The following is a 115,343-nucleotide window of genomic DNA, read 5'->3' as shown; positions in this document are numbered from 1 at the left end:
TTAAGTTAGTTGCTGCGCCTACCACAGCAACTCGCTCTATAGACTTGGCTTCTTCATTTTGGTTTTCTACGGATTGCGCGAATACTATTGGGCTGGATAGGGTGCACACTGCACCAGCTAAGACTAACTTTTTCAAGGGTAACTCCATTTGACAATCAACAATTACAAATAAGAAACATTCTCATTAAGTTTTGCCTAAATGGATAGTACTTTTACAATTGTTACACTTCTTTGGGTGGTTGTAGCTTGCAACTGCTAAACGTCCTTTTGTGCTTAATATTGAAAAGTAACGATATGGTCTTTTAAAGGTAAATTTTAGCCAAAAAAAAGCCGCTCTAGGAGCGGCTTTCTTCAAATACGTCAGCGATTACGCTTCAGCAATGATAATCACTTTGATTGAAGTGATAACGTCAGAGTGAAGTTGTAAGTCGATGTCATACTCACCAGTCTCACGAAGAGTACCAGTAGGTAGTTTAACTTCTGCTTTTTGTACTTCAACGCCAGCTGCAGTGATTGCATCAGCGATGTCACGAGTACCAACAGAGCCAAATAGTTTACCTTCGTCACCAGCAGGAGCTGCGATTGTAACTTCAGCAAGCTCAGCAACTTTTTCAGCGCGTGCGTTAGCAGCAGCTAGTTGCTCAGCAATTTTCGCTTCAAGCTCAGCACGACGTGCTTCGAACTTTTCAACGTTGTCTTTAGTTGCAGGAACCGCTTTACCCTGTGGGAAAAGGAAGTTACGAGCGTAACCAGACTTAACAGTCACTTGGTCGCCCAGGCCGCCAAGGTTGGCGATTTTATCTAGTAGGATGATATTCATCTTAGCTAACCCTTATATTCGCCAAATTACTTGTGTGAATCAGTGTACGGAAGCAACGCAAGGAAACGTGCGCGCTTGATCGCAGAAGACAGCTGACGCTGATATTTTGCGCTTGTACCAGTAATACGGCTAGGGACAATTTTACCGCTCTCAGTGATGTAGTTCTTAAGAGTAGCGATATCTTTGTAATCAATCTCAGTCACACCTTCTGCAGTGAAACGGCAGAACTTACGACGTCTGAAAAAACGAGCCATGGGTGATCTCCTTAAGCGTTGTCTTCAGTGGTTTCAGTTTTCTTTTCCGCGCGATCTTGGCGAGGAGCAGAATCGTCACGACGCTCACGACGAGGCTCTTCTTTCATCATCGGAGAAGGCTCAGTCACAGCAGTCTTAGTGCGCATAACCATGTTACGTAGGATCACGTCGTTGAAACGGAAAGCATTTTCCAGTTCATCAACAGCTTCTGCAGACGCTTCAGCATTGATTAGTACGTAGTGGGCTTTGTGCAGCTTTTCAATTGGGTAAGCCAGTTGACGACGGCCCCAATCTTCTAAACGATGAATCTGACCACCGTCTTGCTTTAGGATAGTAGTATAACGCTCGATCATACCAGGTACTTGTTCACTCTGATCAGGGTGAACCATAAATACGATTTCGTAATGACGCATTATAGCTCCTTACGGTTGTAGCCTCGACAGTACAGCCGACTGTATGGAGACAAGGAACGAATTGGGATGGCTGTAAGGGCGCGCATTATACGCACACAAACATCGTTGCACAAGCATTAATCAACTTTGGCAAGTAAATTGCGTTTTTCTTTATTGAAAGAGCGCGTCTTAAAAGAGCTAATATTGATAGCGTTTCGCGGTTAATGCGAAACGCTTTCATATGGGATAGAGGAAACGCGGGTTAAAGGAAAACGTAGGGTAAACTCTGTGCCGTTAAAGTCAGAAGACACACTCAGGGAACCTTGATGTGCCTTTGCAATTTCTGATGCAATAAATAACCCTAAGCCTAACCCTTCGTTTTTTGCACTGCTTTCTTTACGCCAGAAAGGTTGAAAAAGACGTTTCTTAGACTCATCAGATATTGGTGTACCGCTATTGCGCACGCTGAGAATGAAATCGTTTCGGTTGGTGATAACTTTTACATATACGGGATACGCTTGATCGCCGTGAACCAGCGCGTTTTTCAATAAGTTAGATAGAAGCTGACATACCCGCTTTTCGTCACAGATTAACTGTTCGGTAATATCGATATGCGTTCTGATAGTGCAATTAGGGTAAGCAGTAGCTAGCTCTTCAGCCGTATAATTTAACTGTTGCGTTAAACTCGTGGCCTCTGCCATTTTCACAGGTAACCCTTCGCCCATTCGGCTATGAGTAAAGTCCATAGCATCTTCAATTAAACGCGTCATCCTCTGCACACTATTTTTCATCCTCGATACAGCTTTAAATACAGGTACCTGAACAGTACTGGCTATTTGACTGTCTTTTATTATGTCGTCAAGAAAGCTAATACCGATTTGAATGGAAGATAAAGGGGTTCGAATATCGTGGCCTAAAATAGCGATATATTGTTCTTGTAGGCGGGCAATATTTCTTGCATCGGTTAGTTGCGTCTTTGAGCGCTCCATCTGGTCTTTTAATAGAATTTGACTAGAAATAAGTTTAGCGAAAGCACTAATTTGCCCGTGAACGAGTTCACATCGCAATTCTCTAGGCTCTGGGTCCAAACCGCAAAGCGTTCCAAAAAATTCACCGTTTGCATCGTAGATAGGATAAGAGAAGTAACTCTCAAAGCCATACATAATAGGAATTGGGTTATCACAGTACTCACTGTCAGCAGATGCGTGATTGATGACTACCTGCTTTTTGCTTGCCCTTACGGTTCTACAAAAAGTGGTTTCAATCTCTAAATGATCGCCAGGCGTTAAACCAAATTCTGCATTGTCCAATACCGCACACATCGTCCATGCTTCTTCGGTAACTCTAGCAACACAAATGAAACGCAAGTCTAAGCTACTGGCCAATATCTGCATTATATGAGGGATTGCTTCGATTGCATCTATAGCCTGAATGTCTTGTTGAACAGTTTCACTCGCTACCATCATCTTAGAGTTCCTTTTTCGAGAGCGCGCTTGCGAACGCCTCATTCCTACTGTTCCAAGTATTTCGGACGCTGAAATAAACAACTACTTTACGGATTGCGAAGAGTTTGGATTTCAGCGCAATTGACGCTTTAAAACTATACTAAAGTATAACGCACAACAATGTTACCGAAAATAACAATAATATTTTCCAAATACTGTTTATTTGTACAGCCTTTTCCTGTACAGTTTTTGTGTCTTTAATAAACAGGGGACCTACCATGGCCATTACCACACAGTATGTTGTTACGCACAAAGGGGTAGAAAAATTGGTAACTACCGACAAAAAAGAAGCCGACCAATATGACAAAATGCTCGATGCAGCAGACAACCTTGCCGACTACATTCATGCTAAGGGCATCAAGTTAGACGATAGCGTGGTAGAAGAACTCACTATCATGCTGGCGAAAAATAAAGATAAAGTCAGCAAAATCTTTAAAGGCGCTACAGCAGAGAGCGTTTTGGAAGATGAAAGTGCAGAAGTTGTAAAGCTACAAGCCAACGGCTGATAATATAAGCTAAACTCGCCCTTTATGTCGTTATGATGAACAATAAGTAAGAGCAACTGCCGCTTTAAACGTCTAAGTTCTGATAACATGACTTTGCAAAGTGATGTTATTTGATAACATCACTTTAAAGCGGTGCTATGTTCTTTTACTTGCTTCTAGCTGGTTGAATATGTAAGCAACCAGATAAGACATTAGTTTACCGCCTTTGCTAATGTAAACATAAGACGTAAACACAGGTCGGGCTTAGCGTGAATAACATTAATAAAAACAATAGCACTCATTCCCAGCGCAACGCAGTGTCTGAAAAGCACAACGCATTAATTGAAGAGTGCAACCCAGCAATTGAACTGAGTAATTTACAGTTTTCGTATACTAAAGAAAGCCCGCCCATCATTGATATAAAAGCGTGGCAGGTGTCACAAGGTGAACATGTCTTTCTTTCTGGCCCTTCGGGTAGCGGAAAGAGTACATTGCTTAATCTGCTATGCGGCACTTTGACACCCACCCGAGGCGACATAGCGTTGTTATCGCAGCCTTTCTCTTCCTTATCAAACCGCCAGCGAGACAAGTTTAGGGCACGCAATATTGGCGTCGTCTTTCAGCAGTTCAATCTTATTCCGTATCTTTCTGTGGCTCAAAATATTAACGCTGCAGTGTACTTCGCAAGTAGTAAAATAAGTAAAACGGCAGGAGATGCTAAGCTTCTTCATTTGATCGACAAGCTACAGCTTCCTTCACAAGTACTACACGCTAAGGCCGATGCCTTGAGTATCGGTCAGCAGCAGCGTGTCGCTATAGCTCGAGCGCTTATTAATGACCCACAGTTGTTAATTGTCGATGAGCCTACTTCGGCGTTAGATAGCGACGCGAGAGATAGCTTTATGTCGCTGTTAAAAGAGGTTGCTGGTAAGAGCACTATGATTTTCGTTAGCCATGATAAAGCGATGGAAAGTTACTTTGACCGTCATTGCAGTATTAGTGAACTGAGCCCAAGTACAAATCATGTAATGTCTTCAAGCAGCGACATCGAGCAAGCACAGGAGCGTGCGTAATGCTAAGTACCATTGCTATTGAAAGTCTAAAGCGCAGGAAGACAACAGCGATACTTACGCTGTTAAGCATCTCAATCAGCATTAGTTTACTGTTATGTGTTGATATTATTCGCAGCCAAGTGAAAACTAGCTTTACGCGCACGGTCTCAGGCGTCGACCTTATCGTTGGCGCACCAAGTGGGCAGCTTAATTTGCTTCTGTCGTCAGTGTTTAATATAGGCACTCCCACCAAAGGTATCGAATACAAGAGTGTTGCGTCGCTCAAATCTAACAAACAGGTGTCATGGCTCATTCCACTCTCTTTAGGTGATACTCACAGAGGCTTTAGGGTGGTAGGTACTACCAATAGCTTTTTCGAGCACTTTAAATACGGCGATATGCAGTCGCTTGAAATGGCGGCAGGTTCGGTATTTGAGCAGCCATTATCTACGGTTGTTGGCGCAGACATTGCCGAATCATTGGGGTATAAAGTAGGGGATGAAATTATTATTTCTCACGGCTTAGGCAGTGTCTCATTCAATAATCACGACGATCATCCTTTTACTATTTCCGGAATTTTAGATAAAACCGGCACCCCAGTGGATAAGGCTGTGTATGTCACCTTACAGGGGCTTGAAGAGGCCCACACAGGGCCTAAGCATTCGCCCACCTCAATGTTAGGCCTTAAATCGAGTGATAAAACCATCGAAGACGAGCATGAACATGAAGAGCATGACAATGAACATGGGACGTACAATAGCGATGCATTTGCTCCTGAGTCAGTCTCGGTTGTGATGCTTGGGCTGAAGCATCGCGTTACAGCGCTCCAACTGCAGTATCAAATAAACCAAAGTAAAAAAGAGCCGCTTATGGCTATACTACCAGGCATGGCGCTCGCTGAGCTTTGGCAAATTATGGGAAATGTAGAGTCGCTATTGCTTGGTCTATCTGGCCTTATCGTTATATGCGCCCTAATTGGACTTGCTACCATGCTGCTTGCGACTATGCGTGAGCGTTATCAAGAAATAGCTGTTTTACGCACCATCGGCGCAGGGCCTTTTACCCTACTACTACTAATTCAGATTGAAGCTATGCTGCTTACGATGTTGAGCGCCTTACTAAGCTTAGGCTTGGTAGCCGGATTAATGAGCGTACTAAAACCCTGGTTAAGCAGTACCTATGGATTGTTTTTGAGTAGTCCGCTGTTTGGGCAAAGCAGCGTCATTATCATTTCACTTATATTAGGGTGCACCTACTTAGTTTCTCTGTTCCCAGCCGTTGCCGCCTATAAACGCGGTCTGCATGCTGGACTCAATACGAACTAGGTGAAGCCCACACGGGGGAGAGGACTACTCTCCCACCTGCTTGTCAGTACTGAAACGCAAAATAAGCTCGTGAACCTGATTTACCGTAGCACGTAAATCGTGGCTCGCTGCTAGCGATGCCTCAGAGGAACGCTGTGTTTCAGAAGCGCCATCAGCCACTTCTACTAACTGTTGGTTAATATGTTCCGCTACTGTGCTTTGCTCTTCCACAGCAGAAGACATCTCTACAGTAGCATCAGCAATACCTTTTACGGCGTTATTAATTTCAAATAATGCCCCTCGGGTTTCTTCTACTATTGCACTACCGTGCTCTGCCGAAGTTAGCCCTTCCGTCGATACCCTTACAGCGCGGTCAGAACGCTCTGCCAACTCGTTAATAATATTGTGAATTTTGTCGGTAGATTCGCGAGTTTTCGAAGCTAAGGTCCGCACCTCATCGGCAACAACCGCAAACCCTCTACCCTGCTCGCCTGCTCTTGCCGCTTCTATAGCAGCGTTAAGCGCTAGCAGGTTAGTTTGCTCAGCAATAGTGGATATAATATTAGCGGCTTCACCTATGTCACTGGTTGACTGAGCAAGCTCGGTTACCGTGGTAGAAATTGACTCTACCGCCTCACGCAAAGCAACAATTGCCTGCATAGCTTGTTCTGCTTTTTGGTTACCTGTTTCTACGTTAGACGCCGCAGTTCTTGCGCTCTTTGCGTTACTTTCTACTCGCTCAGCAACTTCTTGAATTGCCTGACTCATTTGCGTTACTGCGGACGCTATTTGCTGTGTAGCTTGGTTTTGCTGTACAACTGCGGCACTGGTACTTTCTGCTTGTTGATGCGTTGTGTTGGCTATTGACTCAAGTCCCGCTGATGCATCTTTAATTCGGGTTAACGCCGTGCGATTTCTGGCAAGTTCACAGCCAAGCGCGAGTTTAGCCTGGCTTATATGAGTGGGATCAGGAAAGTAGGTTTGCGCCACCGTTTCATTTGCATAGCTATCTGGGCTAAGCGCAAGTAATCCGTGCCAGTCTTTTTTGGCTTTAGTTTGTTGAGTCACCACCAAAATAACGGCGCCGAGTAGCGCTATCCCTGCGGCCGTAGCGCCGTGTGTAAACGCCAAAGTCAAAACCATTAGCGCACTTAATAATAAAGATGGCGCTAAATGCGAAAGCATTTGTAAAAAACGAAACGCTGGCGATACCGGCGATTTGCCTTCTCTTATTCTTTCATAAACCTTTGTAGCTCTTGCAATTTCAACATTCAACGCAGGGACACGAACAGATTCGTACCCTACTATTGCCTTACCCTCATAAACGGGAGTCACGAATGCTGAAACCCAGTAATGATCGCCATTTTTTCTTCTGTTTTTAACAAGTCCCAGCCAGCTTTGTCCGGACTCTAGAGTACGCCACATCTCCTTAAACACGGGCGCTGGCATATCGGGGTGACGAATCAAGTTATGGTTTTTGCCTATTAATTCTTCGCGGGTAAAACCACTCGCTTCCACAAACTCACTATTACAATGCTGAATAACACCACGTTTGTCAGTTGATGAAATAAGACGGTGGTGAGGGGGGAATTTATACTCTGTTTGGGTAACAGGCTGGTTATTTCTCATTGAATACTTTCTCCATTTTGCAAAGCGTTCGTCCTTAAAGCAGAGAATCTTTGCTTTCTCATAAGACTAGAACATAAACAGCCGCTGTCTAGCTTAAGCAAAAAATTAGAGAAATTTTATATTTTATCAGTGAGTTAGAAAAGCACTTTATACTTTAGGCCAATGGCAATACGACAGACACTTTTGTTCCTCTGCCTTCGGCACTGACAATATCAATCCTGCCATTATGCTCCTCGACAATGGTCATAGAAATTGACATACCCAGCCCAGTGCCCTCCCCTGGCGGTTTGGTAGTAAAAAACGGAGTGAACACTTTACTAAGCGTTTCTTTTGACATGCCCATACCTTCATCTTCAACGACAAGACATACACTGTCCCCCTCCTTCTGTACTTTTAGCGTTATGCCTTTCCCTTCAGGCGTAGCATATATTGCATTGGTTAAGAAGTTTACAAGCACCTGCTGAATTTGCCCTGAGTTACCGTTAAAGAAAGCGTCTTCCTCTGGTACTTCAAAGCGCACTGTATTGCGATAACGATGCAAATTATTGGTGAGCTTAATCGCTGTATTCATGGCTTCTATAGCACTAATTTCACAATGCTTGCCCGAGCCGGGATAAGAAAAGCTTCTTAACGCTTTCACGATTTCGATAATACGCTCAATACCTTCATGAGACTCATCAAACATTTCCGCAATTTCAGTTGCACTGTCTTTAAGCGAGAAACGCTTTTCTAGCGCCATGAAATGCGCTTCAACTTCACCACCGGCTTCCTTACACAGGCTACCTATTTCCTCAAGCGCGCGCTGATAATCATTAAAGATATCTTTTGCAACGACAGTATTACTTCGCACATAACCAATAGGGTTGTTAATTTCATGGGCAATACCTGCGGCTAGCTGACCTAGCATGGCCATTTTATCAGCGCTGACTAATCTTTCTTCAAGGAAATCCCGATCCTTTTTCACGTTACTGAGCTCTAACTGCCTGGTATCCAGTTCACTTTTCTTGTTTTGGTACCGAGACGTAATGTTAAGGTAGTGCTTTGTGGTATCTAGAACGTAAAGCGTTTCTTCTTCTAGGTTATCGTCTTTGGTCAACAATACTAGCCACGTATATTCTCCCTTCGACATTTCATGCATAAAGTGAAGTAGCCGAGACTCTTTTTCTGTTTCAGGCTGTAATACCGCGCTAACACACCAATGGGAATAGCTTTCTCGTAGATCTAATGGCGTTTCTTGTTGGATAAATTGCGCTAACGGTGGAGATGTTATCCAGCCCTGACCTTGAACCAGCACCCTGTCGTCGTTACCGATGACTAGTTCGCCGTCTTTTAAAGTAAAGGCTTTGCCGCAAAAGGCACCGCTAAATTCTACGGCAGATTCAAGCGCTGAAAATATATAACTTTCACCAGATGTTGCGTGGGTAAGTTGGGAGGCTGTACGGTTAAGGTAAAGAAGCTCTCGCTCCCTTTGCTTAGAATCTTTAAGTGCTTTACGTAATGCCTGGTTCGCAAGATAAGCATCCTGGGAATAAGTCTCTAGGAAAGATTCAGCGTTTTTGCGTGCAATTTTTTGCCGCTTAAGCTGGCGTTCAAGTGAATTTACACGGGCTTCAAGCGCACGAATACGTTCATTTTCGGTGGTATACGATGTTTCACTCACCTAAAAAAGCCCTCCATTGTGCGTGCTCTTCAGTTATAAGAGCACGCTTATTCATGTGTGCTTCAGCGTTTGATAGTGTTATCCGGCTAAGCGATCAAGAAGCATCATTACACGCTCGCTCGCCTGTTCCATTTCTATCAGTTTTGCATCTGCTTCTGCAATATTGCCTGCTTGTTTTGCTCTTACTGCTGCAACACCACTACTATGCACTTTTGCATGCGGTGCTTCAATCTCTCTAAAGGCTGTAGTTTGCCCAATTGGGCTATTCGCGTTTTCATTAAACCATTGCCCTAAACGACAGCTAACATGATCGCTAAAGTCAGCAGCTGTCTTATTACTAAAGCCACAAAGCACTTCGTAAACGCCAGACTTCCACACAACGTGATCTAACTTTACAGTTTGGATGAACGTAGACATTGCGCCTTCACTAATGGTGGTCTTCATGCTGTCACAATGTTGCACCATAGTTTCGTAACTGCTGTTGAGCTGATTAATGCCCGTTTCTAACTCTTCATTGTTACCACGCAGTTCATTAACGCCGGACACCGCTTTCGATGTGGATTGGATAATGCCATTTACAAGCTCTGATACTTCTGTTGCAGATTTATTGGTTTCTGTAGCCAGTGCTCTTACCTCGTCAGCTACAACACTAAAGCCACGCCCAGCATCACCTGCACGAGCCGCTTCAATCGCAGCATTTAGGGCTAGCAAGTTAGTTTGGTCCGAAATACTGGTGATGGTTGTTACGAATTTATTGATATTGTCAGCCGTTGTCGACAAGCCTGAGATGCGCTCGCTCATACTGCCCATCTGAAGGTTTAGGCCACTCATGTCCGCTACAATTTTGCTTAATGTGGATGCCGATTGGCTAAACAAATCATTTATATCAACAATTGACTGACTTTCCGCATTGATACGTTCGTAAGAACGTAAAACCGTCTCACGAACACCTTCAACCTGTGACAGTGAATCTACTAAGCATTTAACTACTGTGGCATTGGCGGATGAAACTTCTTCGTGCTTGGCAGTCTCTAAAGCCGTGGTCAACTCTGCATTTTCAGCTTCGAGCGATGATACTCTATCTAATGTCTCTTGAAGCCGTTTTTCTAATAGTTGAACTTGCGCTTCTTTTTCTTCGAGTTTACCGCGTGATACAAACATGTTTAGTTACCAATGATTTTTATAGAATTATTTTGTTCAGACTAACAGAGATTACGTGGTCTTAACCATTAGCCTGAAGTAGCGTTATTATTTGATTATCGGCAGAAATTTCTAAAACTGTCGGGATTTATGAAACTATTATCCCTGTCTTTAGTGGGCAGGTAGAAGGTGGGGCGCTAGGGGCGCGCGACGGGCACTTTTCTTCGGGCCATACCACGCAGACAGATAATCTAAAATCAAAGGCTCTGCATCGCCTAGTGGCCAAAGCTTCTGGGTTTCTTGCATCCAACGGATAGTCTCAAGCCACCTTTCACGGCTCATGGCATTTTGAGTAATAAGGGATGGCGAGTGACAGGCGCTGCAATGGGCTAGCACTAAATTAAAACCGTCTGCTTTAACGAGCCCAGATTGGGCGTCGAGCGTGGGTTGCCTATGCTTTGCTGATTCGCTTCCATGATTTACTAAGGCTTCGTTTTCGCCACCAACAGCTAGGTGAGATAAATGAAGGCAACCTATCAATACAATAAGACGAACTGTTAAACGCCCCATATTAACTGTCTCTTTTTCCGAAGCAATGAATGAAATATGGCATGGTTTAGCTTACACAACACGCACGGCAATACGGTGACAGGCATTGTTTAAATAGCCTTTTGGGTTCCATCCAGGCAACACCATAGGCTGTGACTTTCCATGTTCGTCTTGTGCTTTCGCCCATACCTCGTAATAGCCTTTTTGAGGGAAATTTACCTGTGCACTAAACTGTTGCCATGCATGCCTGTTTGCTGGCGCATTTAACTTAGTAAGCTGCCAGGTCTGCCCAAAATCAATAGAGGTAAACACCTTGGCTATTCCGCCCTCACCACTCCATGCATGACCGCGCACGTCCAATTTTTTTGTCAGAGGATGATCACTGCCTGATTTAGGGAATGTAATTAGCGACTTAACCGGCATGGCTTCTATAATGCACATGTCCTCGTCGGCGACTTTAGCGCCAGGCGCAACGGGTTTACATGGTACTCGATAAGCTTTCCCTAGCATTTTCGCACCGTCGTGCACGCGGTCTCGAATTACTAATGTCTTTAGCCACTTACCTGACGTTGATGCAGGCCAGCCACCAAATACTAGTCGCAGCGGGTAGCCGTTCAACAACGGCAACGGCTCGTCATTCATGGCCCATGCAATTAACGACTCATCTTCCATCGCTTTTTCAATCGGCACGCCTCGTGAAATAGCCGCCTTACCCGGCGTGCGGCTTAAATGCTGATCGTCACCATAATAGCCGATGTAAACCGCATCTTTTTTAACACCCACTGCTTCTAGCACGTCTTTTAGCCTTACCCCAGTCCAGCGTGGACAGCCTACCGCGCCCGTGGTCCACTGATTGCCCGTGGCCGCCGGAGAGAACTCAGCGCGCCCATTTCCACCGCACTCTAACGTTAGCTGATAGGTATAATGCTTAAATTGAGATTTTAGCTCTTCAAGAGTAAAGGTCTTCGACTGTTCTGCTGACTCCCCTTCAATAGTAAGAGTCCAGACATTCGCGTCTGGCTTTTGCGGGGGAATACCGTTATTCCTCACAAAAAAACGCGAGGCGGGTGTCACTGTGTCATCTAACAAGTGTGCAGGGGTTTCTGCATTTATTGGTCTGTCATTGAGTATGGTTAAGCCATCTTTGCCTTCTATAGAAAAAGGTGTGTCAGCTTGTGCAAATGCTGCGGGAATGAGCCCCGCTGGCATAAATTGCCCATACACCACTTCGGCGCCCAGCAACAAAGAAAGCGACTTTAAACCTTTGATAAAGCCTCGACGAGTCAGTGAATCACTGGTTCTTTGAAAAACTTGCTCGTCGGCTTTTACAGGGTCTTTAGCATAGAGTTCGTGAAGACCGTGTTTTTTCACTTAAACCACCTTATCAGTACAAGAGAATTATGTGTAAAACGTGCTGCTTTAGAATAATGAACAGCCTTTACATAGTGTAAAGAAAACCGAGAATAAGCAGCGCAATCCACAGGGTCTCAAGGACTATCATGGCAATCGGTAGCATACCGACTTCGGCAAGCTTGCCTAAGTTTGATTTCATGCCGATTGCAGTAATGGAAACAACTAAGAAGAAACGAGATACCTGCGTGCCTGCTTCAATCACAAATTCAGGTAACGCCACAAAACTATTGAGCAGCATCAATGCAATAAAACCGATGAGGAAAAGAGGCATTTTAGGTACTTCTGCGCTCTCTGCTTGGGTACTAGTTTTATAGAATCTTTTGATGACAAGCATCATAATCAGTACCACCGGCATGAGCATAGCAACGCGGACCAATTTGGTAAGAGTCGCCATATCACCCGCGCTTTCTGACACTGAGTAACCTGCACCCACCACCTGGGCTACATCGTGAATTGTGCCACCTAGAAAGATTCCAGCTTCGGTGTCTGTCATACCTAACTGCCCGGCTATTATGGGGTAGAGCACCATGGCGATAGTAGACATAGCCGTTACGCCTATAACGGTAAGTAACGTATCACGTTCGTGATTTTCACCTTTTGGCAGTATGGTAGATATGGCTAGCGCGGCAGAGGCACCGCAAATAGCGACGGAACCGCCGGTAAGCGCACCAAAGCGTTTTTGAAGTCCCAGCATTTTTGCCAGCCCCACGCCCAATACAATCGTAGTAAATATGGCGCCAGCAAGCATAAGTGCCGTTTGCCAACCTAGCACTGCCAGGTCACCTAACGCTATTCTTAAGCCCAGTAAAACCACACCTGCGCGAAGTAAAGTACTTGCAGTAAAGTCGATTCCACAAGCACACGGCGTATCGTTTTGATAAAGAAACGATACCGCCATGCCTAGCAATAGTGCGAACAACATAGCAGGGGCATTGTAGTGCTCACTTAAAAATAATGCCGCCATACCTGTGATGGTGGCGATACCTAGCCCTGGCCAAATGTTTTTGCACTTTACTGCTATGTCATTCATGGTATTAACGCTCAGATGCAACCAATGCCACAAGCACTACACGCTTGCGATCGCCAGAGTAAGGGCGACGGCCGTGCATCGCACGATAGTTATCAACAATAGCCACGTCACCGTCTTGCCACTCTAAATCAAATGTAAAGCCTTCCGAGAGCTCAGCAATACGCTCTAGCCCCTCTTTCGGTATAGCACTATCGTCACCAAACGTAATAGCTGAAGATGGGTTTTCGCGAACGCCTTTCCAGCCCATGTAGGCCGCGATAAGCTGGTTGTAAAACACTTCAGAACCATCATTCAGTTCGATGACCGCAGGAAGTACGGGCGTAATCGCTTTTAAGCTGCCATCTTCTAACCATTCCCAGCTGTAACCTAGTTCTTTGAGCTTAGCTTCACCTTCTTCTACGGTTTCCACACTTAACGTGCTTTTCCAGCTGCGGCCCTGACCTGAGTTAATGTCATTAGCGGCAGGCATGGTGGTGGTGTACTTCAAGCCCTTTTCTTTAAAGTCGCTGGCGAGTTCAGGGTTTTCTGCTTTCAATGCTTCAAACAACTTGTCTGAACGACATAGCGGCGTAGCACCACCCTCATCTGCTGCGGTTTTGCAAAAGAAGAAAAGTTTACTTGGAGAAATAGGCGTTTGAGCCATTTCGTGATGAAGGAAAATTTCTACATCTTTAGGCGCTTCGTTAGCGGTAAATACACGTTCGGTATAGTTAATACGCACCGCGTTAGAAAGCGACTCTTGATAGGTAAAGTTAGGATAACCAAAGCCTGCTGAAAAAACGTCAAAGGTCTCTGCTGAATCTAGAGGGAACCCTCTAAAAAGCAGCGCACCAGATTTAGCCAGTTTTGCTTCAAGTTCTGACTGGTTCGCTTTAACAAAGGCAACCGTTTCTTCTACAGTGGAACAGCTTTCATTGTTCACGACTATTTCAGGGAAGACACCGCCGTTGTAGTTGTGCTGAGTAGGTACGCTTGCGTACGCTACCGCAGAGCTGTCATTGACGTTTTTCATAGTTAACTCCTAGTCGTAAATGGGGTGGAAACGATTAAAGGCAGCTTCGCAGAAGTGACCTGGGTCGTTAAATCGACGATTCATGTTTAATGCTGAAATAGCCTGCATTTCACTGTCGCTTAGTGAGAAGTCGAAAAGCGCCAAGTTTTCTTTCATACGTTCAACTTTTGACGTTTTCGGGATAATAGCGTTGCCGCGCTGAACACCCCAACGCAATACGATTTGCGCAGGTGTTTTACCGTGAGCTTTTGCCGCAGCTTTCACCACATCTTGCTGAAGCACAGATTCAGTTTTATCTGCCATTTCAAGCTCTAGGTAAGAAAGCGCACCTAAAGGCGAAAACGCAGTAACATTTAAACCATAGTCTTTTGCTAAACGAATTAAGCGTTCTTGTGTTAGGTAAGGATGGGATTCAATTTGAAGCATTGCTGGCTTGATACGCGCATAGCTCATTAAGTCGTTAAGCAGGCCTGTGTTGTAATTACACACACCGATTTGTTTTGCTTTACCGCTATCTGCTAGCGCTTCCATGGCCTCCCACGTTTTGTAAAGTGGTACAGGTGCAAGCTCCATTTTTGGTTCAGCAGCATCGGGGTCGTAAAACCATTCAGGCGGATATCGTGTTTCGATCGGCACGAACTTCTGCGCGATAGGGAAGTGGATAAGATACAAGTCTAGGTAGTCTAGCTGTAAATCAGATAGCGTTTTCTCAAGCGCCAGCTCTACATGTTCTGGGGCATGAAATGTATTCCAAAGCTTCGAGGTTACCCACAACTCATCTCTGGTACATAAACCTTCATCAATAGCGCGCTTTATGCCTTCTCCCACTTCCTTTTCATTACCGTAGTCTGCGGCGCAATCTAAGTGGCGATAGCCAGCTTTAATCGCTTGGTATGTTGTTTCGGCACAAATGGCAGTATCTACTTTCCAAAAGCCAAAACCCACCTCAGGTATCTTATTCATCGTTTCATTCACCTTAGAATTTGTTGCATTAAGCTAATTAGTTTTACATTAGCAGTATGCTCTTGTATAACGTCAGCTTCAAACTTTAGTCTTGTATAAGACATAAGTTATTACACAGATATTATGATGTCAACAAAGTGTTAACGAACTAAGCAAAAAGATAGTACGTGGTTTTTGGTGGCTGGATTAGTTGAGCACTATACCTGTCAGTTTAGGGCGGAATAGAAAAGGGCATTCTAGACCAAGACGTTTATCACACGCAGATTTTTTGAGCCGGGGCGGCGTTTACGTTAGACACGAGCTAAAGCCCACTAAAAATAGGTAGACGGAAAAAGTTAGGTGAGCAATAGCAGCACCGTGGACATTAAACTTTAGCCTCCTTGGTACCGCCTAATTGTATTAAACCTTGTCGCTAGTAAGGGGGAAAGTAAATTAATCGAGCTCAACCTGGTAATGGTAATGGTCGGTTCTGCATTTACTTTCGCGATACTCAATTAACTTGCCATCAATAGATTCTGTAACACGCGTGACCAAAAGCAGCGGTGCCCCTTTTTCAATACCTAAGCTTTTCGCGTCGCTTTTTGATGCAAGAATAGCTTTAATGCTGTCACGGGTTTTAAACACTGTTTGGTTATAATCCGTTTGATAAAAGTGATACAAAGTATGCGGAATATCCTCGCGCAGGTGGATTTCAGGAAACATTTTGAAAGGCAAAAATATGGTTTCCAGCATACAAAATTCATTTTCAAGTATGCGTCTGCGTTTAAGCTTTACAGTTTTATCTTTTGCCGTTATGGAAAGAGCCGCTTGAACTGTTTCGCTCGGGTCTACCAGTTCTTTACTGATGAGCTCTGCTTTAGGTAAATCGGCTCCTTTTCCGTCAGCTTGTAACGGAAAAAAGCGAAATAGTGCATCTTGAGCGGTATGTTCAGAAACGAATGTACCCACGCCTTGCCTGCGGGTTACAATTTTAGTGTCGGTAAGCAGTGTTAATGCTTTGCGAACGGTTCCTTGGCTCACTTTGAACTCATCTGCAAGTTTAAACTCACTAGGCAGCATCTCACCGGGTTGCCATCGACGCTCCACAATGAGTTGCTTAATGTACTCAGCTACCTGTTGGTATAGAGGCTGAAAAGCAAGACTTGGACCGCTGAGTTTGTGATCGAACTGAGATGAAGACATGAACCCTAACCTAAACGCTTAATTATTGTTTTTATATCATACACAAGAGTTATAGCGCATTTTTGACTTAAATCACATACATCGTAGGAATAACATACATGCCCTTGGAAACACTGCTCCCCATGTTCGCTCTTTTAGGTATTGCAACGCTTCTGCAAACATTAAGTGGATTCGGCTTTGGGCTTATGGTGGTGTCTAGCTTTACCTTGTTCGGAATTTTACCGCTCACCGCGACCACATTTATGGTGAGTTTTTTAAGCCTTTTTAACTCTGTTAGTCTGGTAGCAAGAAACACCGAACAAATAAACAAGCGTGCTTTTACCATTCTTCTTCTTAGCGGTATTCCGTTTATGGGCATAGGGTATGCGCTGTTGGAGTACTTATCCGTTGGTATGGCAACATGGCTTAACCTATTGCTTGGCATCGCTATTTTAAGTTGCTGTGGGCTTTTGTTGGTTAAAAGAAAACGTGGACAGCCAACCGGTAGTGCCTTTGGTTTCTCCGTGGCAGGTGGTCTAGGCGGTATGTTAGGTGGGCTTTTCTCTACGTTCGGACCGCCCGTCGTATTTCAGTGTTACAGGCAAACATGGCCAATTAACGAAATTAGAATCACGCTTCTTGCCGTGTTCAGCATAACGTCGCTATTACGCTTGGCAATAATACCGTTTGGCACTCTGCCTTCGAGCGACGTTTTCCTTTCTGCGCTGCTTGCTATTCCTGTGATCCTCGTTTTCACAAGAATAGGGCGAATGCTTGCGGCGCGCGTGCCCGCGGCTTCTGTAAGGCTTTTAGCGTTAACCATGCTTGGGTTAAGCGGCGTGACACTTATCATTAAAAATATCAGTGTCTAATATCTAAACGCATATAAAACGCAAACCTATAGTGGCACAGTTACGCTTCGTCAATAGATCGAATGCTATCTAGAATTGAACAAATGGCTATTGATCTAAATTTTTATAATTTGCTAATTGCAGATTGACACCCAAGTTACATTTCATTAACTTATGTCTTATATAAGACATCAAGGGTAATGTAGAAATGAGTAACGCTTTTTGTGTAACTGAACCAGATTGGAACGATATTGAAGCTGCTGACATCACCAAGCAGCCCTTTTTGTCTGACGATAAAACACTTATCGTCCCTACGCAATACGGTGAGTTAAGCTTTAGTATCAGCGAGTTTGGTCTACGCATTCAAAGTGACGTTAATGCCACTGACGACTTTGGTATGCTCACACAAGCGCCCGATAAGCAACCGTTAGTATTATCAGGTGATAAGTCGCACAGCACCCTTATCGCTGGCGCTTATCGTTTAGAAATTTTTGCTTCTCCTCTTCATTTTAAGCTGTATAAAGATGATAGTCTTGTTCAACAAAGCGCTACCGATGGCCACTTTGTGCGCCAGCATCGTTTACCGCCCTTTGCTAAAACAGACAGCGGATGGTTAGTGAGCCTGGAGCTTGGCTATGATGAAGCGGTTTACGGTCTTGGCGAGAAATGGGGCAAGCTTGATAAACGCGGTCAACTTATCCGTTCTTACAATCACGATGCCCTTGGCGTAAACGCAGAGAAGTCATACAAAAATACCCCGTATGCGTGGAGCCCAGAAGGTTGGAATCTTTTTGTACATACACCTGCTCCCGTCACCCATAGTGTGGGATATGCGCTCTGGTCACAGCGTGCGTATGTATGTTTAGTAGAAGATAATCTTCTCGACGTATTTTTGTTCCACCAAGACTCACCGGCGCAAAGCATTAAAACCTACAGCGAATTAACCGGGTTTGCCCCTACGCCGCCTACGTGGAGTTTAGGCGTCATTCTCTCTAAAGCGTATTATAAAGATGCCGATGAGCTACTTGCCGTTGCCCACGAAGTACGCGAAAAAAATATGCCTTGTGATGTCATCACCCTTGATGGTCGTGCTTGGCAAGATACGGATACTCGCTTTGCTTTTGAGTGGGACCCGAAACGCTACGAAGATCCACAACCGGTTATTGATGAGCTTAAAGCGTTAGGTTTTAAGATCTGTGTATGGGAATACCCCATGATTTCAGTGAAAAACCCTCTTTATAAAAAAGCTGCAGAAAAAGGCTGGTTGATAAAAGATAAACGCACTGGCGAAGCGTATCGCTATGAATGGGATTTGAGCCCATTTGGGGAAGTGCTAACACCACTGCCAGACTCAGGTATCTTAGACTTTACCAACCCAGAAGCTTATGAGTTTTGGAAAACCTCGCACAAACCTCTATTTGACCTTGGTGTAGACATGATCAAGGCCGACTTTGGCGAGCAGCTAGAAGACGACAATATGCTGTCGTACAGCGGTGATTCAGGCAATCGCCTGCACAATGTTTACAGTATGCTCTATAACCGCTGTGTTTATGAGGCGGCTGCGGCTTACTGCAAAACTGGCCCATTCTTGTTTAGCCGTTCAGCTTGGACGGGAAGCCAGCGCTATCCTTCACAGTGGGGAGGCGACCCGCAAGCCGACTGGCACGGCCTCGCGGCAAGTATTCGTGGCAGCTTGTCTTGGGGTATGTCAGGTGGGCCCTTCTTCGCTACAGATATCGGCGGTTTTTACAAAGATACCCGGGATGCGGAGCTCTATGTACGATGGGCGCAAGCATCAGTATTTAGCGCCCACATGCGATTACATGGTATTGGCCCTCGCGAACCCTGGTCATATGGTGATGAAGCATCAGATGCAGTGTTTAACGCATTAAAGCTACGCTACAAGCTTATTCCTTATCTAAAAGAAACCGCAGAAAAAGCATCGCAAACAGGGCTTCCGGTTCAGCGGGCCATGGCGTTAGCCTTTCCTGATCAGCCGCTTGCTCATGCTTTTGAACAACAGTTTATGTGCGGCGATGACTTGCTGGTTGTGCCTTGTGTTGTGCCTGGCGGCAAAATTAAATACTACTTACCTAAGGGCGAGTGGGTGCGCTTTGGTACCGACGAAGTGATACAAGGTGAACAGTACAGAGAAGAGATATTGGCACTTAATGATGTTGCTGTATTCATTCAAAAAGGCAGTCGCATTGTCATGGGTCCCGATGTTCAGCATACCGATATGGATATGTCGAATATCTCGCACTGGCCAGCATAGCGCTTAGGAGTTGTTCATGGATATTACCCTTACCCTACTGTCATGTATGGCATTTATGGCTATCGTTGCCGCTATCTCTTACATGAAAACCAAAGGGGAAGTTAACACCCAAGACGGTTACTTCCTTGCAGGAAGAGGGCTAACCGGCACCTTTATAGCCGGGTCCATGATCCTTACCAACCTCTCAGCTGAACAGCTTATTGGCTTAAACGGCTCTGCCTTCGGCTACAACCTTAGCGCTATGGCGTGGGAAGTGACCGCAGGTATCTCTACCATAATTATGGCGCTTATTTTCTTACCCCGTTATTTAGCGGGGGCTTTTTCCACCTTGCCTGAGTTTTTACGGGACCGCTTCGACGACAGCGTGCGTAGAATGACAGTAGTGCTGTTTATGGTGGGCTACTCGTTAGTGACTATTCCATCGGTACTTTATTCAGGGTCCATTGCAGTTTTACGACTGTTCGATGTCCCAGGCCTTTTTAACGTCAGCTACGAAGTAGGCTTAGTCTTAACCATTGTGATTGTAGGCACCATAGGTGCGCTTTACGCCATTTTTGGTGGCTTAAAGGCAGTGGCAGTGTCAGATACCATAAACGGTGTAGGACTTCTAATTGTGGGACTGCTAGTCCCTATACTTGGTTTAATTGCTTTAGGCGACGGTAGCTTTAGTGATGGCCTTTCGACTATTGCAACAACGGAAACCGAAAAGCTCAATGCCATAGGCGGGGCAAACGATCCGGTTCCCTTCGGTACTATTTTTACAGGTATGATATTAGCCAACCTGTTCTATTGGGGTACAAACCAATACGTTATTCAAAGAACCCTTGGGGCTAAAAACCTGGTTGAAGGTCAAAAAGGCGTGCTGTTCTCAGGCTACTTTAAAGTACTTGTGCCCTTTATGATGATGCTCCCTGGCGTTATTGCTTATCATCTATATCAAGATGAGAACCTTCAAACTATCGACCTTGCCTACCCACATTTAGTAAAAGATGTGTTGCCACAGTATTTGTCGGGCTTCTTCCTAGCCGTATTGCTTGGGGCGGTGTTTAGCTCTTTTAATTCACTGCTTAACAGTGCTGCCACGCTATTTTGCTTAGACGTTTATAAGCCCTTCAAAAAAGACAAAGTAAGTGACGAAAAGCTAATACGCGTCGCTAAAATCACCAGTATCGTTATCGCTGTGCTGTCTTTTATCACAGCGCCACTATTGATGTTTGCACCTGAGGGCTTGTGGCAAATTATTCGCATATTCACTGGGTTCTATAATATTCCGGTAATCACCATTGTATTAGTTGGTTTGTTTACCAAGAACGTACCTGCCCTAGCCGCAAAAGTAGCCATCATTTTTCACGTAATCGCCTATGGACTGCTCAAGTTCGTATGGGAAGTAGATATCAACTTCATTCATATTTATGCCATCTTGTTCGCTATCGAACTGGCCATTATGTTAATGATAGGTAAGCTTTATCCAATGGCGACGCCATGGCATTTTACGCCCAAGGCCGAAGTCAATATGACTCCTTGGCGCTATGCTATACCTTGCGCCATTGTGCTGGTTGGCCTTATCGCTACGCTCTACCTGATGTTCTCTCCAGTGGGCTTTGTAGGTGGTATCAGTAACGCCTTTATACCAGCTCTAATTGGCTTGTGGGCCAGCTGCTTCGCTGCCATAGGTATTAGCCTTAAATGGTGGCGGGTAAAATATGAGCAAGGCCTTAAGCGCCTTGCCTCCCAACCGGCTTAAACCGAACGCTTAGCTTCTGTATAGAAAAAACACAAAAAATTTAACATAACGTTTGCAAACAGCTTAACAATTGTTTAACTTAATCACTCTTATATAAGACACCAGACGAAAGATATCTTTTATAAAGACTGGTGACGATAAATCGCATAGTGCGGCATTTTAAATGATGCACCTTGCGTAGCTAAAAAATAAAAAAACCAAACACCGTCTACCTACAACGGTTGATATATCCGAAAAATGTTGGCCATTGTTAGTTAGAGCGAGATAAGCGAAATACCCTGGAGAACAACATGAATACAAAAAGATCGATCATTAGTAGGGCGGTAACCCTTGCTATGACATCTGGATTGCTGCTTAACGCAAATGCCTATGCGCAAGATGCAGAGACTGAACAAACCGAAGCCGCTAAAGACGATAAGTCATTCGAGCAGATTGTCGTAACCTCACAAAAGCGTGTACAAAGCATTAGCGATGTCCCTGTAGCAGTATCAGTATTACGCGGCGACCAGATAGAATCGGCTTTCGCCAACAATGTTGAAAACCTTCAGGCTCTCGTCCCATCGGTAAGTTTTCGTAAAGGTACAACAACCCGTAACTCTGCATTAACCGTTCGAGGCATTGGAACAATTTCATTTAGTATCGCTGCCGAGCCAAGCGTAGCGACTGTAGTAGATGGCGTTGTACTAGGTCGCTCGGGACAGGCTTTTGCTGACCTATATGACGTTGACCGTATTGAAGTACTGCGCGGCCCACAGGGCACACTTTTTGGTAAAAACGCGTCAGCTGGCGTGGTAAACATCACCACAAAAGACCCTTCACAGGACTTAACCGGTAGCCTTTCTACCGAATTCTACCAAGACAACGAATATCGTTTAAAAGGCACGATGAGTGGTGGTTTAACAGACGACCTTTCAGCTAGCTTGACCGTCTTCCAAGGTAAATTCGACGGTTATATAGACAACGTGTATAACAATGAAACGGTAAATGGTTACGACCGTGAAGGTGCGCGAGCTGTTGTGCTTTACGAACCAACCAACGATCTAAAAGTTAAATTTATTAGCGAATTTTACAGTGCTGATGACGACTGCTGTGCAGATTTAGAGGGCGTATCAAGCGGTCGTAATCCAGATTCAGAAGCAGCACCGAACAGCGCTACCATTGCTGATGGAATTGATTTAGAACAGCGTCAAATTGACCATGACTTTGAGTCTCGTACTATTGACGACCACTCAGCTTTCTCTGTGCAAGTTGATAAAACTGTTGGCGATTATACGTTCACTTCAATCACCGCCCAGCGCTCATGGGAAAACACAGAGTTCCGCGAAGGTGACTTCACCTCAATTGCTGGCGACAGCGACCAGCCAGTATTCGGCGTACCGTTCCAACTACACGATGTGGGTGAGCAGGAATGGAGTCAGTTTTCTCAAGAATTCCGTGTAGCTTCAAACTTAACAGGTCCATTTAATTTCCTTGCGGGTATATTCTACTGGAACATGGATTCTGAACGTAACTTCACACGTGATGCTAGTTGCCAAAACAATAATGGTCAGCTTGATCAGGCGCTATCTTTTTACGCAGAAAACAATTTATCAGGAGACGACCTAACCAACGCGCTTTCCGACCTAGACGCCTATGCGGACTCACTAGGTGTGTCGTGTAATGCAAACGATATCGTTTCTGCCACCGCATTTATGAGCACCGAATTTAATAACTGGGCAGTGTATGGTGATGGTACTTATGATTTAAGTGATGATATGCGCCTTATTTTTGGCCTTCGCTATACCGATGATGAAGTGTCTTATAAGCACCGCCGCATTAGTAACGATGAATATGGACGCCGTGGTGTGGGTGTACGCCCTGCTACCGAAAACACCGATGCAGAAGGTGTGGTAGATGAAACGAATCTGTCTGGCCGTGTTGGTCTTCAATACGATCTTGACCAAAATCAGATGGTGTATGCGACCTACTCACAAGGTTATAAAGGTCCTGGTTTCAACGTTTACTATAACTTCAACCCAGACAACGACGGTCGACCTATCGGTGCTGAAGAATCTGACGCTTTCGAGATAGGCTACAAGTACGCTAGTCGCGATCTATTGTTAAACGTTGCTTTGTTTAGCACCGACATTGAAGGATTCCAAGCGAATAACTTCGACTGTTCTGACGGTGCATGTATTACCCGTCTTACTAATGCCGGTGATGTTACAACGCAAGGTATTGAGCTTGATATGATGTGGAACGCAACCGACAACCTAACGTTAATTGGTGGCGCCGCATATACGAAAGCAGAAATCGATGAGTTTAACTGTCCTGAAGAAGCGACATGTACTGATCGCTCAGGCCTTGATGTTCCTTTTTCACCTGACATGAAATACTCGCTAACTGCCGAATACTTTATGGAAACAGAGCATGGCTTCGATGTTTACTATAACGCATCGTATATCTACACCGACGAGCAGTACTCTGACTTACCAGGCAACACAGGTGAATTTAACCCTCACTCATTGTTACCTGACTACAGCATGCTTAACGCAAGCGTAAGTTTCTCATTCAAAGACGATGCATTCCGCGTATCTTTGATTGCTAAAAACTTACTTGATGAAAGCTATGCAACAACTTACAGCGGCGATAACTTCCGTTATCAAATCCCTCGCGACGCAGACCGTTATTACGGCGTAGCCTTCAAGGCACAATTCTAAACCTTCAAAGCGTGTGTGTTGAAAGGGGCGTTTATACGCCCCTCTTTTTTATTGCGGTAGCGCTTAGGCGAAAAAAGCATAATAAACTAACGGCTTACTGTACCTGCACTTTTTGCTTACTAATTTATTTCGTCGTGCTTATGATGATGGGAGTGAGCATGCAAATGATCGCTTTCATCACGGCATGGCTCTCCCGGCAATTCAAACTCTACGGTTGTATGTGCAAGTTCAAAAGGCGCAAGTCGTTTATGTACCTCAGCTTTCAACTGGCGTAACTTTTCGTTGTCTATAGCACAGTTGATGACGACATGAGCGGTAAGCACATGTTGCTCACCGTCAAGCGACCAAAGATGTACATGGTGAATTTCTTCAACATGCTGTATTGCCAATAACGTACTGCTAATTGCATTCTTTGTGGCCAAGTCAGGCACGCCCTGCAAAAATAAAGACATAGTCTGCACTACATATCTAACCACATTTACTAAAATAAAGAGCGTAAAAACTATGGACAGAATGGGATCGAGAATGGGCCATTCTACAAAGTGAAGCACTATCGCCACCGCCAGTACAGCTACCCACCCCAGTGCATCTTCAATTAAATGCCAGTTAAGCACTTTCTCATTCATTGAACGGCCGCCATGAAGCTTGTAGGCCGCGAAACCATTTACGACAATACCAAGTATAGCTAGCCCTATCATGCCCTCCGTTACAGGCATCTCTGGATTATAAAGGCGGGGAATTGCCTCAGACATTACCCAAATTGAACCAAGCACTAAAATGAGCCCGTTAATCATTGCTCCCATAAGGCTTAGTCGTTTGAAGCCATAGGTGTACTTTTCAGTAGAGGCTTTGTGCCCTAGCTTGCTTAAGTACCAAGCTAACCCAATTGAAAGGGAGTCGCCTAAGTCGTGAACAGCATCTGCCATTATGGCCACACTGTTAGTCAGCCAGCCACCGATAAATTCAATAATAGTAAACGTAAAATTCAGCCAGAACGCCCATCCAATACGTGTTGAGTCTTCTTCAGAAGAAGTAGTAGTGTCGACGTGATGATGGTGGTTATGCATGGGCTATGCTCTTTTTAAGCTATAGAGAAAGCTTATCGTGAAGTACGATTTGGTGCGAGCGAAATACTAAGAACACCTCATTAACAATCATACCTTTTAATTTGTAAATGCTGAGTGAATCATTAAACCCAACTTTTGCAAAAAAAACACAACCAATACATAACACACTGATAATTAATTATTTTATAAACTAAATGCCCATATATACCTATTCTACTAAATGTTAATATTTTGAGAACAGTATTGATCTTTATGTGTCAGTAGCTTAATGTAATGTAAGCGCTTTCAAACAGCCATTTTTATTTGACCTATTTTGTAAGCGCTTACACAAGCTTTTTACGTGGCATTTGCCACAACATAAAAACCCAATTTCTTTTGATCAGGGCTGAAAACAATGACGAAAAAAGCATCTCAACTCTCGCGGATAGCTGCCGCGATATCAGTCACAACCCTATTTGGCTGTGGAGGTGGAGCAACAACCTCTACAGATATCGATGTTGTTGACGCAACGGTTCCCGTTACTGACTGGGAGCTTGTTTGGAGCGACGAGTTCGATGGAACCAGTATCGACGATGATAACTGGACCCATGAAGTAAACTGCGACGGTGGCGGTAACAATGAGGCTCAATGCTATACAGACAGTGAAGACAACTCATTTGTGTCTGATGGAAGCCTAAAAATTGTTGCGCTGCCTGCCGAAGAAGGTGCACCTAAACCCTATACGTCAGCCCGATTAATTACTCAGTACAAAGCCGATTTTAAATACGGCCGTTTTGAAATGCGCGCTAAGCTACCAGAAGGTCAAGGTAGCTGGCCTGCATTTTGGATGATGCCTACTGATTCTGTATATGGTGGCTGGCCTCGCTCTGGTGAAATTGACATTATGGAAGCGGTAAACCTGAAAGCGGCAGACGCAGACGGTAACCCTGAAAACCACATCTACGGCACCCTCCATTATGGTCAAGAATGGCCAAACAATGATAGCTCTGGTCAAGCGTATTCTCTTCCTGATGGTGCCAATCCAGCTGATGACTTCCATACCTATGCAATAGAATGGCAGGAAGGTGAGATTCGCTGGTACATGGATGGTTATTTGTACGCGACTCAACGTCGTTCTGAAGTGCGCTATAACGCAAATGGCGATGCCTCGGGCCTTTCTCATCGCGGTTGGTACACTGAGTACTTTGACCAAATTACCGGTGAACTTGAAACTCAATGGAATAACGCCCCTTACGACCAAGAATTTTTCATGATCCTTAACTTCGCTGTGGGCGGAAGTTGGCCTGAAGCAGTTAACGAAACGGGCATAGATGCAGATGCTTTTGTAGACGGTCAAACGTTCGAAATTGATTACGTGCGCGTTTATGAGTGTGCGTCAGACCCAGACACAGGTAAAGGTTGTGAAACGGTTCGCCCTGGTTACGACGATGTAGATGATGCACTGGTTGAAGGCGCAGCGCCCATTCCGTCACCGCCTTCTACTGGCATTCCACAAGACTTAACTATTTTTGGTGGTACGCCTAATCCAAACTGGGCAGCGTGGGATTGCTGTGGTGGCTCTACCCCTCAACTTGTTGAAGATACTGAGCTAGGTCAAGTTTACGAATTTACCTTTGGCGCAGATCCGACGGTAGTCGGTTTTATCAGCCGCGATGCGTTTCTTACTGACCCAGAAGGTGAAGCCTCTCCATTTGATGCATCTCCCCTTGAAGGCATTGGTAGCTTAAAATTTGATTTAAAACTTGTTTCTGCCCCTAATAACGCTGAAGCAAACTGGAATCTAAAAGTAGAAAGTACAGAAGCAACCACAGATGCATCTTTTTCACTGATGAGTGGCTACGTTGGCCCATCAGAGACTGCACCTGCTACACCGCAAGTGGGCGTATGGGAAAGCTATCAATTTCCTATCAGTATGCTCGCTGAAGCAGAGCTAGATACTAGTGCCATTGATACCATCATGATTTTCCCTGACTGGGGTGCTGGTGAAGGTGCCGTTTACCAAATTACTAATGTAGAGATTTCACAGGATGGTGCGGTCGCATACCCTGAGCTAACTATTTTTGAAGATGGCCAAAACCCTGACTGGCCTATGTGGGACTGCTGTGGTGGTTCAACGCCTGCTGAAGAAATGGATGACGAAGAGCATGGCTTAACTGCAGAATTCCGCATTGGCGCAGAGCCTACCGTAATGGGCTTTAATACTCGTTCTGCTGTTGGTGGTGGTGATACCCCATTTGATGCAACTGCACTTACAGATGGTGGTCTTCTACAATTCGATATGAGAGTAGTGAGCGCACCTAATAATGCAGAAGCACCATGGCTGTTCAAAGTAGAGTCTAACGATGCATCAACTGCTGTAGAACTTTCGCTGGCAGACAGTGTTGAAGGGCAAGTGCCTGCTGAAGGTGAGTGGCAAACATACACTTTCCCTATTTCAGATTTGCAGGCTCGAGGCTTAGACGTAAGCGCCATTGACGTAATTATGGTGTTCCCTGCCTGGAGTACTGGTGAAGGGGCAGTGTATCGCTTAGATAACGTTAAAATATATCACCCTGACAGTGGTCAAGAGGTGCCTGCAGGGTCTGGCATTACCTTGTTTGCAGACACTGCGGCAGATCAGTGGCGTATTTGGGATTGCTGCGGTGGCTCAACGCCTACCGAGGAAGTTGATGATGCGGATCACGGCACAGTTGCTGAGTTCCGAATTGGCGCAACGCCAACGGTGATGGGCATCATTGCTGATGATGGTCATTCTTACGATGCGTCAGCACTACTAACTGATGGTGCAGTGCGATTCGAAATGAAAGTAAGCGCTATGCCTAACAATGCATCAGCGCCTTGGTTATTCAAAATTGAATCTATCGACGTGTCATCAGCAGTGGAGCTCCCTATTTCAGCTAGCCTTGAGGGTGTAGACCCTGTTGAAGGCGAATGGCAGACCTACACTTTCCCTCTTCAAACGTTGTACGACTTAGGTCTGGATATCAGTGCAATCAACGTCATCATGATGTTCCCTGCGTGGGGCTCTGGTGAAGGCGCAGTGTACCGCGTTGATAATGTTGAAATTGCAGCGCAATAGCAAAGCTGTGTATTGCCTAAGCTGCGCTTGGGCAACAAACGAAATTGACAAAAATTAGTAAGGCAATTATGAAAAACACATCTTTTAAAAAGACCCAGCTTGCCACATCAATGGCTTTGTTGATGGGCTCTTTCCTTGTGCTACCCACATACGCGCAAGAAGCAGAAACAGCAACGCCAGCAGAAGGCGAAGTAGAAGTTATTCAAGTTAGCGGTATTCGCGGCAGTATGATCCGCTCGATGGACTTAAAGCGCAGTTCGAGCGGTGTAGTAGACGCCATATCAGCTGAAGAGCTAGGTAAATTTCCTGATACAAACTTAGCCGAAGCACTGCAACGCATTACCGGTGTAACCATTAGCCGTAATAACGGTGAAGGTAGCCAAATTACCGTTCGTGGTTTTGGCCCTGAATTCAACCTAGTAACCCTAAATGGCCGCCAAATGCCGGGTACCGGTTTTACCCGTTCTTTTGACCTTGCCAACCTTTCGTCTGAAGGCGTAAGTACGCTAGAACTGCAAAAAACCGCCCGTGCAGAAAACCCAAGTGGTGGTTTAGGTGCTACGGTAAATATCATTACCATGAAGCCGCTATCCCAGTCAGGGCAAAACGCGACTATTTCTGTAAAAGGTATTTACGATACGTCTAATGAAGCTGGTGACGATGTAACCCCTGAAATTGCAGGTGTTTACACCAATACTTTCGCCGATGAGATGTTCGGATTCGGGGTGTCTTTTTCACACCAAGAGCGTGATTTCCAACAACAATCAGCTAGTATTCAAGGCTGGGTGCTTCAAGAAAACGATGCGCTTCCAGAGTTAGACCCAAGTAATGTCGTCGATAACCGCACCAACATTACCGATGCGGCGTTCTTTCCAAAAGACATGAACTACAGCATTAACGACATTCAGCGCGAACGTTCAAATGGACAGGTTACTTTCCAGTTCCGTCCTGTCGACGAGTTCACTGCGACCATTGACTACACCGCGTCTCGCGCAACAACGGGCACTAATACTGTGGGCTGGGGTATTTGGAATAACTTTGGCGCCAATATCAATGCTTACGAACTGGATGAGAACGGCACAGCGGTTTACGCTGACATCAGCGGCGACGATGCTTCTTTTACAGCAAGCCGTAACACTACCCGCGTTGACGCCCGCTCACTGGGTGTAAACTTAGACTGGATGGTAAATGACGATTGGCATTTCCGTTTGGATTACCATGATTCTTACAACAAAACCGACAACGGTTATGACGAAGGATTGGGTAGCGCTGGACAGATCATTCTTGGTTCAAACCAACTAGACTCTAAAGTTTACGACTATCGTGAAGGAGAAATTCCTCAAGTCTATGTAAACTGGAACAACGGCACTAATGAAATTATGCCGGGTGAAATAGACGCTAACTTTAGCCAGTTTATCTATTCGCCAGGACGTTCTGACATTGAACAGCTGCAGTTAGACGGTACTTGGTATAACTCAGCGTGGGACATCCCGCTAGTCAAAATTGATTTCGGTGTGGCTCGCACAGAACAGTCTCTATCTGGCTTCACTGCTTGGAGCGGACTACGTGGGGGTGCGGGCTTTAGCCCGTCGTTCACCGAAATCTTCCCAGACAGTATGTTTGTTCGCAACGACACATCTGGCTTCTTGGACGCCTTTGATGGTGGCGGTGCTAGCATGAACCCAGGCTATTACTACACCTTTGACTTTGATGAAGCCATTGCCCGTCAGCTTCAGTACATTACTGCCGACGTTGTGGGTGAAGGCAATGCGTATTCTATTGACCCATATTTCAGCGGCGATCCTTCGGTAAGCAATGTAGAAGAGACAACCGACTCAATTTACGTACAGACAGAGTGGGATTTTGACGTTAGCGATTACTACGTTCAAATTAACGCTGGCCTTCGCTATGAAGAGACAGAAGTGCCTAGCACAGCAGAAGTGCGCGTACCTGTTCAGGTGAACTGGGTTGCAGCGGGTGAATGGATTACTGTTTTCCAAGATGGTGTTGAAGAGCAGGACTTTACAGGTAAGTACGATGTACTGCTTCCTATGTTCGACGTGAAAGTCGATGTAACGGATGATATTGTAGCCCGCTTCTCATGGGGTAAATCGATTACTCGCGCACCTATCGGCTTTTTACAAGGCGGACGTTCGTTTAGCGGAAGCCCTAAAATTGGTTCAAGAACCGTGTCAGAAGGCAGTACCGACCTTAAGCCTTACGAGTCGACTAACTTAGACCTATCTTTCGAGTGGTACTATGACGAAGCAAGCTATGCGTCTGTGGGCCTATTCAGAAAGTCAGTTAAAAACTACATTGATACGCAAGGTGCACTTGAAACCTTTGACGGACTGAATGACATCTATCTTGGGCCAAGATGGCAAGAAGCGGTATCTGCACTTGAAGCAGACGGAATTCAAGCCACCGACAGCAACATTTACGACTACTTCTTATCGGCAGGTTATGCTAACGAAGAAGGCGTAGTAGAGCCTAACTCAGACGACCCGCTTATTGAATGGAGTGTGGTGAAGCCTCGTAACCTTAGTGAATCCAGAACAGTTGAAGGTATTGAGCTTGCTGTTCAACATACGTTTGGTGAAACAGGCTTTGGTTTTGGCGCTAATGCAACCCTTGTAGACGGTGATGTAAAATACGACCCATATAACCTAGAGCAGCAAAATCCGCTAGTAGGTATCAGTGATTCAGCTAACTTCCAGGTATTCTACGAAAAAGAAGGCTTGTCGGTAAAAGTGACGTATGCATGGCGTTCAGATTACCTTGTCGGAATCGGTCAAGCACAAGGTTCATCAGATAACCCAGCTACCCAGTTCGATACTTTTGGTCAGGTTGATGCCAGCATCAACTACGATGTGAATGAGCACCTAACCGTGTTCTTTGAAGGTGTGAACATCAACGACGAAACCGAGCGTGGTTATGGCCGCTTTGAAGAGCAATTCTTATTTGCCCGTCAGTATGGCCCTCGCTACACGCTAGGCGCTAGATACAGCTTCTAAGTTTAGTAAGCACTTACGATAAGGGCCTTTTTAAGGCCCTTTTTTTTGTGACATACGTTAAAATTGTCAATCATGTGCCGACACTTTTTAAACTAACTGAAAGGTTCGGCAGGAAGAGTGTGTGTCTATTTACGAAAGAGGATTAAAGCAAACCGAAGTGTTTAAAGATATAAGCTAAACGGGCCAATATTTTAGAGCTTTCGATCTTTGACTCTAAATACATGGCGCTTGCTATCCACATATTTATTATCTTCCTTACGTTTGTCAGTAAACTTTGTCTACCGTACAAGTAATTAATTACTCTGCGAAAAAAGACACACTCAAACCGAAACAATAATGGTTTTAAATAAACTGAATAAGACTAGCGCTTTTGAGCTTTTCCTCTACAAATTATGACGATAGAATTTTCCAAATTTTAGTTCTCCACTGATACATGTTTGTGCTATAGAATTCCTGTGGGGAACACACTCCTCATTATTTCACAAAGAATAAAGGAATTAATGTGAATATGATTAATAATAAAAAACTAATATCAGCGGTATCACTTCTAGCCATTATCGGCGTAACTTCTGGATGCGCAACGACATCATCTCGAGTCGTCGAGACACCAAAAGTAAATAGTTACAACACTCAGTTTACGGGTGAAAAGAAGAAGCTTGTTGTCGGTCAATTTGTAAACCGTTCTAGCTTCCAAAACGGCATCTTTTCTAATGGGCAAGATCGTTTAGGCAGTCAGGCCAAAACAACGTTAATGAGCCATTTACAGCAAACCAATCGCTTCAGTGTTTTAGATAGAGATAACATGAACCTTTTAGCTGAAGAAGCCCAACGAACTGGTACAGAACAGAAAATTTCTGGAGCTAAGTTTGTTATTACTGGTGATGTCACTGAATTTGGACGCAAAGCAATTGGAGACAAACAGCTTTTTGGTATTTTGGGTAAAGGTAAGTCGCAGATTGCTTACGCGAAAGTCACATTGAACGTAGTAGACGTTACCACATCTGAGGTAGTTTACTCTGTAGCTGGTGCTGGTGAGTACAGCCTTTCAGAAAGAGAAGTTATCGGTTTTGGTAGCACAGCTAGCTATGATGCGACATTAAACGGTAAAGTTCTTGATTTAGCTATCCGCGAATCGATTAACAATCTAGTTAATGGTATCGAGTCAGGCGCATGGAAGATTTAAAAATGAAAAAAATAATAATAACAACAGCTTTAGTGCTAGGCATAGTAGGATGTAAAACTACTGAGCCGCTTTACTATTACGGTGAATACAATACAGCAGTATATAGCTACCTCAAAGGTGAAGAAACAACACTTGAAGAACAAATATTAGTACTAGAGGAAACCGTTCAGCTCGCAGCGGCGAACGGGAAAAGCATTGCTCCCGGTGTACATGCACACCTTGGAATGTTGTATTTCGAAAGTGGGAATGCCCAACAAGGTGAGGCTCATTTTGAAACAGAAAAACAATTATTTCCAGAGTCAACGCAATACATCGATTTCCTTCTTACTTCGGCAAAGGGAGCATAATTGATGTTTACCAGAATTTTTAGTGCCTTGGTTTTAATTATGTCACTTTCTGCATGCGTTAGTATGCCACCTGCTCACGACTACACTGCTTTTAAGGCGGTCAACCCTGAATCGGTAATCATTCTACCTCCAGTAAATAATACACCCGAAGTTATCGCACCATATAGTGTAATGACGCAGCTTGCGACACCAATTGCCGAGTCAGGTTTCTATGTGTTTCCTGTAGCAATGGTTAACCAGACTTTTAACAATAACGGTTTAACACAGGCAGCTGATATACAGGCGGTTCCAACACCAAAATTAAAAGAAATATTTGGTGCTGATACTGCGCTTTACGTGACGATTGATGACTATGGTACAAGCTATGTCGTTATTTCTAGTGAAACAAGAGTAAGTGTGACAGCATCGCTAGTCGATCTTGCTACTGGTCAAACGCTTTGGACTGGTGCGGCTACAGCATCGAGTGCTGAACAACAAAACGCCAATAGTGGCGGACTAGTGGGCATGCTAGTGCAAGCTGCTGTTAGTCAAATTTTTGAAACCGTCACCGATAAGGGGTTCGAAATTGCCGCGATGACGTCAACTCGACTACTTTCTGCAGAAAGCTATAACGGTCTTTTGTACGGCCCTCGTTCCCCTAAATACGGGCAACCTGTACCTAGCGAGAAACAGAAATAATAGTAAAAAAACATCGCCTTGATTAACTAATCTTGGCGATGTTTTCAAACAACTCATTCACTAATTCTGACAGCTTATACTCGCTGATTCTGCTGCACTTGGCGTAAACTGAATATCTGCCACACTCACACTCGCCTTACCTGAGCTGCCTAGTTCAAACGGTACGACAAGACCAGTGAAGTCAATGCCCTCGTCAACAAAGCACTGCAGGTCAATGCTCACGTTTGTCCATGTATCAGCAGGCATTGCTTTAAGCTGCTCGCTAATATCAATCTGCGTTGAACAGCTGCCCGCTGCATCCCCTTCGCCTTCACAGTTCATGCCCACGGTAACTGGCGCATTAATATCTGAGTGACGGCTAACGTTAAAGCTTAACGCACCGTCATTAAGTAGCTGTGCGCTTAAATCTTCGCGGAAGAAGCTCTTGCTCGCAAAACGCATTGCCGCAAATTCAGAACCATCAAAGGTAACTTTTCGTGCATCTTCTTGCACTACTTTATCCACTGTGCGGTAGGACAGCGCACCAACGGTGTGAATGCTTGCGTTCACAGGTAGGGTTTCATCACCTGAATACAGCCATAGTACCCACGGTGACTGCACGGCACCATTTAGAATTTCCATCGGCTTGTTGCTGTCAGTGCTCACCTTGATCTCAGTGTTTAACGTATCGCTTAATACATTCTCATCGCTAAAAGTTAAACCAAAACCATAAGGTAAGAGCGGCTCGTAACTCTCATCGCCTTTGTTAACAATCTGCTGAGGCTCTGACGGCCAAGAGAAAGATAGCTTTCCTTTAAAGTCTTGCTCACCAAACAGCACATCCGCTACCGCAGCACCTTCGGAGCCCGGCAACCAAGCAGCAACAAAAGCGTCAGACGCATTGAGCTCAGCATTTACCCACATTGGGCGGCCGCTGATAAATACAGATACTACTGGAATACCTTGCGACTTCAGCTTTTCAAGTAGCGCTAAGTCTTTCTTATTGCCGTACTGATAGATAAGCGTTTCTCTATCGCCGTGGCCTTCTGCGTAAGGTTCTTCACCGAACACGACAATGGCAACATCTGGCTTAGTTTCAAAATCGCCCTCAACAGAAAGCTGAACCTTACCACCTGCGTTTTCGACATGCTCTTTGATACCGTCGTATATAGAGCTACCTCCAGGGAAGTCGTCATTAGTATTATTGGTGCCTTGCCACGTAATACTCCAGCCACCGGACTGCTTGCCAATATTGTGGGCCCCATCACCGGCCACTAATATGCTGTTATTTGCAGAAAGAGGCAGAGTTCTATCTTTGTTTTTCAGCAGTACAAGTGACTCACGTACCGCTTGCGCTGCTACTTCACGATGTTCAGCTTTGCCAATTAATGAACGGTTACCTGAAAGTGGTCGATTTGCTGGGCTAGGCTTATCGAAAAGGCCCGCTCGTACTTTCACACGAAGAATGCGGCGCACTGCATCATCGATACGCGTCATCGCGATAGTGCCATCTTTTACTTGAGCGAGAGTATTGTCGTACAGTACCTTCCAATCATTAGGTACCATAAAGATATCCAGACCCGCGTTGATAGCTTGCGCGCAGTCCTCATTATTACAACCTTGAACCTGCCCGTGACCGTTCCAATCGCCTACTATGAAGCCGTCAAAGCCCATTTGGACTTTAAGTACATCATTTAATAGATACTTATGACCGTGAAGTTTGTCGCCGTTCCAGCTGTTAAACGACGCCATCACAGACTGCGCACCCGCGGTTAGTCCGCCTACATAACCTTGGGCGTGTATATCGAACAACTCTTGTTCGCTAGCAACATTGTCACCTTGGTCGTCTCCACCTACGGTACCACCGTCACCTACAAAGTGTTTTACTGTGCTGATGACACGCTGGTCGCTTAAGAAGTCTTTATTAGCCGCGCCTTGAAGACCTTTAACCACCGAAGCGGCATATTCTCTTACAATAGCCGGATCTTCAGAGTAGCTTTCATAGGTTCTACCCCAACGGTCGTCACGTACAACCGCAACTGTTGGCGCAAATACCCAATCAATGCCCGTTGCCATCACTTCTTTCGCTGTGATATGAGCAATTTCCTCGACTAAATCAGGGTTATTTGCCGCACCTAAACCTATGTTATGGGGGAATAAAGTGGCGCCAATAACATTGTTATGACCGTGAACAGCATCGGTACCCCACATCGTTGGGATTGTCGAACCATCTAGGCTGTCGTCAATGGAAGCTTGGTATAGCTTTTCGGCAAGTTCCACCCAATCTTCAGGAGTTGCATGCTTGTCATTATTCGGGAACGCGCCACCACCATTGAGGTAAGAGCCAAATCCATACTTACGCATGTCTTCAACAGTGATATTGCGAATTTCAGGTTGAATCATTTGCGCAATTTTCTGCTCAAGCGTCATGGTAGATAAAATATCATCTACCTTTTTCTCTACCGCAGGGTCTGACTTTACTTCGATATCTAACTTAGGCCATATCTCACTGGCTTTATTCGTTTTTTCTACGGCACTGTTAACTGAAGAAGCGTCTTCATCGGATGCACAAGCGCTCACTAAGACACTGACCAATGCACCTGCAACAACCTTCGCGATTAGACTTTTTCGCATTATTAATCCTCGTTACTTTTCAGTGGTTTGAAATTTAGATACGCGGCTTCCTACAAGGCCATAATAAGCGATGTAAAGATAGCACGAAGCGGGTAATAGGAATGAAAGCGTAACCCCTATGGAGTCAGCCAGCATGCCTTGAAAAAGTGGAACAATAGCGCCGCCCACAATAGCTAGGCATAAAATGCCTGAACCTTGCGGTGTGTCCTTACCTAGTTGCTGTAGTGCAAGACTAAAAATGGTAGGGAACATAATTGAGTTAAATAAGCCAACGCCCAGAATAGTCCACAGGGCTAAATCACCTGTGCTTGAAAGCGACAGTAAAATAAGTCCAATTGCCATACAGGCATTAAAGGCCAATACATAACCACCAGAGATTTTTTGCATGACTACAGCGCCGATGAAGCGCCCTACCATAGCTCCCCCCCAGTAATACGCCAGCAGTTTTGCGGCGCCCGCTTCGGTTAAACCGCCTACCGCGGGGCTTGCCAAGTAATTAACTAGCATACTGCCTATAGCAACCTCTGCACCTACGTACATAAATATACCTACCGCACCTAATACAAGGTGCTTGTGGTGCCATGCGCCGCCCTTGAATACACCTGAACTTGCGCCTGTGTGGTTGAGTTTAGGTAGCTTTAGATACATAAAAATTAGCGCAAGTAGCAGTAACGATGCCGCTAGTATTAAGTATGGTACCTGCACGTCTGAGGCGCTCGGCGTGCCGCCACCGTGCTCACCTGTGGCGCCATAAATAAGGTAAGAGCCAAAGAATGGCGCTACAGTGGTACCAAAAGCGTTAAACGCTTGAGTCATAGTAAGCCGTGACGACGCCGTTTTAGGGTCGCCAAGCGCCGTTACAAAGGGATTGGCAGATACTTGAAGTATGGTAATGCCTGAAGCCAGCACAAAGAGCGCTAACAAAAAGACACCATAAATTTGACTGGACGCAGCAGGGAAAAACAGCAAACACCCTACACAAGCGATAGCTAAGCCAAGCACTATACCTTTTTGATAACCAATGCGTGACACAACCATCCCGGCAGGAAGCGATACAATGAAGTACGCGCTAAAGAAACAGAATTGAATCAACATTGCCTGTGTGAAGGTAAGGTTAAATGCCCCCTTTAAGTAGGGGATTAGTATGTCGTTGAGACAAGTAATAAACCCCCACATGAAAAACAATGTGGTAAGTGAGATTAGCGCAAAACGGTAGCCACCGTTTGCCGCTTGCTCTTGGGCGGATGAAATATTCGGCTGCACTGGTGTGTCCACAAGTAACCTCTGTTGCTATTTTTCTAATTAATGATAAATTTACATTTGAAAGCGCTTACATACCACTCTGCGATATTTTGTAAGCGCTTACATTAAATAGATAATTACATGAAGCGTTATCGAATTCAATGTAAATATGATGTTATTTGCTTCGCAATAAGCAAAGTAAATATAACGAAATTGTTATTGCTAGGATATTTCTACGATGAAAGACATTAACCTTCCATCCAATTCTATGATGCTTTCTAAAAACTTTCTGTTTGGTGTAGCAACATCTAGCTTCCAAATAGAAGGCGACAGAAAAGGAAGGTTAGACTGCATTTGGGATACCTTCTGTGAAAAAAGCGGCGCTATTTCCGATGCAACCAATGGTGATGTAGCTTGCGATCACGTAGCACTTTGGAAGGAAGATGTAGCGCTTATTGATGCCTTAGGTGTAGATGCCTATCGACTATCTATTTCTTGGCCTCGGGTCATGTTGCAAGATGGTACCGTTAATGAAGTAGGTATGCAGTTTTACGTTAACTTAGTTAATGAAGTCCTAAAACGCGGTATGAAAGTGTTCGTTACGCTTTATCACTGGGATTTACCGCAGTATCTTGAAGACAATGGCGGCTGGCTAAACCGCGATACCGCGTATGCGTTCGAAGAATACGCAGAGGCGGTAGCGAAAGCGTTAGGCGAGAAAGTTTATTCTTACGCCACGTTAAACGAGCCATTTTGCTCTGCTTATTTAGGCTATGAAGCCGGTATACATGCGCCCGGCAAAACAGGCATGGGCAACGGGCGTAAAGCAGCGCATCACCTGCTGCTTGCACATGGGTTAGCATTAAAAGTACTCAACCGCCATTGCCCTAATAGCCAAAACGGCATTGTGCTTAACTTTAGTAACTGCCATACAACAACTGATTCTAAAGAAGATAAACACGCTGCTAAGTTGGCTGACGATTATCATAACCAGTGGTATTTAAGGCCGATAATAGAGGGTAAATACCCTAACGTTATCGACATACTCGATGATAGTAGTAAACCAGAAATACTCGAAGGTGATATGGATATCATTTCTCAGCCTATCGATTATTTGGGTATTAATTTCTACACCCGCACCCTGTATCGAAGCGATGGAAATGGTTGGTTTGAGATAGTTCCACCAGCAACAAACGCGCTAACCGCTATGGGCTGGGAAATTACCCCTGACGCATTTACCGAACTGCTCGTTGATCTTAATGAGCGCTACAACTTACCGCCCATTTATATTACAGAAAACGGCGCGGCAATGGATGATGTCCTTAATAACGACGAAGTCATAGATGATACGCGTACCGCTTACTTTCACACCCACTTAAATGCTGTAAACCGAGCCATGGAAAATGGTGTGGACATTCGCGGGTATTTTGCATGGAGCCTGATGGACAATTTTGAGTGGGCGCTGGGTTATTCAAAACGTTTCGGTATTGTTTATGTTGACTACGATACCCAAAAACGCACCTTAAAACAAAGTGCTTTAGCATATTCAAAACTGGTGAAGAGTCGTATAAATGGGTACATTAGCGGTATTAAATAAGGACAATTACTAGAAACCGTATGGCAACAATTTACCAAGTATCAGAAGCAGCTGGGGTATCGCTGGCTACCGTCTCTCGCGTTATGAATGGAAACGCGAAGGTAAGCGAACGCACGCGTAAAAAAGTAGAGGACGCCATGGCATCGCTGGGCTATCAGCCCAACGCCATTGCGCAATCTCTGGCATCAAACCGCACCAACAGTGTAGGTTTACTTGTTTCAGAACTGCATGGCTCATACTTTGGTGACTTAATGAGCACGGTTGAACACGTGCTAAAGAAAAACGGTAAGCATGTAATTATCACCGCAGGTCACGTAGATGAGAATCGTGAACACGAAGCCATAGAGTTCTTAAAAAGCCGCCGTTGTGATGCGCTTATCTTGCACGCTGAGGCCGTTTCTGACGAATACTTGAAAAAGCTGGTCGACAGCAAAGTCCCAGTTGTCGTGATAAACAGAAAAGTAGACGATCTTGAGCAAAACTGCTTTGTTGTAGACAATGTAAAAGGTGGCTACTTGGCAACAAAAGCGGCCATTGATGCGGGCCATAAAAACATCGCGTACATTAGCGGCCCGCTATTTAAAAAAGATGCGAGCGATCGTCTTGCTGGTCACAAAAAAGCCCTTGAAGAAGCGGGGCTTACATTTGATAAGAAAAGCTTGTTCGAAGGCGACTTTCATGAGTCTACAGGACAGGAAGGGATGCATCACCTTCAATCGACCTTCCCAGACTTCACGGCACTCGTGTGTGCAAACGATGAAATGGCCTCTGGCGCAATGACGGCGGCACGAGAAGCTGGTTTCGATATCCCCACACAACTTTCCATTGTTGGTTTCGATAACGTATTGTTTTCGCGCTATCTTTATCCAAAGCTAACAACAATCAATAACCCTATTCACGCTATGGGAGAAATGGCCGCTTATTGGGTACTTGAACATGTTTATGACATTAAAAGTCCTATCCCAATTAAGCACTTATTTGTTCCAGAAGTTGTCGATAGGGACACATTAGGCAAATTGTAAAATGAATAAAGCCCTGTCTCCCTCGCTATACTACACGCTTATTGTTTCCCTTGGTGGGTTCATATTTGGCTTTGATGCCAGCGTAATAGCCGGAGCCAATGGCTTTATTGACGCCGAGTTGAACCTAAGTGATTGGCAGCAAGGTTTTGTAGTCAGCTCCCCCACGTTGGGCGCACTTGTTGCCATGCTTTTTGCGGGCGGCATAAGCGACGCTATCGGCAGACGAAAAGCCCTCATTCTTGTCGCTTTCTTGTATTTACTTTCATCCATAGGCTCTGCCCTCGCCCCTAATTTCGAACTGCTAGTGCTTGCTCGGTTTATTGGCGGCATAGCATTTTGCTCGCTAATCATTGCCCCACTGTATATTTCGGAGATTAGCTCACCACAAAACCGTGGAAAAATGGTATCGGTGAATCAACTCAACATTGTGTTTGGTTTCGCCCTGTCCTATTTCACTAACTACTACTTGCTGCAGCTTAGCGGCAGTGGAGCAGCCTGGGTTGCCGATTGGGGTTTAGACACTTATCTATGGCGCTACATGTTAGGTCTTGAAGTCATTCCAGCCGCGCTGTGGTTTGGCCTGCTATTTACTATTCCCCGTAGTCCTCGATGGTTGGTACTAAAAGGTAGGCAAGAAGAAGCAGAGCAGGTGATAAACCGCCTTTTCGATAAAACACAAGCCCAAGCACTTGTTAAAGATATTGCATCTTCGCTTAACGAGAAGTCTTGGACGTTACGCGAGCGTCTTGGTTTTTTAAAAGCAAAAGCCATGCGCTTTCCTTTAATGGTAGGAATTATTATTGCCATTGCGCAGCAAATTACCGGTATCAACGTTATCTTTTTCTATGCTCCTACTATTTTTGAACAAAGTGGCGTGGGTACCAACGCCGCCTTTATGCAGGCGGTATGGATTGGTGTAGTGAATGTCGCCTTTACTGTTGTGGCAATGATGACTATTGATAAGTGGGGTAGAAAGCCACTACTCATTGTGGGTTTAACCGGTGTTACAATTAGCATGGCTATCTGCACTTATGGTTTTAAACAAGCCACTTACCAAGTGCAACAAACTGCCGTTAGCACTATCCAACAAGAAACGCCCAGTGTAGCAAGTAAACTAGAGCCTCTAACCAACGAAGTCTATTATTCAGACGTAGAGTTTAAACGGGCGCTTAAAACAGTTTTATCAAATGAAGAGTTTGATACTTACCAACAGCCATTGCTTACCAGCAGTATCACTATGAACGCGCCCTTAGTGCTATTTGGCATTATCGCGTTTGTAGCCTCTTTCGCTATGTCTTTAGGCCCGGTGATGTGGGCGATGCTAGCCGAAATTTTTCCTAATCAAACTCGTGGTTTGGCTATCTCTTTGGTGGGCGTGATTAACTCCTTAACCAGCTTTCTAGTTCAAATTATCTTTCCATGGGAGCTAGCTAACTTAGGCGCAGCCACAACATTTGCCATTTACGGCTGTTTTGCATTAATCAGCCTCATTTTAGTTGCTAAGCTCTTTCCGGAAACTAAGGGTAGAAGCTTAGAAGACATTACAAGAAACTTCGAACAAAAGGCTATGAAATAGCGCACTGTGTTTGCAGTGAAGTATTAATGTCTGCTTCACCTAGTTGAAGATGCGTTTTTACGTTTAGCGCGTCGGGTGTTGTATGAGAAGCTACCAAAATCAACGTCGTAGTGGAAAGACCATTAAGCACCTTGCTAACCTTTTGTTGTGTGTGAGAATCTAACCCTTCAAAAGGCTCATCTACAGCAAGAACTGGTGGCTTCGCTAATATTGCGCGAGCCAAGGCCAAACGTTTTTTCTCGCCTCCAGATAAAGGCCTTCCAGCCTTTCCTACCCAAGTCGTTAAGGGCAGAATCTCTTCTAGGCCAAGCGCGGATAACAGATCACACATTTCATTTTGAGAAATATCATTGCCCGCTGGGTCTAGGTTTAAGGATATACTCCCGGATAACACAATAGGTTCCTGCTCTACATAGCGCCAGTTTGTCACCATGCCCTCGGGCATGGCTACCCCGTCAATTGCGCGCTGCCCTGTCGCTGGCAGCAAACCAATAATTGATTGCAGCAATGAAGACTTACCGCATCCCGACGACCCCGAAATACAAACAACACCATTCGCAGCTAGCGAAGTATTAACCATACTTGCATGTCGACCTTTAGCAGAAAACTGAATTAAATTAAGTGAGTGTTTTATTTCTCTATCGCGATACTGCTTAATTGGCGTGGCTTTAAGTTGCTTAAGAGCACTGACGCTTTGTTTATACTGCGCAAACTTACTTACACTTAAAAAGCCTGCACTTGCCCAGTCTGGCGCTGCCAATAGAACCATAGGTATGATTATGGCGATAGGTGCGAATACAAAGGCCGACACCACGGGTGATATACCCGACATGACTAAAATAACAAATAAAAACGCTAAACCCTGAAACCACCATGCAGTGCCTTGTGCCTTAGCTTTTTGCGCAAGTTGTAAATGCCATACTTGATTAGCGCTCGGTATTTTAGTGCTGTCAGTGTTTGATGAGGCAGGGTTACTTTCAACCATCGATCTGTCCAGATGCCAAATGGCACTGCGGTTGAAAAAATCGGAAGATTGCTGACGAAACTGCTTATTTACTTTATTGGCCTCTTTCGCAAGAGTTAGTGCGCCTAGGCCCTGCACGACCACAGCAATTAGCCAAGCAACAAGTAGCGCCAAAATATAAAGAGCGCCTGGGAGGTCAAGGTACACCGCGGCAACGCACAAACCTGAGAAGATGAATACAACGCTTGATAGAGGGGCGACCCATGCAATCCATTTGCTCGCCAGCTCTTCGGTATGTTGAGCTAATGCTTCCGTGGTGTAGGCCTTGTCAGCTATTTGGTTGTTTTCTAGCTGACGAAAAACGAGCAAGCGCTCTTTTGCAATACGTGCTAGCAAATCGTTGTGTCCAAACCACATACTGGCATAACCTGACGCAATACGAAGGAGCGCCAACGCGCGAATAACTACAGCAGGTATTACATAGTTAAACCCCACTGGCGCTATCGCACTAATCGCGATAAACCAAGCAGAAATAGCAAGAATACTAATACCGGCTATGCCGTGCAAAAGAGCCAATAGTAGCGTCAGATAAGCGGGTTTTCCGTTATTCAAAGCTGAAACTCCCTTTCTGGTCATTTAGATTTTTATTGACAGCATTGCTTACTACTTTCACTACACTTGCTACATCGCAATCGTGGTTACCGTGTTCTATACCAGTGTCGCTGTGAGCATTATTCACTTCATTATTCGCTTGGTTGAGTGGAGTTTTTTTCTCAACCGACCAAAACTGATTAAACCAGTTACATGGCAATGCTTTGTGAGAGGCCCATATCAAGGTTTTGCTCTCGCCCAAACGTTTAATCAACTGAGCTAGCCTATGATGCTGTTCATCGGGTAAATGTGCGGTTGGTTCATCGAGAAGCCAGATACTTTCATCACGTAATAACGCTCTTGCCAGTGACAAACGTTGTGCTTCACCGCCTGAAAGTTGAGGGTAGTCTGTCATAACCGTATCAAGCCCGTAGGGCAACAGTGTTAGCCAAGCTTCAAGTTCAACATCTCGCAGTGCTGTCATTAAGATGTCATCGGAGTAAGTATCGTTAAGACATAAATTCTCCCGCACTGTACCGGGCGTAATGACAGGGTGCTGAGTGATCCACAATACTAGCTGTTCAAATTTATGTGTTGCTGGTCTTTGACCGCTAAGCGCCTCTAGCAATAGGGTTTTTCCCGCTCCAGATTTCCCATTAAGAAGCACCTTATCGCCTTTTGAGATTATCAATGAGTCAGCTTTTAGTAAGGCAGGTTGTACGCGCCCTTCATTAAGTAAAGCAGGCTCACGCAAGTCGAACACATTGAAGTTAGAAGCATCTAGTAACCGTGACATTTCTTCGGGGTTATCGGCACATTGAGCACGACATTGTAATGAAACCGTACTGGGCATGTTTTTGTACAAGGGAGCCAGTTCTTCTTGTGCTGCTTCAGCCTGAGCTTTTTGATGATACACCTGGCCCAGTTTTTTCATTTCACTTAGCAACAAGGGTACGGTAAGTAAAATCCATAAGCCTTGCTGCAAGGTTATAGCTGGACCTATTTCAAGCTCACGTAATAGCGAAAAACCAATAAATACCGCCACTAACGCAACAGCAAGAGTGGCAAAAAAATCGAGCACACTATTGGATAAAAACGCGACACTGACAACTTTCATTGTACGATTATTTAAATGTTTGCTTGCTTCTTTTAGCAGGACGGTTTGTCTTTGATGCGCTTGAAAATTTGCTAGCATCGGCAATGCCGTTAAACGGTCTGTAAACAAACTTCCCAGCCGTTCAAGAGCGCCAAAGTGTTTGCGATGCAGTGCAGCCGCGCCCTTACCAACAATAATCATGAAAAGCGGCACCACGGGCAGAGTAATAAGCAAACCAAAACCAATAACGGGATTTACATAAAAGAGAACGCTTAATGCTAATAGTGGAACTACCACCGCAATTGCTTGCTGTACACGATATTCCAACGCCCAATCTGTAAAAGCTTGTAGATGCTGTAACCATAGCGATTGCCAATAATACACTGAGTTCTGGCGAACTAACGCGTGTTGTCGAATGACAAATATCTTCTTTAACTGTATTTCTAATTTGTGGAGCACAGTGCTTTTCGCTTGTTGCGATAACCGATTCACTGCTCCCTGCAATAACCAAGTTATTCCTAAGCAAACAGATAGACCCACAAGATCATTTTGAGCCGCAGGCGACTCATTCACTACCCAATCTTGAGCTATGCAAGAAAAGTAATAAAAGCCAATAATCAAAGAAAAAAGCGACAAACACTTAACCGCTACCTGTGACATAAGCGAACGGCGCAGGCCAAGCGTGTGCGCGCTATCCATGTCCTTACACCACTGAGTAAGTGTTTGTCTGTTGGGAACCTTTTCTTTAATCACTGTTAATTTCTATCTTTTATGTTGTTTTGTTTCTTCGAAATGGTGGAGAGCTGGCTGCAAAAAAGCCCTCCTCCATCTTTCAATCACTCTGATTGCGCGGAGTCCTCCCCGTCCCAAACCTTCAGCAGCAGTGACGCTGCTGAAGAGCCCCCACGGATGGGATAACGGCGTGTTCTTGCGGTCAGCCTACCTCCACTCCTATTCTTGGTCTTCGGGTCTATCCATATTTTCTGTAGCTTCCAACCACATGGCGTTGATAATGCCGAAAGAGCAAGCCAGTAAAACTCCTAATATCCAAGCGAAATACCACATAGCACCCTCCTTAATAAATGGTATGAGATTGGTCGAGATCATCACTTTTAATGCGACCACGCATTACGTAAAAGCTGTAGGCTGTGTAACTTAAGATAATAGGAACAAAGATACAGGCCACAATAAACATAACGTTTAGCGTTAGGTGACTAGACGTTGCGTCCCAAACAGTCAGACTCGCTTCTGGCATAACGATACTTGGCATCAAGAAAGGGAACATCGAAAAGCCCGCAGTTAAAATTACACCCGTAATAAACAGTGCACTTGATACAAACGCCATACCTGCGTTGCCTTTTTTAGAGAAAAACGCACAGGCAAGGCCCGCAGCAATACCTAAGACAGGGGCAATCATCATGAAGGGATATTTGCTGTAGTTACTCATCCAGCCGCCTGCTTCAATCGCCACTTCCTTCTTAAGCGGGTTAGATGTAGCGATAGTATCTACTGCGGATGTGATGACAAAGCCATCAAGCCCAAATGCCACCCAAAAACCTGCAATTGCAAACAGTGCTACACCTACCAAGCTAAGCACTACCGATACCGCCCGAGCGCGAACCTCGATGAAACCGTCGGTTTTCATCTGAAGCCAAGTAGCCCCGTGATTTAACAAAATCGCTACTGACAATAAGCCACTGACTAAAGCAAAAGGTGTTAGCAAACCAAAGAACGAGCCTGTGTAGGTTGATTTCAGGGTGCTGTCTAACTCGAAAGGCACACCTAGTAGCAGATTACCGAACGCTACCCCAAAGATAAGCGCAGGAATAATACCACCCGCAAACAAAGCCCAGTCCCACGCTTTCCGCCACTGTGGGTTGGGCAATTTACTGCGGTAGTCGAAGCCAATTGGGCGCATCCATAAGGCGATTAGCGTTAACGCTAAAGCAAGGTAAAAGCCGGAAAACGCCGTAGCGTATATCATCGGCCAGGCAGCAAAGATTGCTCCACCAGCGGTAATAAACCACACCTGATTACCATCCCAGTGCGGTCCAATAGTGTTGATCATTACGCGACGCTCCTTATCGTTTTTACCAATAAGTGTTAGCAATGCACCCACACCTAAATCAAAGCCATCTGTCACAGCAAAACCAATAAGCAGAACGCCAACCAAACACCACCAGATGATTCTCAATAGTTCATAATCAATCATGCCTTTGCTCCTTGCTCGTCAAGGTCAATAAGATCAAGTTCAGTCTCATGCTGTTTGTCCTCAGGCGGGACTGGACCTTTTTTCGCGAATTTCTTCATCAAGTAGAAAGCGACAATGAACATCACAGTGTAAAAAACGGTATACGCCACAATGGTGGTGACCACATCGCTTATAGCTAGATTAGACACCGAAGTATGCACAGGCAGCACTTCTGCGATAGACCATGGCTGACGACCATACTCTGCTACGAACCACCCTGCTTCACAGGCAACCCAAGGAAGCGGCAAGCCATAAAGTGCGCCTTTTAGCAACCAGCGAGGCTGAGTGATTTTGTGTTTAGTGCTGTAATAAAAAGCACATAAGAAAAGCGCTAGCATAATAAAGCCTGCAGCAACCATGATTCGGAAGCTCCAAAATAGCGGGGCTACCGGAGGAATGCTGTAATCGACGGCTTGCTGAATGGCGATTTCTGACGGGTTTGACACATCGTCTGTGTAGGGCTCAAGCAGCATGGCGTAGCCAAGACTGTCTTTGTTTGCTTCAAAGGCCGCGCGCTGCTCAGCTGTCGCAGTGCCGTTTCTTACATCATCTAGCACTTCGTATGCTTTGATACCGCTTAAGATACGCTCGCGATTTTCTTCTTTTAAATCTTTTATACCTTTTACTTCTTCGGTTAACGAACGGGTAGCAATGATGCCCATTGCCCATGGAACCTGAAGTGCATACTCGGTTTCTTCTTTTTCATCGTTCGGTATGCCGAAAACGGTAAATGGTGCAGGTGCTGGGTGGGTTTCGTACTCAGCCTCGACAGCAGCCAGCTTCACTTTTTGTACGTCACCAAGCTCGTAGCCACTTTCATCACCCAACACAATAACTGATAAGGTCGCCGCTAAACCAAAGCTCGCGGCTATAGCGAATGAACGACGTGCAAAAGCGATGTGTTTATGATTAAGCAGGTAATAGCTTGAAATGGCTAATACGAACATAGCGCCGGTCACGTAACCTGCAGATACCGTGTGAACAAACTTAACCTGTGCAACCGGGTTGAAAACAACTTCAGCGAAGCTGGTCATTTCCATGCGCATAGCTTCAAAGTTAAATTCAGCGCCTACTGGGTACTGCATCCAACCGTTAGCAATTAAGATCCATAATGCTGAGAAATTTGAGCCAATCGCCACCAGCCATGTAGCCATAAGGTGTTTAACCTTAGACATTTTGTCCCAGCCAAAGAAGAACAAACCTACGAAAGTAGATTCTAAGAAGAACGCCATCAATCCTTCAATAGCCAGCGGTGCTCCGAAGATATCGCCCACATAGTGAGAATAATATGACCAGTTCATGCCGAACTGGAACTCCATGGTTAAGCCAGTAGCTACCCCAATGGCAAAGTTAATTCCAAACAGCTTTCCCCAAAACTGGGTCATTTGCTTGTATATCTCCTTACCTGTCATCACGTAAACAGATTCCATAATGGCAAGTAAAAAGCTAAGCCCTAACGTTAAGGGTACAAAAATAAAGTGGAACATTGCAGTTAATGCAAATTGCCACCGCGATAGTTCTATTAACGTATCGCTCATGGGTTATCTCCCTTGTCAAACAGGTGCGCTAAGCACATGAAATAAAAATAGTTTGTATAGTATTCAGTGGGATAATTGCTGAACTTTCAGCTTTAGCAGCATTGTTAGAGCACGGTCTGTGCCACTCGCCAAATTTGTTTCACTTTAAAAGCAAAGCTTGGTCGCAGAACGGCATTTGCGTACGCTGCAGAGGGATTATTCCATGGTGGAAAGTTGAGCACTTTGATCTATCGCAATAATCTAATATGAAAATTGCGTCATTTTTGTCAATGGAGAGACAAAAATGACACTAATGTAAATGGGAGGAAAGTGCTAAGTACCTTGTCAGTGGGACACTGAGGAGCTAAGTTAGAAAAATTACCGCTATTTAGGTCGATATGTAAGCGTAAAAGCACCGCGCAAATCACCAACTTCAAATCCCGTAGCTTGGTCATCAGGGTAATGTTTAGCAATAACATCTTTCACAGCAGGGGCTATATTAGTGCCATGGCACGCCATACAAATTTGACCTTGTTCAATGGCCATCATATAGCGAAATTCACCGCTTTCATCATCATACTGATATGTGTCTAAAGGCCTTTTAAGCGGTTCACTAGTTAGCTTGTTTTTCTCTAAAAGACTAGAAAAATGCGCTAGCTGTTCTCGCTCCCAATCATCGGGCGCATTACCCGGGTTACGTACTTTGAGTGAAGTACGCCCTATCACCCAACCATTCTTGCTTAGGCTCTCAGCAATTGGTCCTGCGGCTAATTGGCACTCTTCTACGCCCGCTGTTAAACCACCAGATTTTATAGCCTGTTGCAGTCGCGTTTTTAATCCAGCGCCAAGCGCTTTTACGTGCTCTTTAGCTTGTTTAATTTTTATTTGAACCTCGCCTTCTTGCGCATCAACATTAGTCATTTGAGGCTTTTCAGCGAGATTACAGCCGCTTACTGTTGCGCTTAATATCGTGCTTAACGCCATTAAAGCCACACATTTATTCATAGAGTAACGCTCCTGATAACTGAGTTTATGGCCACTCGGGCCAAGTCATTTATCTCAAACAGTGAACAAGCTTTGTGCCAGTATGTTAAATTGATGGGATAAAATTAGAATTAACTAATACGCTGACAGTGAACATATCAATTGTACAAGCAATGATAGATGCAATAGACAGACCCGCTATTTTCATCAATCAAAACTATATTATTGAGGCGGTTAACGCGCCTTACAGAGACACGTACCCCGTTAATATTAAGTTAGGCTATAGCACCTGCTATCAGGTATCTCATCGCAACAGCAAACCCTGTGATCAATGCGGCGAGCAGTGTCCCATGCAGCAAAGTAAGACGACTGGACGAGCGGCGAGCGTGGTACATATTCACTCCACCAGCGAAGGTCAAAGTTATTGCGATATTTTGATGCGTCCAATATTCGATGGGAATGGCGATTTATTAGGTTATTTAGAGATTTTAGATAAGCTTGCATTTGCATCTAATCGCCCTGCAGCAGGCAAGATAATTGGCGAGTCAGAAGCATTTAAAACTATGCTTAATAAAATAAATCGCGCCGCAAATTCGGATATAGCGGTATTGCTACATGGAGAAACTGGGACAGGCAAAGAGTTGGTCTCGCAGGCATTACACTCTAACAGTTGTCGTGCAGATAAGCCTTTTGTTGTAATTGAATGCACTGGACTGTCTGACTCTTTGCTTGAAAGTGAGCTATTCGGTTATGAAAAAGGTGCCTTTACTGGCGCTACTTCAAACAAAAAAGGGTTAGTAGAAGCGGCAGAAGGCGGCACCCTATTTTTCGATGAAGTAGGTGATATACCCCTTGCCATGCAGGTTAAACTACTAAGATTGTTTGAGACCCAAACCTATCGCCCAGTGGGTAGTGTAGTATCCAAGAAAGCTAACTTCCGTTTGGTTTGCGCATCGCATAAGAATTTGAAACAAATGGTAGAAAAAGGCGAGTTTAGGCGCGATCTTTATTACCGAATTGCAGGCTTTCCTATTAGCCTTCCGTCTCTGCGAGAAAGGCAATCAGATATTGCGCTCATCGCAACGCACTTTTTAGCCCAGTCGCGAGAGAAAAAGCGTTTCAGCAAAAAAGCACTAGAGAAACTGAGTAGCTATTCGTTTCCGGGCAATATTCGCGAGCTACGTAACATCGTGGAGCAAGCCATATTATTTGCCGATGAGCCCGTAATATACGAGTCAGACTTACCTGACCTTGACGATGATTTTACAGGCGAAGACCTCAGCCTAATGACCAGTACTATCAGTTCAAAGGCAAGTAGTAATGGCAAATACGTTCGTAAAGTGAATGTTAAAGGGTCAGAATATCCTGCGAATGAAATTATGACGCTAGAAGATGCCGAACAGACTTATCTTGCTGAGGTTTGTACTGCTTTCAAAGGCGATATAAACCAACTTGCGGACCAGTTAGGCGTAAGTACACGCACCCTATACCGGAAGTTACAGAAAGCAGGTATTAAAGCTGGTATTAATGAAAACAATTAATCAGTGGAAATAAACTGTCGTCACAGGCTATGATAAAAGTGCGCAATTTAAAAAGATAAAAAATGTCGATTAAACGCCTTATAGCCTTAACACTTTGCCTTTGTATGCTTTTGCAAAATGCATTAGCACTCGGCCTGGCTTCGCATACTATGCAGCATGCACGTAAAATGGTGGGCGACGATATTGAACTTATTTGTACTGGCAACACCATGCGATACATATCGCTTAGTGCCACAGAGCTTAAAGGTGAATTTGTATTTATAAGCCCCGAGCTGCTAAAAGCGCCTGTCGAGCATGTAGATTGTACCAATGGCACACTCGCAGACCTTCCTCATATTGATAATGTACCGGTAGATTCAATGGCGGTGCTATCCCTTGTGCGCTATCGCGCCTTAGTATCTCGCCTTGCAGCAGCGCCTTACACATCATTTGCGTTTGCCGCCCCGCTTGGCCGCGCTCCACCCATTGCATAGCAAAACCTAAAAAACACACTTAACGCGCATGGTTTAACCGTGCATATAGTTCGTTTATTTAATGGAATTGTTATGAAGTATTCTTTACTGGCATTCGCTGTTTCAGCTGCCTGCACATCTGCACACGTTTATGCAAACACATCTGAACTTATTGACAGCGCTTCAACAGAAGTGATTACAGTTATCGGCTCTTCGCTTAATGATAATACACTAGAAATTGAGCGCGAAACGGTGACTGCCGCAACCAATATAGACGCTGATTTTGGCGATCAGTTAGCGCAACTACCTGGCGTATCCGTTTCCCGAAACGGGCCGGTTACAGGCCTTATCCAATACCGAGGGCTGTTTGGCGATAGGGTCGGCGTATCCATCGACGGTGTCGATATAGCCGGTGCGGGACCTAACGCCATGGACTCGCCCTTATCCCACGTACTGCCAGAGCCAGGGCTTACCGCCACCTTGTATCGCGGTATTGTACCGGTGAGTGCTGGAGTACAAACCCTAGGCGGCAAGCTGCGTATTAACGCAGATGCAGCATCCCTTTTTGCTCTAGAAAGCGGTATTACTGGCAGTGTAAATGCCAGCTTAATTAATCCGGGTAGCGGGCAACAATACCAGGGCAATATGCTTTACAAAGCGGAGCAAGCTTTCATTAGCGGCGCTTTCATGCACCAGCAGCGTAATGAGCGAGAATCGGGTGATAACACTGTTATACCCAATAGCCACTACCAAAGAAACGGCGGAAAATTTAGACTTGGCTATGAATGGGGAAAACACCAAGTCGATGCAAGCTATCAACAGCTAAACACCAATGAAAGCGGCACACCAGCGCTCGCCATGGATATAGGTTTTATCGATGCAGCATGGTACCGACTAGGTTATCGCTACAACGCCAGCGACGCAGAGTACTTTGCTATAAATTGGTTTGGCAACAGTAACCAACACGCTATGGATAATTTTTCACAGCGCATGGTAATGTCAGATGATATGGCAAGAGAAAATAATGCTGACGCTATCGCTCAGGGATTGGATGCCAAGTACGTTATGCCGTTGGATAGTGGCGAGCTTGAACTGGGCGCTTATCTACACCACAGCCGAAACAACTCTGTAATTACTAACCCAAATAACGGTATGTTCTTTGTAGATAACTTTACTAATGTACAAAGAGATACCGCGAGTATTTATGCCCAATGGACACTAAACAAAGAAGATTATTCGTCTACGCTTGGTGCGCGATACACCCGCGTTAATATGGAGGCCGGAGAAGCGGGTTCTAACATGGTGATGATGAACCCAGCAGTTGCTACGTTAGTCAGTAATTTTAACGCCGCTGACCGTGACGAAAACTACAGCATGTTAGATATAGCTGCTACCACCCGATACCATGCAAGCGACTCACTCGATATCGTACTTGGTATGTCTCAGAAAAATCGTGCTCCTACCTATTTCGAACGTTATACCTGGCTACCTCTTGGCATCTCGGGCGGCATGGCTGACGGTTTTAACTACATAGGTAACCTTGAATTAGACAATGAAACCGCGCGCAAACTAGATGTGGGTATTGATTACAGCTATAAAAATTGGACTATCTCGCCCCGCCTTTTCTATCAAGATATAGAAGATTACATCACGGGATCACCTAGTACGAATATGGCGGCGAACATGGTGTCCACCATGATGGCTGGTACAGAGCCGTTTCAGTGGACGAATACCGACGCGGTTATAAAAGGTGCGGATATGACGGTGCAAGGCCAGCTTACCGATAGCCTGAGTTTGCGTGCAGTAGCAACCATTCAGCATGGTAACCGTGATGACATTGACGATGCTTTGTTCCGCATTGCGCCAGAGCAGTTAACAACAACAGTTCAATGGAATACGCAAGTATTTGATGCGCCGCTTCAAATGCAGCTTACATCTGAATTAACAGGCGCACAAAACCATATCTCGGCACTGCAAAATGAGGCACCCACAGCAGGCTATGGTTTATTTCATATCTCGGGGCTTTTAACGCTTTTTGATAATACGCAGTCAAATCTTGAGGTTACGGCAACTATTCATAACCTGTTCGACAAACAATACGCCACACACACAGCCGGCATTAATCGTGTAATGAATGCCGATGTTGAAGTAGGTGAGCGCGTGCCTGGTGCCGGAAGGGAGTGGCATCTTTCGCTGAACTATCGCTTTTAAGTAAAGGTCAAAAACCGTTGACTTTCTCTTGGGTGCACAGGATACTCAGGTCATTAAATACTCACTAGCAGCACATTGTTTTTAAACACTATGCCTAAAAACACGAATACACATACTGCTTACTCAGCGTCTGCGCTGATTATTATTCTCGCTATTCTTAGGAATGGGCGGGTTAGCTAGTGCGTAAATAGAATTCACTAAACCCGCCGCAAAGGCGGGTTTTTTATTGGCTCGTCTTGCGTTAAAAAATGGAACGACAGCCATGAACAACCCAATATCTCACGTATTACAACAGCTGCATGACGCAGTAAACCGCGGCGATCAAGACGCCTTATCCCAATGTTATGCTAGCGATGCAACAGTGGTCGCTACCCCCATGTCCAGCTTAATGCAAAACCAGACTACTGAAGAGCATGCCACGCAACGCGACTGCGTTAACGCTCTACTTAAATTTCAAAAGAAATTCATGCCCGACCACTTTGTTACAACCGGAGATGAACGGGTTATACAAGCCGGTGATGTAGCGCTAGTCGTGGCTAAGCTATATCTTGTCCCCAAAGCCACGCCCAACGCCCTACCCTGCGAGGGTAAGCGCGCTGTTTATGTTTTGCAAAAAGATGCGACTGGTGAATGGCGCTGCATCATCGATAATTTCTTTGGCACTGACTTGTTAGATTTTGCGTAATTTGTACTGAACCACATATCCAAATATCAGAGATGCCATAGAAGAAAGTTTTGAATAGACGCTCAGTGATATAAGGTGAAGAACACAGCAAGGGCTGTTGTATGCCTAGCCAGTGAAAGCAAAGCGAGTGCGAGTAAAAGTAAGGGCGTGAGCAAAGTAAGGGCTTGATTTTATTAGGGGCATAGTGCTATGCCCCTAATCTTCACCTAACAGGATTTGAATGCTTGTTAGCCTTTTGCAAAACACTACGCCTGATTAGTGATCGTGGTCGTCGTGTTCTTCAGCTATACCTAACCAAACTGCACCTACAGGCTCGAAGTCTAGCTCAAGCAAAGTTTCTGTGGTCTCGGTTTCCAAATCAACAGCAAGGATAGCTTGCGCAACAGGGTCAACAACAAACAAGACTTCTTCGTGTTGCGATGCCGCCATGCTAAAAGACTGCTCTTCGGTTAGATTTGCGGCGCTGGCACTGGCTACATCAATTTTGTGCCCAAATTCCCAGTGCGTCTCACCGTCTTCTTCATGCGCTTCTAGCAGTGTTACAAAACCTTTGTCATCTAAAATAACAAAGAATTCACCGCCCATTGAGAAACCGTATGACACTGCATGAGCGTCAGTCTCTGGCTGCCAATCAATTACACTCATTGTACTGGTTACAGGCGACACATTAGCCAAAACAGCGCTACCACCGCCGTGTTGTGAGGCAATACCGATAAAGGCTTCTGCATGTTCATGACCATACATTGTGCCAATGCGCAGGTCGCCAAGTTCATCGATGTTGTCGATAAGCGCGCTGGTAAATACTTCATCATCTTCATTGAGTACCAGCACGCCGTCGCTGCATCCAAATGCCACAGCGATTTCGTTTTGAGCAGCACCATGTAAATCAGCACATTCGCCATCAAAACGTTGCTCTTCTTCGTACTCACCATCATGCCAATGATATACTGCAACGCTGTCTGGCAAGATTGGGTTGGCTGAACGAGACTCTGCATCATCTCGACGTACGGTACTAATCAGCATGTCACCGCGAGGTTCGGCGACGCCGTGCATATTTACGGTAAACTCTAAAGTAGGAATTTCTGTAATTTCACTGGCAATTTGCGTATCAGTTACCACTTTTACCGCAGCTGGCATGCTGGTATCGGCGTCTCCATCGTAAAACACAGCAAGCTGACCGTCATGTGTGACTACGTGAGTAGGTTGGCTACCTTCTAGTGTGAAACCAGACAAACTTGGGGCTTCTTCATAGTCATGCAGGTGCTCTACGTGGTCTTCACGCCACAATCCACCATCAAGAAATTCAGTTAACCCGTTTGCTCGACTGTTAATTACCGCAAAGCGGTAGTCTGCTGAGGCGCTTACACTGCTTCCATCAAAGGTGGTAGAGAAGGTATCAAGCACTGAATTATCATCTAAATCAAATACAGTGAGTGAATTTGATGCAGCGTCGGCAACCACTAATCGGCCTTCACTTTCGATTTCATATTCTGAGTCGTGGTCGTTATCGTGATCATGGTCGTGATCATCTTCTGGCACCTCAATAGGGTCCAGCTCTACAATGTTTGTTTCTGCATCACCACAGCCTGCAAGCAAAAGCGCACTGGCTATAGCGCTTAGCGTAAGTCTAGTTTTCATGTGTGTATCCCTATCAAAAATTCTTTTTTTAAGCTGATTTTAAAAATAACCACGTACACCGAAGGCAAAGTTTCTGCCTGGACGGGGTGCAATGTCTTTCAAAAATGAAGTGTGAACGCGCGCTTTTTCGTCTGTGAGGTTTTCACCGCTCAGGTAAACAGATAAGTCGACATCACCCATTGGAATGTCATAGGTGATTGATGCATCAACAAGGGTGTAACCATCTGTTTCAGTCTCGAAGGTTGAGATGTCGTCTTGTTTGGCAAAATGGGTAATGTCTAAGTCGGCTCGAATGTTGTCGAGCGAGTAGGCAACATGTGTTCCCACGCGCATAGGCGAGGTTCGCGGCAGTGCGCCACCATTTTTAAGTCGTGCTTTAACGTAGTCGGCAAAGAAATCGAGTTTTAAATTATCAGTGGTTTGCCACGCAACTTGTAGCTCAAAACCATGAAGAATGGCATCAGCAGAACCAAACAGGTAAACAGGCAATTCATCGCTGTGTTCGTCTTCGCTGTGCTCTTCATCACTGTGCTCCTCTTCTCCATGATCATGGTCATGGCCACTTTCAGCGAATAAGCCAGTTTCTTCCTGGAAATAATAGTTATCTACTTGGTTATAAAAAGCATTAAATACAAAGCCAACATCGCCCTGTGTTTTTCTGAACGTTAGGTCTATATTGTTGGCCGTTTCAAGATCGATAGGCGTTTGAGAAAGCACAAACTCCCCTTCCTCTGATAAGTCAAACAAGGCGCCAATTTCATAGGTACGGGTGCCAATATGCGGGCCGAAAGAAAGGAGTTCAGAAGCCGACGGTGCGCGTTCTGAACGAGAAAGTGAAACACCCACGTTATAGTTTTCGTTAATGGTGTAAACCACACCCGCTGACAGTGATATTGGCGTAAACTCTTGGTCTACCTCGAACTGTCGAACAAACTCACTGCCTTCGTGTTCATCGTGATCATGATCGTGTTCGTCATGATCGAGGGCATGCTCGTCTTCTTCGTGTTCATCGTCATGGTCGTGAGCATCTAACTCAGGCAGCAGCACACTCGAAGCGTCTAGTGTTACTCTTTCCGCTCGAGCCCCTAACTGAACCAAGAAGTCACCAAAATGGCGCTCTTCCATCAACGATATAGCGAACATCTCCATTTCTGAAGGCGGTGTAAAAGCTTCTTCACCTTGTGCCGAAACGTCCGCGCCTTTGTAGTGAAGACTTACACCGCCACGCCAGCCGGCAATGGGTTTGTGCAATAGCTCAACGCGAAGTTCTTCGGTTTCATTGCTAAACGTAGTACCGACAAAACCACTTTCTATTTCAGCGTGTTCGTAATCGGTATAGCCCGCTCTAAAGTGAACACTTTGCAAAAAATCATGAGAAAAGTTGTACTCGCCTAGAAGTTGATACTTAGTCTGCTCAAGGTCTGCAAAAACTGAAGAGTCATCACCATGGCTATGACCAGGCACGCCGTACTCTCTCTCGAACCTTTCTACCGCTACACCAACATAACCTTGATCAAATAGGTAGCTGGTACCTAACGTAAATCCGTGGGACTCTTCGTTACTGTTCTCAACTACATGCGCGCCGCCTGGGTCATCAATATCAGGCGCCATGGGGGTGTCATAGTCATTTGCGTCGCGATAAAAACCGTCAGCATAGAAGGCCATGTTGCCAATGCCAGTGGTCACATTAAACGTTCCGAGCTTCTGGTCGTTGACGGTTTGGGTTTCTAGTAAAAATTCCCCGCGTGTTTCAGTGGAGGTTGGCACGCGTTGGTCAACTACGTTAACCACACCGCCTATTGCGCCGCTTCCAAAGAAAAGGGTGGCAGGCCCGCGCAATACTTCAATTTGGTTAGCGGTTGAGGCTTCACTGGCTACCGCATGGTCTGGACCAACGCGAGAAACGTCGCTCACATCCAAACCGTTTTGGGTGATCAATACGCGCGGACCACTGAGGCCTCGAATTATTGGCGTGCTAGCAACGTTGCCATGGAAGTTAGATTGCACGCCCGGCAGTTTCTCTAACGTATCGCCAAGTGTAGCCGCTTGTTGACGTCGTAAGGTTTCACCAGATAACACGCTCACCGGCGTAGCCGACTCCATGACAGATAAATGCATAGGGGTGGCATGCACATCAATCACTTCAATAGCACTTCGCGCTAAGACAAAGTTAGCGCCACCCGTAGAGTTCGATTGCACTGTTGCCTCTTCATGTAAATGGGCAAAACCAGAAGCGAATATGTGCAGCGTATACTCACCGCCCTTTACGTCAGAGAAAATGAACTCACCCTGCTCATTGGTGCTGGTAACCCGTTTTAGCGCCTCAATTTCAACAGTTGCGTTGGCGAGAGGCTTTCCGGCTGCATTGGTTACCGTACCAGAAAGTGTTTGTGCTAGCGCAGACGGAGACACAAAAAGTGACGCGGGCGCTAAAAGCGATAAGCCTAACGCCAATCGAGACAGTTTCATTATTATAACCTCTGAATTTGTGTAATGTGATAATGTATCAACTCTATTTTTATGGTATGTTATATTGTAACAATTACGCAAGAGGTAAAAATGAAAACTATTTCGGTTAAGTGGAAAGGATCGCAAAAAGGGCTACGCGCCTCTTCAGCTTTGCTTAAAGTAGGTGCTCTTGTTGGATTGAACTTGGTTGGAATAAGTATAAGCGCTATTCATGCTGCACCTCATACTCACGGCGAAGGCAAGCTACAAATCTTACAAGCGGGAAGTGAATGGCAGTTTGTGCTACAGCTACCTGTTGCCGACGTGTTGGGGTTTGAGTACATGCCGAACACAGCTAACGAAAAGAAACGTTATCAGAACATGCAGGAATTGTTTCTGCGCTTCGACGACATTTTTACCCTTAGCAACACGTGTGAACTGCTCGACACCACCCTAGAAAGTCCATGGGAAATAGCTGATAAGCATGATGAGCATGATGAGCATGATGAGCATGATGAGCATGACGAGCATGACGAGCATGACGAGCATGACGAGCATGACGAGCATGAAAGTGGACACGAAAGCGACATCCATCACAACACGCATTCTGACTTTCGCATAGCGTATTTGCTTAGCTGCCAAGAACCTTTAAAGCGTATCGAAATGACAGGGTTTACTTATTGGCCGAGCTTGCAGCATGTCAACGCTATTTGGGTAACGAATGAGGGGCAAGGTGCTATGGAAATAACACCAAGTCAGCCAAGGTTATCTATTAACAACTAATTGTTTTTATACTTTAAGGCGCAAGTTTCATTAATAAAGCGTGCGCAGTAGCAATATCCGGAAATACTATGAATTCAATAACTCAAGGAAGCAGCGCAGTGCCAAAAGTGCAGCTCATTTCAGACAAAATCGCAATGATCCTTTCATCGCTTTGCGTCATCCATTGTTTATTAACGCCTATTCTATTGATTTCAATACCGGCATTAGCAAGCGTATCTATTCTCAACGATGAAACCTTCCACCAAATACTGCTGTTTTTCGTACTGCCTATTGGCGCCTTTGCGCTGTCAGTAGGCTATTTACATCACAGAAATAAATGGGTGGTACTAGCTGGTGCTACTGGCCTTACATTGCTAAGCAGCCCACTGCTGGTCGAATGGGTAGGTTTAGGGCACGAAGTGCTTGGCGAATATGGTGAAGTTATTATCACTGTAATCGCTTCATTTATTATTGTCAGTGCGCATATTGCCAATTACCGCCTCAGAGAAACTACTCCGGACTCGACCTGCGACGAGCGCAAGACCGCGCAGTCGCACACCTATTAGTTTCATCACTTCTTCAAAAGCGAGTGTTCTTTTAAGCGACGCTTTCAAGCATAGCGATGTAACACTTCTTAACGTTTTATTCAGAGGTTATTTTGTCTAGTTTCAATCGTCGCGACACGGCACTACCCGATGTCACTACTGAACAATCTATTGCTCAAGTTCCTGCTATTGATAGTGTTGGGATGCAGGGCATTGCAATACCGCTGCATGTGTTAGGTAAACGAGGAGAACGCTTAAGTAGTCAGGCAAAGGTAGATGTAACAGTAAGTTTAGATCATCCCAACGCCAAAGGCATTCACATGTCGCGTTTGTACAACTTATTACAGCAGTACTTAAGCAATAAGGACCTTCACAAATCTGCACTAACCACATTAATGAACGCGCTTATCGAGTCGCAAGATGGGCTCAGTAATAGCGCTCAGTTAAATTTGCGTTTTGATCTCACCGTGTCGCGCCCAGCGCTTATTAGCAAAACATCAGGGTATCAGTCGTACCCCACTTCACTATGTGTAAGGCGTTCACCTGAACGTTATGAGGCACAGCTTAAGCTGCGAGTACCTTATTCTAGTACCTGCCCATGCTCTGCATCACTTTCACGCAAAGCCTTGGCAGAGGCCTTTGCGACACAATTTGAAGCGAGACAATCTGAAGGACAGCAGCTAAGTGTAGAAGAAATAAGCGCTTGGCTTGCTTCTAAAGATGCCAGCATCGCCACGGCTCATGCGCAGCGCTCGTTTGCCGACATAACTTTGGACTTAGCTAACAAAGATATTCCCGATTTTATTGGTATTATTGATTTAGTAGAGAACGCGCTCGGCACGCCGCTTCAAACCGCGGTTAAGCGTGAAGATGAACAGGCGTTTGCAAAACGTAATGCAGAAAACCTCATGTTTGTTGAAGATTCGGTAAGACGTCTACATGCCGCGTTAAGTAAGTATTACCAAGCTACCTATTTTCGTGTAAAAGTAGAACATCAAGAAAGTCTGCATGCACACGACGCCATAGCTGAAATATCAGGCCCAGTTTATCGATAAGTTCATACGTGGTTAGTATGTTGAAATGCGCAGGCAGAAGAAACGATAAAAGGAAAATAACATTGTTATCTGTTAACAAATTCACTGATATCAGCAAACTAGCGTGCATTAGCGCTGCGGTATCAGTTATTGCGGCGTGCTCATCAACACCATCAACGTCGCTGACGGGTGAAAAAGCACATTCGCTTTCTAACGCCGTGATATATCAAACCAGCAGCAAAGAGTACCCTGTTCTTTCTACCTTTGTGTATAACCAGGCTATTACAGCGCTGCCTACGCGATTTGCTAATGGCGAGGTTGTGGTAATGGACGTTGATGAAACCGTGCTAGACAATAGCACCTACCAAAAAGAGCGTGAAAGTGTCGGCTTGGGTTATTCATCGAAAAGCTGGGCTGACTGGGTAAAGCGTGAAGAAGCCACTTTGGTTCCTGGCGTCGCTGATTTTATCGACGAGGTTGTTAAGCGAAATGGTAAGGTGGCACTTATAACGAATCGCGATAAAACACTCGATAACCACACGTGGAACAACCTTTTAGCGCAAGGTTTACCGCTGACCACCAGCAATACCTGCGTAGTTGGCCGCACAGCTGAAGATAAAAAAGCAGTCGGACTAGAAGGTATGGTTAATGACAAAGACTTGCGAAGAATGCAGCTTGCCCAAGGTAAGATCGCATGTTCAAATACGTCTAAAGACACAACATCAACCTGGGCGGCGCCTCACACTATTATCATGCAAATTGGCGACAATATTGAAGATGTGGGCGGCGTAATCCAAGAGTCTGCCAGTGTTGATACGCTAATGCCTCGAGTTGGTACAGAGATTTTCATTCTGCCAAACCCAATGTACGGTTCTTGGTAATAAATTGAAAAAATAAAATTAACGAATGTCGCTTTCTATATGGAAAGCGCCACTCTTGGATTCCGCTTTTCCATCATTAATGCCATTTCCCAATCCTGAATAGGGCTTTATTTCTGCCACATCCAGTAGGTAAGCCGATGTTCCCTGAGGGTCTTCATAAAGCCCTGTAGAAAGCTCACCCGAGAAAGTATAAGCCTGCTGAATGTCTATTCCGCTAATACCGCCTTGTTCATGGGTATTATTTAGCGAAACATACACAATTTGATTGGGCGGAGGGGGCGGATAGTGGATACACGCGCCAAAATATGGAACAATAAAAAATGCTGTTATTTCACGCTCTGCATTAGCTTCAACAGGTACAATGAACCCGCTAAGCTCGACATACTTTCCGTTAAATGTATCGACCGTATTTACCGAGATTAACGCTTGTTGATACTCATCGTCGAACGTACGCTGAATAGACTGAAATACTTGTTCATGAAGAGGTAAATCTTGTTGAGGACTCTGATTGGACTGGGCTTTACCCAGCAACGCTTTTTCCGCTTCAGGTAACAGAGCATCCCAAGACAAGACTTGATACTTTTGGGCTTCCTGTAGCCGTGTGGTGTCTTGATAGATAGCAACGTCATTACTGAAAAATCCGATAAGAACGTTAAGTTTGCCGTTAAGTCCTAACCCGACTAACGCACCTAATGCAGCGAATACAATAAAGAAAGCCAGTAAAGCAAAAGTGACGCGCTTCATTTGTTCATTCAGTACCTAACTTGCCAAAATTTTTACTTTGCGCGTATAAGTGACTGGCACATTCTTTTTAAGCGCATACACTTTTAGTACAAGTTCGTGGGTGCCTTCTTCTTTTGCCTGAAAGCTAATAGCTTGTTCACCTTTAGCTGAGACCAGGGCGAATCGCTGTGGCGAAAGTAGCGTTACGCCGTCACTTGCCATTACATCTACACTCACTTCTTTATAGTTCGAAGGAATGGTAAATCGCAGCGGAACAGCAGACGCTTCAAGCTTTGTCACTTCATGCTTCCTATCTATATTAAGGGAGATAAGTGGCTCTTTCGCTGCCGCTAGGTGCTGCTGCATCATAGGATGCTGAAAGCCAAACTGCATATTGCCCATACCCGCGTGCAGTTCGCATGCACTGCTATGAAATACTATTGAGCTTGATAAAAGAGTGGCTGCAACGGCTGTCTTTTTCATGTTAGTTACTCCTCGTACAGCGTAAAGCTGTCTAGCACTAATGAATAGGCTGATGTACCCAGTGCACTTTCGTGGTTGTCGATTTTTACCGTACCTTCGAACCAATAAGGATCATATAAGTTTTCAACTGCAACACCTTCTTTGTATTCAACGTACAAGATTTGATTAGGCGGCGGTGGCGGCATATGTAGGCAAGCACCAAAATACGGTACGACGAAAAAGGCGGTGGCCTTTTGTTCTTCGTTTTGCTCTAAAGGTACAATAAACCCTGGGATGCGGATGGGTTTACCATCAAATTCATCTATCACTCGTGTCGACACTAAGGCTTGCTGGTATCGCTGTGCTTGTTCATCTTCTAACTGCTGCGAGGCAAAGTCATCGATAGAGTCGGCAGCAGACCCATCAGCAATATCGTTTAAAAATTCTGGCCTGTTTAAAAGCGCACTCAAGTCGTCCTCGGGCATAAGGGCAACCCAGTCTATTTCCTCATAATCGTTGGCCGAAGCTAGACTAAGCGTACTTGTTGCAATCAGTAGCACTGCAATTAAACCGAATTTAACGCTAGAAAGCGTGACAGAAGACTTCACTTACACAACCTAAAGATTATTAACTTATGAACACGTTATAACATATCACACACCTACAATATGCGAAAAATGTTTATCTTTATAAAATGAGTTTTAGCGACTGTAGATGTGTTTGTAAAACGCTACACACTACTGAGAAAAATCTACATAGTCGGAGTTTTTTAATGGCAAGCTTTATAACCATAAAAATACTAAAATCAAATAAAACCTCTAATTTTCAAACAGATAAAGAAACACTAAACATTATTTAATATTTGGCACAAATCACGCATACATTAGACTAACGGATAAATACAGAACGCAATTTGTAGCCAGGAAGGCTTTAGCGACGGAGAGGCCAGATTGCGTAAATATCAAAGACTGAAGGTGACGACATAGGAAGTATATGGAATGGTCACCAAGGATAAAGGGATGAGTCAGTGTTTGAAATTGAAGGATACCTGTAGAAGACTCGTTAAATTGCTGGTCGATGATGAGGTTAGGTAATAGATAACCTAGATAAACTCGCAGGATGCAAGGATCTTGTTTCATAAGGATTGCGAACAAGCACTGAGTACCTACATCGCAAGCATTGACAATGATGTCTCGTGCAGCAAAGGATTGTTGACCCTATTTGGACTCGTTGAACGTACATGTGTGTTGCTTCAGCGAGACCATAGTGAGGACACTGGTAATGTCGTCGATATTATTAGTGAGTTGTCACCCGACGACATTCCTCTCCCCTCAAAGGCCCCTCCCGGCCTTTACATACCTCTGATTTTGGCCCGCCTTTGGCGGGCATTTTTTTGTCATCAACTGTGATAAAATGAACAAGATTTCTAGCCCATTTTAAAAGAGCTGCCTGCGTGTTATCGCCTTCTGCATCTACTGTTGTTTTTAAAGTTCTCTTTTGTGCTTTGCTCGCTACGTCTGTTGGTCAAAGTGTCATGCTCACCACGCTTCCCTCTATGGGTCGTCAAGCCAATCTTTCAGAGTTTCATATAGCCACGATCATGTCGAGCTCTGCGCTTATTTTCGCCTTCGGTACTAATGTATGGAGCAAAGTAGCAAAGCGATCAGGGTTTAAACGCATATTAATGGTAGGGCTAACTGGCTATAGCTTGGGTACCTTAGCCTTTGCGAGCGCTTGGATGGCAGGATTTTCTGGTTTTATTAGTGGTACCAATTTATTCCTAGCACTTCTGATAAGTCGCAGCTTGCAATCGACGATTATGTCCGCAACGCCGCCATCTGCCGTAGGTTACGCTGTCGCTATAAGTTCGCCCCAGGCTAGGGTAAGCGCTATCAGCAAAGTGACCTCTGCAAGTAATGTAGGACAAATTGTCGGTCCAGCTTACGCTGGGCTATTAGTAGGGTTCGGCTTATTAGCCCCGCTGTACAGTATTGTTTTGTTGACCTTGTTAGCGCTGGCGTTGGTGTATTTCAAGCTGCCAGTTCTGCCCCCACTATCTAAGCAACAGAAAGCTGGGCATACAAGTGAAGACAGTCGAGCTCGCACCAGAGTGCCATATGTCTTTGTTGCTGCATGTATTTGCGTGTTCTGTGCTATGGCGATGATGCAGCAGTCGCTAGGCTTCTTTTTTATCGATTTTTATCATTACACGCCCGTTGAAGCCGCTCGACAGGTGGGTTTTGCTATGATGGTCAGCGCCGCAGCCTCTCTCACTGCGCAATTTGGCTGGGTACAAAAAGGGCGCATAAGTAAAGAAACAATGATCACGCTTGCACTACCACTACTGGCATTGGCGTACCTGTTACTTTTTCTTCAACACTCATTGTTCGTCCTTTATATTGCTATGACATTAATGGGGTTAGGTATGGGTATGGCATACCCATCATTAGCAGCAGCGGCGACGACCTATTGCGCACCCTCTCAACAAGCTACTATTACCGGATTAATTACAGCCACTACCGCTATGGGATATGTCATAGGCCCTCCTCTTGCCGCCATTATTTATCAATATAACATCGCACTACCGTTCGCAGTGGCGTCGGCGTTAATTGCTATTACTACGTGTGTCATTTACATAACGCTGCGAAGAGCTCGCCGCACAATGATTAGGTATTAAAGGCCAGAACTAAAGGCGTACACCTTTTTGTTTTATCAATGCTCTTCAAAGGTATTTATTTTTTTACTATTTATTTTTAAAAATGCGGAACCTTTTCAGAATTGGGCTATCTTACTTTATACATGAAGTCGTTGAGTGTGCGTCTTTGTGGTGTGTAAATGTGTTTTCCAAGTTATGTTGTGGTTTTTTAAGGGGCTTTTGAGCCCCTTTTCTTTTGCCTGTTTTTTCCCACATTAGTACCTCTTAAAAACGTCACTTCGCTGTATTTACTTAACAATTGTAATCAGTTTCCTCAAAACTCTGCGTTTAATCTAAAAAATAGAATTTAACAAACGTTATCATTCCATCTAAAGAAATGGTAATGAGAACCATTATCAAATAAAATTTCCTTAAATTTTTAAGGAGAAGCTAATGCCTAAACCCCAACCCCGCCAAGCTGTTGTGACACATTCTGTTCGTATAACCCCTACTATGCAGCGCGTCTTTTTAGGTGGTGAAGATCTCCGCACTTTCCCTGCCGTGGCTGCCGGAGCTTATGTAAAGCTTATGTTCGATAAAAACGGAAGCCCGCTTAACAAACCGACAGATATGGGCCAAGTGGCAATGCGTACTTATACGGTGGCTCACTTTGATGCAGATAAACCTGAAATGGTTTTGGATATGGTTATTCACGCCGATAACGGAAAGACAGGGCCTGCTTCAGCGTGGGCTACCAGCACTAAACCTGGTGACGTTATTACATTAGCAGGCCCAGGCTCAAGCAAAGGCTTAAACGAGCATTATGACTGGGTACTCTTAGCAGGCGATATGACTGCGCTTCCCAGTATTAGAAATCATCTTGCGGCACTTCCCTCTCATGCCAAAGGTTATGCAGTAATTAGCATTCAAGATGAAAAAGACGCGGTTGCGCTCGCAAAGCCAGAAGGGGTTACGGTGATATGGGAGCATGAACAGTCTTTGCCCTACCGCCTTACACAGCTAGATTGGTTAGAAGGAAACCCTACAGTTTGGGTTGCGTGTGAATTTTCAGATATGCGGGCGATTCGTACATGGCTTGGGGATGAGAAAGCAGTGGCTCACGATAGTTTGTATATAAGTAGCTATTGGAAAAAAGGTCGTAGCGAAGATCAGCACAAAATAGAAAAGAAGCAGGATAGTGAAGCCTTTGCTAAAACCTTAGCTTAATGCCTCGCTCGTTGTTCTGTAGTGTTTGCAACTGTCTGTAAATTCTGCATGAGAAAAACTGCGTCATCGTTTATGTGTATAGATAATATCGATGATTATCAGCAACCTATAATATGGAACACCACTTGCTGCTACTTGTATAACTGGCAAGTTTTTTCGTCAGTTTTCTCAACCAATTGTTTGGATAAGGAGAGCACGTTATGAACAATGATCGTATTGAAGGTAATTGGAAAGAAATGAAGGGTAAGGTACAACAGAAATGGGGTAAGCTTACCGATGATGACCTAGACGTAATTGACGGTCGCCGAGAAGAATTAGTAGGTAAGATTCAGCAGGAATACGGCAAAAGCCGTGAAGAGGCTGAAAAAGAAGTAGACGCATACTTCAATTAATAATTCGAATTTACCCAAAGGCGATTTTTTAACAAAGATTAGCGTTTGTTAGAGTGAATTATAAAAGGGCCACGACATAAAGTTGTGGCCCTTTTGTTTGTTTTTTACTTCAGTAATCAAGAGTAAGCTGTGGAGTGCTATTCTAGTAAGCTGACACAACCCCAAGCCATTTCTTATCAGTTACCAGTAATTAAAATAACTTATTCTTCTATCTTCGGCTGTAGGTTTTCACGTACTTCTCTAGCATCAAAACTAGTTGCTGAAGTAGGGCGAGTGCCTTTACCTAACTCTATGTTTAAAATACTCTCGATTTCACTTTTTTGAGAGCCGCCAACATATACACCGGTTTCGAATTGAGTTGTAGGATGATAAGAAGTACGGCAAGTCAGTACTCCGCAGTCAGTGACTCGTGCGTAACGTTGGCTAAACCCTGTAGTAGGCGTGCTCTGCACAGTTTCCTTGTCTACTAAGGTTTCGCGGTCGGTAACAACAAACCAGTCATAACCTTCCAGTAAGGTTAGCTCAGCTGCGCGCAACATAGCATAGTCCATCGCTTTACCCTTATCGGTTCCTTTTGCCTTAAAGTGTACGCGGTATTGGGTATCACTTAATTTACTTTCGTTGTAACCAAAACCGCCTTTATCTGCCTGTCTATAATCAGGCTGACTTGCACAGCCCGCCATAATCAATACCGCAAGTACTAACATAATTTTAGTTTTCATCATCTACTCCTTCGGCTTTCTCAGATAGCCAAGTTGCTTCAATTGCGTTTTTCTCTTGCTCTCGGTTTAATGGCGCAGACGCCATCATCGAATCTAACTGTTCTTCCAACAGTCTGGCGCTAGTAGCAGTCTGATATTGACCTACATTAACATCTAGCTCATCCAGTTTGCTGGCCGCAAGTTGCCAGTCGCCTTGCTTGTCTTTACAAGCAATCATTACATTTAGTTCATCTTGAGACGTTACTTCAGCCTGTCGGCAAAAGTTGAAGTCAGTATTTAAAAAAGAAAGTTTAGGCGTTACCGTCACGCCAGATTCAAACGAGGAAGTCTCTCCACTCAAATTACTGTCGAGCGCAGACGATACATTAGCCCAGTGTGAAGGTTGTGAAGTATCGGCACCTTGTAGATTAAAGAATACCAAGCCTGCTATAACCGCCACGCTTGCCGCGATGGCGGCAATTGAAGATGCTCCTTTCCACCTTGCCTGTTCACGGCGCGCCCCGTCAGCGATATTCACTTTGTGAGGAAACGGGCTAACATTATTTGCCAAATTTTGGTTCGCCGTTTTTTCGTCGTCTAAAGGCTCGCCAGATACGTGCGCTACGTTATTCTCGCTCAAGCATCTTTCATCACCCAAAAGAGCGACGATTTCTTTAGGTAACGCAACTGCAGTCGCCTTTTCTGCAGCCACTTTTACTACTCTATCTACTTCTGCAAGTGCGGCAAGACGGTCAGAAACAGTGACGTCATTTGCTATCGCCTCTCTAACCGTATCCATTTCTACAACATCTAACTCTCCATCTAAGAAAGCAGAGAGTTTTTCGTCAGATAAGATCACGATAGCACCTCATTTTGCCCGTTTAGTAAGTTTGATATTTTCGTTCTGGCCCTGGCAAGACGGCTCATAATAGTCCCTGCTGGCACCTGTAAAACTTCAGAAGCGTCTGCATAACTCATTCCCTGCACTGCCACTAAAGAGAGGGTTTCTCTTTGCTCACAAGGCAGTTCATCCATGGCGCTTGAAATCTGCTTCAATGTCATAGAGTGGGTTACCGTTTCATCCATATCTACATGGTCATGTTCTGATTGCGCTTCATATGAAAGGGTATCGCTAGCGTTAGTTCTCACCTTCTTCGCCCTATATTCGTCTATCCAGCAATTGCGGCACACTCTAAATGCCCATGCCATTAGTGTAGCTTGCTCAGGAATGGGTTTACTTAGTAGCCGTTCTAGCGTGTTCTGAAGTAAATCATCAGCATCATGTATGTTACCCGTCAACGAATATGCAAACTTTCGCAATGACGGGACGAGTTCGGTCAACTCATCTTTCATTTTCATGTACCTTCGTGAAGATTTCCGTTATCAATACTCTATTAACGAGCCACGAGTATTTTTATTCCGCTAAATAGCATTTTATTTTGAGCTTTTGTGTTTTTAAGTTGGCAGCGCTTCTTCGACACCCAACGGAATTTTTTTTCTTTCTATTCGTCACTACATTAAATAGCAGTAGTGACTTAGACTCTATTTATGACCATGGCACAATTTATGCCATTCCTTCTCTAAGCCCTAAGCTGCTCCTATGTAATCAATAAGGTAGCAAAATGAAGTACACACTTTTTGTGGGGATAGTAGGCTTGTTTGCCGCATCTATCTCCCAAGCCCAACTTACAGGAACATTGAATCAAGTAGTGCCATCGGTGCGCCCGATAATTGATAGAGCCCCCTCTGAACTGAAGAGCATTCGAGAGGAAGCAAGCCGAAAGATGCAAGCATCTGTCGACGGCGCCAGAGACCTATCTATATTGGCTTCAGGCGTTGTTGGCAATCTCCCCGCCCCCCAATTTGTTACTCCTACGGCCACAACAATATTAAATGCATCGGGTCAGAAAATTATCAAAGAAGTTAGGGTTGAAAACGGTTTTCTTGCCGTTGAGAAAGAGTGGCTTTTTATAGGTGAAGAAGCCGATAAAGCATATTTCAATGGCACGAATATAAAAATACAAGAGGCACAGTTTTTACCTGCATTTTCTCAGTGGCTTTATAAAGTAAAGGTAACAGGGGATGAGGATGAAGTGTCGTATATTCGCAACAGCTTACCCAAAAACCTCCAGTCTCAAATAGGACGAAATCATATTTACTTATCGCAAAGCGAAGTGGCTACAAATGGCAGCAAACCAGAGTCTACACATGAGTCAGAAGCATCGTCGCAAAAGTTTGAATTTTGTTCGATACCCTTGCGCATCGGGATGGTTGATACCCATGTTGTGCCTACCCACCCAATGCTGTCGCACATTAGCCTAACACAAGCTTCTTTTATTGTTGGTCAAGGTCAGAAGAAAGAGCACGGACAAGATAGCAATTTAAGCAGTGAAGGTGACGGAAAAATTACAAGACAGCCAGCGACCCAAGAAAATACCGTGGCCTTTTCCTCAGAACATGGCACAGCAGTAGCGAGTTTATTAGCGGCGTCGCTGCCTGAATCGAGCCAGGTATTTAACGCTAGTGTATTTTATGCGCGAAACAGCGTTAGCCAAGGCGCTACGCTAATGTCGTTAATAGAAGGTCTTAACTATTTAGCATCACAACAGGTAGACGCTATAAACATGAGCCTTGCAGGGCCTGACAACCCTATCTTAGCGCGCGTTATAAAGCAGTTGGACACAAACGGTATTCAAATTATTGCAGCTGTAGGTAACGAAGGGCCAGCATCTCTACCCTTATACCCTGCAGCCTACCCAGAAACACTTGGTATAACCGCAGTGGATAAATCACACGCAATATACAGGTGGGCCAACCAAGGTGATTATGTAGATTTCGCTGCATTTGGCGTGTCGGTTGATGCCGCACACCCTAACGGTAAAACGATTAGGCAAACAGGAACCTCAATGGCCTCCCCTCGTGCCGCCGCGCTGTACGCCTGTTTTTTCCGTACAGAACAGCAAAGACAGGCCGCCTTGTTAAGAATGCAGGAATTAGCTTTGGATGCTGGTAATCCCGGACGGGATAGAGTATTCGGCTTTGGTGTACTGCCTTAAAAATATAGCCGTATTCATATTCGCATTAACGTTCACTAGAAATGAACGTTAATGCCTAATTCAGCAATGGTTTCTTGATAGTTTGCCCCATCTACACTAGAAGCGTAATCTCCGTATTGGGTAGACAACCTTATATCTATATGGTCGTACACGGCGTAGTCTGCGCTCATTTCGATAAGTTGTCTGTCGTCTTCCCTGCCTATACCTGAATCTTGGACTGAAGCGTAATCACGCATATCTAGCTGGTAAGCAACCTTGAGCTTGAGCGGCTTACTAAACACCGCAAATGGATAAGTGTAGGCAAGGTCAATTCCCTTACCTGTGTAATCGAACGCATTATCCTGCGCATCTTCATTTTGGTATTTAAGTGCAATTTGAAAAAAATCATCCCCTTCAAAAAAGTAGAACAGGTCACTGCGTAAGGCAACAGCTTCACTATCTCGAATTGGCGCATCTTCAGGTCTATTCTTAAACTTCTTGTCGATAAGGTCGCTACTAATGCGTAAATAAGTTCTCTGTCCTAACAGTTTCCCCGCAGACAAACCATATTGTTGATAGGTAAGAAAATCACGCCCATCAAGCGTAGCGCTGGCGTGATAGTAATGCGCACCTAGTTTTGCAAAGTCTAACGTATACTTAGTGCTTGCAGATAAAGTGGTAAGCCCAAGGTCGAACTCGCTGAGGGTCTGGTAACGGGTATCTGCCCGACTTATCGAGAGCTCATTTTCCCATTCGTTCGTGGGCTTCACTGAAACTTTTAACAGTGCTTTTGACTGTACGGCGCTGTCGTCTACATTAGAATTTGTGTCGAGTTCACTGACACTTACGTTACTGTCGTGGCGATAGCCTACATAACCAGAGCCTGAAAACGTAATCTTTTGCTTCTCTTCGTCTGTAGTTCCTGCATCATTAATTACTTTTGAGCTTGCATAGGCTGTACTGTTTGCTATTAATGCGGTAGCCGCAGCAAGAGCAAGGCATTTGCGACCATCCAGGGTAAAAAAATTGTTTTTGAGTGAACGTTTAAATGGTGGGGTTTTCATTATTGCTACCTACTACAGAGAAAGTGAAATTCAGTGTTTTCAGCTATGAATGGGTTGTGCGAGGAAGTCAGGAGGGAGAGATCTCCCTCCTTCTAACAGTTGAGCCCAATCCGTTAAAGACCCAACGCACCCGAGATATTTGAAGCGACGTTGTCGTTTACTGTGTTCTCTACAGTGTTTGCTACCGTTGCCTCTACTGTGCTCTCTACGGTGTTTGCTACCGTGCTCTCCACAGTATTACCTACGGTACTCTCTACCGTATTTCCTACACTGCTCGCTACCGTAGCAGCAATAGCCCCTTCAACGGCGGTAGCTGCATTGCCAGTTACAGAATTGGTCACCGAACCTCCTACCGTGTTGGCCGTAGTACCCTCTACCGCACTTTCAATGGTTCCCGAAGCCGTGCTTACTGCAGTATCTTCTACTTCGCCTTCTGTCTCTGCATTCGGATCAACTGTGCCTAATGCCGACGACAGAACTGATGTAGAACCAGACACATTGCCCGTAAGCGTTCCTGCCACTGATGCTGTCATTGAATTCGCCGTTTCTGATGTTGCTAAAGCAACACCTTCAAGAGAAGCCTGCGAATTAAACAGCAGTGAAGATGCTGTGCTTGTGGACAACTGTTGAGCGCTATTTGCTAGAAGGCTAGCGCTTGAAGTAGTCGTTTGTGCTACTTCGCCTACCGCGGCTTGATCTGAGCTACCTTCGGTGCTTTCTTCAGTATTGGCTTCGTTACCGGCTTCAGAGACTTGATTCAATTCTTGCCCATTTGATAAGTCATTGCCTGTTTGGCTTGCCGATAGCTGCCCACTAGCGCTAGCTGAACTTTCGGTAGACATTTGGCTTTGAGGAACTGTTTCGACTTGTGCCGAAGTCTGCATGCTTAATTGAGCAGCAGATTGTGCGTTTGCACCATTTGTTAGAGAAACTGATGTAGATGTTGAAGCAGTAGCTGAAGTATTTGCCGAGAAGGCTGCTTCTTGAGCCAACCCTGAGGTTGACGCCATACCTAAAGCCAGTGCAATTGCAGTATTTAACTTTTTCATCCGATTATCTCCGTTTTTCATAAAGGACACTGAGATAACGATTAGACGAAAGGTTTTATTCCGTTGGGGAGCAACTTCTTTGCGAAGAACGAAAAAAGCCCTGTAAAAACAGGGCTTTCTTAAAACTATTTTTCTGAAGCAGTCATGCCCTTTTCCCACCAGGGAAGAGAGTAATCTATATTTTCAGGGTCGTAGGTTTTAGCATATTTCATCTTTACCGAACTCCAAAACGCGGCTTTGAAGACAGGGTCATAAATGACAAACTCACCTTGTTCTCGATACTGCTCAAATAGTTTTTGGTAGGCACCTACAGGTGTTAAAGGGTTATCCTGTTGAAAAACCACATCACCACCATAGGCTTCATACAGCGCTTTAGATACTTTCCAGCTTTTTGCCATACCTTCAGCCATCGCAAGGCGGTAGCGATCTAGCTCTTCATTTTGATAAGCGCCATCACTATCTAGGTCAACAGTCCATAGCTTAATAACGGAATACGCAGACTGAATTTCGCTTTCATTGGGCTCTATGGCATTTTTATTAGCGAAATCAGAAAGTACAGACTCGGTAATTTTATTGCCAAGCGCTCGTTGCGCCAAAATATCGCGCACTTCTTTTTCTGACTTGTCGGTGAGAATAGACTGAAAACGATCAACATCCGCCTGTGAAGGCTGTAGTTCGGTATTAGAAATAGATTTGTTAAACAAACGAGCAATAATCTCGTTTGCGGCTTGCGGTGTATTAATCCCAAGCGAAACTACTATGGCTGCAAATAGCACCATAGGAATTACGTTCGAACGCGTCACTTTGTATGCTTCCCTAAGTTCCAATAATTAGCACAAGCACAAGACACATTCATTTGTTATTGTAAGAATTTTCCGTTGTCTTGCGAAATGACATCTAACAGGCTTTATACTTTAGATTAGTTTTGTTTAAAATTCCACTTTCTTACGCATAGATTTTTTCGCGCCCTGTTGCTTTTTTCCCTCTAAACGTCGAGCTTTCGCCGCTCTGCTCACTTTAGTTTTTATACGTGGCTTTTGCTCAACAGTTGCCGCCTTAATCCATACCACAAGGCGCGCTAACGCATCTTCTCTATTTTGCTCTTGGGTACGGAAATTTTGTGCTTTAAGTACGAATACCCCTTCGTTAGTTACGCGACTATCCTTCAAGTTCAGCAATTTCACTTTTAACTTATCGGGTAACGACGATTTGTTGATATCAAATCGCAGATGTATTGCGCTACTTACCTTATTGACGTTTTGCCCGCCGCTACCTTGAGCACGTATAGCCTGAAGTTCGGCTTCGCTTTCATCTATCGAGATAGAGTGGGTTATCGGTAATTCCATATCAGTTCCTATATTCTCTATGGCATGGCGTATTATTTTTGTGCAACAGTATCACGCTAATGACTTGCGACTATAAATCATCGCTTACTTGACCGTTAAAAGGTAACCCGATAGGTTAATTTCTCCCCTATCTTGGAAATACAACATGCTGACTATTTTACTTATCATTATTTGTATCTTTGTAGGTCTTGTTTGGTTTACTGCCAAAATGGATAGCAGCATCGAGTCATCGTTTAGGCCCTCGGGAAAACTTACTCCTGTCGAGGGAGGAATTATTCATTGGCAAAAACAAGGAAATGGACCATCACTTGTACTTATCCACGGCTTGCTCGGCAATAGTAACAATTTTAATGAATTAACCAATACCCTCGCACAGCGCTACACGGTTTATTCTGTAGACCGCCCCGGTAGCGGTTTTTCTAGCCGATATAAAAACACATCAGCTAGCTTTGAGCAGCAAAGCAAGATGCTACTAGAATGGATGGAAAAAGAGGGCATCGAAGAAGCTAGCGTTGCTGGCCACTCAATGGGCGGCGGTATTGCATTAAGGTTGGCAATTGATGCACCTCGCGTCATTAAATCTGTATCATTGCTATGCCCATTGACCACGCCGCTTAGAGGCGGTGCCGGACCACTTTCAATACTTTACATACCCAATGAATTTGTGCGTAACAGCGTAGCTAAAACTATTGTCAGCCCACTAAGAGCAAGGCTGGGTAGGAAACAAGTTGCGCAAATTTTTCATCCAGAACCTGTGCCCGCCTCATTTTCTGTTGAAGGAGGCGGGATGCTTGCGCTTCATTCTCGCAGTTTTTATGAAGGAAGCCGGGATACTGTCTCAGCACAAGGCAGTTTGCATAGACAGCAATCTTCTTACGGTGAAATTCAATGCCCTGTAGGCGTGCTATATGGTGAAAAGGACACTATTTTAAAGCCAAGTGAGCATATCGCAGCCGTCACTTCGGCAATAGACTCGGCTGTACAGAAAGTGATTCCTGACGCAGGGCATATGATACCCATTACTCAGGTGCAAACCTGTGCAGACTTTATCGTCGAGATTGACAGTAAAGCACAATAAGCTGACTAATGAAGCATAGCTCCCATTTTTGAAGCATGCTCACTGTGAGAGAATTCAACAACGGCCAATGCACTCTGTCTGCCAGTTTCAGACTGTTTTAATTTACGCAGCTGGTCAGCCACACGCTCGATACCATCGTATTCCCTACACATTTCAAAAGGACTCGCTTCAAGCGTAACGTTGTAGCTACTAAACCAGGTCTTCATCTGCTCACTGTCCCCATCTGACAATGAAATGAGTAAATGATACATACGTATAAAGGCCAGCTGCTTGCGGTACTCTACAGTGCCGCTTTCAAACCCAAGTAATGTAGTTTGTGCAAGTGATGAAGGAGAAATGCCCATTATTTCAGAAGCTTGCTTGATATTTAAACCAAGTTCTTGATAAGCCCAAGTAAATGCTTTGGTTACTACGCTAGTAGGAAATGGTGATCTATTCATAATTTCGCCTCGTTTCATCAAACAATCTCAATAAGATGTTTTGCTATCTATGTGTTGATTTGCGAAATACGTACCAATTCGCGAAATACAAAAAGGTAGAGGTCGTGAATTTGAGGCAAGGTTTTACTACGTGCTGTTTACAATCAACACGTAGTAAAAGTATGGACTACAAATGAAAGGTAAAATTTACGCGGCAAGAATAGTGATCAGTTCTGCAAATGTAGGGCGCCCTTGAATATCTAGCGGCAATCGTAGTTCTCTAGCAATATCACTTACGCTGATCACTCCACGAACTTCATGGCTGTCCCTGTCCATAACTAGGCAGTGATGTTGCCCGTAGTCTTTAAGTGTCTCTATCACATCTCCCACCGAAGAATGTGTTAGCTCTGTATAATCAAAAGACATAAGCGAGATTTTAGGCCGCATGAAATCGTGTACGGTTAATTCATCACGTTTGACTTTAAGTTCGCTTAAACGCTGAATTATTTGCTGCTCACCCACATCGTGACTGGTGATAATTCCAATGAAACGATTTTCACTGTTCACCACCAGCATCATACGAACATGAGATTGACGCATAATCGACTCTACTTTTGTCGCGGGTGTTCGGGCATCAAGCACATGAGGTAGGTGTTGCTTGAAGTCTGTGAAAACAGCCATGGCAGATGAATTAACGGTAATAGTGTTTTCAACAACTGGCCATGCCAATGTATCAATAGATTCGGTTTTATATAGATTTAAGGCGTGCATACCTTTCTCCTAATCAAAAGTTAAAAAAAGTTTTTAAGTGATTAAGTGAAAGAAGGCGGCCCTCGTATGATGTTAGCGCGCAGCTTGTTAAAGGCTTTTGTATCAACTGTTTTCTTGGCGGAAAAGCGGTATATCTCAACGCTGTTGGTAATATCAAATACTGGAAAACCATCATCAATATCATCATCAGATATTTCACAAGTGCCGCTTTCGCAGTTACTAATAAGCGTTGAGAGCACACTGGTGTTACTTCCCTGGCTCGCCATATTTCGCACACTTCTTTCCTCTCCTGAAACGGAGACGGAGATCAGTGATGAAAATAGTGCTGGCAACATAAAGGCCAGCAGAACGTATGGCACGCGCAAAGAGAACTTCCTCGACCAATAAAACAAGGTAAAGCTAGAAGTTATTTCTAAACTTCCTATTTAAACTATAAGAGTATTTAACGTGTTTAGTAGAGGGGTTTAGCGCATTTTATCGACCATTAAACGATGCTTTCTTACAGACGGGGCGCTCCAACGGCTTTTTGGAAAAGCGGTTGGATTAAAATGAGCATTAAAAAAGCCCCAATTTCGGGGCTTTCTCGTTCGTCGGTGGTTAGTGAAGCTTTAACTTTGGGCTGATGGCCTGACTTAACTTCTTAACAAGGAGCTTTAGGGCGCCTTTAATTTTTCCGTGTACCGCAAATTGGTGCATATTATACAAAGAAACGTATACCAGCTTAGCTAAGCGCCCTTCAATAAACATACTGCTGTTAGATAACGAGCCCATTAAGCTTCCGACCGTGCTGTACTTACTTAAATGAACCAGCGATCCATAATCTTTATAGGTAAAGTCTTTTGTGCCTTTTTGGGTAAATAGCGACGTTATATTATGTGCAACAATATCTGCCATTTGGTGAGCCGACTGCGCTCGAGGCGGCACCCACTTACCATTTTCTTGCTGAAAGCCACAGCAATCACCCAACACCCAGATGTTTTGCTGCGCTGTACTGCGAAGCTGCTTATCAACAAGGATCTGATTGGCTCTATTTGTTTCAAAAAGCTCAAGCTTTGTTATGAAGTCTGGCGCTTTAACGCCTGCGGCCCACACCATTAAATCAGCGTCTATCCGTCCACCGTCTTTGGTGATTAATCCTTTAGCATCGGCTTCAGCCACCATAGTTTGCTCTTTAATATCTACACCCAACTTATGCAGCGCTTTTCTTGCCGAGTTCGCTATCCGCTCAGGCAGTGCCGGTAAAATTCGATCGCCCGCTTCTACTATAGAAATTTTTAAGCGAGAAGCCGACATATCTGGCATTCCATAGGCCTTCGACAAATTTGCTACGTGGTGAAGCTGAGCTGCGAGCTCAGTGCCCGTTGCCCCCGCACCTACGATAGCAACTTTAATTTTGGCGTCTTTGTCTTCTTGTTGATTAATTCGAATTAGCTGATTAAGAAGCGCTCGATGAAAGCGTTCAGCCTGTCTAAGCGAATCTAAGAAGTAGCAATGCTCTGCAACCCCTGGAGTTCCGAAGTCGTTACTCACACTGCCCATGGCTAATACGAGCTGGTCGTATTGAATTTCCCGCTCAGGTAATACCTCTGTTCCTTCTTCGTCGATTAAAGGGGACAAGGTTATAGTTTGCGCTTGCGCGTCAAGCGAGCACATTTCACCTAATTGGAAGCGATAGTGGTGAGCCGCAGCGTGGATTGCGTAGTCCACACCGTCTGAATGTTTATCGATTACACCGGCGGCCACTTCATGTAAGAGCGGCTTCCAGATATGGGTTCGACTGCGGTCGACAAGGGTAATTTCGGCTTGTTTCTTTCTCCCGAGGGTTCGGCTTAAGCGACTGGCTAATTCAAGACCACCAGCACCGCCACCAACAATTACTATTTTTTGCATGGGTATACCTATTAACAATCATTCCACCTATACCGCCTTACTGTTAAAAGCGCTATACATGGCATGACTGAGACCCATGCTGACGACTACAGACTACGCCTGAAGCTTATGGGGTACAAGCGGATCACGGCAATAGTCTGTATTTTTGGGACTAATAGTTATCTATTACATATATCTATTTAAACTTATAAGGCAAACGACGCCGTTATCATGTAGTTCCGAGGGCGCCCAGGAAAATAACGTGGCCCAGTGAAACTGGTAAAATCAGCGCGCTCAGCGTAGTCGGTATCAAATAGGTTATTCACCCGCGCGTACAGCGTAATATCGTCACTCACACTGTAACTCACGCGAGCATGTACTAAATCATGCCCCTCGTATTCGTTGAGGTTTTCAGCGTCGGTAAAATAGCGTCCAACATGCTGCCACTCTAATTGCGTTTGTATCGATTTCGACACATCAAAGCTTAAGCGAGTGTTAAACTGAAGCTTGGGCGCGGTATCGATATCATTACCTTTAATGTCTTGTTCACCTGAAAGCTGGCTGTGCTCATAAGTGTGCCTTGCGTACGTACCCGCAAAATCTAAGCGCAGCGTCTCGCTTAGCTTCTGGTCAAAAGCTAGCTCTACTCCTCTATGCCAGGTTTCACCGTTACTTACGTTGAAAAAGTCGCTGTCGCGATAGATAACATTGTCTTTTTGCAGGCTGTAAAGGCTTAGCGTATAGCTACCGTTAAGCAGAGCGCCCGTTATACCCACTTCAATGTTGTCAGCTGTTACGGAATCGAGATCCGTTACAAGTTGCCCACGCTGTAAACGATACAACTCGGTAGCCTGAGGGGCGCGATACCCTCTTGCAACACCCCCGAAGAACTGTGTTTGCTCACTTAATTGATAGCGAATTGAGAGTTTTGGGCTGAAGTTATCAAATTTGTTTTCGCTGTCTGCAGGTCGGGAATATCGACAGCCGCCAAACCCACACTCGGTGCCATCTTCACGTACACGACCTACGTTCATATTATTGGTGTAGTCGTATTTCATGGATTCAAAGCGCCCGCCGGCAGTAATAGCCCAACGTTCAGCTTGCCAGTTAAAAGTAAAGAACGGCGCGAGTAAGGTAGCGTTTACGTCATAATCGTAGTGCTTACCTACGGGTATAGTCTCCACCAAGAACGCTGAGCCTTCGGTAACGCTGTCTTGGGATTGGGTGAGCTCACCTTCAGTAAATTCAACATCTACCCCCACATCTGCGCTTAGTCTGTCATTAATAACGTAGTTGAATTGGGAAAGTACACCAAACCCTTGTTGAGCATTTGTTTCAAGAGGCTTTCCAGGCAAAAAGTGCATGCGAAAACGCATATCTTGGTCGCGTACATAAGGCGTAATTGAAAGGGCGTGACCGCCATTAAACGTGGTATCTAGTTTACTCCACAACCTGAAACTTTCTGCTTTTCGAAACGCCTCTGGATTAGGGTTGCTTTTCACTAATTGCGTGTCTTTGTAACTTTCAAACCCGACTATATAACCGGCGGTTTCCTGATCTAGATGGGTATAGGTAAGGCCGCTTGTAATTACCGTGTTGTCCCACTCGATTCGGTGGCGAAGCGAAACTTTCTCCTGGTCAACACCCTCTTCATCCCTGTACCCGGTGTCACGGGTTACGCTAGCCGCAATACCCACTCCACTACTACCAAAGTCTTTACCTTCTTTAAGCTTAATACGATGAAAGCCATAGGAGCCATAATCTGCGCTTAGCAAGCCTTCGCCTTGCGTAGTATCAGGCGTAATCACGTTAATAACACCGTGAATGGCGTTAGACCCGTAAAGCGCTGACGCAGGACCTTTTATTACGTCAATACGCTCAGCAAGTTCGCCATGGGCTTCAAACAGTTCGTTGATGTTACAAAAGCCTGCCGCTCGGAGCGGAATACCGTCTTCTGCTGCTAAAATGCCACCGCATGCTCCTGCACCAGTTAATACGGGTGAACGAAGGGCTGGTAGATACTCTTGTCCGTTACCACGCTGTACGCCTGCCCCCGCTATATAGTTAAGTGACTCTTGAATATGTTGAAATGAAAGCAGCGAAAGGGCTTCTTCTGAGATAGACGATACCGCGTAGTCAGAAGCATTCATACTACCTTGTATACGAGAAGACGTAGTTTCTATTCTTTCTATTTCATTGGATTGTTGGGCAATAGCGGCAGACGACAACAGTGCCGTACTTAGCAATGAAAGTGGAAAGCTTGAAGCGAAGCGCATTATCTATCCTTATGATGACAAATGTTTTTTAGCAATTAGTGCTAGTGTATCGTTAATTAAAGCAAGAATGGGTTAAAAACCGATAAACTATTGCGGTGTTCAGATAACTAAGCCATTTATGTGGTTACGTCCTTGGCGTAAACTTTGTTGTAACTTTGCTAAAAACGCTGTCACAACAATGAGTAGTCGCATTACTCACTAGCTGCACATAACGATTTACCTCGTCTATTAATAGGCAGTGCATTGACGAGAATTTAAGCAACGAGCTAAACAACACTGTCCTAAACAAAACCATGTTCGCTGGAGGAATCATTGGACACACTTATTCCGAGCCTTTCACAGCTTATCGAATTCGCTGTAGCCCCCGTATTTTTACTTACCGGTATTGCGGGGTTCCTAAACGTTATGTCGTCCCGGTTGGGGCGAATATCAGATAGGGTTAGAGTAGCAGAAAGACAAATTCATACCTTGTCAGACCCCCATATTGTCGACCGGTCTAAAAAAGAAATAAAAGTACTGTGGCGCAGGGTGAAAGTCATCAACTGGGCGATTGGACTTTGTGTCGCTTCGGGGCTCATGGTTTGTACGGTTATTATGGCGCTGTTTTCCGGGTCTCTCTGGGTGGTGGATTTGAAAACGCCGATTATAGTGCTATTCATACTGGCAATGATGTTTCTTATCAGTGCGCTTATTGTCTTTCTAGTTGAAGTGAAGCTTGCAACTAACACCATAAACTTAGTTAGAACTATCCGGTAGTTTTATTATTTAGCCTTAAAACCAGTTAGTTCTGTGTTTACACCAATTAGCCCCATCAAAAAGGCGACTAGAGAACTTTTACCTCTCTAGCCGCCTTATTCTATTCTCACGTATAGCTTTAACTAATTTTAAAAGCACTTTTATGTAAGTTGTGAGTAAAGAGCAAAGTTAAAAGCGCTCATTAACTTTTAAGTGAGGTAAAATTCCCCCATCAATGTCGTTAATTTGCTACAAATGTAGGCCTGAAATATTTCGGCCCATAGAAAGGATTTAACTGCGCCATGAATACTAAATTACTTCGCTCTCTTCAGGTTTTTATTGCGGTTACAGATAGCGGTAGCATGAGTGTTGCAGCCCGCGAGCTACACATGACTGTTTCTGCGATTAGCCAACAGTTACGTAAACTCGAACATGATATTGGGCTTAGCCTTTTTAACCGAAATACCCGAAGCTTAAGCCTTACTGAAGCCGGACGCATATACTACGACACCAGCAAGCAAATGCTGCAAACCGCAGAACTGGCTCAACAGAAAATTGAAAGCCTTCAAGACGACCCTACTGGTAAAATCAATATTATTGCTCCTGAAGGTTTTGGTGGCGGCTTACTCAGTGAGCCACTAAAAAAGCTGTGCGAAGAATTTCCTAAAATTACAATATCACTGACCGTTACCGACGAACCTAAAGATATTATTGCATCAAGCGCAGACCTTGTACTTTGCTTTGCTCCCGTTTCTGACACTAATTTCAGTAGTTTGAAGCTTGCTACCTGGGAACGAATTCTATGTGTTTCTGCTGAGCACCCGCTAGCTAACGAAGACTTGTCTTCACCGGAACAGTTAAACGGTCATGCTTACATTGTGCACAGACATATTGAAGACTATGTGATGAAACACGAAAGCGAGGGAGAGTTTGAGCTAGATTCTCAGCGTATTGATGTAAATTCAATGCAGACATTGATTAAGCTTACCCAAGATAATCTGGGCTACGCCGTATTGCCCGAACCAGAGGTAAGACACTTACTCAAATCAGGTGAGATGAAGCAGCTTTTCACAGAATGGGAATTGCCTGACTATACCGTTTATGCGGTGACTCCGAAACGGGATCTTATGCCTGCCAAAATCAGCGCCGCGATCACTTGCTTACAAGATTTATTTGCGCAGATTTAATAATCAACTAGTGGCAAAATATTACGTCTAAACCGAAAAAGGCAGCGTAAAAACGCTGCCTTTTTATTGCACTTAACTTCTTTGTTTTTAGAAGCGAGTGTTCATTTGAACACTTAGAATGTGCGCTGTAGCTGACTGAGTACCAACAAATGTCGTAGTAAAATCTGTACCAGGTACTGCATTTTCTACAATCGTTCTCTCTTTATTGATGTCCGCTTCACGACCATCAATAAATACATAGGCAAGGTCAATTGAGGTGTCTTCACTCATGGTGTAAGTCATACCACCAGAAACCCAATGACGGTCAGTGTCTGGGATACTTAGTGAGCGGTTTTCTACCGATACCACTCCATCATCATAGGCATAGCCCGCACGAAGAGTAATCTCATCGTTTAAGATATAGGTAACGCCGATAGATGCGCGCCATGAATCGTCAAAGTTTTCTTCTTTGATAAGGAAATCATCTCCGCTTGCAAGATTAGCTTCAAGCTTTTGGAAAGTACTCCAATCAGTGAAAGTTACACTACTTTGTACAGACCACTGATCGTTTAATTTCTGATCGATGGCTAGCTCCGTAATTGCAGCTAAATTTAAATCAAGGCTTCCATCTTGGTTAAGTGCTGCTCTCAAATCTGAAGATACTTCACCACTTAGCTCCAGTTTTGTCTCAGCGCGATATGAAAGAGCAATATTAGTCATTTCAGTAGGCTGCCAGAAAATTCCTGCGTTCCAACCGTAGCCCCAATCGTCTCCTTCTAGATTAAAAAGAGAAGCGCCTGCCGGAACAGTAGTCCCCAATGCATTGAAGGCAAATGATAAAGACTCAGAAACCCCTGAACCAATTTCAGCTTCGGCGTAGGTTGCGTTCAGACCGAAACCAACCATTAGCTGTTCGTTTACCTTGTATGATATCGCAGGGTTGAAAGTTATGCTTTTAACCTCTGCTTCATCGGCAAATGGCAAAGCTTCAAAATCATCTGAGTAATCAGAGCGAAGACCATAAGTAGTAAACACACCGACACCTGCCGAGAATTTTTCATTTATTGGTGTGGTATAAAAAAATCCAGGTACGAACGCAGTATCTGCAATATCATCTTCCGTTGCCGAAGTAGAAAGAGAGCTTGCATCAGTAGGAAGAGAGGTCTCTCCCAATGCATAAGTTGCAGTGCCATCAATATCTACATTTGGGTCGATAAAGCTTACTGACGCACTGAACTCAGCTTCTTTAAATACACCAATCGCGGCAGGGTTAGTTGCTAAAATAGAGGCATTTTCTGGCTTGGCTGCTTGGCCTGCCATAGCACGGCCTAGGCCGTTTGCACTGTGTTCATTAACTTGGAAACCAGCCGCTAGCGCAGAAGAAGAGGCTAAGGTAGCAAGCGCTAAGCAAACTGAGGCACGTAAAGAAAACTGTTGCTTCATAAGATACTCATTGTAATAGGGGAAAATTGCAGCAGGCATTCTACGGATATGAGTAGTTTTGTTCAATGCAAGTAAACGTTATTTACGCACTTTTATCGCATTATTTACAATTTTAGCTACAACTTCGACGCATTTATAAACAAACTTGATAAAGCGAAGTTAACCAAAGATCACTATATTGTTAATAGGATTATTTGGCTTCTAACAACTTCAACTTTCTATACTGACCTCATTTTTCACTCAATTTTATAGCTACAGTTGCATACTGGTTGTGTTTATAACAATAAGCCCCACCCTATCTTTACAACTGGTAGATGATCTCAGCTATGAATATCGCGTTTCAATACTAAGCGAATCATTAGGCACATCACCAAAAACCTTTTACATGTTTCAGGAGGATACAATGTCAACATATAAGGCTATCACGCTGGTAAAGCGTCCCGAGGATGGAAAAATTGGCCCCCATCTATTCGAAACAAAAGAGCTTGAAATACCGACCCCAAAGGACGGACAAATTCTAATTAAGCAAACCCATATGTCTCTAGACCCTGCCATGTTAGGTTGGATGAGTGAAGACAGAGAAAGCTATATTCCTCCTGTAGAACTTGGCGATGTTATGCGCTCCAGCGGTGTAGGCGAAGTAGTTGAGTCTAATAATCCAGACTTTTCAGTTGGCGACAAAGTTATGGGCATGACTGGCTGGCGTGAATATGTGCTAAGTGATGGCTCAGGCTTTAATAAGCTTCAGCAGGGTGTTACTGAAGAAATGGCACTTTGTGTATTTGCGCTACCTGGTTTAACCGCCACTACAGGCCTTTATAATTTTGGCGAACCTAAGGAAGGCGAAACCCTCATCGTAACAGGCGCTGCGGGCTCTGTAGGCTCAATTGTCGGTCAGTTAGCAAAAGCAGACGGGCTTCGCGTAATTGGTGTCGTTGGTAGTGACGACAAAGCCGACTGGATTGTCAACGAGCTAGGTTTTGACGGCGCAATTAATTACAAAACCGACGACTTAGAAGAAAAACTGGCCGAACTTACACCAGATAAAATTGATGTATTTTATGAAAATACGGGCGGTCCTATCCAGCACCATATATTCAACAGAATGAATGCCCACGGTCGTATTGTTGTATGTGGAATGATTGCCGATTACCAGTCAGAAGAGCCATCACCAGGACCTAACTGGATTCCATTAATTAAGAAGCGTATTAATATTCGTGGGTTTGCGATGCCAGACCATTGGGATGAAATTCCAAAGCTTTTAGAAAAACTCACCCCTTATGTACAGCAAGGAAAGATAAAGTACCGCGCGCATACCGTTGAAGGTTTAGATAACGCCGAAAAAGGCCTCAATATGCTGTTTGAAGGTAAAAACACCGGAAAAATGATACTTAAGCTGTAGTTTTTTAAACGAAGAGCACGGTTTATATTAAGAGCACAGTGTTAGCGCTAGCACTGTGCTTCTGTTAGCACATACTGCGCTTTACCTTTTTCTTTAGCTTCATAAAGTACTTTATCGGCTTCATCAATAAGCCAATCAATGGATATGTCACCAACCGTATTGGCGTAAGCCACGCCAATTGAACAACTCATAAAAGGGTGCTTCGCTTCCTCAGCATGTTTTAATTGAACATGGTTCCATTTATTCAATAGTGCTTGGGCATGCTTTTCAACCTGCTCTTTACTGATATCGCTTAAAACAACAATGAATTCTTCGCCACCGTAACGGCCCAAGATATCAGTTTCCCGTTTAAATACTTGCTTCATAATACGCGCTTGTTCTTTTATTGCTTCATCACCCTGCTGATGACCAAAACTGTCGTTATATTTTTTGAAGTCATCTAAATCAAGCATCAATACCGCCATCGAGACATCATGCCGCTTACTTAAGGCCAACAACTTTTCACTTTGATCTCGTAGCGCACGTCGATTAAGTAGATCAGATAACGAGTCAAACTTGCTCAGCTTTAATAAGCGATCGTTAGTTTCTTTGAGCATGCGTACACTGCGATCTAGCCGATAACGAGCATATACGCATATAAATAATGACCCTGATACAAAAGCTGCTGAAATTGGAACCCTGTCACCGTAAACCGGCGCTAGCCACATTAACCCTAAAAACCCCAAGATATTGATAACATTAGCAGCGGCTGCTAACTTAAATGGAATACCCAACGCGAATACACAAAAGAATGCATAGAGGATGGTGCCTTCGTAAGGAAAAATAAAATTGTGCTCTTCCCAGCAAACCCATATTAACCAATAGTTGCTGTAGGAAAGCGCAATAAGCAGGCCAGAAAATATATATGCTCGATACCGTATGAATTCGCGCCAAAAAGACAGTACAACAACAACGAGTATAATAGGCAATTGAAGAAGTAGACGGTCGAAGGTGTACAGTTCATACATACTGTTAGGCAATAGCACTAAATCAGCCGCCATGAACACAAGTACCAGAATAGCACCGATAATTAGCGCTATTCTAAGCCTGCGTTGTTCACTGGGTCTGTTGATTGGCACGCATCACCTTGATAAGTAAAGTCTCGTTAAAGTATATCAATACAGCCAATGATGACGGTCACCACTGGCTATACAAACGCAACACATTGACGCAGAGTTGCGTTAACTATTATCAGTGACTTCTTGGCTAAGCGCCAGTTTTAACAAACTTTCTTGCAAGGCTTCAACGGTGACAGGCTTTGTGACTATGTCGTCCATCCCCGCCTGCTTAAATGAGATATGTCGTTCTTTAAATGCTTCTGCGGTAAGCCCGATAACAGGTGTTTTGCTAAGCTCACCTTCCAGTTTTCTGATGCGTTTCGTCGCTTCAATGCCATCCATAACAGGCATGTGCACATCCATGAAGACCACATCAATACCGCCTTCCTCAACACGCGCAGCGGCTTTTAATCCGTTATCAACGTGTTCTACATCACATTTCAGCTGCTCTAATAGTGCCTGAGCTACCACAGCATTAATGGCATTGTCTTCAGCCAATAGTACCTTGAGCCCTGATGGTAGGCTTGCGCCATGTGCTTGACGAGCAGAGGAAGAATCAATTGATGAATCCGACATAAGTCTAGATTGAACATCTGCAGTAACGGTAAAGCACGAGCCTTCGCCAACTTTGCTGACGACTTTTATGTCACCACCGAGTATCTGAGCAAGCTGCTTAGCAATAGCAAGACCAAGTCCAGTACCGCCATATTTACGCGTTATAGAAGAATCGGACTGCGTAAACTTATCAAATATATGTTCTAGCCTATCAGGCTCAATACCAATACCTGTATCTTTAACCGCAATAATTAACCGGTTATCACCCATGGTTTCAGTTGACGGCTGTTTAAGTTTAGCCGAGATACTCACTGTTCCTTTGTGAGTAAACTTAATAGCATTGCTTACCAAATTAATAATGATTTGGCGAAGTTTGGTAATATCGCTAGTTACCGCCACAGACTCTAAATTCTTGCTCTTATAAACTAACCGGGTACTGTTAGCACTAGCGTTTGTGCCTAATAGCGTTATAAGGTCATTCAGCATTGAATCGAGATCGAACTCTGTCACGTCAATTTCCGACATACCCGACTCAATTTTAGAGAGATCTAATACGTCATTTATAACGGTAGCAAGAATAGATGCTGATGACTTCAAATCACTGGCATACTGATGCTGCTTATCTGAAAGTTGAGTATCTAAAAGCAGTGTTGCTAAACCTTGAATACCGTTTAGCGGCGTGCGAATCTCATGACTCATTACCGCGAGAAAATCTGTCTTCGCGCGATTTGCCTGCTGGGCTTGCGCGACATATTCCTCGATTTCACCAGACATAGCTTCAACATCGCGAGCCAAGCTTCCTAATTCATCATTTTGTTCTAAGTCAATGCTCACCCTCTTATGGTCAACAGCAATGCGACTTGCCGCTGATTTGATTTTCTCAATGGGAGAGACAACGAACACCTGGGTTACCTTGCCCATGAGTAAGCTAACGATAACTACAGCAAACAACGTTACCAGAAAGGTTAGCCAAGCTATCGTGAATAACGAGGATTGTAAGGGTTCAGCGGGTTGTAAAACCGTTACTTTCCAATTCCATGGAGTAAATTCAGAACAAGCAAACAACACGTCCATGTCATTTACGCTCGACTCGCCATACGCCACGCGCCGATTAGCTATTGTCGCCCTATTAGCGTTTTCTGCATTCAGTACAACTTCACTTTCAGTAGTACTAAATATGACGGTACCTGTACTTTTGTCACCAATGGCAAAATGCCGATCTGTTGTTTGCTGTAGCGACTTTAGCTCTTCAAACACTTCTTTTTGATAAGCCTCGCGAAAAACGGGGACATTTTCTAGACCTGATTCAATGAGCAGCTCCCGCCTCTCATCAATGATCTCCAGCACGTTTAATGTAAGGGTTTGAGTAAGAAGCTGATATTCCCTTTCGCGCACCGAGTCGTAAGCGGTTAGATAAGCCCAATACCCGGTAAGTGCCATGCCAATTAACAAAATTGGGATGTAGATAACTAGTAGTTTTGATTTGATCCGCATACTAACTTCTAATTAGGCCTTATTGGTACACATGCTCTTTCGAGAGTTTTAAGTAACTTGATGGAATGGGCAATTGTAATTTAATTGCCGTAGTTACGTTTACTGCAACAGTGTACGTGTCCATTTTGCCAACAGGAATGTCTCTCGCCGATTTTCTTTGAAGTATCAGCTTTGCTTTTCTTGCCGCTGATTTTCCAATACTAGCTGGTTCAGAAACCACACCGATAAGCGCGCCTTTTTTAACTGATGAAATACTTTCAGCAAATAAGGGAAGTAACCCCGTCTTTTCTTTAACTTTTTCTACTAACCCTTTGGCTTCTGCTAAGGGGCCAGATGACAACCAATAGCCATCCAGCTCTACGCTCTTTTGCTCTAAGCTAGCCACAATGCTATCCGTCATTTCAACAAGCCCTTCATCGCCTTCTAAATAAGGCGTACTGACTGCGACTAAGTTTATATTCTCATACTCACTGTCTAATGCGAGTAATTGGTTGACTAGGTTACTCGATGAGGGATAGGTAGAATGTACTAAACCTATAGTAAATGGCGTCTCAGGATCTGATGCTCTAAGCACGCCGTCCAACATATCGAGCTTTACCTTAGCATCAAGTACGTGTGACTCGCCCGTCATATTGCGTTTACTCACAGCGCCGATAGCAGGAACAATGCCTTCCTCAACGGGAGCGGAAACCACCATAAAAAGTTTTGGCGTTTCAATAAATTCTTCAGCAGCATTTAATGCACGAGTAGCTAAGGTAGCGACAGACACGATGAGATCAGGTTTAGCCTCTTGCGCTAGTTCGTCGAGTATTTCTTTAGCGCGAATCTCAGACCCTTCAGCGTTGTATGTAGTTATGTTGATATCGTGCTCGGGCATAATTCGAATGAGCTCTTTTTCAAATTCGCCTCGCGATTCAGCAACAATAGGTACGGGGAGCGTTTCAATAATGACAAGGTCCAGTGCTTCTTTCGCATGTGCAGAGCTTAGGCTCGCTGCGAGAAACGCAAGAGCAAAGAAAAAGGAAAACCAGACCTTAAGCATGACTGTAAACCTGCAACACCAAAATGAAAATACACATACCATTGTATATCATAAAGTTATTCTTGCGCATTGCATAGAAGAAGTTATGACCAAATATGTAAAACTGGTCATAACTTTTTAGGTGCTAGGATGCGATCTCTGCGAACGCTTTAACGCTAAATAAACGCGCTTCTATATCGTAAATTGGCATAGACACAATAATCTCATCAATATCCGTTGCCTCGATAAATTCAGCGAGCTTGCATCGCACCGTTTCTTTCGAGCCAACCAAGGCATATCTCAACACACTAGATAACATGGCCTCATCTGTCGCCGTGCAATATTCGTCAAAGTTAGGCATAGGCTTGGCAAACGGCTTATTGAGGCCACGTCGCATATTCATAAATTGCTGCTTCACAGACGTGAATAACAACTCTGCTTCTTCATCGGTTTCAGCAATAACCACCATTACACCTGCCATGGCCTTTGGTGCTGATAATTGGGGCGAAGGTTTAAACATGTTGCGATACACATGGAGGGCATCAAATAGCGCATCGGGTGCGAAGTGGGAAGCGAATGAATAAGGCAGCCCCATTTTTGCCGCCACCTGGGCACTGTACAAGCTAGAACCAAGTAACCACAAAGGCACCTGCGTATTGGCACCAGGTACTGCAACAATTGGCTGCCCCTCTTTCGGTGGGCCTAAGTAATGCTGAAGTTCCTGAATGTCTTCTGGGTAGCTATCTACATCGCTTTGCAAATTACGACGAAGTGCTCTTGCTGTTGCCATATCAGTACCTGGCGCTCGCCCCAGCCCAAGCTCTATGCGATGGGGAAATAACTCAGCTAGCGTGCCAAATTGTTCAGCAATAACCAAGGGCGCATGATTAGGCAGCATAATGCCACCTGCCCCAATTTTGATGGTAGAGGTAGCATTAGCAATGTGTGTTAACACTACAGAGGTAGCAGAGCTGGCTACACCATGCATACCGTGGTGCTCCGCTAACCACACTCTTTCATAGCCACTGCGCTCCGCTTCCATAGCCATTAGCTTGGAGTTGTTTAACGCATCTTTAACGCTATACCCTTCTGAAATAGGCGCTAAATCTAGCAATGAATATGGAATAGCCATGGAGCCTCATAAAGTATTGATCGTGTATAGCTTATAAGTATGAACCTGTTTCTAATATCACAACCGTTGAAGTGAGTTTTATTTCATACCTTTAAATAAGTGTATTTCACTAATGTATTTCAATACTCCTTCAAACCTTCTACTCACCCTACATATTACATCGGTCGATAAAACATAACCTTATCATTAGCTCGCTAACAATAATTCCCTTTAAAAGGAATTACGTTATTACTGCGCTGATTACAGCAATTGCATTATTGAAGTCATTTTTACTCGAATCGGTTTAATCTGTGAGTAATATATACCCTCTACGCCTATCACTCATACTGTACATAATCACCCCATACCCTTTCTAGCCGCCTGTAGAGGCGGTTTGAGACACTTCATGATTACTGGCGCAAAGGTTGCTGCATTAGGTAACGAATAGAAGAACAATTAGGTTCTTTTAACTTACACTCAAGATAGAAGGAGATAACGATGAGTGATGTAATTACAGGTCTATTTAAACACCCTAGTGAAGCAAGCGTGGCAATTCAAGCCCTAGAACAAAAGGGCTTCAGCGATAAGAATATTTCTTTGGTGGCGAACGAATCTCTTACAGAAGAAAGCTTTGCTTTAACTGAAAACTCAAAATTACCGGAAGGCGTTGCTATTGGCGCTTCTTCAGGCGGTTTATTGGCCGCTGTAGTAGGCGGTTTAGCAGCGGTAGGCGTAGTAGCAACTGGAGGAGCAGGAATTCTTGCCAGTGGACCGGTAGTTGCTGCATTAGCCTCTGGCGGCGCAGGAGCGGCTACAGGAGGGCTAATAGGCGGGGCCATAGGCCTTGCGATACCAGAACATGAAGTTAAATTCTATGAAGATGCTATTAAAGAAGGCGCTGTTTTAATTGGCGTGCATTATGAGAACAGTGACGAAAAAGACGCTATTAAAGAAACATTCAAGCTGTTCGACGATGTAAAAGTAGGGTCAGCATAAGCTAAATTAGAAAGAAAAAGAGGGAGATGATGTTATCTCCCTCTTTATTTGATAAACAACCGTTTACGCTAGTAACTCTAATTGCAGCTAGCGCTGGACAGGAAGTGTAGGCGTATATTAATTTAAGTAGTTCATAGTATATTATATTTGGTAACAAGCCTGTAGCACGAATAAAAAACTCTTTTTTGGCGACTACTGTTATCACACAGATTTTTTCCAATTGGTAGAAAAACCAAGTGAGCGAACCAAGCTAAAGGTGTTACAGCATTGCACTCCGAAATGTTTACAAACATCCGGTACATGACGGTTAGCTCCTTTTTTTGTTGGCTTGCTTGCTTCGGTTGTCACAACAGTAATGTTTTGAGGGTCTGTTAGTGCGTATGCAATTAAGAATGGATCTCTACCCATTTTCAGCAAATCTGCCTCCGTAGGTGAAGCGACATACCCTTGTGTAATTACAGTATTAACCAAACCGTAATCTAATTCTTCATCGAGCACCAGATTACTCTTTACGTCTACTGTCCGAGCCCATTTCGCTAGCTCATCATGATATTTTTTATCTTGATTTGCCCCATTTATTTCAGTGTATATTTCGACGGGTACTTTTAAGTTTTGAAGACTACCTTGATAAACCAACCAATCCCAATACTCAGGAACAATATCGAAAGGGTAATAAAGCTCTTTTGCCTCAATGAAAGTATTGGCGTCCATTAAATATAGCAAATGACTTCCTTATCAATGGGGGGTAGCGTTATTGAAAAAATTGCCCAAACGAGTTGGGTGCGTATCCAACACAATGCCTGCTTGAGTGGAGCTAATAGCACCGGACTCAAACATTCTATGAACAAAATCGACTATCCCACCTAAGTAGCTTTTCTTAATTACATTTTGGTTTGGACCGCCGCCATCTTTGTTGCGTTCGGCCTTTTTACTACTAAGCCATTGCTCGTAATAGAATTTACATAGCTTCCTGTATGCACTACTTGTAATTTTGTGAAGTTGAAAAAGGCGATATGCAACTTGAGTACTGCTAACTTTCTTAGCTAAGGCAAAGTCACTTATGTCTTTGGATAGTTGAGAAAACAGTTCGGTTGCCGGAGAAAAATATTTTAACTCATGATCACTCAATAAAACGAGGCTCGCGACCCTATCACAAAACCTTTCAACTTTATCTTCGCCTACATCAGCACTGATGCCTGTCTTGCCCAATAAGACGTGAGTTAGCTCATGAAGTAGAGTGTATGCTCTGGAACTTTTTGCTTCCTGATGATTAATAACAATAAATGGAGCTATTTCATCACTGATAGCGAAACCGCGAAACGTACCGACCTCAACATCACTGTGATAGTTGCCTAAGTTTCCCTTTATCAGTACAAAAATTCCCTTTGCTTCAATTTTCTTTCTTAAATAATTAAAGGAGCGTCCATAATCAGTGCCTTTTCTGTACTCGGTGAGAGTAATGTCAAATAACTTTCTTATTTTTGTAGCGGCAGTTTCTGGTTCCATGCTCATGTTCAAAGAGCCAATAAACTTCAAATGCTGAACTTCATCTTCAGTCACCAAAAGCTCTTTGATCATGCTTTGCCTAGCTACAACATTAGAGAGTATTGCTTTCACTATGTTGTTTTGCCTAGGATCACTAGCACTTTCAGGCGTTCTAAAGTCTTCTCCAACACTAGTAGGAATCGGAGGCTCATTGAGGTAATAAGTTAATACAGGCTTACGGTAAGTTGTTTGTGCTTTAGTAAATGAGGATTTAGATATTTCTCCAGTTTTCTCGACGTGAAGTAATTTTTCAGCAGCTGAACTTTGCTTACTATCTTTATATCCGAGCTTAAGCGCTGCATCTTCCAAAGAAAGACCACAATCTTCTCTCGCCCAAGTAAGCATTTTTCCGTTAACTTTTAACACTTTCCTTTCCTGCTAATTACTTTTTAAGACCCTACGACACCGTAAGACATACTTCGATTACTTTGTATTTAGACCATAAAAAGCGATAAAATTCGTCAGAATTTTAACAAACTTCTTCAAACACTTAAGTGCAAATATACCCGTCACTACCGTATAAGTCTCAAAATTATTCATCGATCATTTTTACCGACTAAAAACTTTTAATCCTATACACGCGTCAATACCCAATGCCTCACAATACTGCACATACTCATGTACTGACAAATTTCTCTGTCCCTTCTCCACTTTACTCACAAACTGAAAAGGTTCGTTCAACAACTCACCAAGCTGCCTAACGGTTAGTCCTCGATCGAGACGGGACTTTTTAAGCCAAGCAATCAGCTTCTGGTAACTCTGATGGTTTGTTGATTTTATCATTTGTCCCCAAAAAAGTGACAAAGTGTTTTGTCCCTATTATGATGACAAACATGATTGTCCCGAAATTGGGGACTTATGGTAACTTTACCGCTATTTCCAGAGCCTTACCCAAACGAGCTGTTCTACAGCGTACTAGCTCGTTATAAAGTTCGGTGTGGCTTACTGCCAGACAAGTTACTGCTGGAGGACGTTTTCAGAAAGAAGACTGTTATCGCATCACCAGAAATGCCTAACGGCATAGCTCGTGCCGTTGAGAATGTTAGACCTTCTACGATGTTTTCAGCAACAGACATCATAAGTAAGCACACATTATTTCCTCTTTATACCGCTTTCAGCGAGGCCAGAATTAAAGAAAAGATGTTTACTCAAATGCTTGCTTGTAAAAACAACACATACACAACGAGTTTAGGTATAGCTACATGCGCACTGAAACAGAATCATTTCTTTCGATACTGTCCAGTTTGCGTTAAGGAACAATTGGAGTTTTTCGGTGAACCTTTTTGGGACAGGCGCTGGTTTGGACTATTTACGAATTGCTGTCACGTTCATGGCGTGCACTTCGTTTTAACAAACGATGTTATTCATGGTTTGAGTCGACATACGTTCCGACCTTTATTGGACGAGCTAGCTTTCTGTTCCGAAACCCAAATCAATATCAAATATGCTTTCTGGCAGGAAGAACTAATCGCCAAGGCGACCATGCATTTGGTGCACAATCATCATCAGTTCAGTTTTCCTCAACTAACTAATTTTTATCATCAGCTTGCCCTAGAAAGAAATTTCAACCGAGGCCATTACTTAAGGCTAAACGACATCTCACATTTTATTAAAGGCTACTGGACATGGAGATGGCTAAAGAAGCTGGGTTTTACAAAGTCATATTTTGACGGCAATGTCGCATCACTTTTCAGAAAACACAGAAAACAACATATGTATGTGATGCATATGATTGCAGCACTACCCTTTTTCAACGGAAATATCGGTAATTGGTGGGACGCTCTTACGAATTCACCGATCCCTTCAATACAACACCCAAAAAACTATAGCAAAAGCTCATTTCAGCATTCAGAAGAAACGTTGGAAAATTGGAAACATGCATGGTTAATTCTTTTACGGCAGCACGGACCGAAAGCCGCCCGGTATTCAAACTGTGATAGTGAGAAGCTTTATACTGCACTCTACAGGGCTGACAAACGCTGGTTGTTGCAGGTTAATCATCAGCACAGAGTTCAGCGAAAGGGTGATCTGATCAGAGTTTCTTGGCAGAAACGTGACTTCGCGATGTGTAAGCTATTATTTCGTGCACTATACGAAGAAAATGACATTTACTCACCACGGCGGTCGAGGAGATGGTTTCTTTCGTGCTTGCCCAATTCGGCGACTATAGAAAAAAACCTCCGCCAACTTCCCTTAACCAACAAATTTTTAAAGGTTTACAGTGAGTCTTATGAAGACTATCAATGCAGAAGATTGCTCCAAAGCGCTCGCTTTTTTACCGCCAAAAATATACGCGTAAATCCATGGAAGCTATACCGAGCCGCTAGAATAAATACACAAAGATCAATATCATCGGTCGTAACAACAACATGTGGCTGGTGTATCGATTGGATAATAAAAAATACAAAATAAAAGGTATAGAGGATAACGATGAGTTACTTTACCTCGGTAAGCTTTTCAGGCCTGCAAATAAAGCTGACTGGTATATACAGGTCAGATTCAAGAATTCAGAAATAAAATCTGTTTTAGCTTCTCTTATCTCAGATCTTGCTGTCGGACGGCAATATAACAGAACAGAAAATGCTCAAAGTCCGACACAAATAACAACGTTCGCGTGGCGAAAAATTGTTGGTAACAAGAGTGGCGTGGATCTTCAACTTCCACCAGTAGACGGAATCAAAAGATTCGAGCGCTATTTAATAGTTGAAACAAATAAGGGTTATGTCGCCATACCTCAGCTAGAACTCGCAAGAATACTATTTCTCCAGAATAGTAAGATATTTCACTATGCTCTCGAACCAACATCGTTAGCTATCGACTTCTATACTTTCACACCAGACTCGGAAAACCTTATCGTTCAGGTCAATCCGACAGCCCAACTAACAAAAGGTCAGTTTGAGCGAATTTTCAATGCCAATAAATTCGCTTATACGCTGGCAGATAAAGCAGGGCGCAAGGCTTTCTTATCGATAAACGAAAATTTTCTGAAATATCGAAAATCGATTAAGGGCACAACACATTCAAACCGTGATACCTACTCTACGTGGTGGACGTTTGGTTTCGACGCTCCATCACTCCATGGTTGTGTTTTAAGCGTAAAAGTACTTAAGTACGGTGGTATTTTCGGGCAAAATCCGATTCAAATCGTCAGCGAAATAACAAGCTTGAGCAAAGTTCCTCACTCACTTCCAGAGACCATTCGGTTTGTTAGTCGTGACTGGTTGACTACCACAGTCAAAAAGTCAGATGATACTAAGCGTGAAGAAGGCTCCACACCTGAACTATATGAAATTGATGACGAACAAAGTGCGAGCACTTTTCTGCCCGCGAGAATCGTTGAGTCTAAGAGCAGTTCAGAATTTTCTCTGGAACCATCGCGATCTGCCAACACGCTTACTAAAAGCGGAAAGATACGGCTAGTTGTGAATGATACTGAGCGAGAAGTTTCTGGGAGCGACATTGCTAGTACGGATCTGCCAGACATTTTAGGATTAGCTGTGCCAGTGAGTACGTCAAGCAACACCAGCGACATGGCTGACGTATCAGTTTTTGACAAATTTAGGGAAATGGTCAATATAATTGCACAAAAGCCACATTTTGCACTAGCAGGATTCGAAACAAAGCAACTAAGCAAGGTAGGACACTCAAGGGTACACCTTAAGAAACCAAACAAAGCACCACGACTATCTGCAATAGCTCATTTACGAGACACTTCAACTCTGGAATCTTTTACATTGATAGAAATTGATTTGAGTGATTACATTGCCGCTGACAATTGCAGCAAAGACACTAAGCATCTATCAACTCTGGTATTCAAATATGGTTGCTTAGATGAAGCTAGAAGTAGGGTCGATCCAATTCTTTTATCTTTGGTAGATAACTCGCTTAATTGGCCGAGAGAATTCCTAAAGAAGAATAAAATAAAATCTGCTTTTGCACGTCACCCACCTAGCCTAAGCTCTTCGCCTTTTAATATGAATAAACAGCTAGTTACGAAATGGGCAAACGATACAATTAAAACCATCAATAGAATATAAATGATGCTAGTTTACAGAAAGCATGTAGCGAGAGACCGACATCGAAGCTAGGTAGTTGTGTACTACATGATGTGTTACAGACGCATGGTGGAGGTCGGTATTCGCCCCGCATATCAGCGTTTTTACGCTAACGGCAATGCGAAGAGCGATCTGGCGCGGTTGCGGTTTTTTATGGTGAATCAGCCCTTAAGGGGTCACTTACTGAATTTTTTGCTTAAATCATGAGCAATAGCTATAGTAAAGCTGAGGATATTGTACTGTCGCAATACCAGTGAGAGGCGTTTCCAGCGCCTTCCACTGGCTCCTTTCTGATTATTAGACACTTTCGTGATGGGCAATCCCTCTGAACGGACTGACCGATTAAATCGGATCCATACCTTTAAATTGGTAGGTCAGATATGACCTGAGTATAACCTTTATAGTTGACACCAAACGACGTAATAGAGGAATCTTAATACTGTGTATTGTTGCGTCACCGCGCAGCGTCAAGCCGCCTGTGGTGTTCGTACCAATTACGGCCACTAAAAAAGGTAGCGAGACGCTCTAAATATTTCGACTGTTGGCGGCTATGCAACTGTCTAGTGACCTCTAACGAGTCTTAAAACACATTATCAAAACAACATAATCAGTGCGCCCGCTATCATAAATAAATTTTCAGATAGCGATACAAAACCAAGGGGAACGCTGCTGTCACCACCGACACAAGCACATTTTAATTCCCGTTTATCAATATACACCGCTTTGAAGACAGATATTGCACCCACTGTTCCAATGAATAATGAGAAAGGAGCTACTGCCAGCGCCGGCAGTTGGGCAACCATCCCGATCCCTGCATATGCTTCTATAAATGGGTAAATATAGCCATATCTTATCCATTTCATCGCTAACAAATCATAAGTGATAAAAGAATTTGTAAAGCTGTATAAATCTTTTAATTTTTGCACCGCTAAAAAGGTCATCGAAAATGCAATAAATAGCATCAAGGTTCTGATAGAAATATAAGAACCAGCAACGAAGTATTGTACGGCTATAGCCAGAAGTGCTGCTACTGAAAATATGACGATAACAGGCGTGTACGTCGTACCCGTTTGCCCTGCTTCACCTTTATTGAAATACTCTCTCAAATCATCGTACCCGCCAACTCGTTGGCCGTCGATAAAAGCTTGTGGGGTCGTTTGTACATCATGCTTGGCTTTAAATTCGTCAGCTTCTTGTCTAGAGGTGAGTTCATGATCTTCTACTTCATATCCTTGCCTCTCTAACAAGTCTTTGGATCTCAAACCATAGGGACAAATATGCTCATCAGTCACCATTCTATATAGTTTAACTGTTTTACTCATCTTCCCCTCCTTTTCCGACTTTACCCTCAAACGATGGAACTGGTCTTTGGGATGCTTCAGCCTGTGTGATCGCCTTACCATTGGCTTCAATGTCTTTAATTAACCATTCCATTTCTTTAATTTCCTTGCGCTGGGCCTTGATAATGTTATCGGCTAACTCCCTGACGCGAACGTCTTCAATGCCTGAACGTTCACTAGTCAATATTGCAATTGAGTGATGCGGTATCATCGCTTTCATGTAAGAAGAATCTGCTACCGTTGTCTGAGAGCGAACCAAATAGACGCACACCAAGAATACAGATGCCGCCCCAATAAAAATCGCTGTATTTATTTTCTTATTGGTGTACATTCCCAGCATAAACGCCAACATAATTATGGCCATCCCCGCCCCCATATAGAGCGCCATATACGAGCGTGTTTCGCTGAACCAAATATGCGAAACAGTATAGGTGTTAAGATACATCATAATGAACATTGCAATAGTAGAGGTGATAATCATCGCTGCAAACTTGGAATATTTCATTAGCAATCCTTATTAAGATTTGTAAACTTTACATAAATCTGGCCGTACTAAAGCCATTTAAAACCAAATTCTTGAATTATAGCAAATAGCGAACCAACATTATGAACCTATGAGGGTTTGACAGTTTGAGTTAAGCAGAGGGGATCAATGGTTTTAGCAGTTTTAATCGCACTAGTTGGCGTCTTAGCGGCCTGTTTGACACATTACTATGTACTGTACGGACTTCAACGGTATTATGTAAAATGTGACTGCTGTCTTTCGGTATGGCAGGCGATGCTTGCATTACTTATAATATTTGCAGTACATATTGTTGAGTCATTTTACTTTACAGGCATATATTGGGCTGCTCACCAACTCCTTGAGCTTGGTGAATTTACTAAAGCGTTTAAACCAATTTTCAGAGATTACTTTTACCATTCATTAGTGACTATGACGACCCTAGGGTTGAGTGAGTTCAACCCCGAAGGCCATATTAAATTCATCACAGCGATGCAATCACTTCTAGGCTTTATGATGCTGACATGGTCTGCTACGTTTTATTACAAACTTTTTTCGCAAGAAATTCCAAACAAAAAAAGCAATTAAACTCTTACGAACAACAGCACGATTTCACGGTTTTCCGACATATATCAATTAAGTTGCGACAAGCTTTAGCGCACTCCTGATAATACTGGGTTCCATTTTTTCTCAAAGCTTCGCACAGATAACACTGTGGTGAAGTCAATTTTATTCTCAGTCTTTTTTACCAATAATTTAATGAGACCAATGAATGTGCTTGATTTTCCATTCACCATTTTGTTTTTCCAGCACCATTGTTTCCATACCTTCGTAATCGCGCTCTTTACCCTTGTAAGAGCCTGTAGTATGACTACGCGAGGCCGATATCGCAGTATTACCAAGAACTGTCACTTGGTGCTCTAATGTTTCGCTCTTCATAGCCGCCAAGTACTTCATGTCAGACAACATATGATGATGAGCGTATTCGTCTGCGCTTCTTTCAACACGACCGCCCTCATAAATGGTGACATCATCAGCTAATTGAGCACGCGCAAGCTCTTTGTTACTTGTTTCTAACGCTTCATGAAAAGCTAATACAACTTTTGCAGCTGGGGTATCCAGCCCTTTAAGCATTCCTTTATCTTTTTGTTTGTCACCATGAGCGTGAACTACAAAGCTAACCGTCATTAATAAAACGAGTAGTATATTTCTTTTTTTCATTTTCATTCTCTTTTCAGGTTTAATTTACAGGGCCGACAATACTAGTAAGCACTGCTGTTACAGATAAAATGGCAATAGCTACAAACATTTCAATTGAGATTGATTTGGATAATGTTTTTCTGTCATCATTATTTTTGAGCTGCGGGACTAATTTCAATTTATGTGTAGCGGCTATCTTCATTACGCAAATCACTAACAACAATTTAACTAATATGGTTTGTCCATAATTAGTAAATAGCAGAGCATCTAATCCACCCACCAACTGAATTGCCAATAATAAGCCAGCGATTAAGAGCAGACTTACCATGACACTAGCTTGTTTTCCAAACCTTTCCATCAATTGATAAAGCTTTTCGAATTCCAACTTATTGCAGGCTTTTTTAAGAGGGTAAAGGGCACCAAACCACCACGCCATTACAATGACATGCACCATTAATAGACCTTTTTCAAAGACCCCCATGACGGAAACGTGTCCAGCCAAAGTAAATGAATAAGAAAGAAAAAATAGACATATGACAAGCACGGCGTTTAAGACAAATTTAGTAAGCTTCCAAACACAAAATTGAGAAGAAATTACTACTATCGCAACCCCAATCAGGCCAATCAAGCGCCATAGTGTGGTATCGCCTATTGACGAATCCCACATGATACTAATCATATCTAGGTCTAGCGCTCCTACTATTCCTTCTTCAACCATTGCGCCAGTGTTAGCAAAGAACCAAATTGCATTTGCTAGAAAAGCTATTAAGGCGGCAATAAGGGTTATCTGACTAAATGATCTTCTTTCTCCATTTTCCAAAGTATTACCGCCGTACACATTGCCAAAAAATGTATATCCAGCAATACAGGCAAAGCCAACGTAGAACGCAGTTTTCGTCAGCACTATGACCGTATTCCAGATATAAATTTCCATAGTAATTACTCTACTTAATTAATGAACCATGAAGCCAAAGTTGTCCTTCATCTTGTGACCATCTTTACCTAAGAAAGTGACATCTACGATGTAATTGGCTGGAGCCAACTGAGGTAGCTTCCATGAGAATTCACTGCTCGCTTCTTTTGAAGGTTGAAAGCCAAACTTTACTTTTTTTCCCTGCTTATTTTTTAACGATACTTTGACTAAACGCACTTCTTTACTGAACTTAAGTGTAAGTTCCTCTGGGGATGTCATTAACATTGCATTATCCGAAGGCGAACTTTTTTCAAGATTTACGTGTGCGAACACAGCGCTACTAATAACAACGCTGATTACCGCTAAGATTTTGATTAATGCTTTCATATTTACCTCTTTTAAAATTTATGGTTTAACGACTAAATTTAGCTTTTTGATAACTCTTGATTAAAGAAATTTATTTCTCTCTTTTTAACAATTGAATAAATAGCAGGCAGTACAATGAGAGTTAGTAACACTGCACTCGTCATCCCACCGACCATAGGTGCTGCGATGCGACTCATGACCTCCGAACCAGTGCCTGTTCCATATAAAATAGGTAATAGACCGATGATGATTGTTGCCACGGTCATCATGACAGGGCGTACACGCAAACCAGCGCCATGTAACAAGGCATCTTGATAATCTGCGTCAGAAATCTGTTCTGCTCGCTCGGTCGCTTTTTCCTTGAGATCTGTAAGAGCTTGATTCAAGTAAACCAGCATGATGACTCCAATCTCTACGGCAACACCTGCTAGCGCAATAAAACCAACACCTACAGCGACGGAAAAGTTAAATCCTTCCAAATACATTAGCCATAAGCCACCAATCATTGCCATAGGTAATGTCACGACAATAATGGCTACTTCGCTAAACGAGCGGAAATTCAAATAGAGCAAGATCAAAATAATGGCTAGCGTTAAGGGCAAAACAAATGTCAATTTTTCTTTTGCTCTTTCCATATATTCATACTGCCCAGCCCAAGAGATTGAGTAACCTGTTGGAATTTCTAGATTTTGCTCAAGGTACTCTTTAGCATTCTCTACATATGTCCCGACATCCACGCCTTCGATATCAATAAATGACCAGCCATTAATGCGAGCGTCTTCACTTTTTATTCCCGGAGCGCCATTCTCAACACGGATATCTGCTACATCTCCCAATGCGATACGCTGATCATTCGGAGTAATAACAGGCAATCTAGCGAGTTGCTCAGGCGAATCTCTATAGTCTTGTGGATATCTTAAATTGACAGGGTAACGCTCTTGTCCCTCCACAGTTTGAGTGACATTCATGCCTCCAATAGCCGTCGATACCACCTGCTGAACATCAGCAATATTTAACCCGAATCGACTCGCCTTTTCACGAGAAATATCTATCTTGATATAACGGCCGCCAGCTACACGCTCGGAATAAACCGATGCTGTTCCCTCTACCGCTGGTAACAATTGTTCAATTTGCTGACCTATTTCTTGAATCTTATCAAGGTCAGGTCCTGCTACCTTTATTCCAACAGGAGTTTTGATACCCGTCGCTAGCATATCTATCCGGGTTTTTATTGGCATCACCCAAGCATTTGTTAAGCCGGGTAATTTAACCAATTCATCAAATTCAGCTTTTAAACTTTCAGTGGTTACTCCGTCTCGCCACTGCTCTTGTGGTTTCAATTGAATGAAAGTTTCAATCATCGTTAAAGGGGCAGGGTCAGTAGCAGTTTCAGCCCGACCGACTTTGCCAAAAACGGTCTCGACTTCAGGCACTGTGCGAAGTAACTTGTCCGTTTGTTGTAATAATTCACGAGCTTTACCAATGGATATACCGGGGTAAGTTGTTGGCATATACATCAGGTCACCTTCATCTAAAGGCGGGATGAATTCACTGCCAATCTTATTAACAGGCCAAAAACCCACGGCGGTAACCAATAACGCAATTACAATGGTTGATTTTGGAAATTTCATAACCTGTCTTAACACAGGCATATACAGAGCGGTCAGTACGCGGTTCAATGGGTTTTTCTTTTCCGATATAATCTTTCCACGAATAAAATATCCCATAAGAACGGGAACCAGAGTTATTGCCAATCCAGCGGATGCAGCCATCGCATAGGTTTTAGTGTATGCAAGAGGGGCAAACATTCTTCCTTCTTGAGCTTCTAGAATAAAGACTGGTAAGAATGACACTGTGATAATAAGTAGACTGAAAAACAATGCTGGACCAACTTCACTTGCAGCTTTAGCAACAATTTGCCAACGGTTTTCATCCGTCAATGGCACGCCCTTTTTATTAAGAGCTTCCATGTGCTTGTGCATATTTTCAATCATTACAATTGCACCGTCCGTCATGGCTCCTATCGCTATTGCAATCCCACCTAATGACATAATATTGGCATTGATACCTTGCATGTACATGATGATAAAAGACACCAAAATTCCTAAAGGCAAGGTAATAACTGCGACAATGGAAGAACGTAGATGAAACAAAAATGCCGCACAAATTAGTGCAACCACAATTAGCTCTTCAATCAATTTGTCTGATAGATTGCTAACCGCTCGTTCAATTAACTTAGATCTGTCATAAACAGGAACAACTTCAACACCTTCAGGCAAAGAGGCTTTTAATGATTCAAGTTTTTCTTTTACACCATCAATTGTTTGCTGTGCGTTTTCTCCAAAGCGCATTACCACAACGCCACCAACAACTTCGCCTTCACCATTTAACTCCGCTATCCCTCGGCGCATCTGTGGACCCAATCCAACATCAGCTATATCGCCAATACGTAATGGCGTGCCCTGCTCATTAACGCCTAACGGTATTTTTTCGATGTCACCAACGGATTGAATATAGCCTGTGGCAGTTACCATGTACTCAGCTTCGGCCATTTCAACAACAGACGCACCTGTTTCTTGGTTACCTCTTTTCAGCGCCATTTGAACGTGAGTCAATGGTATGCCGTAGGCGCGCAACTTATCTGGATCAACTTGAACTTGGTATTGTTTAACCATGCCACCAATTGCAGCGACCTCAGAGACTCCCGGAACCGTTTGAAGCTCGTATTTTAAAAACCAGTCTTGGATACTTCGCAACTGACTAAGATCATGATTACCAGATTTATCAGTGAGCGCATATATATAAACCCAGCCCACACCTGTTGCATCAGGCCCTAGCTGTGGTTTTGCTGAATCTGGTAAACTTGAAGCAACTTGACTCAAATACTCCAACACACGACTCCTTGCCCAATAAAGGTCTGTGTCGTCGTCAAATATGATGTAGACATATGAGTCGCCAAAGAACGAATAACCTCGAACCGTTTGTGCTCCCGGTACTGAAAGCATCGCAGTAGTTAAAGGAAAAGTTACTTGATCTTGTACTACCTGAGGTGCTTGTCCCGGATAACTCGTTTTGATAATTACTTGTACATCTGACAAGTCAGGAAGCGCATCGACAGGTGTATTTTTTAACGCAAATATTCCACCAAATGCGATGATAAGCGTGGTTAATAACACAAAGAAACGGTTGCCCACTGACCATCTAATTATTGATTCAATCATTTCTAATCTCCCTATTTAATGGTTCGAATGATCGACAACAGCTTTCTGTTCATGATTTGTCTCATGTTCGTCGCTGTTTTTTTCATTTACTTCAAGGGAAATTTCAGTGATAACCAATTCATCTCTCACTTCAAACGTGAAAGTGACGTTATCACCAACATTAAAGTCAGCTATTTCTATATTTTCCGCGACGATAAAATCCATCGTCGCAGCAGGTCTATCCCACTTCTCTATTGGGCCTCGACTAATATTGAAAGTGCGATTGCCTAAGTTTATTTCATTAATTAAACCTGAGACTGTTGCAAAGGATACTTCTGGCTGACTCATGATATGAATACCAGTTACTTCATATCCACTATCTTCGGTTTTAGACACCTCGAAGTGTAAAGATTGACCTGACTTTAAAGAGTCAACATCAACATTCTCAGCCACATTAAAGTCCATTGTCATTTCCGGCCAATCCCAAGCTTCAGCCGGGCCATGTGTAATATTGACCATACGATGTCCTGTCATGACGCTGTTTACTTCACCTTGCATCCAGATAGAGTTCGGCACCTCATCATGTGTCATACGCTTAAAGTCTGATGACTTACTTGATTCCGAATCAATTAGGAATTGAGCAGACGTAACAACAACATCATCTTCATTTAAACCGCTCAGAATCTCGATACTATCTTTATCAACTCGACCAATAGTTACCTCAATTGATTTAAACTGTCCGTCACCTAAGGCGAGAACGACTCTGTCTTGCTTGCCTGTGCGTATGACCGCCTCTCTAGGAACAATAATCGCACTGTCGGCTTGATTCGCATGGATCGAAACTTGTGCGAACATATTGGGCTTTAATTGAAAATCAGGATTATCAAATTTCAAGCGAACTCTAAGTGTGCGAGTTTTACTGTTTAATGCTGGGTAAACATAGTCAACCACACCTGTCCAATCTTCTCCGGGCAAGTAGTCTAGAGTCATCGATACTGGCAACCCTTCTTTGATAAGCGCTGCATCTCGTTCAAACACTTCAGCCTCTACCCATACTTGGTCAAGTTTGCCGATACTAAGCAAAGTATCTCCCGGTTTCACATAAAAACCTTCTCGTATCTTTAACCCATCTACAACACCTGCTTGAGGCGAATAAAAGGTAATTGTTTGTTGAACTTTTTTTGTTTGCTCTAGTTCTTTAATCAAGCCTGCTGAAAGTTGTAAGGCTTTAAGACGATCTTTAGCTGCCGTAACTAACGAGCCGTTATCGCGCTTTAAGGCGATTAACAATTCTTCTTGAGCATTAACTAACTGGGGAGAATATAAGCTGTAAAGGGGTTGACCTTTTTCTACAGGGTCACCCTCAGCCTTAACGTATAGTTTTTCGATCCAGCCATCAACACGTGGGTGGATATGAATTAGTTTATCTTCGTCATATTGTACATAACCCACCGTAGAGATTTCAGTGTGCATATTTTCTAGCTCAACAGGTGCGGTACGAACACCAAGATTATTCACCACATGAGGAGCGACCCTAACAGCACCGGGGCCGAAGTCATCAGTTGATGATTCATCTTCATACACAGGAATTAAGTCCATCCCCATTGGAGATTTACCGGGCTTGTCCCGGCGGTAATTAGAATCCATCGGGGCAACCCAATAAAGCGGCTTTTTCTCTTCAGAATTTGTTTTCGGTCCTTCAGAGTTAGGATTTAGGAATAAACCCAATGTCCCAGCACCTATTGCTGCACCAATGATGATCGCGATAATTATTTTTGTATTAGATGACATTATTTCTCTCCGAATTTACCAGTGTGTGCGGGTGCTGATTTTGAATGTGACTGTGCGAAGAAATAATTGATACGAGTTACTGTTTTCAATGCATCAACATCTATTTTTAGTGCGGAAATTCTGGCATTAAGCATTGCGATTCTAGCTCGAACAACTTCAGAAAAATCACCATCATCGTTGGTATAAGCAGTCAACGAAGCTTCTGCTTGGTCGTGGGTTTGCGTAAGCAATTGTTCTTTATATATTGACTGCCTTTCTGATAGTCTTTTCAGTTGCCTTAGCTCTTTTTCAATTTCGCTAATCATTTGTTTTGTTAACAGCAATTTCTCTGTTCTGACAGCTTCTGTTTCCGCGATTGATGCGGCAACTTGTTTATCTTGTCTATTTTCAGTGAATAACGGTAAATCAAACGTCACACCAACAGAAAACAAGTCTGCTCTATTATCTCCTGATGGCATATCATCACGATAGGCATAGCTGGCGTTTACTCCCCACTGGGGCTTATATTGTTGTTTGGCTATATCAACAGCTGTTTCAGTCACTTTTTTCTGAACATCAATTGAGCGAATCGCAGGGTGATTTTCTAATTCTAATGCCAGAGCATTTCGCGAATAATGAGCCTTCTTTAAAAATGCGGGGGTTTGCAATCGAATTTCAGGTAGAGTTTCTGAGACATTGAATGCCATTGGTTGCGCGTCAAAATCAAACGCTTTTTCATAGTTACTGTCATCATAAAGATGAAGCCATTCGTTTAGACGAGCAATTGAGGTTTCTAATTTTTGCCTCTGGACTGTCAACCTATCTTTCAATTGAACGATTTCTAGTTGTGCTCGAATGACATCTTGTTGTCTTGTTTTTCCAATCACATTTGAGTAACTGGCTTTTGCTATCTCCGCCATCTGCTCAAATAGTTCCCAATCGTTCTCGATTAACTTAATGGTTTGTTGCGCTAGAAAAGCGTCTAACCAAAGTTGGGAAACTTCACTTTTCAATTTCGCCTTACGATTTTCGCGTAACAGCGGGTATTTAGTTGATTCGATTTTTAGCTGTTGTCGTTTGAGTTCCAAACTATCTCCTCTAGGAAACAGTTGAGAAACTCCAACTTTAAATTGAGTCATACCTTCCTGATCTAAGTTCCATGTATCTGTTGGTAAATTCATCATGCCCACAGACATAATAGGGTCAGGCAATGTTCCAGAAGCTATACTGTTATACTCAACAGCTTGCTGTTTCAACTTGCTGCCGTGCAGCCAAGGGTCATTTTGCTGTGCTAATGCTATCGCCTGATCAAGTGAAATGATCTTTTCTGCTTGGGCATAAAATGCAGAAAACCCGATCATTAAACTAATAGTAATCTTTAACAGACTTGGAATTCCAAATTTCATTAGAATTGCTCCTCATAGGTTTTCACCTCTGCATACACTTCGCTAGTACCATCTTTAAATAGAATCAACACGTTGTAAGGCATAAAACGTTCACCTACTTCCATCCCCGGAGAGCCAACAGGCATCGATGGAACTGACAAACCAATGGCGTTGTTGTGTTTTTCAGCTAAAAATTGTTTTATGAATTTGGCAGGCACATGCCCTTCAAACGCAAAGCCATTTCTAGTAACGGCTGTATGACAAGAGCGATAATTAGGTTTGATACCGTACTTAGTTTTTATATTGGAGATGTTGCGGTAATCTTTGGAGTGCGCAATCACCCCTTCATCTTCAATATGGGTTATCCACTTTTTGCAACATCCACAAGTCGGAGTTTTGTAAACTAATAACTCGATTAGCTTTGCTTCGACATGACTTTCATGATTATGCTCGGTAGCGTGAGTAAACGCTGGTATTAGCAGTATAGCTACCGCTAACTTAAAAAATAATTTGATCATTTTGCCCCCAGACAATGCTGGATAAAATATAGGCGCACTAGCGCTTAATTAATTAACAAGAAAAGTTATTCTGTGCGTAAATTTTGGACGCACTAACCCTGTGTTAGGCAAATATTGGTGGACGGAAAAGGGAAGTAGACATTGACTTTGGGTGTTCAGCGCCTTGGTTCACTATAGCTTCAGTAAAGCCCAAAATATCAGGTGAACCATTGTGTGAATTCAAAAATGTGACTGATGTACATGCATTTGCAGGACAAATACAGTCTACGTCGCAGCAGTCTTTTGAACTTGAAGCACTAGCCTTCATATCACCATGTTCCATACCTTCATGAGACTTCATTGAAGAGTGTTCCATAGTCATATGAGATTGATGAGAATCTGCCGACATTTCACAAGACATAGATGTATAAGCCAATGCTTGCCCAACAAAGGCAGTAAGCATGGCAACAACAACTAAGACTTTTGAAAGTGGTTTAAACATACAGTTCTCTTAAAAATACCTTATCATGATAATCTAAACTTGTGTTTGTGTAAATGATACAGAGCATTCCCTCTCAAAAAAAACTAACTGAGCACAACGGTTATCAGCAATTCAGATATGACTGTATAGACGAGGCTAGAAGTAGGCTCGATGCAAGTCGCCCAATTTAAGAAAACTGCGCTTGTAAACTATAAAAATGGAAGCACAGCAACACCAATTGCAAGCCATCCATACGCGACAATCGAAAGCGACAGCAGTATCCAGTCGCCAAGGCTTCGATTAGCTGACATCGATTTTTCTTTTTTGTAGTAATGCCAAACTATGAATGCAGCGGTTAGCGCGAGAAAGAGCAAATTCAAGAAAAACGTGTAGTCTATGTTAAAAAACTCACGATCTGTCATTGACTGAAATCCTGAAGCATCAGGCAAGTGTCCCAAGAGATCGAGTCCATAGTGCATGACAAGCGAGACGCCCACAAGCGCACATAGAAATACAATCAGTATATAAATGGCCATTTTCCAGCCATAGTACTGCGCCTGAATCCGCAACACTGGAAATACCACCAGATCACTAAAGATAAACGCCATTACTCCAGCGAAACTTACCCCCTGCCCGAATAACACGGCCGCTAGCGGAATGTTGCCCATGGAGCCGATAAAAGTAAAAAAGGCCGCAACGGGGCCAACGATGGTTTGTGCAAGAATTTGCAAAAAGGAGTTCGATTCTTGCCCGGCTCCGATGAAAAGTGATTGAAAAAATTCAGTGGGAACAAATACCGCGATGATACCGGCGACCGTAAACCCAATGGTCACATCTTTCCATACCATCTTCCATTCCATCGTGTAGCGGCTAGCAACTTGGTGCCATCCCGCTTTACTCGCTATTTTATCTTTCCAGCTTTTTTCCTTGCTATTCGCTTGGTTATCGCCACCTTCTGCTTTTTTTGCATGCTCTCGGGATTTTTCCTCAAATTCATTTTTACACGTCAGTTTGACCAAAAGCCAAACGGCTAGGATAAGTAGAATACCACCGACATATTCTCCTACAACAAACTGCCACCCAAGAAAAATAGAAATGATTATGCCTAATTCCACCACCAAATTGGTGGACGCCAGCATGAAAGCAAGCGAAGGGATTAAGCCTGCACCTTTTGCAAATAGAGCACGCGTTGTTGATAAAGCTGCGAAGGAACAGGAACTGGATATAAAACCAAAGAAAGTGCCCAATGCGACGCTTTTGGGTCCGGTTTTTCCCATGGATTTTTGCATTCTCTCTTTGGTGACAAAAACTTGGATCATTGAGCTTATTAAATAACCAAGCGCGAAGGCCCAAAAAGCCATCCAGAATAGGCCCAGAGTAGTGTGGGCGGCCTCTTGCCATTGCGTTAAAAACTCACTCATGTTTCCCCTCCTTTAGCACGATGTAAATCTAACCCTGATTCAGTTAAAAGCGCTATGGCTTCCTGTGTATTTGTATTTTAACCATTGGATGCATGGATCATTACCTTATGTGCAGTACTGCGATCACCGAAGTATAGAACTGCTCCACTAACAGCATTACCTGATAAAAATCTAAGTAATTAAGAAACTATTATAGTTTTTACAAAATGAATAACGTCAGTTTTGAGAGAATGTATTGTAAACGTCTATACGCCTGTTACTTCTTATCAACGTTGATTTTTCTTGCTTTAGTGTAGGCCTCCCAACCTTCTTTTGCTGCATAAGGTACAATGAGCAACGCCGCCACAGGATCTGCCCACCACCAACCTAACCAATTTACCAATAGCAAACCAGCAAGAACAACGATAGTCTGGTATAAACAGATAAAGGTATCTTTGGCATCGGCAAGTAACGCTGGGCTGTCCAGCTTACGACCATATTTTCTTTTGAAATAAATAAGAATAGGGTTGATAAGCAAAGAAGTAACTAAAATGATTAACCCCATAGTGCTCCAGCTTGAAGTTTGCTGACTAAGAAGTTTTGTAATTGAATCATAAGATATAAATATACAGACCAAAGTAAATGATACTGCAATCACGTAGAGAGTAATTTTCTTCCGTCTATTTACCTGATCTTCATCAATTCCTTTAAGCTCACCGTGTAGACGCCAGCCAAGGGTGGCAGCACTTACCACCTCTATTGTGCTGTCCAATGCCCATCCTATGAGCGCCGAACTATTGGCAGTTATCCCTGCTACTAAGGCGACTATTACTTCAATTGCATCATAGATGACATTTAATATTTGAAGCGTTCTCGCCTTTTTTAAATCACTTTTTCTTGTTGGTTCCATACTTTCCTGCAACGTCAAAAAATGAACGACACGACATTATTCTAATTTGGCCGTTCTGGGTGATTCGAAATAAGGGCTTTCGTCATTAATCAGAAAGCCCTTAACATTAGATCGCAGTTTTGCTGTGAACGAGTCTATAGAGTACGGGTAATACAACCAGAGTTAACAAGGTAGAGGATATGATCCCACCAATGACCACCGTTGCCAGAGGTCGCTGCACCTCTGCGCCAGTACCTACGTTAAGCGCCATGGGCACGAAACCAAGACTCGCCACTAACGCTGTCATCAGCACTGGCCGCAAGCGAGTCATTGCACCATCAATAATCGAGTTTACCAACTCGCCAGTCTCTTCCATCCTCTGCCTGATAAAAGACAGCATTACCAGACCATTCAATACAGCAATACCAGAGAGCGCGATAAAACCAATCCCTGCCGATATTGAAAGAGGCATATCTCTGATCCAAAGAGCAAAGATGCCGCCAGTTAATGCCAAAGGGACGCCTGTGAAAATTATCAAGGCGTCTTTGACTGAGCCAAATGCAATCACAAGTAATGCAAGGATCAGGAAAAGCGTTGCGGGCACAACCAAGCTCAGTCGTTGACTTGCACTTTCCAATTGCTCAAACGTTCCACCATAACTTATCCAATAACCACTCGGCAGTGCCACATTGGCTGCGACTTGCTCTTTAGCATCATTGACAAAAGAGCCTAAATCACGATCTCTCACATTTGCTGTGACGACGATACGGCGTTTTGCGTTTTCTCGACTTATTTGACTGGGTATATTGGTATATTCAAGCTCAGCCACCTCGGCGATTGGCACATACTCACCATCATTGGTCATGATGGGTATATTTCCCAGCGCTTCTAAATCATTGCGAATCTCTTCAGGATAACGAACAACAATCTCAAAGCGTCTGTCGCCTTCAAATACCAAACCAGCTTCTTTGCCGCCAACTGATGCACTTAACCACGTTTGCAAGTCAGTTACGTCTAAGTTGTAACGCGCCAGCGCATAAGGCTTCGGGTTCACCGTGAAGATGGGGATCTCATCTACTTGTTCTACTCGTGCATCAGCAGCGCCCGGAATATCTTGTAATACGGATAAAACATCACCAGCTGAATCCCGCAGCTTATCCAGATCATCACCATATATCTTGATCCCTAAATCTGCCCTAACGCCACTAATTAATTCGTTAAAGCGCATCTGTATAGGTTGCGTAAACTCATAGTTATTGCCGGGTACATTTTGAAGATCCCTCTCCAATTGCTCGACAAATTCCGTTTTCGATAATGCAGGGTTTGGCCATTCATCAATTGGTTTTAGCATTACAAAAGTGTCAGTGACGTTGGGTGGCATAGCATCAGTAGCCACCTCAGCAGTACCCGTTTTAGCAAATACGGTGTTTACCTGTGGGTATTGCATAATGACCTGTTCAAGCCGTTTTTGCATATCGACAGCTTGTTCAATTCCTGTGCCGGGCACTCTCATTGCATGAAGGGCTATGTCACCCTCATCTAGTTGCGGCACAAATTCAGAACCTAGGCGCATCCCAAACCAAACACTGATAACTACGAGTAATGTTGCTGCACCTACTACCAACCATCGTAATTTTAATGCCCACTCCAGTACAGGGCGGTAAACTGATTTAGCCCCAGTGATTATTGGACTCGCTTTTTCACTGACTTTGCCTGACATAAACATAGCAACAGCTGCGGGCACAATGGTGATTGAAAATACCATTGCCGCTAGCAATGCCAATATTACGGTAGCCGCCATTGGGTGAAACATCTTCCCTTCGACACCTGTTAAGCTAAAGATAGGAATGTACACAATCGTGATTATCATCACGCCAAATAGACTTGGGCGTATCACCTCATTCGTTGCCTCAAATACGACTTCCAGCCGTTCTTTAAGAGGCAGTATTGCACCCGTTCGCCGCTGCGATTCACTTAATCGCCTAATACAGTTCTCGACGATAATAACCGCTCCGTCAACAATCAGTCCAAAGTCTAACGCACCTAAGCTCATTAGGTTCGCGCTAACGCCCGTTTGTACCATGCCTATTATTGTGGCAAGCATGGCAAGTGGGATGACAGCGGCGGTGATAATTGCTGCCCGTATATTGCCCAGCAATAAAAATAAGACAACAATAACGAGTAGTGCGCCTTCAACAAGGTTTTTTTGTACTGTATTGATGGCTTTATCCACGAGCGTAGTGCGATCGTATACACTTTGGATAATTACGCCCTCTGGCAGGCTTGCTTGGATTTCATCCACTTTATCAGCCACGTCTAGCGCAACAGCTCGGCTATTTTCGCCTATTAGCATCATAGCTGTGCCCAACACCGTCTCTTGACCTTCTCGTGTTGCAGCGCCCGTTCTAAGCTCCTTACCGATGGCGACCTCTGCAATGTCACTTACCGTGACGGGAGATCGGTTTGTAAGCGTTACCACCACGTTACCGATGTCCTCAACGCTCGAAAGTCTCGCTTGTGAACGTACTAGTATTTGCTGGCCGTTGCGTTCAATGTACCCAGCGCCCTGATTAGCGTTATTTCGATTTAATGCCCGCAATAAATCGTCAGTACTAACGCCGTAATTAAGCATAAGTTGAGGATTAGGCTTCACATGATACTGTTTGGTAAACCCCCCAATAGCATTAACCTCTGTTACCCCTTTCACCAAGGCCAGTTGAGGTTTCACCACCCAATCGTGTAACTCTCGAAGCGCCATTGCATCAAATTTTCTGCCATCGACAGTTACTGTGCCGGGCTTCGCGCTAAGCGTGTACATGTAAATTTCACCCAAACCTGTGGCAATCGGCCCCATCTTAGGCTCAATACCATCGGGCAATTGGCTTTTGATAATGCCTAGCCGTTCGTTTATGAGGTTTCTGGCAAAATAGAGATCCGTGCCTTCTTCAAAAACGGCCGTCACTTGTGATAAGCCATAGCGCGATAGTGAACGTGTGTAGTCCAAGTTTGGTAATCCTGCCAAAGCGTTTTCTACCAAAAAGGTGATACGTTGTTCAGTTTCAAGCGGTGAATAACCTTCTGCTTGTGTGTTGATTTGTACCTGAACGTTGGTGATATCGGGTACGGCATCAATAGGCAGCTTTTGATAACTGAATAGGCCTAATCCAATCACCAAAAAGGAAAGCATCAGAAAAATACCGCGCTTTTCGATTGCGGTACGAATAATGGAAACTAGCATCTTAAACCTCCCTTAGAACTACACGCCATTTGACAGGGAAATATCAGTTGTAGTGAGGCATTAATGATCATGGCCTGCCTCCGATTTTTCCAAATCTGCTTTAATTATGTAGCTATTGGAAGCCACGACGCGTTCGCCTGCTTCAAGGCCACTGATAACCTCGATATAGTGACCATCTGAGACACCAAGCTCTACCGCTCTGGGCGCATACTCATCACCCTCAACCACAAAAACAACTTGTTTGGCTTCATACTCTTGCACAGAAGATAGAGGAACCGAATGACTTACTGACTTAGTTGACGTCGTAACTTGTGCTTTGACCAGCGTACCGAGTGGCCAATATCCAGTACTATTATCGACAGCTACATTGGCAAGAGAGTGTGGATTGCCATCAGCTGAAGGCGTAATATATGCAATCTTGGAGGTTTGGTTGAAACCTGCGTGGCTTAGTTCAACTGACTGTCCAACCTTGATGCTGCTAAGCATTTGTGAAAAAACGGTCAGCTGTGCCCATACGTTTTTATAGTTAGCTAACGAAAAAAGTACTTGCCCGTTTGATAACTCACCATTATTCGCATGTCGCGCAATCACATTGCCATCAAAAGGTGACGTGATGGAATAACTTTTTAAACTCTCATTGGACTCAACAACCGCTAAAATATCACCTTTCTTAACGGAATCGCCAATGTTGACTTTTACATCTTTAATAACACCGTCAAACCGTGCTCTTATATGACTTAATGAAGCGGGGTCTGCACTAATTCGCCCATAAAGCGTACTCGTTAACGCAATATCGCGTGCGAGCACGGGAGTTGCAGAAATACCATTCTGAATTGCTGTTTCATTGCTCATTCTTACGACTTCACCTGCGTGATTGTCTTGATCGCTGGAACTTACATCACTGTGTTTACCTCCTGCGATTGCGGTTAGGCTATAAAGGCTAAGGGTGAAGATAGAAATAAGTACTTTTTGTATTGTGAATTTATTCATAATCATGACTTCTTATCGAAATGTTAGATGACTGCTGCCAATTGCTTTTGTGACTTGGGTGAAATGAGTCATCATTGTGCTCATTCGTCAGCGCGAGACCTGTGAGTGTTTCAATTTCTGTTTTGCTTAAGTGAACTTGAGACGCTGCCTCTATTAATGTCAGCCGGGTTGTCAGAAATTCTTGTCGAGTAGTTACCCATTCCAAGTAGCTGAAACGGCCCTCCAAATAGGCGTTCTCGACTAAATCTAACGCGCCCTTTAACGGAGGAATCACCTTGCGCTGAAGTGTGTCAATCTCTAGCAATGCTCGTGTATGTTCGCCTAACGCTTGATTAACTGAATGTAATAGGCTTCGAACGTTGCTTTGTCTTTGCTGCTCTATTGCGTCAAGACGTGCCCTGTTTGCTTCATATTCACCAAGGTTTCGTTCTTTTTGAAACAATGGAACGCTTACTCCGGCAACCAGTGCTGTTTCATCAATACCTTGCATTCTGCGAAGCCCCGCTGACCACTCAATATCAGCGCGGTTATTCGCTTGCACTAAACGAA

At 43.9% G+C, this 115,343-nt stretch carries 98 protein-coding genes (2 of these 98 cut by a window edge); 35 read left to right on the top strand and 63 right to left on the bottom strand.

What is annotated here, in order from left to right:
* From D1814_RS09090 to D1814_RS09070, 5 genes are all read right to left on the bottom strand, one after another.
* Window positions 1-136, bottom strand: partial view of a TonB-dependent receptor gene (locus D1814_RS09090; protein WP_118491553.1) — the 5' end (the start) only. 1,910 nt of this gene lie to the left of the window's left edge; 136 of the gene's 2,046 nt are visible here — the first part of the coding sequence; its start codon is at window positions 134-136; its stop codon lies off the left edge, out of view.
* A 231-nt stretch (window positions 137-367) separates the two neighbouring features.
* Complete coding sequence (gene rplI, locus D1814_RS09085) at window positions 368-820, bottom strand: 50S ribosomal protein L9 (RefSeq protein ID WP_012519953.1); 453 nt, start codon at window positions 818-820, stop codon at window positions 368-370.
* A gap of 26 nt (window positions 821-846) precedes the next feature.
* Window positions 847-1,074 (bottom strand): 30S ribosomal protein S18, encoded by a 228-nt coding sequence (gene rpsR, locus D1814_RS09080; RefSeq protein ID WP_012519954.1) that lies wholly within the window; start codon window positions 1,072-1,074, stop codon window positions 847-849.
* An 11-nt stretch (window positions 1,075-1,085) separates the two neighbouring features.
* Entirely contained in the window at window positions 1,086-1,487 is a 402-nt protein-coding gene (gene rpsF / locus D1814_RS09075) for a 30S ribosomal protein S6 (protein WP_014951120.1), read from the bottom strand.
* A gap of 200 nt (window positions 1,488-1,687) precedes the next feature.
* Window positions 1,688-2,929: a GAF domain-containing sensor histidine kinase gene (locus D1814_RS09070; protein WP_118495355.1), complete on the bottom strand. Its 1,242-nt coding sequence runs from the start codon at window positions 2,927-2,929 to the stop codon at window positions 1,688-1,690.
* Between the two features lie 260 nt (window positions 2,930-3,189).
* Between D1814_RS09070 and D1814_RS09065 the strand changes: the two genes are divergently transcribed.
* The 3 genes from D1814_RS09065 to D1814_RS09055 all read left to right on the top strand — a co-directional run bounded on the left by D1814_RS09065 (window position 3,190) and on the right by D1814_RS09055 (window position 5,833).
* Window positions 3,190-3,477, top strand: coding sequence for a YebG family protein (locus tag D1814_RS09065; RefSeq protein ID WP_118491551.1), 288 nt, complete (start codon window positions 3,190-3,192; stop codon window positions 3,475-3,477).
* A 248-nt stretch (window positions 3,478-3,725) separates the two neighbouring features.
* Window positions 3,726-4,529, top strand: coding sequence for an ABC transporter ATP-binding protein (locus D1814_RS09060; RefSeq protein WP_118491549.1), 804 nt, complete (start codon window positions 3,726-3,728; stop codon window positions 4,527-4,529).
* Window positions 4,529-5,833 carry an ABC transporter permease gene (locus D1814_RS09055; protein WP_118491547.1) on the top strand — a complete coding sequence of 435 codons (1,305 nt, stop codon included), beginning with the start codon at window positions 4,529-4,531 and terminating at the stop codon, window positions 5,831-5,833. Before D1814_RS09060 ends, D1814_RS09055 begins: the two co-directional genes overlap by 1 nt.
* 24 nt (window positions 5,834-5,857) lie before the next feature.
* Here D1814_RS09055 and D1814_RS09050 read toward each other — a convergent pair whose 3' ends face one another.
* The 9 genes from D1814_RS09050 to D1814_RS09010 all read right to left on the bottom strand — a co-directional run bounded on the left by D1814_RS09050 (window position 5,858) and on the right by D1814_RS09010 (window position 16,390).
* A complete protein-coding gene (locus D1814_RS09050; RefSeq protein WP_118491545.1) occupies window positions 5,858-7,441 on the bottom strand; it encodes a methyl-accepting chemotaxis protein in 1,584 nt (527 codons plus the stop codon).
* A gap of 154 nt (window positions 7,442-7,595) precedes the next feature.
* On the bottom strand, window positions 7,596-9,101 hold the full coding sequence (locus D1814_RS09045) for a sensor histidine kinase (protein ID WP_118491543.1): 1,506 nt from the start codon (window positions 9,099-9,101) through the stop codon (window positions 7,596-7,598).
* A 78-nt stretch (window positions 9,102-9,179) separates the two neighbouring features.
* Window positions 9,180-10,262, bottom strand: a complete 1,083-nt coding sequence (locus D1814_RS09040) for a methyl-accepting chemotaxis protein (RefSeq protein ID WP_118491541.1) — start codon at window positions 10,260-10,262, stop codon at window positions 9,180-9,182.
* A 150-nt stretch (window positions 10,263-10,412) separates the two neighbouring features.
* On the bottom strand, window positions 10,413-10,811 hold the full coding sequence (locus D1814_RS09035) for a hypothetical protein (RefSeq protein WP_118491539.1): 399 nt from the start codon (window positions 10,809-10,811) through the stop codon (window positions 10,413-10,415).
* A gap of 51 nt (window positions 10,812-10,862) precedes the next feature.
* Window positions 10,863-12,161 carry a sulfite oxidase gene (locus D1814_RS09030; protein ID WP_118491537.1) on the bottom strand — a complete coding sequence of 433 codons (1,299 nt, stop codon included), beginning with the start codon at window positions 12,159-12,161 and terminating at the stop codon, window positions 10,863-10,865.
* Window positions 12,162-12,228: 67 nt separating this feature from the next.
* Entirely contained in the window at window positions 12,229-13,233 is a 1,005-nt protein-coding gene (locus D1814_RS09025) for a YeiH family protein (protein WP_118491535.1), read from the bottom strand.
* Between the two features lie 4 nt (window positions 13,234-13,237).
* Window positions 13,238-14,245, bottom strand: a complete 1,008-nt coding sequence (locus D1814_RS09020) for a TauD/TfdA family dioxygenase (protein ID WP_118491532.1) — start codon at window positions 14,243-14,245, stop codon at window positions 13,238-13,240.
* 9 nt (window positions 14,246-14,254) lie between these two features.
* A complete protein-coding gene (locus D1814_RS09015) occupies window positions 14,255-15,208 on the bottom strand; it encodes an aldo/keto reductase (protein WP_118491530.1) in 954 nt (317 codons plus the stop codon).
* Window positions 15,209-15,640: 432 nt separating this feature from the next.
* A complete protein-coding gene (locus D1814_RS09010; RefSeq protein ID WP_118491528.1) occupies window positions 15,641-16,390 on the bottom strand; it encodes a GntR family transcriptional regulator in 750 nt (249 codons plus the stop codon).
* Window positions 16,391-16,488: 98 nt separating this feature from the next.
* Between D1814_RS09010 and D1814_RS09005 the strand changes: the two genes are divergently transcribed.
* The 4 genes from D1814_RS09005 (at window position 16,489) to D1814_RS08990 (ending at window position 23,938) form a co-directional block, all read left to right on the top strand.
* On the top strand, window positions 16,489-17,241 hold the full coding sequence (locus D1814_RS09005) for a TSUP family transporter (protein ID WP_118491526.1): 753 nt from the start codon (window positions 16,489-16,491) through the stop codon (window positions 17,239-17,241).
* 187 nt (window positions 17,242-17,428) lie between these two features.
* The gene (locus tag D1814_RS09000) at window positions 17,429-19,495 is read left to right on the top strand and encodes a glycoside hydrolase family 31 protein (RefSeq protein WP_118491524.1); all 2,067 of its coding nucleotides are present in this window, start codon (window positions 17,429-17,431) and stop codon (window positions 19,493-19,495) included.
* Between the two features lie 16 nt (window positions 19,496-19,511).
* Window positions 19,512-21,239, top strand: coding sequence for a solute:sodium symporter family transporter (locus D1814_RS08995; protein ID WP_118491522.1), 1,728 nt, complete (start codon window positions 19,512-19,514; stop codon window positions 21,237-21,239).
* 290 nt (window positions 21,240-21,529) lie between these two features.
* Entirely contained in the window at window positions 21,530-23,938 is a 2,409-nt protein-coding gene (locus D1814_RS08990) for a TonB-dependent receptor (protein WP_118491520.1), read from the top strand.
* A gap of 119 nt (window positions 23,939-24,057) precedes the next feature.
* Here D1814_RS08990 and D1814_RS08985 read toward each other — a convergent pair whose 3' ends face one another.
* Window positions 24,058-25,005 (bottom strand): cation diffusion facilitator family transporter, encoded by a 948-nt coding sequence (locus D1814_RS08985; protein ID WP_118491518.1) that lies wholly within the window; start codon window positions 25,003-25,005, stop codon window positions 24,058-24,060.
* A gap of 394 nt (window positions 25,006-25,399) precedes the next feature.
* Between D1814_RS08985 and D1814_RS08980 the strand changes: the two genes are divergently transcribed.
* The 5 genes from D1814_RS08980 to D1814_RS08960 all read left to right on the top strand — a co-directional run bounded on the left by D1814_RS08980 (window position 25,400) and on the right by D1814_RS08960 (window position 33,306).
* Window positions 25,400-28,084, top strand: a complete 2,685-nt coding sequence (locus D1814_RS08980) for a glycoside hydrolase family 16 protein (RefSeq protein ID WP_118491516.1) — start codon at window positions 25,400-25,402, stop codon at window positions 28,082-28,084.
* Between the two features lie 68 nt (window positions 28,085-28,152).
* Entirely contained in the window at window positions 28,153-31,098 is a 2,946-nt protein-coding gene (locus D1814_RS08975; protein WP_118491514.1) for a TonB-dependent receptor, read from the top strand.
* 508 nt (window positions 31,099-31,606) lie between these two features.
* Window positions 31,607-32,281 (top strand): CsgG/HfaB family protein, encoded by a 675-nt coding sequence (locus D1814_RS08970; protein WP_118491512.1) that lies wholly within the window; start codon window positions 31,607-31,609, stop codon window positions 32,279-32,281.
* Window positions 32,269-32,628, top strand: coding sequence for a DUF4810 domain-containing protein (locus D1814_RS08965; RefSeq protein ID WP_232369006.1), 360 nt, complete (start codon window positions 32,269-32,271; stop codon window positions 32,626-32,628). Before D1814_RS08970 ends, D1814_RS08965 begins: the two co-directional genes overlap by 13 nt.
* Window positions 32,629-32,631: 3 nt before the next feature.
* Window positions 32,632-33,306, top strand: coding sequence for a DUF799 domain-containing protein (locus D1814_RS08960; RefSeq protein WP_118491510.1), 675 nt, complete (start codon window positions 32,632-32,634; stop codon window positions 33,304-33,306).
* Between the two features lie 60 nt (window positions 33,307-33,366).
* On the opposite strand, the gene D1814_RS08955 is transcribed toward D1814_RS08960, so the two are convergent.
* Together D1814_RS08955 and D1814_RS08950 are read right to left on the bottom strand one after the other, a co-directional pair.
* On the bottom strand, window positions 33,367-35,919 hold the full coding sequence (locus tag D1814_RS08955; protein WP_118491508.1) for a glycoside hydrolase family 3 protein: 2,553 nt from the start codon (window positions 35,917-35,919) through the stop codon (window positions 33,367-33,369).
* Between the two features lie 12 nt (window positions 35,920-35,931).
* A complete protein-coding gene (locus D1814_RS08950) occupies window positions 35,932-37,194 on the bottom strand; it encodes a sugar MFS transporter (RefSeq protein ID WP_118491506.1) in 1,263 nt (420 codons plus the stop codon).
* Window positions 37,195-37,399: 205 nt separating this feature from the next.
* Here D1814_RS08950 and D1814_RS08945 point away from each other — a divergent pair, with 205 nt between their 5' ends.
* Genes D1814_RS08945 through D1814_RS08935 form a run of 3 tightly spaced genes read left to right on the top strand, consistent with a single transcriptional unit; the run spans window position 37,400 to window position 41,356 of the window.
* Entirely contained in the window at window positions 37,400-38,758 is a 1,359-nt protein-coding gene (locus D1814_RS08945) for a GH1 family beta-glucosidase (protein WP_118491504.1), read from the top strand.
* A gap of 20 nt (window positions 38,759-38,778) precedes the next feature.
* Window positions 38,779-39,780, top strand: a complete 1,002-nt coding sequence (locus D1814_RS08940) for a LacI family DNA-binding transcriptional regulator (protein ID WP_118491502.1) — start codon at window positions 38,779-38,781, stop codon at window positions 39,778-39,780.
* A gap of 1 nt (window position 39,781) precedes the next feature.
* Window positions 39,782-41,356 (top strand): sugar porter family MFS transporter, encoded by a 1,575-nt coding sequence (locus D1814_RS08935; RefSeq protein WP_118491500.1) that lies wholly within the window; start codon window positions 39,782-39,784, stop codon window positions 41,354-41,356.
* Here the strand turns inward: D1814_RS08935 and D1814_RS08930 are convergent.
* From D1814_RS08930 to D1814_RS08905, 6 genes are all read right to left on the bottom strand, one after another.
* The gene (locus D1814_RS08930) at window positions 41,346-42,932 is read right to left on the bottom strand and encodes an ATP-binding cassette domain-containing protein (protein WP_232369005.1); all 1,587 of its coding nucleotides are present in this window, start codon (window positions 42,930-42,932) and stop codon (window positions 41,346-41,348) included. The two genes, D1814_RS08935 and D1814_RS08930, sit on opposite strands and share 11 nt — an antisense overlap.
* Entirely contained in the window at window positions 42,925-44,706 is a 1,782-nt protein-coding gene (locus D1814_RS08925; RefSeq protein WP_118491496.1) for an ATP-binding cassette domain-containing protein, read from the bottom strand. Before D1814_RS08925 ends, D1814_RS08930 begins: the two co-directional genes overlap by 8 nt.
* Window positions 44,707-44,958: 252 nt before the next feature.
* A complete protein-coding gene (gene cydX / locus D1814_RS08920) occupies window positions 44,959-45,072 on the bottom strand; it encodes a cytochrome bd-I oxidase subunit CydX (protein ID WP_012519975.1) in 114 nt (37 codons plus the stop codon).
* Window positions 45,073-45,082: 10 nt separating this feature from the next.
* On the bottom strand, window positions 45,083-46,219 hold the full coding sequence (cydB, locus tag D1814_RS08915; RefSeq protein WP_118491494.1) for a cytochrome d ubiquinol oxidase subunit II: 1,137 nt from the start codon (window positions 46,217-46,219) through the stop codon (window positions 45,083-45,085).
* Entirely contained in the window at window positions 46,216-47,796 is a 1,581-nt protein-coding gene (locus D1814_RS08910) for a cytochrome ubiquinol oxidase subunit I (protein WP_118491492.1), read from the bottom strand. Before D1814_RS08910 ends, cydB begins: the two co-directional genes overlap by 4 nt.
* Before the next feature lie 363 nt (window positions 47,797-48,159).
* Complete coding sequence (locus D1814_RS08905) at window positions 48,160-48,780, bottom strand: Tll0287-like domain-containing protein (RefSeq protein WP_118491490.1); 621 nt, start codon at window positions 48,778-48,780, stop codon at window positions 48,160-48,162.
* Window positions 48,781-48,932: 152 nt separating this feature from the next.
* Between D1814_RS08905 and D1814_RS08900 the strand changes: the two genes are divergently transcribed.
* The 4 genes from D1814_RS08900 (at window position 48,933) to D1814_RS08885 (ending at window position 53,648) form a co-directional block, all read left to right on the top strand.
* Window positions 48,933-50,300 carry a sigma-54 interaction domain-containing protein gene (locus tag D1814_RS08900; protein ID WP_118491487.1) on the top strand — a complete coding sequence of 456 codons (1,368 nt, stop codon included), beginning with the start codon at window positions 48,933-48,935 and terminating at the stop codon, window positions 50,298-50,300.
* A gap of 62 nt (window positions 50,301-50,362) precedes the next feature.
* Window positions 50,363-50,773, top strand: a complete 411-nt coding sequence (locus D1814_RS08895; protein WP_118491485.1) for a hypothetical protein — start codon at window positions 50,363-50,365, stop codon at window positions 50,771-50,773.
* 72 nt (window positions 50,774-50,845) lie between these two features.
* Entirely contained in the window at window positions 50,846-52,963 is a 2,118-nt protein-coding gene (locus D1814_RS08890; protein ID WP_118491483.1) for a TonB-dependent receptor, read from the top strand.
* Window positions 52,964-53,225: 262 nt separating this feature from the next.
* Complete coding sequence (locus D1814_RS08885) at window positions 53,226-53,648, top strand: YybH family protein (RefSeq protein ID WP_118491480.1); 423 nt, start codon at window positions 53,226-53,228, stop codon at window positions 53,646-53,648.
* Between the two features lie 255 nt (window positions 53,649-53,903).
* Here D1814_RS08885 and D1814_RS08880 read toward each other — a convergent pair whose 3' ends face one another.
* Together D1814_RS08880 and D1814_RS08875 are read right to left on the bottom strand one after the other, a co-directional pair.
* A complete protein-coding gene (locus tag D1814_RS08880; protein WP_118491478.1) occupies window positions 53,904-55,286 on the bottom strand; it encodes a 5-methyltetrahydrofolate--homocysteine methyltransferase in 1,383 nt (460 codons plus the stop codon).
* Window positions 55,287-55,325: 39 nt separating this feature from the next.
* Window positions 55,326-57,758: a TonB-dependent receptor gene (locus D1814_RS08875; protein ID WP_118495353.1), complete on the bottom strand. Its 2,433-nt coding sequence runs from the start codon at window positions 57,756-57,758 to the stop codon at window positions 55,326-55,328.
* Window positions 57,759-57,845: 87 nt separating this feature from the next.
* On the opposite strand from D1814_RS08875, the gene D1814_RS08870 reads away from it, so the two are divergent.
* The 4 genes from D1814_RS08870 to D1814_RS08855 all read left to right on the top strand — a co-directional run bounded on the left by D1814_RS08870 (window position 57,846) and on the right by D1814_RS08855 (window position 60,956).
* Window positions 57,846-58,517, top strand: a complete 672-nt coding sequence (locus D1814_RS08870; RefSeq protein ID WP_232369004.1) for a ZrgA family zinc uptake protein — start codon at window positions 57,846-57,848, stop codon at window positions 58,515-58,517.
* A gap of 68 nt (window positions 58,518-58,585) precedes the next feature.
* On the top strand, window positions 58,586-59,062 hold the full coding sequence (locus D1814_RS08865) for a MerC domain-containing protein (protein WP_232369003.1): 477 nt from the start codon (window positions 58,586-58,588) through the stop codon (window positions 59,060-59,062).
* A 92-nt stretch (window positions 59,063-59,154) separates the two neighbouring features.
* Complete coding sequence (gene folE2, locus D1814_RS08860; RefSeq protein ID WP_118491474.1) at window positions 59,155-60,096, top strand: GTP cyclohydrolase FolE2; 942 nt, start codon at window positions 59,155-59,157, stop codon at window positions 60,094-60,096.
* Window positions 60,097-60,158: 62 nt separating this feature from the next.
* Window positions 60,159-60,956: a 5'-nucleotidase, lipoprotein e(P4) family gene (locus D1814_RS08855; protein ID WP_118491472.1), complete on the top strand. Its 798-nt coding sequence runs from the start codon at window positions 60,159-60,161 to the stop codon at window positions 60,954-60,956.
* An 18-nt stretch (window positions 60,957-60,974) separates the two neighbouring features.
* Here the strand turns inward: D1814_RS08855 and D1814_RS08850 are convergent, their stop codons facing one another.
* The 3 genes from D1814_RS08850 to D1814_RS08840 are packed head-to-tail and all read right to left on the bottom strand — an operon-like array spanning window position 60,975 to window position 62,749.
* Window positions 60,975-61,700 (bottom strand): DUF3299 domain-containing protein, encoded by a 726-nt coding sequence (locus D1814_RS08850; RefSeq protein WP_118491470.1) that lies wholly within the window; start codon window positions 61,698-61,700, stop codon window positions 60,975-60,977.
* A 15-nt stretch (window positions 61,701-61,715) separates the two neighbouring features.
* Window positions 61,716-62,162, bottom strand: a complete 447-nt coding sequence (locus D1814_RS08845) for a hypothetical protein (protein ID WP_118491468.1) — start codon at window positions 62,160-62,162, stop codon at window positions 61,716-61,718.
* 5 nt (window positions 62,163-62,167) lie between these two features.
* Window positions 62,168-62,749 (bottom strand): DUF3299 domain-containing protein, encoded by a 582-nt coding sequence (locus tag D1814_RS08840; RefSeq protein WP_118491466.1) that lies wholly within the window; start codon window positions 62,747-62,749, stop codon window positions 62,168-62,170.
* Between the two features lie 926 nt (window positions 62,750-63,675).
* On the opposite strand from D1814_RS08840, the gene D1814_RS08835 reads away from it, so the two are divergent.
* The 3 genes from D1814_RS08835 (at window position 63,676) to D1814_RS08825 (ending at window position 66,395) form a co-directional block, all read left to right on the top strand.
* Window positions 63,676-64,818, top strand: a complete 1,143-nt coding sequence (locus D1814_RS08835) for an MFS transporter (RefSeq protein WP_442857723.1) — start codon at window positions 63,676-63,678, stop codon at window positions 64,816-64,818.
* A gap of 411 nt (window positions 64,819-65,229) precedes the next feature.
* Window positions 65,230-66,003, top strand: a complete 774-nt coding sequence (locus D1814_RS08830; RefSeq protein WP_118491462.1) for a siderophore-interacting protein — start codon at window positions 65,230-65,232, stop codon at window positions 66,001-66,003.
* A gap of 200 nt (window positions 66,004-66,203) precedes the next feature.
* Window positions 66,204-66,395 (top strand): CsbD family protein, encoded by a 192-nt coding sequence (locus D1814_RS08825; protein ID WP_118491460.1) that lies wholly within the window; start codon window positions 66,204-66,206, stop codon window positions 66,393-66,395.
* Between the two features lie 200 nt (window positions 66,396-66,595).
* Here D1814_RS08825 and D1814_RS08820 read toward each other — a convergent pair whose 3' ends face one another.
* Genes D1814_RS08820 through D1814_RS08810 form a run of 3 tightly spaced genes read right to left on the bottom strand, consistent with a single transcriptional unit; the run spans window position 66,596 to window position 68,449 of the window.
* On the bottom strand, window positions 66,596-67,117 hold the full coding sequence (locus tag D1814_RS08820; RefSeq protein ID WP_118491458.1) for a CC0125/CC1285 family lipoprotein: 522 nt from the start codon (window positions 67,115-67,117) through the stop codon (window positions 66,596-66,598).
* Window positions 67,107-67,955, bottom strand: a complete 849-nt coding sequence (locus D1814_RS08815) for a DVU3141 family protein (protein WP_118491456.1) — start codon at window positions 67,953-67,955, stop codon at window positions 67,107-67,109. Before D1814_RS08815 ends, D1814_RS08820 begins: the two co-directional genes overlap by 11 nt.
* Window positions 67,952-68,449 carry an RNA polymerase sigma factor gene (locus D1814_RS08810; protein ID WP_118491453.1) on the bottom strand — a complete coding sequence of 166 codons (498 nt, stop codon included), beginning with the start codon at window positions 68,447-68,449 and terminating at the stop codon, window positions 67,952-67,954. The genes D1814_RS08815 and D1814_RS08810 overlap by 4 nt, the downstream gene beginning before the upstream one ends.
* Window positions 68,450-68,718: 269 nt before the next feature.
* On the opposite strand from D1814_RS08810, the gene D1814_RS08805 reads away from it, so the two are divergent.
* The gene (locus tag D1814_RS08805; protein ID WP_118491451.1) at window positions 68,719-70,152 is read left to right on the top strand and encodes a S8 family serine peptidase; all 1,434 of its coding nucleotides are present in this window, start codon (window positions 68,719-68,721) and stop codon (window positions 70,150-70,152) included.
* A 35-nt stretch (window positions 70,153-70,187) separates the two neighbouring features.
* Here D1814_RS08805 and D1814_RS08800 read toward each other — a convergent pair whose 3' ends face one another.
* From D1814_RS08800 to arfB, 4 genes are all read right to left on the bottom strand, one after another.
* The gene (locus D1814_RS08800) at window positions 70,188-71,195 is read right to left on the bottom strand and encodes a hypothetical protein (RefSeq protein WP_118491449.1); all 1,008 of its coding nucleotides are present in this window, start codon (window positions 71,193-71,195) and stop codon (window positions 70,188-70,190) included.
* A 113-nt stretch (window positions 71,196-71,308) separates the two neighbouring features.
* Window positions 71,309-72,244, bottom strand: a complete 936-nt coding sequence (locus tag D1814_RS08795; RefSeq protein WP_118491447.1) for a hypothetical protein — start codon at window positions 72,242-72,244, stop codon at window positions 71,309-71,311.
* A 125-nt stretch (window positions 72,245-72,369) separates the two neighbouring features.
* Window positions 72,370-73,047 carry a hypothetical protein gene (locus D1814_RS08790; protein ID WP_118491445.1) on the bottom strand — a complete coding sequence of 226 codons (678 nt, stop codon included), beginning with the start codon at window positions 73,045-73,047 and terminating at the stop codon, window positions 72,370-72,372.
* 126 nt (window positions 73,048-73,173) lie between these two features.
* A complete protein-coding gene (arfB, locus tag D1814_RS08785) occupies window positions 73,174-73,590 on the bottom strand; it encodes an alternative ribosome rescue aminoacyl-tRNA hydrolase ArfB (RefSeq protein ID WP_118491443.1) in 417 nt (138 codons plus the stop codon).
* Window positions 73,591-73,735: 145 nt separating this feature from the next.
* On the opposite strand from arfB, the gene D1814_RS08780 reads away from it, so the two are divergent.
* Window positions 73,736-74,668 carry an alpha/beta fold hydrolase gene (locus D1814_RS08780; protein ID WP_118491441.1) on the top strand — a complete coding sequence of 311 codons (933 nt, stop codon included), beginning with the start codon at window positions 73,736-73,738 and terminating at the stop codon, window positions 74,666-74,668.
* A 5-nt stretch (window positions 74,669-74,673) separates the two neighbouring features.
* Here the strand turns inward: D1814_RS08780 and D1814_RS08775 are convergent, their stop codons facing one another.
* The 5 genes from D1814_RS08775 to D1814_RS08755 all read right to left on the bottom strand — a co-directional run bounded on the left by D1814_RS08775 (window position 74,674) and on the right by D1814_RS08755 (window position 80,003).
* Window positions 74,674-75,108 carry a hypothetical protein gene (locus D1814_RS08775; protein ID WP_118491439.1) on the bottom strand — a complete coding sequence of 145 codons (435 nt, stop codon included), beginning with the start codon at window positions 75,106-75,108 and terminating at the stop codon, window positions 74,674-74,676.
* Window positions 75,109-75,294: 186 nt separating this feature from the next.
* The gene (locus D1814_RS08770; protein ID WP_118491437.1) at window positions 75,295-75,858 is read right to left on the bottom strand and encodes a CBS domain-containing protein; all 564 of its coding nucleotides are present in this window, start codon (window positions 75,856-75,858) and stop codon (window positions 75,295-75,297) included.
* A 41-nt stretch (window positions 75,859-75,899) separates the two neighbouring features.
* A complete protein-coding gene (locus tag D1814_RS08765) occupies window positions 75,900-76,124 on the bottom strand; it encodes a hypothetical protein (RefSeq protein ID WP_232369022.1) in 225 nt (74 codons plus the stop codon).
* A gap of 331 nt (window positions 76,125-76,455) precedes the next feature.
* The gene (locus D1814_RS08760; RefSeq protein ID WP_118491433.1) at window positions 76,456-77,748 is read right to left on the bottom strand and encodes an NAD(P)/FAD-dependent oxidoreductase; all 1,293 of its coding nucleotides are present in this window, start codon (window positions 77,746-77,748) and stop codon (window positions 76,456-76,458) included.
* Window positions 77,749-77,933: 185 nt separating this feature from the next.
* Window positions 77,934-80,003: a TonB-dependent receptor gene (locus D1814_RS08755; RefSeq protein WP_118491431.1), complete on the bottom strand. Its 2,070-nt coding sequence runs from the start codon at window positions 80,001-80,003 to the stop codon at window positions 77,934-77,936.
* A gap of 312 nt (window positions 80,004-80,315) precedes the next feature.
* Here D1814_RS08755 and D1814_RS08750 point away from each other — a divergent pair, with 312 nt between their 5' ends.
* Window positions 80,316-80,759, top strand: coding sequence for a DUF2721 domain-containing protein (locus D1814_RS08750; RefSeq protein WP_118491429.1), 444 nt, complete (start codon window positions 80,316-80,318; stop codon window positions 80,757-80,759).
* A 281-nt stretch (window positions 80,760-81,040) separates the two neighbouring features.
* Window positions 81,041-81,925, top strand: a complete 885-nt coding sequence (locus tag D1814_RS08745) for a LysR family transcriptional regulator (protein ID WP_118491427.1) — start codon at window positions 81,041-81,043, stop codon at window positions 81,923-81,925.
* Between the two features lie 87 nt (window positions 81,926-82,012).
* On the opposite strand, the gene D1814_RS08740 is transcribed toward D1814_RS08745, so the two are convergent.
* Entirely contained in the window at window positions 82,013-83,347 is a 1,335-nt protein-coding gene (locus tag D1814_RS08740; protein ID WP_118491425.1) for an OmpP1/FadL family transporter, read from the bottom strand.
* 403 nt (window positions 83,348-83,750) lie between these two features.
* On the opposite strand from D1814_RS08740, the gene D1814_RS08735 reads away from it, so the two are divergent.
* Entirely contained in the window at window positions 83,751-84,749 is a 999-nt protein-coding gene (locus D1814_RS08735) for an NADP-dependent oxidoreductase (RefSeq protein ID WP_118491423.1), read from the top strand.
* A gap of 47 nt (window positions 84,750-84,796) precedes the next feature.
* On the opposite strand, the gene D1814_RS08730 is transcribed toward D1814_RS08735, so the two are convergent.
* The 4 genes from D1814_RS08730 to D1814_RS08715 form a co-directional block, all read right to left on the bottom strand.
* On the bottom strand, window positions 84,797-85,867 hold the full coding sequence (locus D1814_RS08730) for a GGDEF domain-containing protein (protein WP_118491421.1): 1,071 nt from the start codon (window positions 85,865-85,867) through the stop codon (window positions 84,797-84,799).
* A 102-nt stretch (window positions 85,868-85,969) separates the two neighbouring features.
* Complete coding sequence (locus D1814_RS08725; protein WP_118491419.1) at window positions 85,970-87,895, bottom strand: ATP-binding protein; 1,926 nt, start codon at window positions 87,893-87,895, stop codon at window positions 85,970-85,972.
* A 19-nt stretch (window positions 87,896-87,914) separates the two neighbouring features.
* Window positions 87,915-88,937 carry an ABC transporter substrate-binding protein gene (locus tag D1814_RS08720; RefSeq protein WP_118491417.1) on the bottom strand — a complete coding sequence of 341 codons (1,023 nt, stop codon included), beginning with the start codon at window positions 88,935-88,937 and terminating at the stop codon, window positions 87,915-87,917.
* A gap of 124 nt (window positions 88,938-89,061) precedes the next feature.
* Window positions 89,062-90,048 carry an LLM class flavin-dependent oxidoreductase gene (locus tag D1814_RS08715; RefSeq protein WP_118491415.1) on the bottom strand — a complete coding sequence of 329 codons (987 nt, stop codon included), beginning with the start codon at window positions 90,046-90,048 and terminating at the stop codon, window positions 89,062-89,064.
* Between the two features lie 477 nt (window positions 90,049-90,525).
* Here D1814_RS08715 and D1814_RS08710 point away from each other — a divergent pair, with 477 nt between their 5' ends.
* Window positions 90,526-91,023 (top strand): hypothetical protein, encoded by a 498-nt coding sequence (locus D1814_RS08710; RefSeq protein WP_118491413.1) that lies wholly within the window; start codon window positions 90,526-90,528, stop codon window positions 91,021-91,023.
* Between the two features lie 201 nt (window positions 91,024-91,224).
* Here the strand turns inward: D1814_RS08710 and D1814_RS08705 are convergent, their stop codons facing one another.
* The 3 genes from D1814_RS08705 to D1814_RS08695 form a co-directional block, all read right to left on the bottom strand.
* Entirely contained in the window at window positions 91,225-91,746 is a 522-nt protein-coding gene (locus D1814_RS08705) for a DUF4411 family protein (RefSeq protein ID WP_205422072.1), read from the bottom strand.
* 12 nt (window positions 91,747-91,758) lie between these two features.
* Window positions 91,759-92,934: an ImmA/IrrE family metallo-endopeptidase gene (locus D1814_RS08700; RefSeq protein WP_118491409.1), complete on the bottom strand. Its 1,176-nt coding sequence runs from the start codon at window positions 92,932-92,934 to the stop codon at window positions 91,759-91,761.
* A gap of 183 nt (window positions 92,935-93,117) precedes the next feature.
* The gene (locus D1814_RS08695; protein WP_162889826.1) at window positions 93,118-93,351 is read right to left on the bottom strand and encodes a helix-turn-helix domain-containing protein; all 234 of its coding nucleotides are present in this window, start codon (window positions 93,349-93,351) and stop codon (window positions 93,118-93,120) included.
* A gap of 75 nt (window positions 93,352-93,426) precedes the next feature.
* Here D1814_RS08695 and D1814_RS08690 point away from each other — a divergent pair, with 75 nt between their 5' ends.
* Together D1814_RS08690 and D1814_RS08685 are read left to right on the top strand one after the other, a co-directional pair.
* Window positions 93,427-94,980, top strand: coding sequence for a TnsD family Tn7-like transposition protein (locus D1814_RS08690; RefSeq protein WP_118491404.1), 1,554 nt, complete (start codon window positions 93,427-93,429; stop codon window positions 94,978-94,980).
* A complete protein-coding gene (locus D1814_RS08685) occupies window positions 94,956-96,605 on the top strand; it encodes a Tn7-like element transposition protein TnsE (protein ID WP_147402508.1) in 1,650 nt (549 codons plus the stop codon). Before D1814_RS08690 ends, D1814_RS08685 begins: the two co-directional genes overlap by 25 nt.
* A gap of 611 nt (window positions 96,606-97,216) precedes the next feature.
* Here D1814_RS08685 and D1814_RS08680 read toward each other — a convergent pair.
* Complete coding sequence (locus D1814_RS08680) at window positions 97,217-97,945, bottom strand: MauE/DoxX family redox-associated membrane protein (protein WP_118491400.1); 729 nt, start codon at window positions 97,943-97,945, stop codon at window positions 97,217-97,219.
* Window positions 97,938-98,468, bottom strand: a complete 531-nt coding sequence (locus D1814_RS08675; protein ID WP_118491398.1) for a DUF305 domain-containing protein — start codon at window positions 98,466-98,468, stop codon at window positions 97,938-97,940. Before D1814_RS08675 ends, D1814_RS08680 begins: the two co-directional genes overlap by 8 nt.
* Before the next feature lie 147 nt (window positions 98,469-98,615).
* On the opposite strand from D1814_RS08675, the gene D1814_RS08670 reads away from it, so the two are divergent.
* On the top strand, window positions 98,616-99,053 hold the full coding sequence (locus D1814_RS08670; protein ID WP_147402509.1) for an ion channel: 438 nt from the start codon (window positions 98,616-98,618) through the stop codon (window positions 99,051-99,053).
* 168 nt (window positions 99,054-99,221) lie between these two features.
* On the opposite strand, the gene D1814_RS08665 is transcribed toward D1814_RS08670, so the two are convergent.
* From D1814_RS08665 to D1814_RS08605, 13 genes are all read right to left on the bottom strand, one after another.
* Window positions 99,222-99,692: a YybH family protein gene (locus D1814_RS08665; protein ID WP_040816290.1), complete on the bottom strand. Its 471-nt coding sequence runs from the start codon at window positions 99,690-99,692 to the stop codon at window positions 99,222-99,224.
* Between the two features lie 13 nt (window positions 99,693-99,705).
* Window positions 99,706-100,599 carry a copper resistance D family protein gene (locus D1814_RS08660; protein ID WP_118491396.1) on the bottom strand — a complete coding sequence of 298 codons (894 nt, stop codon included), beginning with the start codon at window positions 100,597-100,599 and terminating at the stop codon, window positions 99,706-99,708.
* 18 nt (window positions 100,600-100,617) lie between these two features.
* A complete protein-coding gene (locus D1814_RS08655) occupies window positions 100,618-100,965 on the bottom strand; it encodes a copper resistance CopC family protein (protein ID WP_009575238.1) in 348 nt (115 codons plus the stop codon).
* A gap of 38 nt (window positions 100,966-101,003) precedes the next feature.
* The gene (locus D1814_RS08650) at window positions 101,004-104,165 is read right to left on the bottom strand and encodes an efflux RND transporter permease subunit (RefSeq protein WP_118491394.1); all 3,162 of its coding nucleotides are present in this window, start codon (window positions 104,163-104,165) and stop codon (window positions 101,004-101,006) included.
* A gap of 15 nt (window positions 104,166-104,180) precedes the next feature.
* Window positions 104,181-105,935, bottom strand: a complete 1,755-nt coding sequence (locus D1814_RS08645) for an efflux RND transporter periplasmic adaptor subunit (protein ID WP_118491392.1) — start codon at window positions 105,933-105,935, stop codon at window positions 104,181-104,183.
* The gene (locus D1814_RS08640; RefSeq protein ID WP_118491390.1) at window positions 105,935-107,320 is read right to left on the bottom strand and encodes a TolC family protein; all 1,386 of its coding nucleotides are present in this window, start codon (window positions 107,318-107,320) and stop codon (window positions 105,935-105,937) included. The genes D1814_RS08645 and D1814_RS08640 overlap by 1 nt, the downstream gene beginning before the upstream one ends.
* Complete coding sequence (locus D1814_RS08635) at window positions 107,320-107,817, bottom strand: DUF411 domain-containing protein (RefSeq protein WP_118491388.1); 498 nt, start codon at window positions 107,815-107,817, stop codon at window positions 107,320-107,322. The genes D1814_RS08640 and D1814_RS08635 overlap by 1 nt, the downstream gene beginning before the upstream one ends.
* A 103-nt stretch (window positions 107,818-107,920) precedes the next feature.
* On the bottom strand, window positions 107,921-108,298 hold the full coding sequence (locus D1814_RS08630) for a hypothetical protein (protein WP_118491386.1): 378 nt from the start codon (window positions 108,296-108,298) through the stop codon (window positions 107,921-107,923).
* Between the two features lie 188 nt (window positions 108,299-108,486).
* Entirely contained in the window at window positions 108,487-109,698 is a 1,212-nt protein-coding gene (locus D1814_RS08625; protein WP_118491384.1) for a permease, read from the bottom strand.
* A gap of 256 nt (window positions 109,699-109,954) precedes the next feature.
* On the bottom strand, window positions 109,955-110,587 hold the full coding sequence (locus D1814_RS08620) for a cation diffusion facilitator family transporter (protein ID WP_118491382.1): 633 nt from the start codon (window positions 110,585-110,587) through the stop codon (window positions 109,955-109,957).
* A gap of 106 nt (window positions 110,588-110,693) precedes the next feature.
* Window positions 110,694-113,804, bottom strand: coding sequence for an efflux RND transporter permease subunit (locus tag D1814_RS08615; RefSeq protein ID WP_118491380.1), 3,111 nt, complete (start codon window positions 113,802-113,804; stop codon window positions 110,694-110,696).
* 60 nt (window positions 113,805-113,864) lie between these two features.
* The gene (locus tag D1814_RS08610) at window positions 113,865-114,794 is read right to left on the bottom strand and encodes an efflux RND transporter periplasmic adaptor subunit (RefSeq protein WP_014951216.1); all 930 of its coding nucleotides are present in this window, start codon (window positions 114,792-114,794) and stop codon (window positions 113,865-113,867) included.
* A protein-coding gene (locus tag D1814_RS08605) for a TolC family protein (protein ID WP_014951215.1) crosses the window boundary here: on the bottom strand, window positions 114,787-115,343 show its final stretch. It continues 841 nt past the right edge of the window; only the last 557 of its 1,398 coding nucleotides appear in the window; its start codon lies beyond the right edge, outside the window; it ends in the stop codon at window positions 114,787-114,789. The genes D1814_RS08610 and D1814_RS08605 overlap by 8 nt, the downstream gene beginning before the upstream one ends.

Origin of the sequence: Alteromonas sp. BL110 (assembly GCF_003443615.1) — a bacterium.
In the GTDB taxonomy this organism is placed as follows: Bacteria; Pseudomonadota; Gammaproteobacteria; order Enterobacterales; family Alteromonadaceae; genus Alteromonas.
The sequence above is the reverse complement of the archived record's forward strand: the minus strand, read 5'-3'. Positions and strand labels throughout refer to the sequence as shown.

Coding starts and splice junctions, on each gene's coding strand:
- rplI (WP_012519953.1), bottom strand. CDS start 820: ATGAATATCATCCTACTAGATAAAATCGCCAACCTTGGCGGCCTGGGC.
- rpsR (WP_012519954.1), bottom strand. CDS start 1,074: ATGGCTCGTTTTTTCAGACGTCGTAAGTTCTGCCGTTTCACTGCAGAA.
- rpsF (WP_014951120.1), bottom strand. CDS start 1,487: ATGCGTCATTACGAAATCGTATTTATGGTTCACCCTGATCAGAGTGAA.
- D1814_RS09070 (WP_118495355.1), bottom strand. CDS start 2,929: ATGGTAGCGAGTGAAACTGTTCAACAAGACATTCAGGCTATAGATGCA.
- D1814_RS09065 (WP_118491551.1), top strand. CDS start 3,190: ATGGCCATTACCACACAGTATGTTGTTACGCACAAAGGGGTAGAAAAA.
- D1814_RS09055 (WP_118491547.1), top strand. CDS start 4,529: ATGCTAAGTACCATTGCTATTGAAAGTCTAAAGCGCAGGAAGACAACA.
- D1814_RS09050 (WP_118491545.1), bottom strand. CDS start 7,441: ATGAGAAATAACCAGCCTGTTACCCAAACAGAGTATAAATTCCCCCCT.
- D1814_RS09040 (WP_118491541.1), bottom strand. CDS start 10,262: ATGTTTGTATCACGCGGTAAACTCGAAGAAAAAGAAGCGCAAGTTCAA.
- D1814_RS09035 (WP_118491539.1), bottom strand. CDS start 10,811: ATGGGGCGTTTAACAGTTCGTCTTATTGTATTGATAGGTTGCCTTCAT.
- D1814_RS09025 (WP_118491535.1), bottom strand. CDS start 13,233: ATGAATGACATAGCAGTAAAGTGCAAAAACATTTGGCCAGGGCTAGGT.
- D1814_RS09020 (WP_118491532.1), bottom strand. CDS start 14,245: ATGAAAAACGTCAATGACAGCTCTGCGGTAGCGTACGCAAGCGTACCT.
- D1814_RS09015 (WP_118491530.1), bottom strand. CDS start 15,208: ATGAATAAGATACCTGAGGTGGGTTTTGGCTTTTGGAAAGTAGATACT.
- D1814_RS09010 (WP_118491528.1), bottom strand. CDS start 16,390: ATGTCTTCATCTCAGTTCGATCACAAACTCAGCGGTCCAAGTCTTGCT.
- D1814_RS09005 (WP_118491526.1), top strand. CDS start 16,489: ATGCCCTTGGAAACACTGCTCCCCATGTTCGCTCTTTTAGGTATTGCA.
- D1814_RS09000 (WP_118491524.1), top strand. CDS start 17,429: ATGAGTAACGCTTTTTGTGTAACTGAACCAGATTGGAACGATATTGAA.
- D1814_RS08995 (WP_118491522.1), top strand. CDS start 19,512: ATGGATATTACCCTTACCCTACTGTCATGTATGGCATTTATGGCTATC.
- D1814_RS08990 (WP_118491520.1), top strand. CDS start 21,530: ATGAATACAAAAAGATCGATCATTAGTAGGGCGGTAACCCTTGCTATG.
- D1814_RS08985 (WP_118491518.1), bottom strand. CDS start 25,005: ATGCATAACCACCATCATCACGTCGACACTACTACTTCTTCTGAAGAA.
- D1814_RS08980 (WP_118491516.1), top strand. CDS start 25,400: ATGACGAAAAAAGCATCTCAACTCTCGCGGATAGCTGCCGCGATATCA.
- D1814_RS08975 (WP_118491514.1), top strand. CDS start 28,153: ATGAAAAACACATCTTTTAAAAAGACCCAGCTTGCCACATCAATGGCT.
- D1814_RS08970 (WP_118491512.1), top strand. CDS start 31,607: ATGATTAATAATAAAAAACTAATATCAGCGGTATCACTTCTAGCCATT.
- D1814_RS08965 (WP_232369006.1), top strand. CDS start 32,269: ATGGAAGATTTAAAAATGAAAAAAATAATAATAACAACAGCTTTAGTG.
- D1814_RS08960 (WP_118491510.1), top strand. CDS start 32,632: ATGTTTACCAGAATTTTTAGTGCCTTGGTTTTAATTATGTCACTTTCT.
- D1814_RS08955 (WP_118491508.1), bottom strand. CDS start 35,919: ATGCGAAAAAGTCTAATCGCGAAGGTTGTTGCAGGTGCATTGGTCAGT.
- D1814_RS08945 (WP_118491504.1), top strand. CDS start 37,400: ATGAAAGACATTAACCTTCCATCCAATTCTATGATGCTTTCTAAAAAC.
- D1814_RS08940 (WP_118491502.1), top strand. CDS start 38,779: ATGGCAACAATTTACCAAGTATCAGAAGCAGCTGGGGTATCGCTGGCT.
- D1814_RS08935 (WP_118491500.1), top strand. CDS start 39,782: ATGAATAAAGCCCTGTCTCCCTCGCTATACTACACGCTTATTGTTTCC.
- D1814_RS08925 (WP_118491496.1), bottom strand. CDS start 44,706: ATGGATAGCGCGCACACGCTTGGCCTGCGCCGTTCGCTTATGTCACAG.
- cydX (WP_012519975.1), bottom strand. CDS start 45,072: ATGTGGTATTTCGCTTGGATATTAGGAGTTTTACTGGCTTGCTCTTTC.
- cydB (WP_118491494.1), bottom strand. CDS start 46,219: ATGATTGATTATGAACTATTGAGAATCATCTGGTGGTGTTTGGTTGGC.
- D1814_RS08910 (WP_118491492.1), bottom strand. CDS start 47,796: ATGAGCGATACGTTAATAGAACTATCGCGGTGGCAATTTGCATTAACT.
- D1814_RS08905 (WP_118491490.1), bottom strand. CDS start 48,780: ATGAATAAATGTGTGGCTTTAATGGCGTTAAGCACGATATTAAGCGCA.
- D1814_RS08900 (WP_118491487.1), top strand. CDS start 48,933: ATGATAGATGCAATAGACAGACCCGCTATTTTCATCAATCAAAACTAT.
- D1814_RS08895 (WP_118491485.1), top strand. CDS start 50,363: ATGTCGATTAAACGCCTTATAGCCTTAACACTTTGCCTTTGTATGCTT.
- D1814_RS08890 (WP_118491483.1), top strand. CDS start 50,846: ATGAAGTATTCTTTACTGGCATTCGCTGTTTCAGCTGCCTGCACATCT.
- D1814_RS08885 (WP_118491480.1), top strand. CDS start 53,226: ATGAACAACCCAATATCTCACGTATTACAACAGCTGCATGACGCAGTA.
- D1814_RS08880 (WP_118491478.1), bottom strand. CDS start 55,286: ATGAAAACTAGACTTACGCTAAGCGCTATAGCCAGTGCGCTTTTGCTT.
- D1814_RS08870 (WP_232369004.1), top strand. CDS start 57,846: ATGAAAACTATTTCGGTTAAGTGGAAAGGATCGCAAAAAGGGCTACGC.
- D1814_RS08865 (WP_232369003.1), top strand. CDS start 58,586: ATGAATTCAATAACTCAAGGAAGCAGCGCAGTGCCAAAAGTGCAGCTC.
- D1814_RS08850 (WP_118491470.1), bottom strand. CDS start 61,700: ATGAAGCGCGTCACTTTTGCTTTACTGGCTTTCTTTATTGTATTCGCT.
- D1814_RS08845 (WP_118491468.1), bottom strand. CDS start 62,162: ATGAAAAAGACAGCCGTTGCAGCCACTCTTTTATCAAGCTCAATAGTA.
- D1814_RS08835 (WP_442857723.1), top strand. CDS start 63,676: ATGCTCACCACGCTTCCCTCTATGGGTCGTCAAGCCAATCTTTCAGAG.
- D1814_RS08830 (WP_118491462.1), top strand. CDS start 65,230: ATGCCTAAACCCCAACCCCGCCAAGCTGTTGTGACACATTCTGTTCGT.
- D1814_RS08825 (WP_118491460.1), top strand. CDS start 66,204: ATGAACAATGATCGTATTGAAGGTAATTGGAAAGAAATGAAGGGTAAG.
- D1814_RS08820 (WP_118491458.1), bottom strand. CDS start 67,117: ATGAAAACTAAAATTATGTTAGTACTTGCGGTATTGATTATGGCGGGC.
- D1814_RS08810 (WP_118491453.1), bottom strand. CDS start 68,449: ATGAAAGATGAGTTGACCGAACTCGTCCCGTCATTGCGAAAGTTTGCA.
- D1814_RS08805 (WP_118491451.1), top strand. CDS start 68,719: ATGAAGTACACACTTTTTGTGGGGATAGTAGGCTTGTTTGCCGCATCT.
- D1814_RS08800 (WP_118491449.1), bottom strand. CDS start 71,195: ATGAAAACCCCACCATTTAAACGTTCACTCAAAAACAATTTTTTTACC.
- D1814_RS08795 (WP_118491447.1), bottom strand. CDS start 72,244: ATGAAAAAGTTAAATACTGCAATTGCACTGGCTTTAGGTATGGCGTCA.
- arfB (WP_118491443.1), bottom strand. CDS start 73,590: ATGGAATTACCGATAACCCACTCTATCTCGATAGATGAAAGCGAAGCC.
- D1814_RS08780 (WP_118491441.1), top strand. CDS start 73,736: ATGCTGACTATTTTACTTATCATTATTTGTATCTTTGTAGGTCTTGTT.
- D1814_RS08775 (WP_118491439.1), bottom strand. CDS start 75,108: ATGAATAGATCACCATTTCCTACTAGCGTAGTAACCAAAGCATTTACT.
- D1814_RS08770 (WP_118491437.1), bottom strand. CDS start 75,858: ATGCACGCCTTAAATCTATATAAAACCGAATCTATTGATACATTGGCA.
- D1814_RS08765 (WP_232369022.1), bottom strand. CDS start 76,124: ATGGCGAGCCAGGGAAGTAACACCAGTGTGCTCTCAACGCTTATTAGT.
- D1814_RS08760 (WP_118491433.1), bottom strand. CDS start 77,748: ATGCAAAAAATAGTAATTGTTGGTGGCGGTGCTGGTGGTCTTGAATTA.
- D1814_RS08755 (WP_118491431.1), bottom strand. CDS start 80,003: ATGCGCTTCGCTTCAAGCTTTCCACTTTCATTGCTAAGTACGGCACTG.
- D1814_RS08745 (WP_118491427.1), top strand. CDS start 81,041: ATGAATACTAAATTACTTCGCTCTCTTCAGGTTTTTATTGCGGTTACA.
- D1814_RS08740 (WP_118491425.1), bottom strand. CDS start 83,347: ATGAAGCAACAGTTTTCTTTACGTGCCTCAGTTTGCTTAGCGCTTGCT.
- D1814_RS08735 (WP_118491423.1), top strand. CDS start 83,751: ATGTCAACATATAAGGCTATCACGCTGGTAAAGCGTCCCGAGGATGGA.
- D1814_RS08725 (WP_118491419.1), bottom strand. CDS start 87,895: ATGCGGATCAAATCAAAACTACTAGTTATCTACATCCCAATTTTGTTA.
- D1814_RS08720 (WP_118491417.1), bottom strand. CDS start 88,937: ATGCTTAAGGTCTGGTTTTCCTTTTTCTTTGCTCTTGCGTTTCTCGCA.
- D1814_RS08715 (WP_118491415.1), bottom strand. CDS start 90,048: ATGGCTATTCCATATTCATTGCTAGATTTAGCGCCTATTTCAGAAGGG.
- D1814_RS08710 (WP_118491413.1), top strand. CDS start 90,526: ATGAGTGATGTAATTACAGGTCTATTTAAACACCCTAGTGAAGCAAGC.
- D1814_RS08695 (WP_162889826.1), bottom strand. CDS start 93,351: ATGATAAAATCAACAAACCATCAGAGTTACCAGAAGCTGATTGCTTGG.
- D1814_RS08690 (WP_118491404.1), top strand. CDS start 93,427: ATGGTAACTTTACCGCTATTTCCAGAGCCTTACCCAAACGAGCTGTTC.
- D1814_RS08680 (WP_118491400.1), bottom strand. CDS start 97,945: ATGAGTAAAACAGTTAAACTATATAGAATGGTGACTGATGAGCATATT.
- D1814_RS08675 (WP_118491398.1), bottom strand. CDS start 98,468: ATGAAATATTCCAAGTTTGCAGCGATGATTATCACCTCTACTATTGCA.
- D1814_RS08670 (WP_147402509.1), top strand. CDS start 98,616: ATGGTTTTAGCAGTTTTAATCGCACTAGTTGGCGTCTTAGCGGCCTGT.
- D1814_RS08665 (WP_040816290.1), bottom strand. CDS start 99,692: ATGAAAATGAAAAAAAGAAATATACTACTCGTTTTATTAATGACGGTT.
- D1814_RS08660 (WP_118491396.1), bottom strand. CDS start 100,599: ATGGAAATTTATATCTGGAATACGGTCATAGTGCTGACGAAAACTGCG.
- D1814_RS08655 (WP_009575238.1), bottom strand. CDS start 100,965: ATGAAAGCATTAATCAAAATCTTAGCGGTAATCAGCGTTGTTATTAGT.
- D1814_RS08650 (WP_118491394.1), bottom strand. CDS start 104,165: ATGATTGAATCAATAATTAGATGGTCAGTGGGCAACCGTTTCTTTGTG.
- D1814_RS08645 (WP_118491392.1), bottom strand. CDS start 105,935: ATGTCATCTAATACAAAAATAATTATCGCGATCATCATTGGTGCAGCA.
- D1814_RS08640 (WP_118491390.1), bottom strand. CDS start 107,320: ATGAAATTTGGAATTCCAAGTCTGTTAAAGATTACTATTAGTTTAATG.
- D1814_RS08635 (WP_118491388.1), bottom strand. CDS start 107,817: ATGATCAAATTATTTTTTAAGTTAGCGGTAGCTATACTGCTAATACCA.
- D1814_RS08630 (WP_118491386.1), bottom strand. CDS start 108,298: ATGTTTAAACCACTTTCAAAAGTCTTAGTTGTTGTTGCCATGCTTACT.
- D1814_RS08625 (WP_118491384.1), bottom strand. CDS start 109,698: ATGAGTGAGTTTTTAACGCAATGGCAAGAGGCCGCCCACACTACTCTG.
- D1814_RS08620 (WP_118491382.1), bottom strand. CDS start 110,587: ATGGAACCAACAAGAAAAAGTGATTTAAAAAAGGCGAGAACGCTTCAA.
- D1814_RS08615 (WP_118491380.1), bottom strand. CDS start 113,804: ATGCTAGTTTCCATTATTCGTACCGCAATCGAAAAGCGCGGTATTTTT.
- D1814_RS08610 (WP_014951216.1), bottom strand. CDS start 114,794: ATGAATAAATTCACAATACAAAAAGTACTTATTTCTATCTTCACCCTT.